The sequence below is a fragment of the Lacisediminihabitans sp. FW035 genome (assembly GCF_054880895.1).
Genome location: NZ_CM142187.1, coordinates 957,068 through 1,071,224, shown reverse-complemented (window position 1 = coordinate 1,071,224; position 114,157 = coordinate 957,068). Strand labels below are relative to the sequence as shown.

Sequence of the window (114,157 nt, the reverse complement as noted above, 5' to 3'; positions counted from 1 at the left end):
CCGGGATACATCGCCGCAAGGGTCGCGCTGGCCTGGGCGACCATCGCCGGATGCCACCGGAAGGTGGGCACCGTCATCCCGGTTCCCAGGTCGCCGGCGGTGGTCTGCCCGAGCGCGCCGAGCACATTCCAGACGAAACTGGCCTCGCCCTGGCGCGGGACCCACGGCTGGAAACGGTCGGCCGCCATCACCCCGCTGAAGCCGTGCTGCTCCGCATGGGCGGCGAGCGCGAGTGCTTCGGTGGGCGGGAACTGCTCGAGCATCGCCGCGAATCCGATGGAGAAGTCGGGGCGGGGAGCAGCACCGGACGACGGGCGAGGGGAAGACACACTCCATTGTCTCAACTCCCCGGCGGCCCGACCATTCGGGCCTCGCTCTTGACACCCGTTCGGGGGTCACGCATGGTAGACGCACGGCACAACGCGGTGCCGAGCGTTCGAGGACGCGGCGGAATCAGGGGAATTCATGGCCAACGAGGGTGCAGCCACGACGGGGAACGAACCGACGACCGATTTCGAGGGGGCCCAGGCGTCGGAGCCGTTCCAACGCCTCAAGGCGACGCAGCGGAGCTTCGTCTTCCCGCTCGGGATCGCATTCCTGCTCTGGTATTTCGCATACGTGTTATTGGCCGACTACGCCCACGAGTTCATGTCGACGCCGGTATTCGGCAACATCAACCTCGGCCTGCTGCTCGGGTTGGCACAGTTCGTCACCACCTTCGCGATCACCACCTGGTACGTGTCGCACGCCAATCGCAAGGTCGATCCTCTTGCGGATGAGATCCGTCACAACCTGGCGGCGGGTGGTCATTCGGATGCGAAACCCGCTGACGACGCGGCCGGCGCGACGGGAGGCCGCTCATGATCGCGCCCGCGATCCTCTCGGCCGCCGAGACGACGACCGTCGGCAACCCGGTGATCAATATCAGCATCTTCGGCGCATTCGTCGCCGTGACCCTCATCGTGGTGCTGCGGGCGAGCCGCAACAACAAGACCGCCGCCGACTACTACGCGGCCGGCCGGTCGTTCACGGGGCCGCAGAACGGCACCGCCATCGCGGGCGACTACCTCTCCGCGGCATCCTTCCTCGGCATCTGCGGAGCCATCGCGATCAACGGGTACGACGGTTTCCTCTACTCGATCGGATTCCTCGTCGCCTGGCTCGTCGCCCTGCTCTTCGTCGCCGAGTTGATGCGCAACACGGGCAAGTTCACGATGGCCGATGTGCTGTCGTTCCGGCTCAAACAGCGCCCGGTGCGCCTCGCTGCGGCGACGACGACCCTCGCGGTCTGCTTCTTCTACCTGCTGGCCCAGATGGCCGGGGCCGGCGGCCTCGTCTCCCTGCTCCTCGGCATCAACGACAAGGTCGGCCAGTCGATCGTGGTCGCGGTGGTCGGCCTGCTCATGATCGTCTACGTGCTGATCGGCGGCATGAAGGGCACCACCTGGGTGCAGATCATCAAGGCCGGCCTGCTCATCGCCGGTGCCCTGATCATGACCGTCTGGGTCTTGGCGATCAACGGCTTCAACCTCTCCGCGCTCCTCGGAGCCGCGGCGGATCGGGGCGGGGACGCGATGCTGAGCCCCGGGCTCCAATACGGGCTCACCGGCATCAGCAGGCTCGACTTCGTCTCCCTCGCCCTCGCCCTCGTCTTCGGTACGGCCGGGCTCCCGCACGTTCTGATGAGGTTCTACACGGTACCGACGGCGCGCGAGGCGAGGCGTTCGGTGGTGTGGGCGATCTGGCTGATCGGCGTCTTCTACCTGTTCACCCTGGTGCTCGGATACGGGGCCGCGGCCCTCATCGGCAAGGAGAAGATCCTCGCCGCCCCCGGTGGCGTGAATTCCGCGGCGCCGCTGCTCGCCTTCGAACTCGGCGGTCCGATCCTCCTCGGGCTCATCTCGGCTGTCGCCTTCGCGACGATCCTCGCGGTCGTCGCCGGTCTCACCATCACCGCTGCGACATCCTTCGCCCACGACGTCTATGCCAGCGTGATCAAGAAGGGCAAGGCCGCCCCGAAGACGGAGGTGAAAGTCGCCCGCATCACCGTCGTCGTGATCGGACTGTTCGCCATCGTCGGCGGCATCGGAGTGCAGGGGCAGAACGTGGCCTTCCTCGTCGCCCTCGCCTTCGCGGTGGCCGCCTCGGCCAACCTCCCAACGATCCTCTACTCGCTGTACTGGAAGCGATTCACCACCCGCGGCGCGCTCTGGAGCATGTACGGGGGGCTCGGCTCCGCGATCTTCCTTATCGCCTTCTCCCCGGTCGTCTCCGGCCTCCCGACCTCGATGATCCAGGGCGTGGACTTCCATTGGTTCCCGCTCAGCAACCCCGGGATAGTCTCGATCCCTCTCGGATTCCTGCTCGGCTGGCTCGGCACCATCACCAGCCGCACTCTCGAGAACCCCGCGATCGCCGCCGAGATGGAGGTGCGGTCCCTCACCGGATTCGGGGCCGAAGAGGCGACGGACCACTAGCCGCCGCGAGGTCGAACGCCCGGCTCAGGAGTCCGCGGTCTTCGAGGTGTTCTCGCCCCGGTGCGCGCGCAGCTTCGCCTCGAGGCGGCGGATGCGGTCATCCTGCTCCCCGCGCTCGATCTCGCGGTCGAGTGCCGCCAGCTCGCGCTCCGTAGTGCTCTCGGCCGGTGGCAGCGCCTCGCGCCGACGCGGATCGCCGAAGCTCCCGAGGTCGACCGACTGCCCGTAGTCCCGACCGATGGTGAACCAGAGCACGGATCCGATCAGCGGCAGCAGGATCACGATGATGAGCCACAGCGACTTGTCCAGGTGGCGAACCGACCATCGATCCGCGCGGATGATATCGACGAGGGCGACGACCATGAGGAGGAGACCCAGTCCCGGCAACACTAAATACATGAGCAGAGCTTAGGGACGATCGGGCGAAAAGACGAGACCCGATTCGAACTGCGGGAGTCGCCGGTTTCGCGGGCCGGGACGGGTGTGCGCGCTGCACCGCGCGCCGGGGCGGCGCCGGCTGCTCTGGCGCCCGCCGCGCGCCCCAGGCGCCCTGCGCGCAGCGCGCCCTGCGCGGCCCGGGCACCCCGCGTCGCGGGCCCCGCGCCGTGCGCCCCAGGCACAGCGCCACTCGCTTGGGCGTGACTGGCGAGAAAAACACCTTCCCCGCCCTCTCGAAGGTGTTTTTCTCGCCAGTCACGCGCAATCGGCGCATCGAAACCCTCGCCATCCGCGACCCGCGATCCTCCGCCATCCCTCGCCACCCGGCATCCGCGTCCCGCCGTCCCTCGCCACCCGGCATCCGCGTCCCGCCGTCCCTCGCCACCCGGCATCCGCGTCCCGCCGTCCGCCATCAGCCGCGACCCACTGTGCACCTTTCCCGCCGCCAAGAACCACCGGGTAGCATCAACTCCCTGCCGCCACCTCCTCCCACCAGGTGGCCTTTCAGCCCCTCTTTCAATTCCGCGCCCCGCGTGTCCGGCGCGTCCGGTGCGCCCCGCGCGCCCCGCGCGCCCCGCGCCCCGCGCCCCGCGCCCCGCGCCCAGCGCTACTCGCTCGGGCGTGAGTGGCGAGAAGTACACCTTCCCCGCGCCCTCGAAGGTGTACTTCTCGCCACTCACGCGCCAACCGAGCAGCACGCCACCCCCCCACTCGCCAAGGCACAAGCCGCTTAGCCGCAGCCCGCCAACGGCCATCCTCCACTCCCGGTCATAGATCGACTCATCGCCCGACCCCTGGCGATCGGCACGTCAGCGACGCTGACGCAGCCGCCGACGCTGACGCCGACGCCGACGCCGACGCCGACGCAGCCCTAGACACAGACACACGGGACCAAAACCGAACGGCGAACATCAGGAACGGGACGCCCGAACGGCTAGTTCCGAAAAGTGCTTGCGCATTCCGCGGCGATGCCGGTACGGTTGCCCACGCGCCTCTGACGAAAGGAGCCAGCGTGATGTACACAGACATTCCGGGAATGACCCGCAATCGCACCACCGCCGGCTTCGTCGGCGTCTTCACCGCCTGATCGGCCGACTCGCCTCCTGAGAGGCGCAGTCACCACCGATGAAGTCGGTGGTGACGCTTCCGAAGCCCGACCCTCGAGGTCCCGCACGTCCCTGCCATCGCAGCGTGCCGTCTCCTCGGGTCCTTCCCCGATCGATCCCGCCGCTACGCGCGGCACTCCAGCAGTGAGGTACCACCATCATGAAGTCCGTCCTGACGACCGCGCCCGGTCGCCCCGCATACGACCAACCGCCCCATCCGCCCCATTCCGCCACCGAAACCGCCCCCGTCCAGAATCGCCAATCGCACCCCGTGCGGAGGGTGACCCTGGTCGACCGGGCCGCGCTGCACCTCGGTCTCGCCCTCATCCGGTGGGGTCGTCGGCCGCTCGAACTCGAGTCCCGCGAACGGCGTGCCAGCCACGCTGAGCAGCACCTCGCCCGGCTCGAGCGCGAACGCCAGGCACAGCGGTGGCAGCTTCTCAACCTGCCGCCGCGATGATGGCAGGCCCGCCCGCAGAGGTCGGCTTCGCACCGTTCCGCATTCCGGGATGCTGCGGAGTCGGCCCCGCGGCGGGGCTCAGCCGTTCTGCAGGAAGTCCGCGACTGCTTTCGGCACGTACGGGGCGACATCCCCGCCGAGTCCCGCGACCTGCCGCACGAGCGAACTCGAGACGTGCGCGTGCGCGGGGTCCGGGAGCATGAAGATGGTCTCGACGTCGGCCAAATTGCGGTTCACGATGGCCATCGGCGTTTCATAGGCGACATCGACCTGCGAGCGGATGCCTTTCACGATCACGCTCGCCCCGACATCCGTGCAGTAGTCCACAAGGAGGCCGACACTCCACGAGGTGACGACGATATCTCCGTCGAAACCGGCGTCGATAATAGCCTTCTCGATGAGAGCCACCCGCTGCGCGACCGGCAGCAGCGCGGTCTTCGCCGGGTTGTGAACGACGAGAACGTGGATCTGGTCGAAGATCCTGGCCGCCCGCTCGATCACGTCGAGGTGACCGAGGGTCACCGGATCGAAGGAACCAGGGACGACGGCGATCCTGCTCATGGTGCGAGCCTACGGCACCGGTGTTACGGCTCCATGAACTGTGACCGTGAACTACGACACCGCCCCCGTCCGCATCATCGAGGCGACCTCCCACCCACTCCGAGATCTCAGTTCTTGGCCAGGAAGTCCCGGCTCGCCTCATCCAGCCGACGCGCGAGAGCAGTGCGCAGGGCCGGGTGGGCTGCAAGCTCGGGATCCTCCGCGAGCAGTCTTTCGGCGATCGCGCGGGCCTCGGTGATGAGCACCCCGTCTTTCGCGACCCGCAGCAGCCGGAGGGACGATCGCCCGCCCGACTGCGTGCTGCCGAGCACATCGCCCTCCTGCCTCAGCTCGAGATCCTTCTGCGCGAGTTCAAAACCGTCGAGGGTGGATGCCACGACCTCGACCCGTTCGCGGGCCAGCGTCTCCTCCTCCGCGCTGGTCACCATGAGGCAGAGCCCCGGTACGCCGCCGCGACCGACCCGGCCGCGCAGCTGGTGCAGTTGGCTGACCCCGAAACGGTCGGCATCGAGGATGATCATCGTCGAGGCGTTGGGCACATCCACTCCCACCTCGATCACGGTGGTGGCGACCAGCACGTCGATCTCGCCCGCGGCGAACGCGCGCATCAGGGCATCCTTCTCCTCGCTCGGCAGTCGACCGTGCAGGCCCTCGATGCGACGACCGGCGAAGAGGGGGTCCGCGCGCACGCGAGCAAGGGTGTCGGTGACGTTGGCGATCTCGGTGGATGCCGGCGGCCCGGTCGATACGGGCTCCGCCAGCGGGCTCTCGACCACGGTGCTGTCGATCGCAGGACACACGACGAATCCCTGGCGTCCCTTCGCCAGCTCCTCCGCGAGCCGCTCCCAGACCCGATTCACCCACCCCGGCTTGTCGGCGAGCGGCACGACGAAACTCTGGATCGGCACACGACCAGAGGGCAGTTCGGCGATCGTCGAGACATCCAGGTCTCCGAACACGGTCATCGCCACCGTGCGCGGGATCGGTGTCGCCGTGAGCACGAGCACGTGCGGCGGCACCGTTCCCTTGCGCCTCAACGCCTCACGCTGCTCGACACCGAATCGGTGCTGCTCGTCGACGACTACGAGCCCGAGGTCGTAGAACCCCACGCTCTCGCTCAGGAGCGCATGCGTGCCGACGACGATCCGTGCCTGCCCGCTGACGGTCGCGAGGGTGGCCTTGCGCCGATCCGCCACCGGGAGCTGGCCGGTGATCAGGGTGGGCCGCAGCGTGGCGGCGAGATCGGGGCCGAGGGTCTTCACGATCGAGCGTAGGTGCTGGCCGGCCAGCACCTCGGTGGGGGCGAGCAGCGCGGACTGGCCGCCGCTGTCTGCGACGGCGAGCATGGCGCGCAACGCGACGAGCGTCTTGCCGGAGCCGACCTCTCCCTGCACGAGCCGGTTCATGGGGGCTGATGCCGCGATGTCGCGCGCGATCTCCGCGCCAACGGTCGTCTGGTCGCCGGTGAGTACGAACGGAAGTTGTGCATCGAATCGCTCGAGCAGCCCTCCCGGCTTCGGCACGCGCGGGGTCGCCGACTGCCGCTTCAGCAGTGCACGCTGTTCGAGAAGAGCGGCCTGCAGCACGAAGGCCTCCTGGAAGCGCAGCGACTTCTGTGCGGCCCTCCACTCGATGTCCTGCTGCGGGCGATGGATCAGCTCCAGGGCTCGCGAGTAGCTCATCAACCCGCGCTCTGCCCGCACGGCGCCCGGAACCGGGTCGTCGAGGGGAGGCAGCGTGTCGAGCAGTACCCCGATGGCCTTGCCGAGTTGCCAGGAGGCGACAGCCGCCGTCGCCGCATAGATCGGCACCGGCTGTTCAGCCCATTTGCGCGCTCGCTCAGCGCCCGCCTCGGAGTCGCCGCCCGTGTCATCCGTTTCGAAGAGTTCGTAGTCGGGGTGGGCGAGTTGGATCGTGCCGCGATAGTCCCCCACCTTGCCCGCGAAGATGCCCCGCACCCCCGGTTTCAGGTCGACCTTGCGCCAGGCCTGGTTGAAGAAGGTGAGGGAGAGGATGTCGCTGCCGTCGCTGATCGTCACCTCGAGGATCGACCCCTTGCGCGCCCGCATCGTTCGCTCCTGCACGGCGAGCACCTCAGCGACGATGGTGACATTCTCGTCGACGGACAGCTGGGCGAGCGCGGTGAGCTCGCCCCGAAGGGCATATCGCCGCGGGAAGTGGGTGACGAGGTCGCCGACGGTCACGAGCCCGAGGCCCTTCTCGATAGCCGCCGCCGTTCGGCCGCCGAGGGCTCCACTGAGCTTGGCATCGAGCGGGGAGTCCACCACGACAGGCTACCGCCGGGGCCCGACCGTCATCGCCAGCCCGCTACAGCCAGCGCAGCTTGCGGAAGATCACGTAGAGGCCGATGCCGACCACGAGCATCAGCCCGATTGCGAACGGGTAGCCGAACAGCCAGTGCAGTTCGGGCATCACCCTGAAGTTCATGCCGTAGATGCCGCTGATGATCGAGGGCGCGAACAGGATGGCGGCCCAGGCGGAGATCTTGCGGGTCTCCTCGGTCTGGCGGTTGTTGGCTTCCGTGGTCTCCTGCATCTCCTCGTTCTGCCGCTGGGCGACGAGGGTCGCGTTCACGGTGAGGATGTCGCGAAGCAGGATGCGGAACTCGTCGACCCGCTCCGTGGCGTGAACGACGTGGTCGGCCACATCCCGGAGGTACTGCTGCAGGTCTTCGGCGATGCCGTACTTGTCGAAGCCGTTGGAGATCTGGTCGAGCATGCCGATGAGCGGCACGGAAGCCCGCTGGAAGTCGATCACCTCGCGGGTCAATTCGTAGATGCGTCGGGAAACCTTCGGATCTCCGCCGAACACCTGGGTCTCGATCTCGTCGATGTCGTTCGCGAGGCCGGCCACCACCGGGAAATAGCCGTCGACGACCGCGTCCAGAATCGCATAGAGCACGGCCTCGGTGCCTCGGGCGAGCAGGTCGGGAGTGTCCTCCAACCTCGACCGCACGATCGAGAGGTCGGGCGATTCACTGTGGCGAACGGTGATCACGAAATTGCTGCCCATGAAGACGTGAAGTTCGCCGAACTCCACCTCCTCTTTCGCGTCGAGGTAGCGGGCCGCCCGGAGCACGACGAACAGGGTCGATCCATAGCGCTCGATCTTGGGACGCTGATGAGCGAGGATCGCGTCTTCCACCGCGAGCTCGTGCAGTCCGAACTGGCCGGCGAGCGACGTGAGCTCCTCGGTGGTGGGGCGGTAGAGCCCGATCCAGGCCATGGCTCCGGGACGGGCATCGAGGGCTGCGTAGGTGTCGCTGAGCGATGCGGGCGTCTCGACGCGGCATCCGTTCTCATAGATCGCGTTGTTGATCAGGCTGGAGCGCACCCGGCCGGGCTCCGGAGCCTCTTCGGTGGTCGGGGCCGCAGGCGTGCGAGGGCGCAGCGATAGCGCGCGAAAGGGCTTGCGAAAATCGGGTGCCATGGGGGAAACGGTAGTCCCGTCGGGTGAACAATTCATGTAGCCCGATAGGGTCGGTCTCGATGACTCGAATAATCTCCGGATTCGCCGGATCCATTGCGCTGAAGACGCCCGGGGGCGGCACCCGACCTACCAGCGACCGCGTGCGCGAGGCGATCTTCTCGGCGCTCGAATCCCGGGATGCGATCGACGGCGCCCGAGTGCTCGATCTCTACGCCGGATCCGGGGCGCTCGGCCTCGAAGCCGCCAGCCGAGGAGCCGCATTCGTGCGCCTCGTCGAGCGCGGCGGCGTGGGAACGGCGGTGTGCCGGGCGAATGCCGCGGCAGTACTCGCCCAGGCGCCGAAGGACTCACCCCTGCGGATCGAGGTGAGCGGACGGCTCGTTCAGTCCTTCCTCACGAGCAATCCGGAGACCTGGGACCTCGTCTTCCTCGATCCTCCGTACGACCTCGCGGAGACCGAGCTTGCGGCGAATCTCGCTTCGCTCGCTTCGCGCCTCGAGCCGGATGCGGTGATCTGCCTCGAGCGCAGCAGCCGCTCTCCCGAGCCCACCTGGCCGCCCGGAATCGTGCTCGACCGCCGCAAAGACTACGGCGACACGACCCTGTGGTGGGCGAGCGCCGCCCCTTTGGTTGAGTAGCGCGCCCGGTCTCGGCACCGCTCCGACCCCGGGTGTTCGCTTTCTTCGGCCCTGGATGTTCGCCGATCAGGAGTCGCGCCCGACACGCCGCCCACAGGGCGCCGACACGCCGCAGGGAGCTCGCGACTCCTGATCCGCGAACAGTACACGTTGCCGTCCGCGCGGCCGCCGGCGCACGCATCCGGACAACGCGGCCTACGGCCAGGCTCAGCCCGCGGATCCGGCCCAGTCTCGATACGGATCCCACCCGGACGAGTCGTGCGGAAAACCGTCGACCGTGAGCCCCTCCCCGGCGACGCACACGCCGATCGAGCGGAACCCGTCGGGCAACTTCACATCGGGCGGGAAGGTCGCGAGCAGGGAATGATCCTCGCCCCCGCCGAGAGCGAGGGCGGGGTTCTCCCCCAGTTCCGCTGCCGCGAAGTCGATGCCCACCCCGCTGGCCTTCGCGAGCCGGGCCGAATCGATGGCGAGGCCATCACTGAGGTCGAGCATGGCGGTCGCGCCCGCGACAGCGGCGTTGCGGCCGGCGGCGATCGGCGGGGTCGGAGCCAGCTGGGCCGCGGTGCGCGAGCGCAGCGCGGTGGCGAGTGCGGCATCCGGATGCCCGGAGTCGTCGACCGCCTCGGCGAAGAGCACCCGAAGTGCAGCGGCAGCCGCGCCGAGAACTCCGGCGACCGCAACGATGTCCCCGGGTGATGCGCCGGAACGCAGCACCGGCGCCCGCCCCTGGAGGTCGCCGAAGGCCGTGACAGCGATCGTGAGAGTCGGGGAGACGGAGAGGTCTCCCCCGACCACTCCGCAGCCGGGCGCGAGCAGGTCGCACGCGTCCCGGAGGCCGTCCGCGATGCCCTCGAGCAGGCTCACCGGAGACTCGGCGGGCGCAGCGATGGCCACGACCAGGGCGGTCGGCACGGCTCCCATGGCCGCGACATCCGCGAGGTTGGAGGCGGCGGCCTTGCAGCCGAGGTCGTGGGGCGTCGACCAGGCGAGCCGGAAGTCCGGCCCGTGGATCATCATGTCGGTGGTCACGACGAACCGCCCGTCCGGAGCGGCGACGACGGCGGAGTCATCCCCGGGGCCGAGGAGGGCGGATGCCGCGGCGGGCAGCCGCGGGAAGATGCGGGCAAGCACGGCCGACTCGCCGATACCTCCGAGGGTGTCGGAGGCGTCAGTTTTCGGCATGGTCATGCTCCACACGGTAGCGGTAGACGGACGACTACCGGCGGTTCGGGTCGTTCTCCTGAGGGTTGCGCCCCGGCCCATGGAAGTTGCGACCGATGGCGTTGAGAACGAGGCCGGCGAGCACCAGCAGGCTCATCCACCACGAGCTGTACGACCAGATGAAGCTGCCGATACCGACGAGGACCGCGAGCAGGAGGATCACGAAGGACAGCCTTTGAAGAAGTGTGGCTCTGGTCCAGAAGGTGAACATCCTTCCATCCTAGGAGTTGGCCTTCAAAGCCTCGTCGGCCGGCGCCCGAGTTCGGGAGATGATTCGACGAGAAGGTACCCTGAAAGCGATGCCTGTGATCTCGAAGACCCCGAAGCGCACGGCCGTCGCGCTCGGCCTGCTCGCGCCGCTGCTGCTCGCGGTGCTCGTCGCCTGTACGCCGACCGTGCCGCTCACCCCGGCGGTCCACGCGACGAACCCGCAGTGTGCCGAGATCATCGTGCGGCTGCCGAAGTCGGTGGTGGATCAGCCGATCCGCGAGACGAACGCCCAGGCCACCGGCGCCTGGGGTAACCCCACCTCGGTGCTGCTGCGCTGCGGAGTGCGGCAGCCCGCCCCCTCCGCGAGTTGCTCGACGGTGAACGGCATCGACTGGGTCGTGGATGTCTCGGGCGCGCCTCGCTACGTCTACACGACCTGGGGCCGCTCACCCGCGACACAGGTGGTGGTCGATACGAAGCTCACGCAGGGCCAGGAGGCTGTGATCCTCGATGACCTGAGTAACGCCGTCGGATCGATCACGCAGACCAAGGCGTGCACCTCCCATGATCCCGGGTTCGTGCCCGAGAGTACCCCGACGCCGAGCCCGTAGCGCCGGTATCGACACGGTCGCTAAGCGACCTACTCGACCAGGATCGCCGGGGTGTCGTCGTCGGTGGTGAGGTGGGGCGCGATGTCGCGCGGGTCCATCGTGCCAGCGAGCACCTGGGCAACCTGCTCGACGATCGGCATGTCCACGCCGCGGGCGGCGGCGAGTTCGAGGATCGGGGCGACCGACGAGAGGCCCTCGGCGGTCTGGTTCATCTGCTTCACGACATCCGTGAAGCTGTACCCCTGGCCGAGCAGGCGCCCGGCGGTGTTGTTGCGCGAGAGTGACGACTCGCAGGTGGCGATCAGGTCGCCGAGTCCCGCGAGGCCGGACAGGGTCTGCGCGAGGCCGCCGTAGGCGACCGCGAAGTCCGTCATCTCCACCAGTCCGCGGGTGATGATCGACGCTTTGGTGTTCTCGCCGTACCCGACGCCGTCGACGATGCCGATGGCCACGGCTATGAGGTTCTTCAGCACGCCGCCGAACTCGGTGCCGACGACATCAGTGTTCACGAACGAACGGAAATACGGGTTCGTCGCCGCAGCGGCCACGAAGGTTGCCGTCTCGATCGAGGTGGAGGACACCACGGCCGCGGTCGGCTGCTCCTTGGCGATCTCGAGCGCGAGGTTGGGGCCGGATGCCACGGCCACCAGCTCCGGATCGATCTCCAGTTCCTGGTGGATGACCTCGCTCATGCGGTCCCGGGTGCCCTTCTCGACACCCTTCATCAGACTCACGACGATGGCGTCGGGCGGGATGAGGTCACGCACGATGCGAAGGTTCTCGCGCAGGGACTGGCTCGGGATCGAGATGAACACGATCTCCGCGCCATCGAGCACGTCGGGGATGAACGATGACGCCCAGAGGTTGCGCGGCAGGTTGATGCCCGGGAGGTAGTCGCTGTTGCGCTTGGACTGCGAGATCTCGCGGGCGAGCTCCGGTCGACGGGCCCAGAGCGCGACGTCCGATCCGCCGTCGGCCAGCACCTTCGCGAAGGTGGTGCCCCAGCTGCCGGCGCCGAGGACGGCGACCCGGCGCACTCCCGGGAGCGTCAGTCGAATGGGCAGGGTCATCGGATTAGGGTTGTTCAAAACGACCGATCTCACTCTGGCTGTGCTTGCTCGGATCCCAGGTCTCGGCGGGCATCGGCTCGTCCCGAAGGTCGGCGAGCAGCTTCGTGATGTCCGTCATCAGCACCGCGGTCGCCGCGGTGAGCAGCTTGGGATCGAGCCCCTTGCCGCGGAACGCGGAGAGATCCACCGGATCGCCGATCTTCACGGTGATCGTCTTGCGCGGGAAAAGGCTGATCTTCTTGCCGTAGCGCGGCATCACGTTCTGGGTGCCCCAGTGCGCGACCGGAATCAGCGGGATGTCGGCGAGCAGCGCCATCCGCACCGCCCCCGTCTTGCCGCGCATCGGCCACAGGTCGGGGTCCCGAGTGAGGGAGCCCTCCGGGTAGATCACGACGGCATGGCCGGCGTGCGCGAGGGCATCGGCGGCGGCGATCGGATCCTGTCCGCGCACGACCCCGGTGCGCTCGACCGGGATCTGGCCGGAGGTGCGGAGGAACCAGCCCATGACCGGCACCGAGAAGAGGGATGCCTTGGCCAGGTAGCGCGGCACGCGGCCGAGCTTGTACATCACCCGCCCGATCACGACGGGGTCGATCTCGCTGTAGTGGTTGGGCGAGAAGACGAAAGCTCCGCTCTTCGGCAGCTTGTGGCCGTCGATGATCACATACCGGGCGAGCACCTCCATCGGGGGCACGAGCAGGAACGCCAGGAGCCGGAAGATGGGGATCTTCTCCGAGTGGGCTCGCTTCGTTGCGGACGTTCCGGTCACTGCGATGTTCAGCCCTCGTAGACGAAGTCGGCACCGAGGATCGCGAGCTTGTCGATGAAGTGCTCGTATCCCCGGCTGATGATGCCCACGTTGCTCACGGTGGAGACTCCCTCGGCGCTGAGGGCGGCGATGAGGTAGCTGAATCCGCCACGAAGGTCGGGGACGCGCACGCGCGCACCGTGCAGCTTCGTCGGACCGGTGATGACGGCTGCCTGCTCGAAGTCGCGGCGGGCGACACGGCGCGGGTGATCCGGCAGGCCCTCCTTGTGCACGACGATGTTCGCGCCCATCTCGTTGAGGGCGTCGGTGAATCCGAAGCGGTCCTCATACACGGTCTCGTGAACGTACGAGACGCCGGTGGCCTGGGTGAGGGCCACGATCAGTGGCTGCTGCCAGTCGGTCATGAAACCGGGGTGCACATCGGTCTCGATGGTCACCGGCTTCAGCTCACCGCCCGGGTGGTAGAAGCGGATGCCGTCGTCTTCGACGTCGAACGCCCCGCCGACCTTGCGGAAGACATTGAGGAACGTCATCATCTCGCTCTGGCGGGCACCCTCGACGAAGATGTCACCCTTGGTGACGAGGGCCGCCGCGGCCCAGCTGGCCACTTCGTTGCGGTCGAACAGCGCGCGGTGCTTGTAGCCCTCGAGCCTGTCGACTCCCTCGATCAGGATGACGCGATTGGGCTCGACCGAGATGATCGCGCCCATCTTCTGCAGGATGGCGATGAGATCCATGATCTCCGGCTCGATGGCCGCGTTCTTCAGCTCGGTGGTGCCCTTCGCGCGCACGGCGGTGAGCAGTACCTGCTCGGTCGCGCCGACGCTCGGATACGGCAGCTCGATGTTGGCACCGTGCAGGCCGTTCGGGGCCGTGATGTAGATGCCCTCGAAGGACTTGTCGACGACCGCGCCGAAGGCACGCAGAGCGTCGAGGTGGAAGTCGATGGGGCGATCGCCGATGCGGCAACCACCGAGGTCCGGGATGCGCGCCTCACCGAGCCGGTGGAGCAGCGGACCGCAGAACAGGATCGGGATACGGCTGGAACCGGCATGCGCGTCGATCTCCGCAAAGTGGGCTTTCTCCACGTTGGACGTGTCGAAGTGCAGCTCACCGGGCTTCGGGGAACTGACGATCACGCCGTAGACCTCGAGGAGGCCGCGCACGACCTCGACATCGCTGATGTCAGGCACGTCGCGCAGGGTGCTCGGCGTCTCGCCGAGAAGGGCCGCGACCATCGCCTTCGTCGCCAGGTTCTTGGCACCGCGCACGGCGATCCGGCCTTTGAGGGGATTGCCGCCGGTGATCGTGATCTCGTCGGATATCAATCCCACCCGCCGACCTGCCTTCTGGGCATCTGTGGCTAGGGGGTTCATTCATTCACCTGCATCGTGTTGGTTCGTGACCTGCTGTACCGGAAGGGTGCGGGGCCGCCAGGGTTCCCGGCGACCTTCGAACTCGGTGATCTGCTCTTCATCGCGCAGGGTGAGTCCGATGTCGTCCAGGCCTTCCAGCAGCCGCCACCTAGTGTAATCGTCGATCTGGAACGGCACGGTGAGGTCGCCGATCGTCGCCGTTTTGGCTTCGAGATCGACGGATGCCTCGATACCCGGTTGCGCGTCGATCCGCGCCCACAGTGCCTCGAGGTCGGCCTCGCTGATCTCGCCCGCCAGCAGTCCCTGCTTGCCGGAGTTGCCGCGGAAGATATCGCCGAACCGCGGGCTGAGCACCGCCTGGAAGCCATAGTCGCGCAGCGCCCAGACCGCATGCTCGCGGCTCGATCCGGTGCCGAAATCCGGACCGGCGATGAGCACACGGCCGCCGGAGAAGGCGGGGTCGTTGAGCACGAAATCGGGATCCTGGCGCCAGGCGTAGAAGAGCGCGTCGTCGAAACCGGTCTTGGTGACGCGCTTGAGGAAGACCGCGGGGATGATCTGGTCGGTGTCGACGTTGGCGCGCTCGAGCGGCACTGCAACGCCCGTGACCACGGAGACCTTGTCCATCAGTTGCTCCCCACGTTGTTGGTCGAGTAGGGAGCGCCAGCGACCGAGTCGAGACCTGCACTGTCGAGACCCAGGTCCCACGGCGAACTCAGCGTGCCGCGGATCGCGGTGGCGGCGGCAACCAGCGGGGACACGAGGTGCGTGCGTCCGCCCTTGCCCTGCCTGCCCTCGAAGTTGCGGTTGGAGGTTGAGGCGCATCTCTCGCCGGGGGCGAGCTGGTCGGGATTCATCCCGAGGCACATCGAGCAGCCGGCGAATCGCCATTCCGCGCCGAAGTCCGTGACGATCTGGTCGATGCCCTCAGCCTCGGCCTCGATGCGCACTCGGGCCGAACCCGGCACGACCATGACGCGCACGCCATCCGCCTTCTTCTGGCCCTTGATGATCGAGGCGAAGGCCCGCAGATCTTCGATGCGGCTGTTGGTGCACGAGCCCATGAAGACCGCGTCGACGTGGATGTCCTTGAGTGGGGTGCCCGCTTCGAGGTCCATGTACTCGAGAGCGCGCTCCGCAGAAGCGCGCTCGTTCATGTCGATGATCAGGGACGGATCGGGCACGCTGTCGCTGAGCGAGGCACCCTGGCCCGGGTTGGTGCCCCAGGTCACGAAGGGCTCGAGCTCGTTCGCGTCGAGGAAGACCTCGGCATCGAACACGGCGTCGGCGTCCGTCGCGAGGGTGTTCCAGTAGGCGACAGCAGCATCCCAGTCCGCTCCCTTCGGAGCGTGCGCGCGCCCCTCGAGGTAGTCGTAGGTGACCTGGTCGGGCGCGATCATGCCGGCTCGAGCGCCCGCCTCGATCGACATGTTGCAGACGGTCATCCGCCCCTCCATCGAGAGAGAGCGGATGGCGCTGCCGCGGAATTCGAGCACGTAGCCCTGGCCCCCACCGGTGCCGATCTGCGCGATGACCGCGAGGATGATGTCCTTGGCCGTCACTCCGGGGCGAAGCACGCCCTCCACGGTGATGGCCATAGTCTTGAATGGAGTGAGCGGCAGCGTCTGGGTGGCGAGCACGTGCTCGACTTCGCTCGTGCCGATACCGAACGCCATGGCACCGAAGGCACCGTGGGTGGAGGTGTGAGAATCGCCACAGACGACGGTGATACCGGGCATGGTGAGACCGAGCTGCGGGCCGACGACGTGCACGATGCCCTGGTCGATGTCCCCGAGCGAGTGCAGGCGCATACCGAACTCCGCGCAGTTGTTGCGCAGGGTCTGGATCTGGGTGCGGCTCGTCAGATCGGTGATCGGTTTGTCGATGTCGAGGGTCGGGGTGTTGTGATCCTCGGTCGCGATCGTGAGGTCGAGGCGGCGCACGGGGCGCCCGGCCAGACGAAGCCCGTCGAAGGCCTGGGGACTCGTCACCTCATGCACGAGGTGGAGGTCGATGTAGATGAGGTCGGGGGTGCCGCCCTCGCCCTTCACGACGAGATGGTCGTCCCACACCTTTTCGGCGAGTGTGCGGGGGGCTGCCGGGGATACATCGTTCATTGTCGTGCGCTCTCCTATACCAAACGGTGGTCAGCCAGCGGCGCGTAAACCCGCACCAGACTCCGCGACGAGGGAGGCCTGGAAACTAGGACTCGTCGCGGCTACGAAGAAGAAGCAAACCGAACAACACCGCTTCAGGCTAACACCGATTGGGAATACCCTCCGGATGGCGGATCGGCGCGCTCTCACGACGTGAGCGCGTGCCCCGGCGAGGCAGGATCAGGCGCGTACCACGGTCACGATGAACTCGCCGAGCTCCACTTCCGCGCCATCCGGAACCATCACCCGGGTGCCAGGATCCACCTGCACGACGTCCGCCCCGGGGGCCGCGACGAACACCCCGTTGGTCGAATCGAGATCGTGCACCCAGAGGATTCCGCCGTCGATCTCGAGGAGAGCGTGCGTCTTCGAGAGCGATTTGGCGGGGTCGAGCGCCGGCAGGAGCGCGGCAGTGGGCCACGTGGCGTTGGCCACCGGATCCCGCCCGATGATCACTGCGGAAGCGACCGGCACGGACTGCCCGGTCGGGAGCACGAGACTCCACCCCATGGGAGAACCGCGCTGCGGAAGGCTCGCGCGGGTCTCGTCGACGGATTCCTCAGTAGGGGCCGACGCCGGCACAGTCGCAGCGGGCGCGACCGCAGGCGGCACGAAGGTCGGCAGCGCCGACGCCGTCGGCGGCAGGCCCGGCACGACCGGGAAGAAGACGATCTCGTCGACCGGTGCTGCGGCAGACAAGGCTGCAGGAGCCGCCCGGGGCGGCACGATCCGCGCATTCGCCACCCGATGGGTGGCCGAATCGGCGATGCCTGGAGGCAGGGTGATGAACTCCTCGGGCTCTTCCGGTGATGGCTCGACAGGCGCGGGAGCCACGGGCGTCGCGGGCAGCAGGCCCGGTGGAGGGCTGATCAGCAGGGGGTTGTCTTCGTCGCCCGACACAGCTCCCCTCCCCGGTTGGTCCGTCAGTCGAGCAATGCTAGCGCACCACTCCCCGAGCGATGCTTAGGACTTTTCCTTCTTCGTCGCCATCCGCAGCGCCCAGTCGCGGGCCTTCCTCACCCGGTAGCGGCTGAGGAATCGCCGCAGGCCGGTCACGGCCTCGCGGGCGGCTTCGATCGAGGCGGATGCTTCCGTCCACACCCGCTCGGTGGTCTGGTCGTCCACCGGGCGGCCGGAAAACACGGCCTCGTCGGTGCGGATCGCCAGCGATCGCAGCATCACCGGCTGGGCCACCTGCCGCTCAAGATCGTGGGCGATGTTGACCCGCGTCGTCTTGCCGATCACCGAGTAACCGAGCTCCGAATACTGGTCGAGCAACTCGTCCCACGCCCCGGCCACGCGATCCTCGGTGCGTTCTGCCTCCCGGCGCCGTCGCGCACGCCGCCGCTTCGCCGCCGCGATGACCAGCATCGGCACGAACACGATCAGGGCGGGGATCAGGATGCTCAGCGCGAGCACGTAGACCCAGCCCGGCAAGGAGAACAGCAGCCCCTTGTCGTCCTTCTTCTGCTTTTCGAGCTCTACCGGCGTGAGCAGATCGTCGCTGTCCTTCTCCGATCGCGGGGGCTGGCGCACCTGCGGCTGGGGGATGCTCTGCGGCTTCGGCACCTGCGCCTGCGGGATGTCGGTCTCTTTCGGGGTGGGGTTGAACGCCACCCAGCCCACCTTGTCGAAGGCGACCTCGACCCACGCGGTCACGTCATCCCCGGTCACCTTCACCGAGGTCTGGCCCTCGGCGATCTTCGGCGCGAAGCCCATCACTACGCGCGCGGGGTAGTTGTAGCTGCGCGCCATGAGAGCGAATGCCGACGCGTACTGCTCCTGGTCGCCGATCATCTGGGGTCGTTCGAGGAGCTCGCTGATGCGGTCTGCGCCGTGGCCGGCGCGCGAGGGCACCGGATCGGACGCACGCCCGTGACTGAGGAAGCCCTTCTGCACGAGGGCGAGCCGGATTGCCTCGAGCTGCGCGATCGGGGTCGCCGCCTTGCCGGCGAACTCCTGCGCCTTGCTCGTGACGACATCCGGGCTGCCGACGACCGGGGGGAGGTCGACTGCCGCTGTCGGGTCCTTGGCAAGGTCGTCCGGGGAGATCACCTTCTGTTCCTCGGCGGTCATCGTGTAGCTGTCACCCTTCACGAGCCCCGTGGTGAGCACGGCCGTTCCGGTCGAGTCGTTGTAGCGCAGGCTGTCGGCGGCGGTCTTGGCCGCGCCGGCGGTGAAGTCGAGGCTGGTCGGGTAGCCGACGCTCGGCAGCCAGAAGTCCTTGTAGGTGTCGATCGTGAAGGTGACGTCCTTGCGCACGACCGGCGTGATGAAGGTGGGATCGGGCAGCGCGCGTCCCACGAGGTTGAAGGTGCCCGAGCCATCCGTGCTCGTCTTCGGTCCCGTGACGTTCCAGAGCTTGCCGGTATAGGAGTCGAGGGTGGCCAGCCGGATCGTGTCGCCGGTCTTCAGGCCGCTCACCGTGAAGAGCACGTCGTCGGTGGCCTGCTTCGTGTAGTGCCGGAACCCGGAGAGGGGGCTCGGGTAGTCCAGCGGATCGAACGGAGGCTGGATCTCCTCGCGCAGCACGAACCGCTCGTCCTTCGGGGGCGCGAAGAAGAAGCCGGCGCCACCACCGATCAGCACCGCGCCGGCCACCACGATCGCCGTACCGACGAGCTTGCGTGTGCGCAGGCGGTTGGGTCCGGCCGAGACGGCCGTGATGGTGGGCCGCCGCCACCCGAGCCAGACCAGCGCGAGGGCCGCGAACACGGCGGCGCGGATGCCCGCCTGGTAGGGCACGTCGGTGCCGATCAGGATGCCGGCGAGGTACAGCACCACCGGACCGATCAGTGTGATCGCGAATCGCCAGGCGGATCGCGGGCGTGATGACAGCCAGCGGGCGGCGAGTGAAGTCGATACCAGCGCGACGATCCAGGTGGCGAAATACGGGATCACCGCGATGTAGACGGGCGCCCCGATCGGCGTGCGAAGGGTGACGATATCCGACCAGCCGTAGACCGCGCCGATCGCGAGGCTCTCGAGCGACGCGAGGGTCGGCAGCACGCCGAACAGTGCCTGCTGGGGCACAGCGATCGCCGTGCCGAAGAGGAAGTAGCCGACGATCGCCACGAGCACGAGGGCGATGATGTTGAGCCGGAAGACGGACGCCAGGATGCCGGTGGCGGCACCGAGGGCGAGCCCGCCGAGACCGGCGACGAGGAAGCCGTACCCGCCGAAGGACGGTTCGAACCCGAGCACCCCGAGCACGGAGAGCACGAGGAGCACGGCGATGTCCGCCCAGGTGCGGCCGGTGACCGGGCGGATACCGCGGCCGGGAATCGAGGTATCGGTCATCAGCTGAGCCCTCGCACCAGGCGGGAGAGGTCGGCGAGGTCGCCGACGGTGATCACGGTGAGTCCGGCTACCGAGGCGATCTTCGGCTGGGCGCCGGCCACCACGTGGAATGCCACCTGGGCGGTGTCCTGGCCGAACAGCGACTCGACGCTGCGGTACTCCCCGGTCGTCATGTTCGATCCGCCGATCATCATCACGACGCTCGGGGCGGGCAGCCGACGGGTGCGCTCGCGCGCGAAGTCGCGGATGCTCGGATAAACACGGCCGACCGGATCGATGCGGCACGAGGCATCCAGCATCGAGGTGACGGACTGGGTGCGCCAGACACCGGATTCGCTCACGACGTTCATCTGCACGCCGTCGCGGATCACCTGGGCGGCGATCGAAGCCGTGACCGAGATGGCGAGCTCGAACTCCTCGTCGGAAGCATAGAGGTCGCTGCGCGACGCGAGGATCATCGTCACCTGCGATCGGCGGGTCTCCTCGAACTGCCGCACCATGAGTTGGCCGATGCGCGCCGAGGTGCGCCAGTGCACATAGCGCCGGTCGTCGCCCGGCACATAGGGACGCAGGGCGTGGAAGGCGATGTCGTTGTTGGTGATCTTCTTGGAGACCTGGCCCTCGAGGTCGCGCACGAGGCCGGCGGCCGAGGGCGCGAGGCGCACGGTCTTCGGATGCACGAAGAGGTCGACAGCATCCGCCCACTTGAGAGCTCGCCGCAGCATGCCGAGCTGGTCGCCCCGCACGGACTCGGCCGGCCCGGCGACGATCACCGCGCGCCGGTTGGTCGGCACCGCGAAGAGTTCCTCGTGCTCGTCCTTCGGTTTCATCGCGGGCAGCTGGAACTCGGCGATGCCCCGGCCAACGGGAAGCTCCATGCGCGTGGGAGTGAGACCGCGCGTGCCGATGTTCGTCACGACCATGCGACCCATCGCGCGGTCCCCCACGACCACCCGGTGCGGGTTGAGCTCCACGAGCACACCATAGGACGCCCGGCCGAAGAGGAACACCGCGCAGAGCGCGAGGGAGGCAAGCAGGATGAAGCCGAGGTAGGTGAACTCCTGCCAGCCGAAGACCGCGCTGAGCACGAGCGCCACGACGGCGAGCCCGAGCACGAGCCATCCGGCCGCCGTGATCGTGCGGAGCACCGGACCGATCCCTCGCCAGACCAGCCTCGCGGGAGGCGCGACGATCGCACCCACAGCGGTGAGCAGGCGGATGCCGCGGGTGCCGAGCCTCCGCAGAGGCGCAGCGATCCGGGGCTGAGGGTCGGCAATGGTCATGGGCGCAGGGTCATAGCGGTGCGGTTACGCCGCCCGATAGGTGGGCGGTTCGATGTCGAGCAGGATGCGGCTCACGATGTCTTCGGCCTTCACGCCGGCGAACTCCGACTCCGGGTCGAGGATGATGCGATGCGCGAGCACCGGCACCGCGAGATCCCGCACGTCGTCGGGTGTCGCATAAGTGCGGCCCTGGGTGATGGCCCAGGTCTTGATCGCCCGAGCGAGCGCCATGGCCCCGCGCATGCTGACCCCGAGCACGACGTCGCGGTTCTTGCGGGTGGCTTCGACGATGTCGTTGAGGTACTGCATCACCGACTCGTCCACGAAGACCTCGGAGGCGAGTCCGGCCATCGCGACGATGGATTCGGGCTTGATGATCGGGGTGACGAGGGATGCGCGGGCGCGGGTCGCGGAGTCCATCAGGAGGGCGACCGCGGTCTTCGCATCCGGGTAGCCGAGGGTGGTCTTGATCAGGAAGCGGTCGAGCTGCGCCTCGGGCAGCTTGTAGGTGCCGGCCTGCTCCACCGGGTTCTGGGTTGCGATCACCATGAACGGCGCACCGACTCCGTGGCCTTCGCCGTCGATCGTGACGACGCCCTCCTCCATCACCTCGAGCAGCGCGCTCTGGGTCTTCGGGCTGGCACGGTTGATCTCGTCCGCGAGCACGATCGAGGCGAAGATCGGTCCCTGGTGGAACTGGAACTTTCCTTTCGACTGGTCGTAGATCTGAACTCCGGTGACGTCGGAGGGCAGCAGGTCGGGAGTGAACTGGATGCGCGATGTCGTGCCGTCCAGGCTGTTCGCCAGCGCCTTCGCCAGCACGGTCTTGCCCGTGCCGGGGTAGTCCTCGAGCAGCACGTGGCCGTCGGAGACGAGAGCGGTGAGCACGAGGCGGATCACCTCGCTCTTGCCGACGATCGCCTTATCGACGTTCGCGACGAGCTTCTGGAAGGCGTCGGCGAACCACGTCGCCTGCTCTTGGGTTACCGGCATCTGACTGGCTCTCTTGTCGTGATTATGGGCATTGTCACTTCTCCGCGCATTCCTACTGCTCCGCGTTTATCCACTGGCGGGTGTCGCTGTGGCCCCCGGCGGAGACCGTCACGTCGTTGTTGGGATAGCCGTAGTAGTTGGAGAACTGCGCTGAACCGTTTCCGGATCCGTTCGTCGTCACCGTGGTCGACCGTCCCTCGCTGTTGGTCGCGGTGAAGCTCTGGTTGGGAGGCAGGTCGTAGACGTTGATCTTCATGTAGTGGCAGTACTGGGTCGAGCATCCCGGGAGGCCCTGCGCATTGGCGCCCCAGGCGACCGCGACCCGCGGGTTGGCGGACTTGGTCACATGGGTCGAGCCCGATCCGGCGGAGGGGCCTGTGCCCCCGCTGTTCGTCGCTTTCACGGAGAGGGAGTAGTTGGCGGTCGTGTCGCCGACATTGATGGAGGCGCTGCGGCCGGAGGTGGTGCCGCTGTCGCCGTTGCTCGCCGACCAGATGTACTTGATTCCGTCGCCCGCGGCATCAGGGGTCGCGTTGGCGGGGGCGTTCCAGGTCCAAGTGAGGGTGCCGGCGCCGGTGCGATCGGCGGGCGTGCTCACGTTCTGCGGCGCGGTGGGTATCGGCTGGTTCTGCACCGAGAGCGCGCCGGAAGTGCCGGTGCCCCCCTGTTTGCCGCCGGGATTCTTGGCGTAGACCGAAATCGTGTAGCTTCCGGCGCCCTCGCTGAAGGTCGCGGTCGTGCCGGTGGTGTTGCCCGATTTACCGGAGTTCGTCATCCAGTAGTAGGTGGTGGTACCGCCAGTCGATCCCACGGCCGGCCAGCTCGCCGTGATGGTCGCGGTGGCCCACTTGTTCGCGGTGGAGAGTGTCGGGGACGGCGTGGCGGGCGTGCCGTACGGCGTGACCTGGTCGCTCTCCACCGACCAGGGGCCAGGTCCGTGCTCGTTGACGGCGCGGGCCGCGAAGGTGTACGCCGTGCCGTTCTGGAGCCCAGAGATCGTGCAGTCGGCTCCGGCCGTGCAGTTCGCGGTAGCGCCACCGGGAGTCGTCTTCACGTCGTACGACGTGATCGGCTTGCCGTTCGAGGCCGGCGCGATGAACCGCCAGGTCGCGTTGCCGTCCCCTCCGACCGCCGAGGTGCGGGTGGGTTTCGCCACCTGGTCGGGCACGTCGCTCACAATTACGGAGATTGTGCCGTTGACCTGGCGATCCTTGTCTTCAGTGGCATCCTGCACCGTGTAGACGACCTCGATGCGGCCGTCCTTGAGCGCGCTGCTCGGAGTGATGGTGACCGAGTCCTTCGTGAACGAGATACCTGCCGGGTTGCCGGTGTTCTGCACCTTGGCATCTACGATCGTGAGTTTCTCGCCGGTGGTCTGGTAGGGATTCGAGTCATTGACCAGCGGATGCGCCACGACGGCTCCGTCACCACGCTGCGTCTCGTAGGTATCGGAGACGGCCACCGCGAGCGGACGGGTCGAGCCGACGACGGTCACATTGATCGTGCCGGGCACAGTGAACTTGTCCCACTTGAGCGTCACCCCGAGCTTGTAGGTGCTGCCCTTCTTGGCGTTGCGCGGTGTCGTGAGCGTGAGCTGCGATCCGTTCAGGCTCGCCTGAAGTCCGGCCGACGCGCCCGTGATGTCCGAGTAGGTCACCTCCTGCAGGATCTGCGGATTCGGATGCCCCGTCGATGCTCGCAGGTCGAGGGTGGTCGTCTCGCCGACCTCCACCTGCGCCGTCGGGCTGGTGAACTCCGGTGGCGTGTCGCGGAACTGCGGGTCGCCCACCACGATGTTGAGAGTGAGGTTGTTCTTGAGGCCCTTGGGGTCGTCCTTCGATGCGCCGTCCGACACGGTGAACTTCACCGCGGCGGGGCCGCGGTAGTCCTTCGCGGGGGTGAACGTGATCGTGTCGGCATCGACGTAGGGCGAGGCGCCGTTACTCTGCAGGGCGCTCACCGTCGCCTTGTCGGTGATGTGCGCTTCGCGCCCGGAGGGCACCTTGAGGATGTCCTTCAACTTCCAGGTGCGCGTCTCGTTCATGCTCACGTACTGAACCGGCAGCGATGGATCGATCGTCGGCGGCTGGTCGAAGTCCTTCGAGACCGCCGCGGGCACCAGGATGAACGCCATCGCGCTCAGCTTGTCCTTCTCGTTGGTGACGCGATAGGCGATGGCCTGCCGGGTCTTGCCGGGGGTGACCTCGATGCGGCCGTTCTTCTCGAGCAATTTCGCGGAGTCGGCGTTCGGCCCCTCGACGGTCACCTTCAGGTCTTCGGTCGGACCGGAGGGGTTGAAGGCATGGCCGTCGAAAACGTCGATGGTGGTGGTCTGCTTGCCCGCGATGGTCTTGGGAAGGATCGAGATGTCCTCCGCCGTCGGCGGCAGGATCGGGGCATCCTTGGTCACCTTGACCAGCACGTAGCTGACCGACTTGCCCCCACGGTTGTTCGTCAGTTCATACCGCAGCGAGAAGGACTGTTCCGTATCCGGGGCGGTGAGGATCAGAAACTGGCCCTTCACGACCTTCGCGTCGATGCCGGCGGGCACGTCGATCAGCTTCTTCGACACGGCGATCGGAGCGCTCTGCGGGTCGGAATCGTTGGCCGTCAGGTCGACCTGCGCCACCCGTCCCGGCCGCACCGAGATGCTGTCGGGAGAGGCGATCGGGTTCGACAGGGTCTTGGGCGGCGGGATGACCGCGATCTTGATGTCGGCATCGCCGGTTGCTCCGAAGGCATCGAAGACCTTGTAGCTGAACGAGTCGGTACCTGACCCCGCGGCCGAGGAGTGGTAGATGAAGAAGTTGGTGCCCTGGCTGTCGATGGAGCCGAGGCTCGGCCCGACGGGGAAGCTCAGCAGCTGGGCGGAGTCGCCGTCCGGGTCGATGCCGTCGAGCGGGATCTCCACCCGGATCGAGTCACCCGCGAGCACCCGCGCGGTGAGAGGCTTCGGGGTGGGGTCCTGGTTTCCCTTCGCGTCGAGGCCGATCACGGTGAAGGTGACCGTGGCCGTTGCTGTCTCGCCGAAGGGATCGAGCACGCGATAGTCGACGGTGTATTCGCCGGGGGTGGTGGGTGCTTGGAAGCGGAGCTTGTTCTTGCTCACAAACGCGAGGCCCGCCGTCGGCGGTGTCACGAGCTTGGTGTCGAGAGTCATCGGCGAGCGGTCGGGATGGATGTCGTTGGCCAGCACATCCACTGTCGTGACGTCCCCGACCCGCACCTTCGCGGTGTCGTTCGCGGCGATGGGCGGCTGGTGTTTCGTGAGGGCGGGAACGGGCACGATCGTGACTCCGGCCGTGGCCTCGTGGAGGCCATCCGAGATCGTGTAGTTGAAGCTCACCTGTGCTGTCAGGGCCGCGGGGGCGGTGACCCGGATCTGCGCGCTTTCGAGAAGCTCGACCACGAGTCCCTTCGCGATGAGCTCCGGCGGAACGTCGATGGACTGCACGGCGAGCACCCGGCCGTTAGGGCTCACATCGTTGGTGAGCACGGACACGGTCGTCGGTTCGTCTCCCCGAAGGTACGCGGTGTCCTTCACCGCGACCGGCGGCAAAGAATCGTCCTTCGGTTTGTCGCGCACGTCGATACGCACGAGCCCCACGCTGGTCGCGGCGCCCGCCTGCAGGGTGTATTTGAGGTAGTAGATGCCCGCATCCGACGAGCTGAAGGTGATCTCCTTCGAGTCGGAGCTGAAGGACGCGACCGCATTGCCCGTCGGAGCCTCCATCGCGACGAGCTGCAGCTGCGCCCCGGAGGGAGAGACGTCGTTGTCGAGCGGACGCACCACCACCGTATCGTTCGTGAAGACCGTGGCGAAGTCGGGGGTGCCCACCGGGTCGAGCGTGCCGGTCGGCTTTACATCGACGGTGAGCGTGCCCTGCACCTGGGCACCGTGACCGTCGCTCACGACGAAGACGACGTCTTTCTTGCCGATCTCCGAGGTCTGGTGGGTGAACGTGATGAAGCCGTCCGGGGTGAACCGCACCAGGTCACCCGACTTGGGCGACGCGTTCACCAGATAGAGGTCGTCGCCGTCGGGGTCGCGCCAGTTGGTGAGCACGTTGTAGGAGACCGTCTGGTCGGCTTCGACACTCACTCCGCCGGTGCGGATCTCGACCGGATCCTGGTTGCTGCTCTCGGGCACGACATGCGCGGTCACCCGTGCCGTCGCGGTGCCGCCGCGACCGTCGTCGACCGTGTATCCGAAGGACACCGATCCGACGAATCCCACGGCGGGCGTGAACTGCAACGCGCGGCCGCCATCGATCGGATCGAGGTGACCCGTCGTATCGGCGATGCCGTCGAAGGCGGAGATCACCAGCACGTCACCGTCCGGGTCGGTGTCGTTGTCGAGCAGCGGCAGGATCGTCGTGCGTCCCGGACGGATGCCGAACGCGTCGTCGACCGCGGTCGGCGGGCGGTTGACCTCGGTGCGCTGGGCGAGCGTGTCTTCGAAGGACTGGGTGGCCGACTTCTCGTCGCCGGTCTCTTCGCTCTGCTTGTCGGCGGGCGGGGTCACGTCGTCCCAGTTGTCTACAAGCCGCATGTTCTCGTTCACGAGCCAGACGTTGCCATTGGTCAGATCGTTGAGCGCGATGACGGTGCGGTTGACCCGGAACTCGAGTTCGCTTCCCTTTGTCTGCTCTTCGATGTCTTGGCGCACCGGCTTCTTGCCGTCGCAGGCGAGCAGGTACTTCTGGGATGTCGCCCACGCGCCATGCGCGCAGCCCGCGAGGAACACGGGGGCTGAGACACCGGCGGCGTTGCGTGCGGGAGTGGTCACGCCACCGGAGATGGTCTTGACCGACCCGGAACCGAGGTCCACCTCCATCAGCGAGTCCGCACCGGCGACGATCGCGTAACCGGACTCCGCTCCCACCTGCTGCAGGCGGAGCCCGGGTTTCGGCAGTTTGTGGGAGCTGCCGTCCTCGGTGATCAGTTCATTCGTGGACTGGTCGAAGATCACCGCTTTCTCCCCCACCGCCGAGATCTGGAAGGCGCCGACCGAGGGGAAGTCCGAGACGACGGGCGGGGCGGCAAGGGTCGCCATCCGGTAGATCTTCTTCTTCGTGGGCGAGACGGCGATGATCGCGCCCGTCTTGGTGATCGTGGCGTGTCCGCCCGTGCCGAGCTTCACCAGCGGCGGTGTCGACACGTAGTTGAACTGCAAGTCACCGACGGACGGCACGGCCCAGAGGTCGCCCTTCGGCGAGACGATGATGAGAGTGGTGCCGCCGTAGCCGACCTCGGCGCCCTTCGGCACGTCGATGGCGGACGTCACCTCCGTGGAGGCGGGGTCGACGGATTCGATGCGGCCGGCATCGGGATTGTGCATGAACAGCGAGTCGCCGTCCTGCAGCACCTCGAACTTCGCGCTCGAGGCCACGACCGATCCGTTGAGCTCGTCGATCTGGCGGTTGAGGCGACCTCCGAGCAGCTGCTGGCCGTTCGTCACCCATACGTCACGCGAGGTGAGTTCGACGTCGGAGACCGGGAATCCCGGATGAAGGGCGGCGATCGTGAGCGGCACACCGGCGACGACGGCGATCACGAGCGCGGAGGCGAGGGTCTTGCGACTCTTCACCCATCGCCCGAGCGCACTCACGCGTGACCCCCCACGGCTGATTCCCTGACGATGATTGACGGCCACTGACTCTGGGCCACGGCGTATGGGAACAACCTAACACGACGATATTTCGTCAGGTCACCGCGGCCATGGGTACCGCTGCCCATGGGCCTCCGAGCGGACGCCTGCTCGACGCCCCGCACGCGCCTAGCCGGATTGCTCCGCGCGGGCCTTCTCAACCACGTCCGCGTCGTTCCTGTCGAGAAGGTAGAGGTCATCCTGACTCACCAACCGGGTGGCGACGGCGTATTCCACCAGCCGCAGTCGCCGGTTCGTGGCCAGATTGCCCTTGCCGCCGCGCAGTCCCTGGACGCCGATCTTGTCGAGTTTGTCGCAGACGTTGTCGAGCTTCCTGTTGAAGGTGGTCATGGACCAGTGGAGGCGGGCGGCCGCTTCGGCCGAGGACGGGATCTCGCCGCGACCCGGCGAGGACTGTCGAAGCACCCCCTCGGCGAGGCTCACGATCAGCAGACGCTGGGTCGAGGTAAGAGGCACGGGTTCGATCGTCGTGGAGCCGCCGGAGCCGGCCATCGCCGACGCCGTGCTGAAGTAGTCGTCCGCCGAGTGGATCGTGAATTCGTAGGTCGTCGATCCGGCGCTGAACAGCACCTGCATCTGCGGGAACACGATCGGCAGGCGCGCGCCGGGAGCCAGCCAGGCCTGCACCTGGCCCGTGGCATCCGTCACCGTCGCCGACAACAGGTTGCCCACGTTCGAGAGCCACCACATGCCGAAGTCCTCGTAGATGCGCAGGAAGCGGCGATGAAGGTAAGGATTGTCGTCGATCACCAGATCGGACTCGCGCCCGATGTGGAAGTCCTTGGGGTGCACGACCTCGTACCACTCCCCGCAGAATTCGAGTTTGAGGGGCTTCATCAGGGGTAGCACGCCTCCAGTGGATCGGAGAGCTTGCCCGCACGAGCGACCGTGATCTCGACGCAGACGGTGGATCCGGCGGTGTAGCCGGGCACGGTCACCACGCCGTCCGGGCTCTGGTGGAGTGCCTCGTCGTTGCCGCGGTTGCTGATCCTCCAGCGGAAGCTGTCACCGGTCGCCGGTTTCGGATTCTTGGCGGTGAAGACCAGGTCCGTGCCGCTCACCACGGGCGTGCCGACCAGCGTCGGCACCGGCAGCGTCTCGACTATTGCGGAATCGCCCCCGGACGGCTTCGCGCTCGGACTCTCCGAATCCGTCGGGTTCCCACCGAGGGCGAGCCCGGCCACGATCACCGCGGCGATGACGAGGACGACGCCGCCGGCCACACCGATGAGGACTTTATTTGTTCGGGAAGCCTTCGGAGCCTCCGGCTTGTCGGTCGGCTCGTCCGTGACGGCCGGTCCGATCTCCGGTTCGACCGGCGTCGTGACCCGTCGGCGCACGATCGTCTCGCCCGCCGGCTCGGGCTGAACGATGACCTTCGCGGCCCCGCGCACCTGGGTCTCGTCGATCGACGGCGCGGATGGTGGAGGGGTCACCAGCGACGGAACTGCAGGCGCGGTCACGGGCTGGGCCTGGATGGTGGCGACGCTGCGAGCGCGGGTCTCGTCCGCGTCATCCGCCTGGCCCGCCCGGGTCGGGGCCTCGATGTGCAGGTTCGGCACATCGATCGTCGTCGGGGAGTAGCCGAGTTCGAGTTCGACCCGCTGCAGCGCGCGAGCGAAGTCGACGGCGGTGGAGAACCGGTCATTGCGGTTCGAGGCCATGCCCTTCTGCAGCACGGCGAGGAGAGAGCGCGGGATGTCGTCCCGCGCCATCGGGGTGATAGCGCCGCGCTCGATGCGTCCGATCAGGTCGAGGGTGCCGTTGGAATGTCCGCGCAGCTCGAAGGGCGTCTGGCCGGCGAGGATCGTGTAGATGGTCGCGGCGAGGGAGAAGACATCCGACCGCACATCGGGTTCCGGGTCGTCTTCGAACATCTCCGGGGGCGACCAGGGCACCGACATCCCCACCGACTGGCCGGTGCCGCCCGTGCCGGTGTCCTGGGCGAGCGCGCTGGCGAGAGTTCCGGTGTGGATTGGCAGCACCTCGTCCTCGACCGCCGACGAGATGCCGAAGTCGGTGAGCGCCGGCCAGCCATAGTCGTTGGTGAGCACGTTTCCGGGCTTGATGTCACGGTGCAGGATGCCCGCCGCGTGCGCCGTCGCGACCGCGCTCGACAGCCGTACCCCGGTGCGCAGGGCGTCCACGACGGGGAAGGTCTCCTGTTTGTAGCGCTCGGCGAGACTCGGGCCGGAGCAGTACTCCATCACGAAATAGGGGCGGTCGTCGCCCGCGACATCCGCCTGGTAGATCGTGACGATATACGGATGCGTCGACAGCTGGGCCATCAAGTTCGCCTCGGCGACGAAAGCGGCCCGATTCGCGCCGCTCAGCTCCTCGGTGAGCAGCACCTTCACGGCCACGCGGCGCTTGGGGAGCTTCTGCTCGTAGAGGAATACGTCGGAGAATCCTCCGGACCCGAGCACCTTGATGAAGGTGTACCCGGGAAGGTCGGGGGGCGTTGACGTCGCGCGGCGCATCAGGCCTCGTCCACCGATTCCTCGACGGTGAGCGTGACGCCGCCGCCGAGATCGACGACGGTGCCGGTGATCACCGAGGTGGGTTCCCCGGCCCGAAGTTTCTGCGGCTCCTTGCCCGGCAACACCACCAGAGTGCCATTGCGGGAGTGCAGGTCGGTCACGACGACGGTGCCGCCCTCGAGCACGAACCGCACATGGGTGCGCGAGATGTCCTGGTCCGGAGTGCCCACGGTGAGCAGTCGCGGCATCTGCCCGCCGGAGACCTGGCTCACGCTCGGCGAACGGCCGACGAGGATGGGCTGCGTGAGCGGCTCACGCGTGCCGCTGGAGAGCGCGAGGAACACGCGTGATGCCGGTGGTGCGGCGGGTGTCGGCGCCACTGCCCCGCGCTTGGCTTTGCGTTCCGCCCGGAGTTTGGCGATGTCAGAGGTGAGGACGGTGTGACCGTCGTGGTCGCCGGCGGGCATCGAAGCCGCCTCTTCCTCTGCGGGCGCTTCCTGCACCGCGGCTCCGGCGACATCCCGGAACATGGTGGCCCCGAAGAGGTAGTCGTACCCGTCGGCCGGGGTCTCGGGAGTCGTCTCGGGTGCATCGTTGCGCTCGGTCGGGGCTTCGGTGACGGTGGCTTCAGGGTCGATCTCGAGGACGGGTCTCGACACGGCTGCTCCTTCGTCGCTGCCTACTCGACCGGCACCATCCGCGGCCGACTGCTGGTCGAGTAGGCCGCCCGCGGCCGTGTCGAGACCACCGGAGCCCTCGAACCCCAGCTCCAGCGACGATACCCAGGCCGCACCGGCGCCGAGGGGCAGGCGCGCAACACCGTCCGCGGCGACGGCCGCAGCCACATCGACCGACACCGACGACACCTCCACCAGGGTCTGTTCGAGCCAGGTCGTCACCCCGGAGCCATCGAGCCGATGCGTGCCCGCGGCGTCAGTGACGGTGGCGGTCACCGGTCCTCGCACGATGATACGCAGCGAGGGTGCCGACCCGTCGAACAGGGCGAACGGCGGGGTCGCCGCGAGGCCCTTGTTCGTGAGCACGTCGAGCACCCGCTGGAATCCGCCGGCGGCTGTGAGCGCCCCCCACAGCGAGTCGACCATCGCCTGGTCGGCCGGGGCGCCGATCACCAGCACCGTCTCCCCCGACGTGAGCGCGAGCCATCCTCCGCTCAACGCGGGCCTGAAGTGCACAGTCATGGCGTTGCTCTACCCCCTCGGCTTCGTCTCTTCGAGGAACCCCGGCATCGCATCGCGATCGACCGTGTCTTCAGAAGACGTCGAACCCGACCCTACAATGTCGGATTCGACGATGACGACCGTGACATTGTCGGATCCGCCGGCCGCGACCGCCGCACTCACCAGTCGCTCGGCGAGGGAGATCGGCAGCCCATCCGACTCTCGCACCTGCTCCGACCCGTGGAAGACGATGATGCGGGCGATTTCGTCGTCGCTCAACTCCTTGTTCAGCCCGTCTGAGCAGAGGAGGAAGGTCTGGCGGCCCCGCGCTGGAAGCAGCCAGATGTCGGGATCGACAACGGTGTCCGCCCCGAGGGCGCGCGTGACGATGTTGCGATCGGGATGCGTCGCGGCCTGCAGGCGCGTGATCTCGCCGAGGTCGACGAGCTCCTGCACCGCCGAGTGGTCGACACTGAGCTGCAGGAGGGTGCGCCCGTCCCAGCTGTAGACGCGGGAGTCGCCCACGTTGAAGGCCATCCAGTGATGACTGTCGGTCGGTCCGATCTCGACGAACGCGACGCCGCTCAGAGTCGTGCCCGACACCGCGCCGGAGTCGCTGGTGACCGCGAGCACGGCCTCATTGGCTCGATGGATGGTTTCGAGCACCTGCTGTGCGGTGGCATGGGTCGTGCCGTCGAAGGCCTTCTCGAACGCACCGACAGCTGCCTGGCTCGCCCGGTCCCCGAATGCATGACCGCCCATGCCGTCGGCCACGACGAACAACGGAAGCGCGGCAAGGAAGCTGTCCTCGTTGAGGCGTCTCACCGCACCCCGATGGGAATGACCGCCGAATCGGAACCGGGCGACGCCGCCCGGGAGCTCCAGCTCCGTCGCCTCATCCACGGCGCACCCCCTCCCGCTCAGCGCGTCCCCACTCTATGGGCATCGCTCCCCGCATCCTCGCTGTCCACGGACCGTCGAATCAATGGGTAGCCCTGCCCATGCATCCGTCGGCCATCGGCCTATTCCGCCGAGTCCGTTTCCAGCCCCTTCCGGTCGTAGCGGATCTTGATCAGACTCGCCACCACCGCCACCGACATCGACACGACGATCACGCCGAGCGAGAAGAAAGTGCCGATCTCCGGCGCCCACTCGATGTGCTTACCGCCATTGATGAACGGCAGCTCGTTGGTGTGGAGTGCATGGGCGATGAGCTTGAACCCGATGAACGCGAGGATGAAGGCGATCCCGTACTTGAGGTACACGAGCCTGTCGATCAGGTCGCCGAGCAGGAAGTACAGCTGCCGAAGTCCCATCAGGGCGAAGACGTTGGCCGTGAAGACGATGAACGGGCTCGTCGTGATGCCGAAGATCGCCGGGATCGAGTCGAGCGCGAACACGAGGTCGGTGGTGCCGATGGCGATGAACACCACGATGATCGGCGTGAACACCTTCTTGCCGTCGACCACCGTTCGCAGCTTGGCCCCATCGAAATCATTCGAGATGCGGATGCGTCGGCGCAGCAGGCGGATGACCCCGCTCTCCTTCTCGTCCATCTCCTCGTTGTTCTGGAACGCCTGCCCGAACGCCGTGTAGAGCAGGAAAGCACCGAAGATGTAGAAGATCCAACTGAAGTTCTCGATCAGCTGGGAGCCGAGCAGGATGAAGATCGCGCGAAGCACCAGGGCGATGATGATGCCCACCATCAGCACTTCCTGCTGGTACTTCCTCGGCACCGAGAACCTCGCCATGATGATCACGAAGACGAAGAGGTTGTCGATCGAGAGGCTGTATTCGGTGAGCCAGCCCGCGATGAACTGCCCGGCGTGCTCCGCTCCAGCGAAGAAGAACATCAGCACGGCGAAGATGATCGCCAGGGCAACGTAGAAACCGACCCAGAGGCTGGACTCGCGTGTCGACGGGATGTGCGGGCGCTTATAGGCGAGCACCAGGTCGGCCGTGATGATCAGGAGCAGCGCGACGATGCTGCTGATCTCGAACCAGAGCGGGAGTTGCAGATCCATTGCAGCCTTTCAGGAGAGGGATGATGTGGGCAGGCCACAGCCCCGAAAGTCTCTTCCGCGCCGATCCAGCCGACACCACCGCACCCGGGCCAGCAGCAGCGGTGACCGTCTTGACGAGTGCGAAACGGGGCGGTGACCGCCCGTGGGAATACTCCCCTTCGCGATAGCAATCCTAGAGGCCCCTCGCAGCGAGCAAGACCGCGATCCCCTCACGGCTGCTGGCAGCCCGCTCCCCGCAATCGCTCAGGCTTCATCGGCTATCGTGGGCGGAGCAAGGGGAGTATTCCTTCGAAGCCGACTCGTCAGTACGAACACAGCATGGTGTTCCGGGCGGCTTGCCCGTGATTTCCGGGTGGAAGAGACCTTGGTCCGTTATCAACCGACCAAGGAGTACTGCGTGGCCGTCACACCCCTAATCTGGATCATCACGATCGCGATAACGATCGGCTTCTTCGTTTTCGAGTTCTTCGCGCACGTGCGCACGCCGCATGCTCCCACCATCGGTGAGTCTGCGCGGTGGTCGGCTTTCTACATCGGTCTCGCATTGCTGTTCGGGGTGGGCATCGGGATGGTCTCCGGGTGGGACTTCGGCGGCGAGTACTTCGCCGGATACCTCACCGAGAAGGCGCTGTCGATCGACAACCTCTTCGTCTTCCTCATCGTGATGACGGGCTTCGCGGTGCCGAAGGAGTTCCAGCAGAAGGTGCTGATGATCGGCATCATCATCGCCCTCGTCATGCGCGGCGCGTTCATCGCCGTCGGTTCGGCGCTGATCGAGAACTACTCCTGGATCTTCTATGTCTTCGGAGCCTTGCTGCTCGTGCTGGCTTACCGGCAGGCGTTCAGCTCCCACGAGAGCGATCCGGCCAACGGGCGAGTGGTGGGATTCGCGCGCCGGATCCTGCCTATCACCGACGAGTATCACGGCGACCGTATCTCGGTGAAGATCGACGGCAAACGATTCTTCACCCCGATGCTGCTCACGATTCTGGCTATCGGATTCATCGACCTCGTCTTCGCGATCGACTCGATTCCCGCGATCTACGGTCTCACCAACGAGGCCTACATCGTCTTCACCGCAAACGCCTTCGCGCTGATGGGGCTCCGTCAGCTCTACTTCCTCATCGGTGGACTGCTCGAGCGCCTCGTCTATCTCGCGCAGGGACTTGCGGTGATCCTCGGCTTCATCGGCGTGAAGCTGGTGCTGCACGCGCTCCACGTCAACGAGTTGCCGTTTGTCAACGGTGGCGAATCCGTGGGTTGGGCCCCCGAGATCCCGATCTGGTTCTCGTTGACGTTCATCGGCCTCACCACCGCTGTCGCCACAGTGCTCAGCCTGCGCAAGACCCGGAGTGACGAGAAGGCCCTCGTGCAATGACCCGCTCCTCATTCCCCCGATTCCGACCCCGTTCTTAGGACTTCCTGTATGACCTCACCCACACCGCCTCGTCAGTTCCGCCCGCAATCCGCGGGCGTCTCCGCCATCGGCTACCTCATCTTCTTCAGCCGCTGGCTGCAGGCTCCGCTCTATGTCGGGCTGATCATCGCCCAGGTCATCTACGTCTGGGTGTTCGCCCAGGAGCTGTGGCATCTCGGCGACGAGGTGATCAATCACTCGGCGAAGGTCACCGAGGCGACCGTGATGCTCAGCGTGCTCGGGCTGATCGACGTGGTGATGATCTCGAACCTCCTGATCATGGTGATCATCGGTGGCTACGAGACCTTCGTGTCGAAGATCAAGATCGACGGCCATCCCGATCAGCCGGAATGGCTGAGCCACGTCAACGCGAACGTCCTCAAGGTCAAGCTCGCCATGGCGATCATCGGCATCTCGTCGATCCACCTTCTCAAGACCTTCATCGAGGTCGGCGATCTCGGTGCGCCGAACTCCGAAGCAGACAGCGTCACCGGTGACAACTACACCTCTGAGGGTGTGTTCTGGCAGGTCATCATTCACACCGTATTCATCCTGTCGGCGGTCGCCCTCGCCTGGATCGACAAGATCTCTCGCGGAGATCACGCTCCCGTCATCGCGGTCGGCCCGCCCCCGACCGAATACGTCACCAGCGGTGCCCCGTCCGACGAGGAACTGAGGGCGGCCCACTACGAGCGACTCGCTCGGGAGCTCCGCGGCAACTGATTCGGCAGAGGAGCCCGCGATACGATCGAACTCCTGACCCTCGAGGAGCGCCACCGGTGTCGCAGCAGTCCGCAACAGACAACTTCCGTGCAGCGCGGGACCGCCTGGTCGCCCTCCGAGAGGATCACGCCAAGGCCGTCGCCGAATTCGAGTGGCCCGATGTCGGGGACACCTTCAACTGGGGCGTCGACTGGTTCGACGCGATCGCCCGGGGCAACGACCGACCCGCCCTGGTGATCGCCGAGGAGGACGGCTCGACGGCACGATTCTCCTTCGACGAAATGGCCACCCGCTCCGATCGGGTGGGCAACTGGCTCCGCTCCCTCGGCGTGAAGCGCGGCGACGCGGTGATGCTCATGCTGGGCAACCAGGTCGAGCTCTGGGATTCGATGCTCGCGATCATGAAACTCGGCGCGGTCATCCTGCCGACCACCACTGCCCTCGGCACCGCGGATCTCATCGACCGAATGCAGCGGGGTGGTGTGCGGCACGTGATCGCCGCCTCCGCCGACGTGGACAAGTTCGACGACGTGCCCGGGGACTTCACCCGGATCCGGGTGGGGGCGGGCAGCGACGGCTGGATCGATTTCGCGGATGCGTTCGCCGCGTCGTCCGAACCGCTGCCCCATCCGCACACCCGGTCCCACGACCCGCTCCTGCTGTACTTCACGTCGGGCACGACCAGTCGTCCGAAGCTCGTGGAGCACACTCAGGTGTCCTACCCGGTCGGCCATCTCTCCACCCTGTACTGGCTCGGACTCCGGGCCGGCGACATCCACCTCGCCATCAGCTCCCCCGGCTGGGCGAAGCACGCCTGGAGCTGCTTCTTCGCGCCGTGGATCGCCGAGGCCACGATCTTCGTCTACAACTACGGTCGTTTCGACGCCGCACGTCTCACCGAGAAGATCCGGGACGAGCACGTCACCTCGTTCTGCGCTCCGCCGACAGTGTGGCGAATGCTCATCCAGTCCGACCTCTCGGCCGGGCGTGGCGACCTCCGCGAGGCCATCTCGGCGGGCGAGCCGCTCAATCCGGAGGTGATCAGCCAGATCCGTCGACAGTGGGGGCTCACCATCCGCGACGGATACGGCCAGACCGAGATGACGGCCGTAGTCGGCAACACCCCTGGTTCAGCGGTCAAAGACGGCTCGATGGGCCGGCCGCTGCCCGGAAGCCCGATCGTGCTCGTCGATCCGATTTCCGGCGAGTTGGCCGAGGAGGGGGAGATCTGCGTCGACCTGTCCGGTCATCCGGTCAACCTCATGACCGGCTACGTCGGGGATGCCGAGCGCAATGCCGCGACCACCCACGACGGCTACTTCCACACCGGAGACATCGCGGCGCGGGACGCCGACGGCTACATCACCTACATCGGCCGCACGGACGACGTCTTCAAGGCCTCCGACTACAAGATCAGCCCGTTCGAGCTCGAGAGTGTGCTCATCGAGCATCCCGCCGTGGCCGAGGCGGCGATCGTGCCCGCTCCGGATGCCGTGCGCCTGGCCGTGCCGAAGGCCTACGTCGTGCTCGCGGCCGGCTTCGAACCCTCCGCCGATACGGCGTTCTCGATCCTCGCCTACGCGCGCGAGCAGCTGGCGCCGTTCCAGCGCATCCGCCGCATCGAGTTCATGGATCTGCCGAAGACGATCTCGGGCAAGATCCGCCGGGTCGAGCTGCGTGCCCGCGAGGAAGAGGTCGCGGTCGGCACCGTCGTAGCGATCGAGTGGCGCGACGACGAGTTGCGCGGGCGGTAACACTCAGGCTGCCTCGGACGGCGGGTTTGGAGTTCTTCTCTCGCGCCACTTGTCGTGATCACGCAAGCCGAACCTCACGCCGAGCCGCACGACCCAGAAGAGGGCGAACGCGACGGCTACGAGGATGAGCAGGTAGAAGGCGATTCCCAGCGGGAATGCGATCGAGGAGTACATGAGCCAACCTTAGGGCCCGGCGTCTGCAGGTAAGGGAACTGTCGCCTGAAGGCCGCGGATCCGGTGCACAGTGTCTCGGTGCCGCGCATAGCACCGGAATCCCTTCCGGCGTGCGAGACCGTGCGGCCGACGGCGGATGACTCCGCCGAAACCCCGTTCGCCGCGGGCGACACACCGCCGGGTCGTCGGAATCTCCGCTCTCAGCATTCGCGGTCTTCCGAAAACCGACGGGAATCCGCTGTTGAAGGTCCCACCCGATGGGCAGCTAGCGTGGAGGAATGTCGACCAACTCTGAATTTCCACCGTTCGCGTCCCTCGAGAGTTACATCGCGCTGCCCAGAGTGGAGGGCCTCGCCCTGTCCCCCGATGGCCGCTCGGTGGTGCTCACGGTCGCGACGCTGTCCCGGGATCAGACCTCTTACGAGCGTGCGCTCTGGGCGGTGCCCGCCGACGGGACGGGCTCACCGACACGGCTGACTCGCTCGGCCAAGGGCGAATCCGGGGTCGCGTTCACCGGATCGGGCGACATCCTCTTCGTGTCGTCCCGCCCGGATACCGCCGCCGAGAAAGACCCCGAGGCCGCACAACTCTGGGTGCTGCCCGCCGCCGGAGGTGAAGCCCGCGCGGTCACCAGGCTGCTCGGGGGCGTCTCCGAGATCGCGGCCACCGCAACCGGATCCGATGCCATCGTGATCGCGGCTAACCTGCTCCCCTCGGCCGACACCCTCGAGACGGAGGCAGCGGCACGCACCGAGCGAAAGACCAAGAAGGTCACGGCCATCCTTCACGAGAGCTACCCCGTGCGCTACTGGGACCACGATCTCGGGCCTGCAGAACCGCACTTTCTCGCGCTCGACCTCGCGAACCTGCGGGAGCCGGTCGGTGAGGCAGCCCGCACCAGCGAAGAGCCGCTGCCGTACCCTGAGGAACTTCCGCGCCCTCGCGATCTGACCCCCCACCCCGGCCGCACCGCCGACACTGCCGGACAGGGGCTCACCCCCGACGGCCGCACTCTCATCGCCTCGGTCCGGGTACAAGAGCAGCGTGCCGGTCGCTTTGTGCTCGTGTCGATCGATGTCGCGTCCGGCGCGATGACGACGCTCTTCGACGAGCAAGGCGTGGATTTCGAGGTGCCGGCGGTGAGCCACGACGGTCGACGCATCGCATTCGTGCGTGCCGACTTCAGCACCCCGAGCGGACCCGCCGACCAAGAACTCTGGGTGGCCGACATCGACGGCGGCGGCGCGCACCGAATCGCCGCCGATTGGGATCGCTGGCCGTCCAGCCTCGTCTTCGACGCCGGCGACGACTCTCTCATCGTCGCCGCCGATCACGACGGTCGCGGCCCGGTCTTCCGCGTGCCTCTCGACGGCGGCGCCCCGATTCGCATCACCGAAGACGACTTCTCCTACACGGATGTCGCGGTCGACCTCACGAGCGGGGACCTCGTCGCCCTGCGATCCTCGTGGGTCACGCCGCCGCATCCGGTGCGCATCTCCCAGGCGGGAACCATCACCGCGCTTGCCACTCCGGCCGAGCTACCGGAGATGCCGGGGTCGATCACCGAGGTCGAGACGCGCGCCGAGGATGGTGCGCGGGTGCGCGGCTGGTTGCTGTTGCCCGAGGGCGCTTCAGCCGAGCATCCGGCCCCGCTCCTGCTGTGGATCCACGGTGGGCCGCTGAACAGCTGGAACGCGTGGAGCTGGCGGTGGAATCCTCTGCTGGCCGTGGCCCGCGGTTACGCAGTGCTGCTGCCCGATCCGGCGCTGTCGACTGGATACGGCCTCGACTTCATCGCCCGAGGATGGGATGCCTGGGGCGCGAAGCCCTTCACCGACCTGATGGCGATCACTGATGCCACCGAGGCGCGCGACGACATCGACGCCTCCAAGACCGCGGCTCTCGGCGGCTCGTTCGGCGGATACATGGCGAACTGGGTTGCCGGGCACACCGACCGCTTTCGCGCGATCGTCAGCCACGCCAGTCTCTGGGCGCTCGACCAGTTCAACGGCACTACCGATAACTCCTGGTATTGGCAGAGCATCTTCTCGCCGCAGGGCATGATCGACAGCTCACCCCACCACAGCGTGCGGGACATCGTGACGCCGATGCTCGTGATCCACGGCGACAACGACTACCGGGTACCGGTCGGGGAGAGCCTGCGACTCTGGTCGGAACTGGCCGAGCACCATGCGGCCGCCGATGGCTCGACCCCGCACAAGTTCCTTCTCTTCCCCGACGAGAATCACTGGGTGCTGAAGCCCCAGCACTCGGTGGTCTGGTACGAGACCGTCTTCGCATTCCTCGACCAGCATGTGCACGGTTCGGATTGGCAGCGTCCGAAGCTCCTCGGCTGAGAAGCCCTGCGCCAGCTATCCTCTCCGGGCGCATGGTCGGGACCTATGGCCCGACGCGCGGGCTGTCTCGCTCACAGACTTGACGTCGACCACAACGGGTCGAATCGAGCAGGGGACCATCGTGAATCGTGTCAGTGGAAAAGTCGCTCTTGTCACCGGAGGAGCCCGCGGGATGGGCGCCGCGCATGCACGGCTGCTCATCTCCGAAGGCGCGAAGGTCGTGCTCGCGGATGTCCTGGATGCCGACGGGGAAGCGCTGGCGGTCGAGCTCGGCGCCGCGGCCCGCTTCGTGCACCTCGATGTGACCAGCGAGAGCGACTGGGCGGATGCTCTGCGGTTCATCCTCTCCGAATTCGGACACCTCGATGTGCTCGTCAACAACGCGGGCATCGCCAACGGATCCCCGATCGGCGACTTCCCCCTCGATCTCTGGCACAAGACGCTGGAGATCAATCTCACCGGCACATTCCTCGGAATGAAGACCGTTTCGGCAGTGCTCGCGGCTCAGCGACACGGCTCGATCATCAACGTCTCCTCGGTCGAGGGTCTGCGGGGAAGCGCCGGGCTGCATGCCTACGTCGCGACGAAATTCGCGGTGCGCGGGCTCACCAAATCGGTCGCCCTCGAACTGGCGCCCGCGGGGGTGAGAGTCAACTCCATCCATCCCGGCTTCATCAGCACACCGATGACGGCGGGTCTCGATCCGCACCAGCTGCAGATTCCGATGGGACGGGCGGCGGATCCCACCGAGGTGTCGCAGCTTGTGCTCTTCCTCGCGAGCGATGAATCCAGCTACTCCACCGGGTCCGAATTCGTGATCGACGGCGGGCTCACCGCAGGGATCCCCCACTCGTGAAAACAGCCGCGATCCTGAAGCACGTGTCCACCTCCCTCGTCACCAACCCGGATGGGGTGCACGTGCTCGCCGGTGCCGTGATGATGGCCGCTCATTTCGAGCGGTTCGCCCAGATCGCGGTGCCCCGGCCGGCGCTCGGTCGACGGCGGTCGACGAAGATCGTGACGCTCGGAAACGTACTTCTGGTCTGCGCTCCGGGCTGCGATTCGATCATGGTCGGCGAGAACCTCGCCGCAGCCCTCGCCGCGGGCAACCGGGTGGCCATCTCGCTCGCCGGTGTGCCAGACCAGCTCATGCGACTCCTGTTCGAGTTGCTCTTCGGGGTCTTCGCGGCGGAACGATTCTCCGTGCTCACCGATGCCTGCAGTTGGACGATATCGAGCGCCGAACTCTCGATCGTCGTCCTCACGCCCTCGCGCGTCTTCCTCAACGAGCGACCGTGGATCACTCAGCCCCAGGCGCTCGGAGTGCTCACCCCGTCAGCGGACCTCCTGCGGTTCTATGGTGCGCTTCGGGAGGCCTGACCTACGATTCCGGGCCCCGACTACGCCGGGTCCGGAAGACACGCACCGGGTGGGCGGCGCCGCGATGGCGGGGTCGAGAGCGGATGACTCCGCCGACACGCCGTCCGTGGCGCGCAACGCGCCGACGGGTCATCCGAATCTCCGCTCTCAGCACTCGCCGTCGCCGACACGCGGTGAGATTCCGATGTGGGGCACGGTCGCTGCGTCAGCGGCGGCGGACGGACCTCTTCTGCGGCTTCACCTGGCGTAACCGCCTCGGCTCCTGCAGCCGCGTCGGATCGCCGTTTCCTCCGCCGAATGCCGTGACGAGCGACTGGGTCAGCTCTGCGCCAAACGATCCCAGTCGAACGAGTGCGAGCCTGACGTAGTTCACGGCATCACTTGCGCTCGAGGGCGCGTGATCTGCGCATGATGTCGAATACCACAGTGAAGAGGGGAACTACCGAGAGGGCGCCGAGCCCCTGGTCGTGCATGGGATCCATCGCCACCAGGACGGTCAACACGACAAACCAGACCACGGCCGCACCGACCCAGACGGCACGCCACCAGGGCGTCGCGAAGAGATAGGCGAATCGGCGCCCGGTGCTCATCGGTCGCTCGGGTGGTGTGACTCCGCCCATGATGAGCCTCCCTCTGTTGCGAGAGTACGCCACTCGAAGCTCGCGCAGATGCTGGTGCCCTAGATTGTCACCCACACGTCATTCATGCGAGGGAGCCACAATGACCGGTTGGCGCATCCGAGACTTCCATTCCGATGATCTCGACGGCATCCTCCATCTCTGGGAGGAGATCACCGCGGCGAAGACCGAGCCGGTCTACGGCCTCTCGGAGGTGCTCGCCTCGTGCCAGAAAGACCACGCCGTCGTCGCCATGCACGGCGAGGAGGTGATCGGCGCTGCGGTCGGTCGTGCCGCCCACGCGCAGGGCTGGATCGTGTTTCTCTCGACGGCTCAGAAGTGGCAGGGCCAGGGCATCGGCACCGCCATGCTCGCCGCGCTCGAGAACCGGATGGCGCCCCACGGTCTCGCGAAGCTCTCGGCCCTTATGCCCGAGTCTGCGAGCCGGGTGGATGCTTTTCTCAATCGCGGTTTCGAGGTCAAGAAGAACCTGCGCTACTTCGAGCGCCACATCCCGGTGCAGCGCGAAGAGCTGCGCTCGCTGAGCGAGCTGGGCGGACGCATCCTGCCCCGAGACCTCTGGGAGGGCGTCGGCGGAATGCAGCGCGAGAAGGAGTTGCTCGAACGCCGCCTCGTGATGCCTCTCGCCAAACCGGACATGGCGGAGCAGTACGGGGTGGTGCCTCCGAAGGCCGTCGTGCTCTTCGGGCCGCCCGGCACCGGCAAGACGACCTTCGCCAAGGCGATCGCGTCACGCCTGGAGTGGCCGTTCGTCGAGGTGTTCCCCTCACGCCTCGCCGCTGACCCCAAGGGTTTGGCGGGAGCCTTGCGGGAGACCTTCCTCAAGATCTCCGAGCTCGAACACGCTGTGGTGTTCATCGACGAGGTGGAAGAGATCGCCGCACAGCGCGGAGGCGAGCCGCCCTCCGCGCTGCAGGGCGTGACGAATGAGCTCCTGAAGATCATCCCCGCCTTCCGCGAGCAGCCCGGGCGCCTGCTCGTTTGCGCCACTAACTTCATCCGCGCTCTCGATTCCGCATTCCTCCGCCACGGGCGGTTTGACTACGTCGTGCCGATCGGATTGCCGGATGCCGCGGCCCGGCTCGCCATCTGGGAGCGTTACATCCCCGCCTCGGTGACCGGCCTGGTCGATCTCGATGCCCTCGTCGCCGCGAGCGACGGGTTCTCCCCCGCCGATGTGGAATATGCCGCACGCCGGGCCTCCCAGGAGGCTCTCGAGCGCGCGCTGTTCAGCGGAGAGGATGCCTCGGCGCCAGCCGGCCCGAGCACGCAGGACTACGTCTCCGCGATCCGCTCCACTCGAACGACGGTGTCGCCGCAGGCCGCCCTGGAGTTCCTCGAAGACATCGAGAGGCTCGCCCGCCTCTGAAGTCAGTGCGCGCCGAGCAGCTCGCCCGGGTGGGTAAGTCGCCACCGTGCATCCGGTCCCGCGATCGATCCGTCGAGCACCAGCGGCACCGAGATCGGAGCACCGGCGACCACGAAGTCGAGGCTGCCGACGGTGGATCCGTCCCTTGCCGTCTTCAGGGGCTTGATCGTCATGGTCGAGGTGATCGGGGCATCCGACCAGGTGAGCACGGATGCCCGGCTTTCGGTCACGACGCGCGCGCCATCCTTCCAGGGCGTGGAGTATTTGCCGACGGCGGTGCCCGCGCCCACCAGCTGGACGACATGGAAGCCGGATCGGATGCTGCGGATCATCGCCTGGGCTTCGCTGTCCACCGTCTCGCGGCTGTAGCCGCCCAGGATCACGCCGACGATGGTGATCGGTTTGCGCAGCCCGACCTCCACGCTGGCGGAGAACAGCAGGCTCGAGCCCGCCGACTCGAGGGTGCCGGTCTTGATGCCGTCGATCCCCTCCGATCCGAGGCTGATGTTGTTGTTCGAGAGACCTCCGACGCCCGGCACCACGATCGAGCGTGACCCCACGAGGGATGCTATCGCCGGATTCGCCATCGCGAGCTTTCCGAGCGCGATCAGGTCGGCCGGTGTGCTCACATTGCGGGCGTCGATCCCGGTCGGCTCGACGATCGTGGTCGATTTCAGGCCGTGGGCAGCGAGCCAGTTCTTCACCGCGCCGAGATAGCGGGACCGGGATCCGAATGCCCAGGTGCTCACCGCGTCGGCATAGTTGCAGGCGGATGCCACCAGCATCAACCCCAGCGCGTCGCGTTCCGACATCGTGCTGCCGGTCTTCATGGGCTCTACCGACGCCCCCAGCACGTAGTACTGGTCGTAGAGGTCGTGGTCGGCCTTGCTGAAGGCGAGGGTGGGGCCGGGATCGGTCTCCCTCAGTGGTTTGACCTCGAGCACGACGAGGGCCGTGATCAGCTTGCTGATGCTCGCGATCGGCAGCGGCCCGGCGCCGCCGCTCGAGGCGAGGATGCCGTTGGAACCCACCGTCGCCGGAAACGCCTCCGCACCGGTGACGCTCACGGCCGACGCCCCCACGCTCGGCAGGGTGATCATCCCGGCGCCCGGCTGGATGATCTTCGGCTTCGTCGCGACCAGCGTGGCGTTGTGTAGCGGAGCAAGGAGGGTGAGCGGCAGGTAGGTACCCACTGCCGCGACGATCACGAGCAGCACGACGAGCCCGGAGATCCGACGACGGAGGCGGCGGCGGCGAGCCCTGGCCACGGTGACGGGGTCGAGCGGATCGGGCCCGTGGCCCGCGGCATCCGCTCCCCCGCGCTCGAGCATCTCCGAGAAATCGGCGAGCCCTGTGCTTCCGGAGCCCTCGGTCACAGAAGCTCCGAGCCGAGAGAAACCGTCACCGAGTTTGGATACATATGCTCATGTTATGGCTGCCGGAGGGATTTGTCGTGGGCCGGGGCGTACCTTTGAGGCGGTGGCCGTCCTGGCGGTAAGGTCGCACGTGGTTGTCTCGGAAACGGGTTCAAGAAGGTCAGGAAGTAGACCCCTGTGCGGCGCCACCTTTTCATTCGCCCCTTGACTGAAAAGAGGAGAACATGGCCATCTGGCCCGGATCGATCAGTGCCCTCACGCTATTCGTCGATGATCTCGCGGCGACGAAGGCGTTCTACCTCGAGGTTTTCCAGCTGCCGATCCTCTTCGAGGACGACGACTCGGCGGTATTCCGCTTCGACAACACCATGATCAACCTGCTCAAGACCTCCGCGGCCCACGGCCTCATCTCGCCGGCGACGGTGGCCGATTCCAACGCCGGATCGCGGCTCCAGCTGACTCTCGATGTGGACGACGTGGATGCCACCTGCGCCGAGCTCGTCGGGCGTGGGGTGGAGCTGCTGAACGGTCCGATGGACCGCGAGTGGGGCATCCGCACGGCGAGTTTCCAGGACCCGGGCGGTCACATCTGGGAGATCGCACAGCCGCTGGGATAGCCGGGTGAGTGACGCCGGCGACTTCGTGGATGCCGCCCTCCAACTCGAAGGCACGTGGCGGCGTGCGCTTGCCGACGAGGCACGAATCGGCTCCGACCTCCGGTTCTACGGTGCATCGGTCGGCGCTGTTCGCGGCACGATCCGGGACCTCGGGCGCCGGCATCCGGGCCTCGGCCACGACGAGATCACCGCCCTGAGTTCGGAACTCTGGGGCCCGCCCGTCTTCGAGCGGAGGCTCGCGGCGATTGTGCTGCTGCAGACGCACGTGCGCCTGCTCGGCAATTCCGACCTGACCCGCCTGGAGGGATTCCTGCGCGATGCGCGCACACCCGCCCTCGCCGATCCCCTCATCACCGACGTGCTAGTTCCCCTTGTCGAGGGGCTGGATGCCCCCGCGTTGGGCCGCGCGAACATCGCGCTCGCTCGGTGGTCGGCCGACAGCAACCCGTGGTTGCGGAGGGCTGCGGCAGCGTTGGGCCACGCGGGGGTTCCCGGCAGATAGCCGACAGTCGGTGCTCCCCGTTGCCAAGACAGGGAGCACCGACCGATAGTCGCGTGAGTCTGGACGGGGCCTCAGCGGCGAGCGGTGCGGCGGCTTCCGAAGCGGGTCCAGAGGAGCAGCACGATGATCGCGCCGATGATGGACCCGATGATTCCGGCCGGCTGGAAGAAGCCACCCGAAGGGTCGGCCCCGAAGAGGAGGAAGCCCAGGAATCCGCCGACGAACGATCCGATGATGCCGAGAAGCAGGGTCATTCCGATGGACAGATTCTGCTTGCCGGGAACGATGAGGCGGGCGACGGCACCGGCGATGAGCCCGACGATGATGATGCTGATGATGAGTCCGAGCATGAGATTCTCCTTGTACTAGGGGTGGGGGAACGGCCCTCAGCGGGCCGCTCCTCTAGATAACCGCCCTAGGGGGGTGGTCGGTCACACCCCTAGGGAGGTAATGTCGGAATATGTCGATCCTCGCGCCTCCCCGTCCCCTCACAGTCACGCTCGTCGACGACTACGACGTCGTGCTGAAAGGCCTCGCCCACATGTTCGACGAGTACCGGGATCGGATCGTCATCTCCGAGATCGACTCGAACGCTTCCCTCGACGACCGGGTCGACATCGTCATGTACGACTCTTTCGCGCAACCGGAGTCCGACCAGCAGGAGTTGAACGCCCTCGTGAACAACCCACGAGCCGGCAACGTGGTGGTCTACACCTGGAATTTTCATCCGCTTCTCGTCGACAGCGCGCGCGAGAAGGGCGTGAAGGGATACCTGTCGAAGACCCTGGCGGCGAGCGATCTGGTCGCGGCGCTCGAGCTGGTGCATGCCGGAGAAGAGGTGATCAGCGCGCCGCCGCGGCGATCCGGGAGCGCGCTCGCGCTGGACTGGCCAGGGCGCCAGGAGGGAATCACCGACCGGGAGTCGGAGATCCTCGCCCTGATCACCCAGGGAAAGAGCAATGCCGAGGTCGCGGCGCTCACCTACCTCAGCCCCAACACGGTGAAGTCCTACATCCGCAACACCTATCGCAAGATCGGTGCGCAGAGTCGCACCCAGGCGGTTCTGTGGGGCGTCGAGCACGGGTTCACTCCCGACCATCACCGCATCGACCACTGGCTCGGAGGGCCTTAATCGGCGTGGTCGCACGCTCCATCCGTCACGAATTGTCCTGCCATAGGCGCTTCACGACCCGATTCGACGGATGGCGGCGCACCCGACGAAAAAAGGCCCGGACCCCAGCAGACGCTGGCATCCGGACCGACTGTGACCCCAACCGGATTCGAACCGGTGTTACCGCCGTGAGAGGGCAGCGTACTAGGCCGCTATACGATGGGGCCGCAAGTGGACAACTCAACGAGTATGCCACATGCGAGCAAGGCGCACCAAAACGGGGCGGATGCCCGCGTCAGGGAGCGAGGATCCGCAGGGCTCCCGGCACGATTTCGATCTCGAGCGGCAGCTCTCCGACCCGCTCTCCGTCGGCATAGGCGACCACTCCATCCGCATCGATCGTCACGCGCTTCGCGCGACGGATCGAGACCCGAGGATCCGTGACATGCGTGCCTTTGAAGACGCGCGGGAAGATGCCGAGGAAAGCGATGCGCGACAGGGGCTCGACCACGAAGACATCGATCCAACCGTCGTCGAGGAGGGCATCGGGCGTGATCAGCATTCCGCCACCGAACGAGGTGTTGTTGGCGATCGACACCAGGGTGCCGGCCGTGTTCCACTCCACTCCGTCGAGCACGAGACGGTAGGTGGTGGGCTTCAGGGTCGCGAGCTCGCGCAGCAGGGCGAGGTTATAGCGGATCTTGCCCCTCGGCCAGCGCCACAGGTTCGCCCGCTCGTTCACCAGCGCATCGAAGCCGGCCGAGAGCACTCCGGCGTACCAGCGGTCCGGCTGACCGGTGCGATGGATGAGCGCCGCGTCGATCACCCGGGGCTCACCCGCCAGCGCGGCGAGCAGCACGTCTATGGCGGCATCCGTGTCCCCGATGGGGATGCGCAAACCGCGGGACACGTCATTGCCGGTACCCGAGGGCACGATTCCGAGCGGGATGCCGGTGCCGGCCACGAGGTTGGTGCCGAGGCTGACCATGCCGTCTCCCCCCACGACCACGAGGGCGTCCGGGGCCAGCTCGATCGCCTTCTCGGCCTCCCGGTGCAGGTCGGCGAAGGTCGGCTCGCTGAGTGCGGTCACGCGATGGCCGGCACCGCGCAGTGCCTGCACGACCGCGGGACCGACGGCGCGCCCCTTGCCGAACGAGGCTGTGGGATTGATGGCGACGACGACACGCAGGGCAGTCACGAGAGCGGCGCCGGTGTCGTCATCAGCCCAGTATGTCGGATGCCATCGGCAAGCTTCCGCTGCGCACCGCGCGGAGTACAGTCTGGGAAATGCGCGTAACGAAACAAGAACATGCCTGCCTCATCCTCGAATCCTCGGGCAAGACGCTCGTGATCGATCCGGGGGTCTTCACCACCGCCCTTGTCGGCCTCAACGATGTCGTAGCGATCGTGATCACGCACGAGCACGGAGACCACTGGACCGCTGACCAGCTCACCCGCATCCTCGACCGTAATCCCGGCGCGAAACTCTACGGCCCGGAGGGTGTGGCGATCGCCGCCGCCGACTTCGACATCACGATCGTGAAGGACGGGGACGTCATCGACGCCGAGCCCTTCTCCCTCCGATTCTTCGGAGAGAAGCATGCGGTGATCCATTCCTCGATTCCGATCGTCGACAACGTGGGCGTGCTGGTCAATGACGCGCTCTACTACCCCGGCGACTCCTTCACAGTGCCGGAAGGAGTGGATGTGGATGCTCTCGCGGCCCCGGTCGGCGCGCCCTGGCTGAAGATCGGCGAGGCCATCGATTTCGTACTCGCGGTGCGACCGCGTCGGGCATTCGCCACCCACGAGATGGTGCTCTCGGTCGCCGGAAAGGGCATGGGCGGCGACCGCCTCAAGTGGGCCGTCGAGCAGGGTGGCGGCGAATACGTCGCCTTGGAACCCGGGGACGCGCTCGACCTGTAACGACGTCAGATGTAGATCGCGGGGTCAGTGAAAGTCTCGGCGACGGAGGACGGGGTGCGCGGTCGCACGCGCGCGGGGATGCCGGTGAGCACGGAGTTCGGCGGGGCATCCGTCACCACCACCGCGTTCGCTCCGATGATCGAGTCGTGCCCGATGGTCACCGGTCCGAGCACGCTGGCACCGGCGCCGATGGTCACCCGATCGCCGATAGTGGGATGCCGACGCTCGCGCACCGAGCTCGTGCCGCCGAGGGTGACGCCGTGGTACAGCAGCACGTCGTCGCCCACCACCGCGGTCTCCCCGACGACCACGCCCATGCCGTGGTCGATGAAGAGCCTGCGGCCGATGGTCGCGCCGGGATGGATTTCCACCCCGGTCAGCGACCGCACCAACTGCGAGTAGACGCGAGCCGCCAGGAACCACCGCCACGTCCAGAGGCGATGAGCGATCCGGTAGCCCCACACCGCATGGAGACCTGAGTAGGCGAGGAACACCTCCGCACTCGAACGCGCAGCGGGATCCTTCTGCCGCGCCATCCGGATATCCTCGCGAAGTCCGGCGAAGGGCATCCGGTCAGTCCGCGAGGTCTTCGTACAGCACGGTCGAGAGGTACCGCTCACCGAAGCTGGCGACGATCACGACGATGGTCTTGCCGGCGTTCTCGGGCCGCGCGGCCACCTCGAGGGCAGCCTGCACCGTCGCCCCGGACGAGATCCCGGCGAGGATGCCCTCCTCCGCGGCGAGACGGCGAGCCATCGCGACCGACTGGGTGATGTTGACGTCGATGATCTCGTCGTAGACCTCGCGGTCGAGGATCTCCGGCACGAAGTTGGCGCCGATGCCCTGGATCTTGTGCGGTCCGGGCGCTCCCCCGTTGAGGATCGGCGACTCGGCCGGTTCGACTCCGATCACGACGAGGTCGGGCTTCTGCTCCTTGAGGAAGCCACCCGTGCCCGTGATGGTGCCCCCGGTGCCGATGCCCGAGACGAAGATGTCGACGGCACCTTCGGTGTCGTTCCAGATTTCAGGACCGGTGGTGGCGCGGTGGATGGCCGGGTTCGCGGCATTGGCGAACTGCTTGGCGTAGACGGCTCCCGGGGTGCTCGCCACGATCTCGGCGGCACGATCGACCGCGGCCTTCATGCCGCCGGCTCCCGGCGTGAGCACGAGCTCGGCGCCGTACGCGCGCAGCAGCATCCGCCGCTCCTTGCTCATGGTCTCGGGCATCGTGAGGACCACCTTGTAGCCGCGCGCCGCCCCGATCATCGCGAGCGCGATGCCGGTGTTGCCACTCGTGCTCTCCACGATCGTGCCGCCGGGCTTGAGGTCGCCAGAGGCCTCGGCCGAATCGACGATGGCGACACCAAGGCGGTCCTTGACGCTGGCGGAGGGGTTGTAGAACTCCAGCTTCGCGAGAACCGTCGCCTCGAGGCCGGCGGCCACCTTGTTCAGCCGCACCAGCGGGGTGTTTCCGAAGATCTCGGTGATGTCGTTGTAGATGCGTTGCGGCATGGGGATGCGCTTCCTGTTCCTGGTCGCCGGGCTGTTGACTGGCCGGCGGCGCGTTTCGGGTACGACGGATTCAACGCCGCTTCGGCGAATTCCTTCCCGATTATCTCGCTTCCGGCCCGAGTTTCCGGTGAAAGTTACGGGATGCGACGATCTCGGAAGTCGGAAGTCGGAAGTCGGGGGTCGGGAGTGCGGAGTCAGGAGTGCGGGTCAGCGGATGCCCGCGGCGCGAAGCGCTCGTTGCCGCAACCGTGCGCCCATTCGTCAGCCACGCGCTCAAACGGATTGCCGCATGCCTGACGAATGGACGCATGGTCCCGCGAGCAGGTCGACTTCCCCCGGCGATGTCGCTAGCGGATGCCCGCCGCGAGGAGGTGGGTCCGCAGCCGATTCGGCGAGTACGCGATCTGCCAATGCCATCGGGTCATGCCATGACCGGTGGCGCGGAGGTCGTCCTCGCGTCGCTTTTCGTCGATGAGAGCCTGCTCGGGAGTGCGCCCACGGAGGAATTCGGGGTCGGTGTACTTCGCGTCGCCGTCGAACTCACCGATCATGTTGAACTCCGGCCACCAGAAGTCGACGATGTATACCCGGCCGCTTGCTCCGGCCAAAGCCACCTGGAGCTGAGGCATCGAGATGCCGATGCACTCCATGTTCGCGCGGCTCACCGATTCGCCGGGGCGGTCAGCCTTGCCGTCGGCAAATTCGAGCGCCCGCCTCGCCTTCGCCCCACCGTGTGTCAGCGGTATTTCGAGGAGTTCGCGAATCAGGTCTTCCCTTGTGACCAGGGAGCGAGGCACCGACTGGAGAGGATGTGCGGTTCGGCGTAGCGCGGCATCCGCGATGGCCACCCCGGTGGCAAAAGGACTGCACGCGGCCATGTCTGCCACCGTTCTTGCGAGCGTGGTGACGAAGAGTCGATCGATCGAGATCGATTCTCGCGGTACTCCAACGGTGTGTCGCTCGAGCATGACGGTCGACCGACCACCTGTGGCTCGCGGCACCGTGACATGCGCCCGAGTCGGCCACCTTCCCACTAGCGGCAGCCGCCAGAGAGCAGCCGCGGAGTGGTGCGAGAACACGGTATCGGGCGGAACGACCAGCGATGCCGCCTTCACGCGGGCCCGATACCTCTGTTCCGGGCTGAGGGCATTCCAGAGCAGAGCTCGAATGTAGATGCCCGGAAAGAGGGCCACCAGTTCGCCTCGCGAGACCGATGCGAAGAATTCGTAGCGTTCCCCGGGGGTCAGCAACTGGCTGCTGAGGTGGATGTGGTCGATCCAGTCGCCCGTAGATGTTGGCATGTGCCGAGCGTGACCCTGAAGGCACGATCAACCCGCTCACCGGCTCGCATCGGTGGACGCGGTGCCGACATCCATGATGGACGAGGAGTGGTCATCCGTGCCGCGTGGGGACCGTGCGCCGGTTTGTCAGCCATGCCGTGAAACAACTTCCAGCACGGCTGACAAACGGCGGCATGGTCGAGCGTCCCAGCGTGCCTAAGCTGGAGGAACCCCAGACAAGGAAGTCCGCAATGAACAACTCCGCAGTGATCGTCGACGTCATCCGCACCCCCTCCGGCCGCGGCAAGCCGGGCGGGTCCCTCAGCGGCGTGCACCCGGTCGACCTGCTCGCCACCACGCTGCGCGCGCTGGTCGAGCGCAACGGTGTCGATCCGGCAACCGTCGACGACGTGATCGGCGGATGCGTCGCGCAGGCCGGCAAGCAGACCTACAACGTGACGCGGAACGCCGTGCTCGGCGCGGGGTTCCCGGACCACGTGCCTGCAGTCACAATCGACCGCCAGTGCGGATCGAGCCAGCAGGCGGCCGTCTTCGCCGCCCAGGGCATCATGACCGGGAACTACGACATCGCGATCGCCTGCGGGGTGGAGTCGATGAGCAGCGCACCGATCGGCTACTCGATCATGGGCGAGGACATCTACGGCGAGCAGGTGGCCGCGCGCTACCCCGACGGCCTGGTCGGCCAGGGCATCTCCGCCGAACTCATCACCAGCAAGTGGGGCTTCTCCCGCGCCCAGCTCGACGACTTCTCGGCCCGGTCGCACCAGCTCGCCGCGCAGGCCACTGCCGAGGGCTTCTTCGCCAACGAGCTCATCGCCGTCGGAAACGTGACTACGGATGAGACGGTGCGGCCGTCGACCACCGCCGAGGGGCTCGCGGGGCTGAAGCCGGCCTTCTACTCCGAGCGGTTCGCCGAGCGCTTTCCCGAGATCGGCTGGAACATCACGCCGGGCAACTCCTCACCGCTGACGGATGCCGCCGCCGCGACCCTGATCATGAGCGAGGCGAAGGCTGCAGAGCTCGGGCTGAAGCCGCGTGCACGATTCCACAGCTTCGCCGTGACCGGCAGCGACCCGCTCTTCATGCTCACCGGCGTCATCCCGGCAACGGCGAAGGTACTCGCCAAGGCGGGTCTGACGATCGATGACATCGACGCCTTCGAGGTGAACGAGGCGTTCGCGCCCGTGCCGCTCGCCTGGCTCGCCGAGACGGGAGCGGATGCCTCCAAGCTCAACCCGCGCGGGGGCGCGATCGCCCTCGGGCACGCGCTCGGGGCATCCGGTGCCCGTCTTCTGGCCACGATGGTGAATCACCTCGAGGCGACCGGCGGACGCTATGGCCTTCAGGTGATGTGCGAGGGCGGCGGAATGGCGAACGCGACCATCATCGAGCGTCTCTAGACAGTGCTACAGCCTGGTCCCGCCGAGCCGCACCGCACGAAGGGCGGCGTAGAGCTCGGATGCCTCGGCCGGCCGTGACACGGAACGTCCGGTCAGCTCGGCGATGCGACCGAGTCGGTAGAGCACCGTGTTGCGGTGGCAGTGCATCCGCTGTCCCGCGCCCGAAGTGGAGCCGTCGGCGTCGAACCACGCCTCGAGGGTGTCGAGGAGCACCGCACCGTCCACGGAGTCGTCGAGAAGCCGGGCGAAGACGCCGTCTCGGAGCTCCGCTCCGTAGCCCGGCTGGGCGACGAGGAGAAGGTCGAGTGGGGCCGATCCGTAGCGATGGATGCCGACGCCGGGCGACGCGATGCACTCGACCGACATGCGGGCCTGGGCCACGGCGTCCGGGGATGCCGACAACCGGGTGAACGGGCGGCTGATGCCGACCCGCGATCGTGCTCCCGCTGACACGATCGAGATGGCGCGGTCGACATCGGCGCGCTGGGACAGCCCGATGAGCCCGACGTATTCGCCTTTCCAGGCGGTCCAGGCCGAGGAGATACCTGCGGCTTGCAGGCGACCCTGCACCTCCGGTACCGGGTCCGTGCCGGTGCTGCTCCGCTCGGCGGCGACCACGAGGTAGCTGGCGTGCTCGGGCAGTTCGAGTGAGCGCAGCAGCCTGCCGATCTCGCCCGGGGTGGCGCTCCCGTCGAGCAGGCTGAGGAGCATGACGCTGCGCGCCTGTTCGTCGCGGCGATCGCGCTCGTCCACGAACGCGCGATAGGACTCCGCCGCGGCACCGGAGAACCGATCGATGATGCCCCAGACATCCGACGACAGGTGCAGAAGCGTCTCGGTGCGCTGGGTGCCGATGGAACGCGCCATCATCTCGTCCCAGAGTTGAAGCCCGGCGAGCCGGTAGGCGTGAAGCAGGCTCGCCATCGGGATGCCGTGTTCGGCCTTGATGCGACCCGCGCGGCGCGCGGCGGCGAGAGAGTCGGTGGTGCCGGCGAGGGTGGCGAGGAGCGCGGAGATGTTCTCGCTCACGATCGAATACAAGAGCTCGCGGGACATCGGATTCTCGGCGTATTCGTTCTCGCCCGCGAGGATCTGGTCGACGACACCCTCGGCGAGCGCGTCGACGGAGTCGACGAGCTCGAGGAAGAAGTCGACGGAATCGGCGTCCGGCGCGGCGGAGCCGGTCGCGCCCACGCCGCGGCTGAGTTCCTGGTCGATCGACATGAGTGGACTGTAGCGCCGCGTTGTGCGGGTGCACAACACTATTCAGGGAACAGACGGCGTACGCCTATCGCGCTCGTCAGTTTCGTGGGCGATACTGAAACTTGTTTGGTGAGGCGAAGTCGTGACGACTATGCCGTTGACCAAGAAGGCAGCGATCAAAGGAGATTGATGACCACCACAGATCCGACCGTGCCCGCCGCGGCCGTACCCACCACGCCCGCCCTCGACCAGGCGATTCGCGCCGATCTGGATGCGGCGATCACCCAGCTCTCCGCCGGCGAGTCCCGCTGGGCGACGATGCCGATCCCGGCCAGGATCGCGCTCCTCGGCAAGGTGCACTCCTCCGTCGCCGCCGTCACCGATCAGTGGGTCGACGCCGCCACCCGCGCGAAGAACCTCGACCCCGACTCCCCCTACGTCGGCGAGGAATGGATCTCGGGCCCGTACATCGTGCTCTCGACTCTCCTCGCCCTCCAGCATTCTCTCGGGGAGATCGCTGCCGGCAAGAGCCCCCTCGCCGATCGGAAGCTTGGCACCGCCCCCGGCGGCCGGGTGAGCGTGCCGGTGCTGCCGGCCAACCCCTACGAAGCGCTGCTGCTTCACGGCTTCAGCGCCGAGGTGTGGATGAAGCCGGGCGAATCGACGGACTCGGTTCGGTCATCCGCCGGCCTCGGCGCCCTCACCCCGACCGAGACGGGCGGCGTCGGCCTCGTGCTGGGCGCCGGAAACATCACCTCCATCCCTCCCCTCGACGTGCTCTACGAGCTCATCGCGCACAACCGGGTCGCGCTGCTCAAGCTCAACCCCGTGATGGACCGGATGCTCGCCCCCTACTCCGCCGCATTCAAACCTCTCATCGACCTCGGCCTGCTGCGCATCGTCACCGGCGCCGGCGATGTGGGGAGCTACCTCGCAAACCATCCCGGGATATCCCACGTGCACATCACCGGCAGCGCGGCCACCCACGACCTGATCGTCTGGGGAAGCGGGCCGGGCGCAATCGACCGCAAGAGGGCGGGCACTCCGCTGCTGCAGAAGCCGATCACCAGTGAACTCGGCGGCGTCGCCCCGATCATCGTGCTCCCGGGTAACTGGTCGAAGGCCGACCTCACCTATCAGGCCGAACACGTTGTGACCCAGCGCCTGCACAACGGAGGCTACAACTGCATCGCGGGCCAGATCGTCGTGCTCAGCTCCGACTGGCCGCAGCGCACGGCGTTTCTCGCCGAGCTGCGCAGCGCCCTCGCCCGCACCCCCGATCGAGCGCCGTGGTACCCGGGAAGCGATGACCGGGTCGGTCAGGCATCCAGCTCCTACCCCGGCGCGGAGCGTTTCGGTTCGAGCGGGGGGCGCCTGCTCGTCGACATCCACGCCGACGACGACCCTTCGACGATCCTGACGACCGAGTACTTCTCGCCGGTGCTCGGCGTGATCGAACTGCCCGGAACCGGCCAGGCCTTCCTCGATACGGCCGTCGACACGGTCAACCGCGATTTCGTCGGCACCCTCGGAGCGAACATCCTCGGCATGCCAAGCACGATCGCACGCCTCGGGGCGGGATTCGAGAATGCCCTCGCCCGACTCGACTACGGCACCATCGCGGTCAATACCTGGACCGCACTCGGATTCCTCACTCCGGGAGCTCCGTGGGGCGCGTTCCCCGGTCACACACTCGACAATGTGCAGAGCGGCATCGGCGTGGTGCACAACTCCTTCCTTCTGGCCAACACCGAGAAGACGATCGCACGCGGTCCGTTCCGGCCGTTCCCCCGGTCGGCGCTGCACGGTGAGTTCGCGCTTTTCCCGAAGCCCCCGTGGTTCGTGACGGCGCGCAGTGCGAAGAAGACTGGAAGGCTCCTGTCGGGCTTCGCGGCATCACCGTCGTGGCTGAAGATGCCCGGCATCTTCATCTCGGCATTCCGCGCCTGACTTCGCGAGCGCGATCCCGCTAGGTTTGCCCCACCAGTAGAAGCAGTACCCACCACACGATCAAAGGAGATTCACGTGGTTTTTCGAGGACCCCTGCCCGATGTCGAGATCCCGAATCTGAGTGTCTACGACTTCCTCTTCGGTAACATCGACCCGGCCGATCTTGACCGCGTCGCGATCGTGGACGGTGCCTCCGGCGCCGAGACCACCTATCGCCAGTTGATCGGCCAGATCGGGCTCGTGGCCGGCGCACTCGCGACCCGCGGCATCGGACTTGGGGATGTCGTGGCACTGCACTCGCCCAACGTGCCCGCGTTCGCGGCGGTGTTCCACGGCATCCTGCGGTCGGGCGCCATCGCCACCACCGTGAACGCCCTCTACAACGGGGAGGAGATGGGAACACAGCTCGTCGATTCGAAGGCACGCTTCCTCTTCACTGTGTCGCCGCTTCTCGCGGCGGCGAAGGACGCGGCATCCCGCGCCGGCCTCGCTGACGACCAGGTGATCGTGCTCGACGGTGCCGAGGGCTTCGCCTCCCTCCGCGATCTCCTGATGGAGGGCAACGCCGCCCCGGAGGTGAGCTTCGATCCGGCCGAGCAGATAGCCGTGCTCCCCTATTCCTCGGGCACCACCGGGCGCCCGAAGGGCGTGATCCTCACCCACCGCAACCTGGTGGCCAACGTCGCCCAGTCGATGCCGCTGCTGGGAGCCGGGGCGGATGCCCGCATCCTGGCGATCCTGCCGTTCTTCCACATCTACGGCATGACGGTGCTGCTCAACCTCGCGTTTCGCAGTCGGGCTCGCCTCGTCACGATGCCGCGATTCGACCTTGCGGAGTTCCTGCGCATCATCCAGGACTTCCGCATCACCTGGGCGTTCATCGCTCCGCCGATCGCGGTCGCGTTGGCGAAGCATCCGCTCGTCGACCAGTACGACCTCACGAGCATTGAGTTCATCGTCTCCGGAGCCGCCCCCTTCGACGACACGCTCGGCCATGCCGTCGCAGATCGCATCGGTTGCCGCGTGCGCCAGGGCTTCGGGATGAGCGAGATGAGCCCGGTTTCGCACACGATCCCGGCGGACCGCGACGACATCCCGCTCGGGTCGGTGGGCATCACCCTTCCCAACATCGAGTGCAAGCTCATCGACACCGCGACCGGCGCCGAGATCGAGGTGCCGGAAGAGGGCACGAGCGCACCCGGCGAGCTGCTGTGCCGGGGGCCGAACATCATGCGGGGCTACCTCGGCAACGACGAGGCGACCCGCGCCACGATCGATGCAGACGGGTTCCTTCACACCGGGGACATCGCCACGGTGACATCGGAGGGGATCGTCTCGATCGTCGACCGCCTGAAGGAGCTCATCAAGTACAAGGGGTACCAGGTGGCCCCGGCCGAGCTCGAGGCGCTGCTGCTCACCCACGCGAGCATCGCGGACGCCGCGGTGGTGGGAGCCCACGACGCCGAGGGCGAAGAAGTGCCGAAGGCGTTCGTCGTCGTGCAGCCCGGAGCCGAGATCACCGCCGAGGAGGTCATGGCCTTCGTCGCCGAACACGTGGCGCCATACAAGAAGATCCGCCAGGTGTCGTTCATCGAGACAATTCCCAAGTCGTCGTCAGGCAAGATCCTGCGCAAGGACCTCCGGGGCCTCGAGGTGCGGGTATGAGCGCTGCCGTCTCGTCGGCACCGGAGACCTTCGATTTCGTGGTGGTCGGGGCCGGGGCATCCGGAGCCGCCGTGGCGGCCAGGCTCACTGAAGACGGCACGCACACGGTGCTGCTGCTTGAGGCCGGGCCCGCCGACACGAAGACCGAGGTGCACATCCCCGCCGCGTTCTCCGGGCTATTCCGTTCCGAGCTGGACTGGAATTACGACACGACCCCTCAGCCGGAGTTGGCCGGCCGCACGATCTACTGGCCGAGGGGCAGGATGCTCGGTGGATCGTCCTCGATCAACGCGATGATGTGGGTGCGCGGGTTCGCCGCCGACTACGACGGGTGGGCGGCGAAAGCAGGAGCGGCGTGGTCGTACTCGGCACTGTTGCCGTACTTCCGAAGCGTTGAACGGGTCGAGGGCAACACGGATCCGGACCAGGGTTCCGGAGGCGCCATCAGCATCGAGCACCAGCGCAGCCCCCGATCCCATACCGCGACCTTCCTGAAAGCCGTCGTGCAAGCGGGATACCGGGTCGTAGCGCCGAACACCGCCCGACCCGACGGCTTCAGCCAGACCATGGTGAGCCAGAGGAAGGGCAAGCGATTCTCGAGTGCCGACGGCTACCTCGTGCCCGCGAAGGCGCGCGGCACCCTCACTGTGCGCACTGGGGCCCAGGCCACGCGGGTGCTGTTCGACGGCACTCGCGCTGTCGGCGTGGAGTACATACACGACGGCACTCCGACACGGGTGACTGCGCGCCAGGAGGTCGTGCTCTCGGGCGGGGCGGTGAACACGCCCCAGCTGCTCATGCTCTCGGGCATCGGGCCGAAGGCCCAACTCGAGAAGCATGGTATCCCGGTGCTCGTCGACGCACCGGAGGTTGGCGAGAACCTGCGCGATCACCTGCTCTCCGGCCTCATCGTCGAGACTGCGGGCGACACCCTCTTCTCGGCGAAGAAGCTGCCGGAGCTCGCGAGCTTCCTCACCCGGGGCCGGGGCATGCTCACCTCGAACGTGGCAGAGGCGTACGGTTTCGTGCGCTCGGATCCGACCCTCGACCTCCCCGACATCGAGATAATCTTCGCCCCGGTGGCCTTCATCGGGGAGGGCCTCATCCCGGCGCCGGCCCATGCGATCACGGTCGGGGCGATCCTGCTCACGCCCGAGAGCACGGGCACGGTCACCCTCGCCTCGGCGGACCCGCTCGCGAAGGCGGTCATCGATCCGCGGTACCTGAGCGATGCCGCGGGCTCGGACCGCGCGCGGCTGATGGCCGGCCTCGGAATCTGCGAGGACATCCTCTCAGCGCCGGCCCTGCAGACCACGACCGGCCCGCACTTCCTCGCTCCGGAAGGCGCTGACGCGCTCGGGCGGGTCGAGCGCGATGCGCTGGCGCTCGAAACGGCAGCGCACACCCTCTATCACCCGGTGGGGACCGCCCGCATGGGCACCGATGCCGCATCCGTGGTCGACGAGGAACTGCGGGTGCGCTGCGTGCAGGGGCTCCGCGTCGCCGACGCGTCTGTGATGCCGGACATCATCCGCGGACACACCCAGGCACCGTCGATGGTCATCGGCGAAAAGGCTGCCGACCTGTTGCTGCTGTCAGCGAAGTCGGGTTCGCTGGCCGTGGCATCCGTCGGCTGACATAGCGGCGCCGACTCCGATCGGTCGGTCCGCTCGCCGGGCCCGGGGCATCCGCTCCGGGCCCGGTTTCATGTCGCGGCCCCTCCCCCAAGGTCCCCCAAAAACGCAGGAGATTCGCCACGAAAGGGCCCCTCCGGCGGCGGCGCACGGCGTTTGGTGGCGGATCTCCTGCGTTTTCGGTACAGAAGGGTGCCGCGGGTCAGCCGGTGACGAGACGCACCGCGCGGTCGAGCACCTCGCGAACGGCCACGATCGCCGGGCGGGTGCTGCTGGCTTCGCGCACCGATGTGAAGATCGTGCGCTGCGGATGCTCCGGCAGCAGCACCAGCCGCGCCGTGGTGCCCCGCCCGGTCCAGACCAGGTCGGGCAGCAACGCGACGGCGTTGCCCGACTCGACCAGGCGCATATGGGACTGCAGGTCCGCCGTCTCGAACCGCACGTCGGGTTCGAATCCGGCGCGGCGACACGCCTGCTCGGCCCAGTGCCGGGATGCGGTGCCGCGCGGTTCCATCACCCACGCGGCATCCGCCGCCTCCTCGATCGAGGCCGGGTGCGATCGACCGCGACCGGCGGGCGGCGTCGCGAGACGGATCGCATCAGTCGTCAGGGTGCGCCGATCGAGCTCCGGATGCCTAGGGGCCGCGTGCCCCGGGTAGGCTTCCGCGATCACCAGGTCGAAGTCACGCGCCCAGGTCTCCCGCAGGGCGGACTCCGGCTCGCGCTGCACCATCTCCACCCGCACCTCGGGGTACTCGGTCTCCATGACGGAGAGCGCCTCGGGCATGAGCGCGAGCGCAGCGGACTGGAACACCGCGACGCGCACCGTTCCGGTGACGGCGGTGAGGGACGAGGCGAGTTCGGCCTCGGCGCGTTCGAGCGTGCGCAGCACCTCCGCGGTGTGGGTGACGAGGATCTCGGCCTGGGGGGTGAGCACGACCCGCCGCCCCGAGGTTCGCAGAAGCTCGACACCCACCTCCTTCTCGAGCTGGCTCAGCTGCTGGGACACCGCGGAGGGACTGAAGCTCAACGCTTCGGCCACGCCGGCGAGGGTGCCGCGGATCTGGAGTTCGCGCAGGAGGCGAAGCCGTCGAACATCGAGCATCCCGGCATCCAATCAGTCAGTTCTGCTTAAGAATACCCGTCAGAAACGGTCGCTTTACCTAACTGGATACGCGAATCGATACTGGATACAGATCGCCGCGAAAGGACCCCCGTGACCGACACCGCCACCACCACGTCTCTCGATGACGCCCTCTCCCCCGAGCTGGCCGAGCGCACCGTTGCCCTCGTGCGCCGCTGGCTCGAGGAGGCCTCCCGGGTGCCGGTGAATGCCTCCGCCCAGCGTCTCGCCGGGGTGCTGAAGGATCCGAAGGGGCTCGACTTCACCGTCGGCTTCGTCGATGGCGTGATTCGTCCGGAGGACCTGCCGGTCGCGGCCCGCAACCTCGCCGCTCTCGCCCCGCACGTGCCCGCCTTCCTCCCCGCCCACCTGCGGGCAGCGGTGCGCCTCGGCGGCCTGTTCGCGCCCGTGCTGCCGGGCATCGTCGTGCCGATCGCCCGGCGGGTGTTGCGCGGCATGGTCGGACACCTCATCGTGGATGCCACACCTGCCAGGCTCGGCGCCGCGATCGGGGCACTCCGGGCCGATGGGGCGAAGCTCAACGTGAACCTCCTCGGCGAAGCGGTGCTCGGTGAGCGCGAAGCCGCCCGCCGCCTCGCTGGGACGCACGCCCTGCTGGCCCGAGACGACGTCGACTATGTCTCGATCAAGGTCTCCTCATCCGTCGCCCCCCACTCGCCCTGGGCCTTCGAAGCGGATGTCGACCACGTCGTCACGAGCCTCGCCCCGCTGTTCGAAAGGGCGGCTTCCTCGACGCCGGCAAAGTTCATCAACCTCGACATGGAGGAGTACAAGGACCTCGACCTCACCGTCGCCGTCTTCACTCGCATCCTCGACCAGCCGCGTTTCGCCTCACTCGAGGCCGGAATCGTGCTCCAGGCCTACTTGCCTGATGCCCTCTCCGCGATGGTCACGCTTGGAGACTGGGCGGTCCGTCGCCAGGCCGCCGGCGGCTCCTCGATCAAGGTGCGCCTCGTGAAGGGGGCCAACCTTCCGATGGAGCAGGTCGAGTCGTCCCTTCGCAGCTGGCCGCTCGCCACCTGGTCGACCAAGCAAGACACCGACACCAACTACAAGCGCATCCTCGACTACGCTCTTCGACCCGAGCGGATCGACGCCGTCCGCCTCGGCGTCGCCGGTCACAACCTCTTCGACGTCGCCTACGCCTGGCTCCTCGCCGGCAAGCGCGGCGTGCAGCACGGCATCGAGTTCGAGATGCTGCTCGGCATGGCCACCGGCCAGGCCGAAGCGGTGAAGAAAGATGTCGGAGGGCTGCTGCTCTACACGCCGGTGGTGCACCCGAAGGAATTCGACGTCGCGATCGCCTACCTGATCCGTCGGCTCGAGGAGGGGGCCAGCCAGGATAACTTCATGTCGGCCGTGTTCGAACTCTCCAGCAACGAGGCGCTGTTCGAGCGGGAGAAGCAGCGCTTCCTCGCTTCGCTCGCCCAGCTCGACCGGGGTGTCCCGTCGCCGCGACGAACGCAGGATCGCGCGGTCGCAGAGCCCGCGACGACGGACAGTTTCGTGAATCAAGCCGACACCGATCCCTCACTTCCGGCCAACCGGGCGTGGAGCGCCGCCATCCTCGAGCGTGTCGCCACGTCGACCCTCGGCAGCGCGAGAGTCGCATCCTCCGTCATCACCGATGCGGATGAGCTCGCCCGCGTGATCACGCAGACCTCGGCCGCGGGAGCGGCCTGGGGCACACGCCCGGCGGCCGAACGCGCCGCCATCCTCCATCGCGCCGGAGATGCGCTGAGCGCCCGACGGGCGCAACTGCTCGAGGTGATGGCGAGCGAGGCCGGGAAGACCATCGACCAGGGCGATCCCGAGGTGAGTGAGGCGATCGATTTCGCCCACTACTACGCCGAGCTCGCCCGAACGCTCGAGACCGTCGACGGTGCCACCTTCGTGCCCTCGAAGCTCACCGTCGTGACGCCGCCCTGGAACTTCCCCGTGGCGATCCCCGCGGGGTCGACGCTCGCCGCCCTCGCGTCCGGCAGCGCGGTCATCCTGAAGCCCGCCGCCCTGTCCGCCCGCTGCGGCGCGGTGTTGGCGGAGGCGCTCTGGGAGGGTGGGGTGCCCCGTGAGGTGCTGCAGCTCGTACAACTGAGCGAGCGCGATCTCGGCACCCAGCTGATCTCGCACCCCGCGGTGGACCGCGTGATCCTCACCGGCGGGTATGAGACGGCCGAGCTGTTCCGGAGCTTCCGGCCCGACCTGCCCCTCCTCGCCGAGACGAGCGGCAAGAACGCGATCATCGTCACCCCGAGCGCCGATCTGGACCTGGCCGTCAAAGACGTCGTCGCCTCCGCCTTCGGCCACGCCGGCCAGAAATGCTCGGCCGCTTCCCTGGTGATCCTGGTCGGATCGGTCGCCGACTCCGCACGCTTCACCAACCAGCTTCGTGATGCGGTGGCTTCGCTCAAAGTCGGCTATCCGACCGATGCGTCCACCCAGATGGGACCGCTCATCGAGCCGGCCCGCGGCAAGCTCCTCGACGCCCTCACCACTCTCGGCGAGGGTGAATCGTGGATGCTCAGCCCGCGCAAGCTCGATCGCGACGGACAGCTCTGGTCGCCGGGCGTGCGCACCGGAGTGCGTCGCGGATCCGCCTTCCACCAGACCGAGTACTTCGGACCGGTCCTCGGGGTGATGACCGCCCCGACGCTCGAGGAGGCCATCGTGCTGCAGAACGAGACCGACTTCGGGCTCACCGCCGGCATCCACTCCCTCGACCCGGCGGAGCTGGCCCTCTGGCTCGACACCGTACAGGCCGGCAACCTCTACGTGAATCGCGGCATCACCGGGGCGATCGTGCAGCGCCAGCCGTTCGGCGGCTGGAAGAAGTCCTCGGTGGGCGCGGGCACCAAGGCCGGCGGCCCGAACTATCTCGTGGGACTCGGTTCCTGGGTACCGGCTCACCACTCCGCTCCCGGGGAGGCGATCACCCATCCGGCAGTGAGGGCGCTCCTCGAGACGGATGATTCTCTGTCCGGCGCCTTCGGCAGCGATGCCGCCGCGTGGAACGCCGGCTTCGGTCGGGCCGTGGATGTGTCTGGGCTGACCGCGGAGCGCAACGTGTTCCGCTACCTCCCGGTGCCGGTGACGATCCGTCTCTGCGAGGGCGCGCCGGTCGCCGATCTGCTGCGCGTCGTCGGCGCGGGCCTCCTCGCCGAATCGACTCTGACCGTGTCCAGCGCCGTGCCGATCGGTGCGCTCGCCGACCTGGGTGTCGTCGTCGAGGATGACGCGACCTGGCTCGCGCGAGTCCCGTCGTCGGCGGCCACCCGCATCCGCCTGATCGGCGGCGACCCGGCGGCGTTGGCCCGGGCGATCGGAGGGCGGCCGGATGTCGCGATCTACAGCGGAGCGGTGACCGCAGCTGGCCGGATCGAACTCCTCCCGTTCCTGCGCGAACAGGCGGTGAGCATCACGGCCCACCGTTTCGGCACCCCGAATCGCCTGACTGACCGGCTGTTCTGACGTACCCCCCTTTCGGGGCGTAGGGTGGGTTGCACGGGTGGGAACTGGGGCCCGAGGACATCTGTCCGGACCGGGGGCCGAAATGTTTCGGTACGTCGGCTCTGCCCTCCTGAAGCCATTCATCCAGCTGTGGCTGGAGATGTCCACGAACTCCTGGCTTCGATTCCCCAACCCGGTCGGAGCACCGACCGTTCATGGGCCAGGAAACAGCCCCGCGCGCATCCTGCTTTCGGGAAGTGGGATCGCCGCCGGACATGGCGTGTTGACCCATGACCTCGCCCTGGCCGGACAACTCGCCCGCCGCCTCGCGGCGCTGACCAATCGCGGTGTCGACATCGACATCGTCGCTCGCGCGGGTATGACGGCGAAGGAATGCACGACAAGCCTCGCCTCGCTCGAACTCAGCCGATTCGATGCGATCGTGCTCGCGGTCGGGGTGATTGAGGCGCTGGGATTGCGTCCCTCACGGTCCTGGCGAGAGGATATGTCCGACCTGATCGGGTCCGTCCGGCGGGACTCACCCGCCGAGACGCAGATCTTCGTGGTCGCTCTGCCCATGTTCAGCCCGCTGTCGAAATTCCCGCGCGTATTCGAGCATCTCGTGACCCATAAGGCGAGAGCATTCAATGCGATCACCGTCCAGATCTGTGCGGATCTGCCCCACACCACCGTCGTCGAAGTGGACCACGCAGACGCCCACCGGGCCATGGACGGCACCACCCACGAGCGCTGGGCATCGCAGATCGCGCCGCCGATCAGCGAGAAGCTGCGCCACACGGCGTCCCTCCGCCGGGAGATCACGGACGAGGGACGCCGACAGGACTCCCTCGACGAGCTCGACTTCCTCGACTCCGCCCCCAGCGAATCCTTCGACCTGATCGCTTCGATCGCTCGTGACCTCTTCGACGTACCGATGGCCGCGATCACCTTCATCGACGAGGACCGGCAGTGGATGAAGTCGGCCATCGGATTCCGCGCCGAGACCCTCCCCCGAGCAGACGCTTTCTGCAACGTCACCATCGAGGAGGCACGACAGTTCGTGCTCGAAGACGCGCGGAAGGATGCCCGTTTCGTCGACAGTCCCCTCGTGGTCGGTGCCGGCGGAGTGCGGTTCTATGCGGGCTATCCGATCGAGAGCCCGGAAGGCTACCGGCTCGGGGCGCTGTGTGTCATGGATGTCGAGCCGCGCCGGTTCACCCCGGCCGACGCCTCACTGCTGCGAAGTCTGGCGCTGCGCGTTCAGGACCTGCTGTGGGAGGGCGCTCGCCGCTGAGTGGCGTCACAGCCGCGCGGGCACCGCGGGTATTGCGAGAGCCGGCCTGACTGTAGCCACCCGAAAAGCGAGAGTAAGGTGCAAATCACAGGCGCGCCGGGGAGTGGCGGTAGCCGACCTAGTTGGAGTCCGAGTGGTGGCAAACATTGTTCGAGTAATCGCGCGCCCGATTGTTCGCGGGTGGCTCGGTCATTCCCAACATTCGTGGCGACGATTGCCGATGCCCGCCGATTCGCCGCAGGTGCATGCGCCCGGAGCAAATCCCGATCGAATCCTGCTGGCTGGTGACGGTGCATCCGCGGGCCGAGGGGTACTCACGCACGAACTCGGACTCGCCGGATTTCTTGCCCGACAGGTATCGGCCATCACCCGGCGGGCCACGGACGTCGACATCGTCGTCAGCGGGGACATGACCGCGGAGATGTGCTCCGATGCCCTCCACCGACTGCGCCTCGCACAGTTCGACTGCGTGGTTCTCTCCGTGGGGGCAAACGAGGCTCTCGACCTATATTCGGCCGAGACATGGCGGACCAGCATCGAGGGATTGATATCCGGAATCGAAGCGGACGCTCCTGCCAGTGTAGAAATCTTCGTGCTTTCCATCCCGCGGATGGGCTCGAGCCTCACCTTCCCCTGGCCCCTGGCCCGAATTGTGGACACACACGCCGAACGTCTCAATCGAATCACCCGAGAAATATGCGAAGATCACGCTCACATCACTTTTGTGGGATTTGACCCGACAGACGCCCACATCTATCGCGGCTCGCACACGTACGAACGGTGGGCTGGGATGTTGGCGCCGTGGATCAGCCAGGTCCTCGCGCCCCCGGGAGCCCTCAACAACCGCAATGAGCCGACCGACGAGGAAGGTCGCCAACGGGCTCTCGTCGAGCTCGGGATCCTCGACTCCGAGGCAGACCTGTCTTTCGATCAGATAGCTGAAACGGCGCAAGACCTGTTCGGCGTGTCGATGGCAGCGATTACGTTCATCGACGGCGATAGGCAGTGGATGAAATCCGCAATCGGTCTGCCTGCTGAGGACGCGGCCCGCACTGATGCCTACTGTGATATCACCATTCGACGAGCGGAGCATTTCGTGATCGAGGACGCGACACTCGATCCACGTTTTGCGACCAACCCCTTCACGAGCGGTCCCCTAGGCGTGAGGTTCTACGCCGGCTATCCGATCGAGAGCCCTGATGGGTACCGCATCGGCGCGCTCTGCATCATGGACAACCATCCACGCGGTTTCACCGAGAAGGACGCATCCCTCCTTCGCACCCTCGCGCTCCAGGTACAGCGCCTCTTGGAGAGTAAGCCTCCTCGCTGACCACGGCGAAGGATCGTCGCCCGCGGTGGTCGTGTACCGCGGCGTGGGTGCTGTTCGATCTCTCCTGGTTCGAGCCCGCCCCTACCCACCCTAGGGGCGGGGTGACGGGCCCGATCCGGTCGTTCGAAGGCTATCGAGCGGTTATTTGACGTCGTCGTCGACCCAGTCGAAGGTTTTCGTGACGGCTTTTTTCCAGAGACGCATTTGGCGGTCGCGTTCTCCGGCGTCGAGGTTGGGGGTCCACCGTTTGTCTTCCTGCCAGTTCGCGCGCAGTTCGTCGAGGTTGGCCCAGAACCCGACCGCGAGTCCCGCCGCGTACGCGGCACCGAGGGCGGTGGTTTCCGCAACGACCGGGCGGACCACGGGGACGTTGAGGATGTCGGCCTGGAACTGCATCAACGCGTCGTTGGCGACCATTCCGCCGTCGACTTTCAACTCGGTCAGATCGACGCCGGAGTCGGCGTTGACCGCGTCCAACACTTCGCGGGTTTGGAACGCTGTGGCCTCCAACGCAGCCCGGGCGATGTGACCCTTGTTGACATAGCGGGTCAGGCCGACGATCGCCCCGCGGGCGTCGGAACGCCAGTACGGGGCGAACAGGCCGGAGAACGCCGGGACGATATACACCCCACCGTTGTCGTCGACGGTTTTGGCCAGGGTCTCGATCTCCGGTGCGGAGCTGATCAGCCCCAGGTTGTCCCGCAGCCACTGGATCAGCGACCCGGTGACCGCGATCGATCCCTCCAACGCGTAATGCGGTTTGTTGTCACCCAACTTGTAGCCGAGGGTGGTGAGCAGTCCGTTCTTGGAGTGGACGATCTCTTCCCCGGTGTTGAAGATGAGGAAGTTGCCGGTGCCGTAGGTGTTCTTCGACTCCCCGGTATCAAACGCGGCCTGCCCGAACGTGGCGGCCTGCTGGTCGCCCAGGATCCCCGCGACCGGCACCTCGCGCAGCAGCGACGATTCGGAGACCATCCCGTACACCTCCGAGGAGGACCGGATCTCCGGCAGCATCGACACCGGCACTCCGAAGTCGGCCAGGATGCCCTCATCCCAGGCCAGGGTCTCCAAATCCATGAACAGGGTGCGGGACGCGTTGGTGACATCGGTGGCGTGCACGCCACCCTCGATACCGCCGGTCAAATTCCACAACACCCACGAGTCCGTGGTGCCGAACAGCAGCTCGCCGGCGTCGGCCTTCTCCCGTGCGCCCTCGACGTTCTCCAAAATCCACACGATCTTCGTGCCGGAGAAATAGGTCGCCAACGGCAGACCCACCTTGGCCTTATACCGTTCGACATCCCCGTTCGCCAACCGGTCGACGATCGGCTGGGTGCGGGTGTCCTGCCACACGATCGCGTTATATACCGGAAGCCCGGTGGTCTTGTCCCACACCACCGCGGTCTCCCGCTGGTTCGTGATCCCCACCGCCTTGATGTTGTGCCGGGTGATGTTCGCCTTCGACAGAGCCTGCCCGATCACCTCACGGGTGTTATTCCAAATCTCGATCGGATCATGCTCCACCCACCCCGCCTTCGGGAAAATCTGCTCATGCTCCAACTGGCCGGACGAAACGATCGACCCCGAATGGTCGAAAATAATCGCACGAGTACTGGTGGTGCCTTGATCGATCGACAGGATGTAGTCGGTCATGGGAAATAACTCCTTTGTTATCGAACGGGTGTCATCGATGAGCAACCACGAGGGCTGTCGGGGGCGGTGCGCTCAGCTGTCGAGGCGGTTTCCACTTCCCAATTTAGGACACGACGGTCTTTCGCCACAGAGCACTGCACGAATGTGCACGACCCGGCCGGGGGCGCCGATCAGGGGCGCACGGACCCGGTCTCGGCGAGTCGACGTGCGAGCCCCTCGTCCACGATCAGGTCGGTGATCAGGCCGGCCGCGATGGCTCCCCGCAGACTCGGCAGTTTGGCCCGGCCGGAGGCCACACACACCCGCCGCGGCACCCTCCGGAGGGTGTCGAGGTCTGGACCGGTCGCCCGCGAGTTGAGCGCGATGTCCCTGAACGAACCATCCACCCGGTAGAAGACGGTGGCGACATCCCCGACGACGCGGGCCTCGGTGAGGCTGCGATAGTCCTCGGCCTCGAGGTAGCCGCCGATGTAGACATGGCTCGGCACCTCGGCGAAGGGAGACCCGAGTCCGAAGAAGACGACATCCATCCGGGCCTGGATGTCGAGCACGCGCTTCGTGCTCCGCTCGCGCCAGAGCGCCTCCTTGGTGCGCGGATCGTCGAAGAACGCGGGTACCGGAAACTGCTGCACCTGGGCGGAGAACGCCTCGCCGAAATGCCGGAGGATCTCACTCGCGTACAGGATGCCGGTGGTCTGGTTGTTTCCGGCCCCGTTGAGCTGCACGATACGCGAGTTGTGAGTCTCCTTGGGGATGAGCTGGTGACTGACCGCACTCATCGTCGAGCCCCAGGCGACTCCGAGGGTCATGTTCGAATCGAAGAAGCGATTGAGGATGCGCGCCGCCGACATCGCCACCCGCTCGAGGCGATCGATGCTGCTCGTGTTGTCGGGCACTGGGACAATGTGGGCGGTTAGCCCGAATTTCGATCGCAGTTCTTCCTCGAGCTGCGAGGCGCGGCCAAGGGGCGATCGGATCTGGATGTCCACCAGCCCCGAGGATCGGGCATGGCCGAGCAGCCGCGAGACCGACGAGCGTGAGGTGTGCAGCTCGCTCGCGATCGCCTCCATGGTGAGGTCTTGCAGGTAGTACATCTGGGCGGCCTGCAACGCGGTCTCGGACCTTTCGTCGAGGCATTCTTCGGGGTGGGCCATGGTTCCTGATCTCGCACATTCGTGCATCGGCTCTGTGAAATCGTGCTGGGCAGGGAACATCCTACGAAATCGAGCGCTGCACATTTGTGCAACCTTGCCTCAACGAGATCGTGGCCACCGTTGCCTGCCATAAGTTTCTGGCGAGTGCCTGACAACGGCCACCCGGTCGCTGGCGCACTACACAGCCTTGAACCCAACAAAGGAGTCTGGAATCAATGAATCGCACCCTGGTGAAACGCAACGGGTTTTGGCTCGTGCTCTCCCTGGCGCTCTGCCTCGTATCGGCGATCGGCGCCTCGCTCGTGCAGACCTCGGGCGGCTCGGTCACAATTAAGAGCATGAGCTGGGAGACCGAATCCGGGCAGACACTGAGTGCTCTGTTGCTCAAGCCCGCCTCGGCGAGCGCCGATAAGAAGCTTCCGGCGATCGTGCTGGCCCACGGGTGGTGGAACGAGAAGGAGATGCAGGACTCCAACTACGTCGAGCTCGCCCGCCGCGGCTATGTGGTGATGTCGATCGACATGTACGGCCATGGCAGCTCTTCCTCGATGCCCGAGGGCAAGGAGATGGATGCCGCGACCGGAATGTACGACGCGGTGAAGGAGATCTCACGCCTCCCGTATGTCGATGCCTCGCGTATCGGCGTCAGCGGACACTCCAACGGAGCCCGCGCGGCCAACTGGGCCGTCGGTCTCGACAACGCCGCAGACACCCCTCTCATCAAGTCCGTGTACCTCGTCGACAACGACCCGATCTACGCCGACGCGAAGACCGGCAAGTACGTGAACTACTACGGCAACCGCGATGTCGGGCTCATGGCCGACCAGTACGACGAGTTCTTCTTCCGCAGCTATGACAAGAACGGGAAAGCTCTCACGACCCCGCGTCAGTACATCACGACGCCCAACGCGCAGTCCTTCCTGCACTTCGGGGCCGACCCGTCCGGGGAGAGCGCCCGCAGCTCGTACAAGACGTACTCCGAAGACGTCGACGGTCGCCAGGCCATCCGCGTGATCGAGAACCCCGCCCAGACTCACCCCTGGGGACCGATCTCCAAGAGCGAGGTGACCGGCCTGCTCAACTTCTTCGACAAGTCGCTCGGCGCCCCGAACCCGATCGCCTCAGGATCTCAGATCTGGCAGGTCAAGGCGGTGTTCAACGCCCTCGGACTCGTCGGCTTCGGCATCTTCCTTCTCGCCTTCGCTCGTGCCCTGCTCGGCGTACGCCTGTTCGCCGGACTCCGGTTCGACCGGTCGGTCGAGCTCGTCGGCAACAGCCGCACGGGGCTCCGTTGGTTCTGGGGTGGCCTCGTGGTCTCGGCCCTGTTCTCCGGGGTGAGCTATGTGCTGCTCAGCCAGACGACAGCCCTCTCCACCGCGGTCTTCGTCGGCCTCCCGCCGCTGATCCCGCAGGGAGCGGTGTTCTTCATCGGGCTCTGGGCCGCGATCAACGGCATCGCCGCGCTGATCATCATGACGGTGTCCTACCAGCTCTTCGGCAAGCGCAACGGGCTCAGCCTGCGTGAGTCCGGCGTGCTGCCGGGCTGGAGGAAATTCTGGCTCGGCATCCTGCTCGGTCTCATCACGGTCGTTGCCGCCTTCGGAATCGTCTTCGTGCTCGGGTACTTCTTCCTGACCGACTTCCGACTCTGGGTGCTGGCGATCCCGACGTTCACCGCAGACAAGCTGGGAATCGCGCTGATGTACCTGCCGCTGTTCCTGATCTACTTCCTCGCGAACTCGGTGGCGATCAACAGCTTCAACCGCTTCACGATCCGAGGGCGGGAGTGGGGCAACACGGCGGTGCTCGCCCTGTTCAACTCGCTTGCCCCGATCATCCTGGTTGCAGCCCAGTACACGGTCTTCGCCATCACCGGGGAGCTCATTCCCGGCTTCGGCGGGATCTTCTCGATCTGGCTGTTCCCGGTCATCGTGATCCTGTTTGTCACGGCGGTCATTGGTCGCAAGATCTACCGGGTCACCAACAACCCGTACATCGGCGGATTCATCAGCGCTGCGGTCGTGACCGTGATCTCGGTCACGAACACCCTCACCTACCGCTGATCCCTCCGAGCGTCACCGAGGGCCCGACTTCCCAGGAAGTCGGGCCCTCGGCCGTTCGAGAGGGCTAGATGTACTGCCCAGGCAGGTTAGTTAACCGGCTGATGGGTGGCTTTGCTCCGATGGCGGTGTGGGGCCTGTGGTGATTGTATTCGTGGAGCCATGCTGGGAGTGCTGCCCTGCGGGCTGATTCGCTGTTGTAGTGGCGTGAGAATGCCCATCCATCGGCGAGGGTGCGGTGGAAGCGTTCGATTTTGCCGTTTGTTTGCGGTCGGTAGGGCCTGGTCTTTTTGACCTTGATTCCGAGCTCGGCGCAGGTGTCTCGCCAGAGGTGGGATTTGTATGCGGAGCCGTTGTCGGAGAGGACTCGTTCGACGGTGACGCCGCGGTCTGCGAACCATGACACGGCCCGTTTGAGGACGCCGACAGCGGTCTCGGCTTTCTCGTCGCCGTGAATTTCGGCGTAAGCGACGCGGGAGTGGTCGTCGATGACGGTGTGAACAAATGCAGTCCCGATCAGCGGCTGCCGGTACTTGTTTCTCGCCGTGACTGGGGTTGCGCCCCGGTTGCGGTCGCCTTGCTGTCTGCCGACGTATCGCCAGCCCCCGCCATCAGGGATGTTGCCGAGTTTCTTCACATCGACGTGGATCATCGCCCCGGGTTTGTCGTGCTCGTAACGGCGGACCGGTTCCCCGGTGCGAACGTCGACGTGACGGAGTCGGTTGAGCCGGCATCGGGTCAGCACCGCGTGGACGGTCGAGGCCGGGACCCCGAGTCGGGCGCCGATCCCGACCGGTCCGAGACGTTTCTTCCACCGCAGATGAACGATCTTGCGCACTATTTCCTGGCTCGTGCGGTTTGGTGACCGGTGCGGCCTGGAGGAACGATCCTGGACTCCGTCCCGACCCATCGCCGCATACCGATCGGCCCACCGCTTCGCGGTCGGCCACGACACGTGGAAGAACGCGGCCGCATGAGCGACCCGCCAATTTTCATCGACGATCAACCGCGCGATGCGCAGCCTTTGAACAGGAGTCAGAGCAGCATTAGCGTGAGACACGAAGACCTCCGGAACGGTTGGGGAACTAGACAGCTCCACCCTCCACCGGAGGTCTTCGTCATTTCAAGACGTCACACACCAACCAACGTCGCTGGGCAGTACAGCTAGACGCGCGCCGTCTTAACGAGGTGCACCAGCACTCCGTGCTCGGGATTGAGGATGGGCATCGGAAGCCCCACCTCGCCGAGGAAACGCCCGGTGGCGGTGAATGCTCCGGGGATCCAGCCCACGTTGCCCCGGTCGCCGTACGGTGACGTGGCTGTGGGAAAGATCACCCGCACGTCGTAGCTGGTGTCGGGGTCGAGCCCGGGGAAGCCCACCTGACCCGGGATCTCGTCGAACGAAGTGGCGACGCTCACGAAGGAATACAGGGCTTCGCTGCCGTCCTGAGCGACCGTGCCACTCAGCTGATAGGCCGGGTCTACGAGGTCGCCGTGGACGGCGACTCCGGAGTGGATGAGCGCCCGGTGCTTCTTGTAGAGCGCGACCGCCTCACTGAGCTCGAGCAGGTCGGATTCGCTGAGGGTGCGCACGTCCCATTCGATACCGAAGTGGCCGAACATGGCCGTGATCGCACGGAACGAGAGCGAGTGCGTTCGCGCCGTCGTATGTGAGGTGGTGGGACCGACGTGAGTTCCCACCAGTTCCGGGGGCAGGATCGCCTCGGTCCAGCGCTGGATGGTCTGCCGCTCGAGCGCGTCGTTGCAATCGGACGCCCACACGCGGTCCGTGCGCTCCAGGATGCCGAGGTCGACGCGTGCTCCGCCGGAGGAGCAGCTCTCGATCTCCACCTCGGGGTGCGCCCGTCTCAGGTCGTCGATCAATCGGTACGCGGCAAGGGTCTGCTCGTGCGTCGAGGCCGCGCCGTCGTGTCCCATCTCGGTGAGGTCGCGGTTCTGGTCCCACTTGAGGTAGGAGATGGCGTTCTCGGTGAGCAGGGCATCGAGGCGATCGAAGACGTAGGCGAAGGCATCCGGGTTCACCAGGTCGAGCACCTGCTGGTACCGCCAGTCCACCGGGGTGCGGCCGAGCCCTGCCCCGCTGATCCACTCGGGGTGGGCGCGGATCACATCGGAGTCCTCGTTGACCATCTCCGGCTCGACCCACAGGCCGAACTGCATGCCTCGGGCCCGCACGGCGTCGATCAGCGCGGTGAGGCCACCCGGCCAGACATCCTCATCCACATACCAGTCGCCGAGTCCTGCCTTGTCGTTGCGACGGTGACGGAACCAGCCGTCGTCGAGCACGAAACGCTCGACGCCGAGGAGCTCGGCGCGATCGGCCAACTCGACGAGGCTGTCGAGGTTGTGATCGAAGTACACCGCTTCCCAGGTGTTGAGAACCACCGGCCGCACTGTCGACGGATGCTGCGAGCGGGACCGCAGCCAGCGATGGAAGGTCCCGGTGATGCCGTCGAGCCCGTGCGCCGAGAACGATGCGTAGGTCCAGGGGGTCTCGTAGGACTCCCCCGGCGCGAGCAGGATCTCACCGGAGCCGAGCAACTCGGCGTTGCCGATCAGCGCAGGGCCAGTCGGCGTCTTCTCCACTGCTGTGACACGGTTTCCGCTGAAACCGAAATGGGTCGCCCAGACGGAGCCGGACCGATTGCCGAATCCGGTGGTGCCCACCGCGGTGAAGAGCGACGAGTCGTGGCCGGTTCGGCCGTGGCGGTACTCGCGCAGCCAGGTGCCCTGGCGCACCGACTGGCGCTGCGGATGCTGCTCCCGGCACCAGCGACCGGTCAGGTCGAGGATCTCAGCCGCCCCGAGCCCGGTGGGCAGGGCCGTGCTGAGGGACTGCAGGGCGAAGTCGTCGCCTCCGGTATTGGCGAGCACACTGCGGATGCGCAGCATCCCCTCGTCGCCAAGGTGCACCTGCACGGTGAGGACGAGGCCGGCGGCGGGGTCCGTCATCGTCACCTCGTGGCCGTCCGGGACGAGAGGGCGGGATCCGGTGGTGACGAGGGCGGGCGAGAACGCCCGTCCACCGGCACGATGCCCTTCGAGCGCGGGGCGGCCGCGCCAGCCGGTCGACGATTGGGGCACCAGATGCTGTGCCGGCGGCTGGTCGAGCGCCGAGTGAGCGACCGGGCTTGTCGCGAAGGCAGCGGGGATCGCCTCACCGAGGTCGGCCCCCCAGTGGACGACGACGGGGCTCGGACCGGACAGGTCGAGCACCAATGCCGCCCCTCCGCCGCGCAGATTGACGATGGAACTCATGCAATGACCTCTCGAACGACGGCGACACCGCCGGCTGGAACGGTGAGGGTGCCTCCCGTCGGCACTCCCCCCAGGAGCTCCAGGCCCGCCACGGTGACGGCCGCGTCGGTAGAGCCGTGGTTGATGGCGAACATCCAGGTGCGGTCCCCGTCTGAGCGACGCATGATCTCCAGATCGTCGGACGACTTCTGCGGAACGGCGATTCCTGTCGCGTCGAGGATCTCGGTCACCAGTTCGCGAGCGCCGGCCGCCGAGAGGGACGTCGCGACGTAATAGGCGGTACCGGCGCCGACCCGATTGCGGGTGACGGCCGGCGATCCGGCCGTCGGACCGCTGGCGAATTCGGCCAGCACCTCCGACCCGACGGATCTGCCCAGCTCGCCGAACACACGCCCGGTGCCGTAGCGGGTGAGCTCCACCTCTTCGCCGGCGTGCAGCGGATAGAACTCCTCGATGCGAGTGCCGGTGAGCTCGAGGAATGCGCCGGGGTATCCCCCGAGCCGCACATGGTCATCCTCATCGACGATGCCAGACTGGTAGGTGACGACGACGGTGCCACCGCCCTCGGTGAAACTGCGCAGGTTCGCCGATCCGGCATCCGTCATCAGGTACTGCATCGGCACGATGACCAGACCGAAGCCGGACAGGTCGTCGCTAGAGCGACGGAAGTCCGTCGTGACGCCCAGTCGATAGAACACGTCGTGCCAGAGCCGGGTCTCGGCCATGAGGCTCGCATCGATGGAGGGGTGAGAATCGAGCTCGCTCGCCCAGCGCGCATCCGTGTCGTGGATGATCGCGACCGATGATCCGACGACCCGCGATCCGACCACCTCCGACAGTTTTGCGAGGTGGGCACCCAGCTCCACGACCTCGCGCCAGATGCGGGAGTCGGTGCCAGCATGGGGAAGCATCGCGGAGTGGAACTTCTCCGAGCCTGCCTCGGCTGCACGCCACTGGAAGAAGAGCGCCGCATCCGCACCACGGGCGATGTGCTGCACAGAGTTGCGTCGCAACTCCCCCGGCACCTTCGCGATGTTGCGCGGCTGCCAGTTGACCGCCGAGGTGGAGTGCTCCATCAGCATCCAGGGCCCGCCGGAGGCGAGGCCCCGCACGAAGTCGGACACCATCGCGAGATCCTGGAAGTTACGCGGATCCTCCCCGATCAGGTAGTGGTCGTTCGAGATGATGTCGAGGTGGTCCGCCCACGCCCAGTAGTCGATCGGCTGCGAGAGCCCCATCGAGAAACCCATGAAGTTGGTGGTCACCGGCAGCGACGAGTGCGCCCGCAGGATGTCGGCCTCTGCCCGATAGCAGTCGAGCAACTCGTCGGACGAGAATCGCGCGAAATCGAGGGTCTGGGTGGGATTGACCGCGGCGCCGGACAGGCGCGGCGGCGTGATCTCGTCGAAGTGGTAATAGTGCTGGGACCAGAAGGCCGTGCCCCAGGCCTCGTTCAACGCATCGATGTCGACGTACTTGCGCTCGAGCCACCGCTGAAAAGCAGCCCCGGATGCCTCGCAGTAGCAGGGCTGGTTGTGGCAGCCGTATTCGTTGTGAACGTGCCACATCACGACGGCCGGATGCCCGGCGTAGCGCTCGGCGATGGCCGTCGTCAGCGCGGCGGCGGCGCGGCGGTACTCGACGCTGGAGCCACAGAAGGCCTGGCGGGATCCATAGCCCAGTCGCACCCCGGTGGCCGTGACGGGGAGCGAGAGCGGGTAACGGTGGGAGAACCATGGCGGCGGGGACGCGCTCGCGTTGGCGAGATCCACGCGGATGCCCGACTCGTGCAACAGGTCGAGTACCTCGTCGAGCCAACCGAACTCGTATACGCCCTCCGACGGCTCGAGAAGAGCCCAGCTGAAGATGCCAATGCTCACGAGGTTGACCCCCGCCACCTTCATCAACGCCACGTCTTCCCGCCAGATCGACGGGTCCCACTGCTCCGGGTTGTAATCGCCCCCGAATCCGAAAGCGGGGGTGCCGTCAGCGGTAAGCCGTGACGAAATCGAGAGCATTCCCTATCCTTTACTTGCCCCGAGCGTCAGCCCGGCGACGAATTGGCGCTGGAGGGCGAGGTAGATGATGAGCGTGGGGATCACGGTGATGATCGCGCCTGCTGAGAGCAGGTTGTAGTTCGACAGGAACTGGCCCTTGAGGTTGTTCAGCCCGGTAGTGAGGGGGAGCATATCCCCGCTCTGGATGAACAGGAGTGGCCAGAAGAAGTCGTTGTAGATGAAGATCACCTCGAGGGTTCCGAGGGCGGCAAGCGCCGGCCGGGTCAAGGGCATGATGATCGACCAGTATTGACGCCAGATGCCCGCTCCGTCGACGAATGCCGCCTCGGTCATGTCACTGGGCAGTGCCTTCATGTAGTTCGAGAGCACGAAGGTGCAGAAGCCCACCTGGAAGGCGGTATTGACGGCGATCACCGCGAAGTAGGTGTTGAGAAGGCTTCCCGATCCACTCACGCTGTACGGCAATTCGAAGTGCTTGAACATCTCGAACAACGGGGCCGCGAGCACCTGGGGAGGTAGCAGGTTGCCGGCGGTGAACATGATGAGAAGCGTGACGTTGAACTTCCAGTTGAACCGGCTCACCGCGAACGCCATCATCGACGCGAAGAACAGGGTGAGGATCACCGTCGGCACCACGATGATCGCGGAGTTGAAGAGCAGCTTGCTGAAGCCGCCCTGGTTCCACGCGGTCACGAAGTTCGCGAAGTTGAAGGATCCGCCGAAGCTGAAATAGCCGTACTTATCGGTGTCCGCTTTCGGCCGCAACGCGGTGAAGACGGCCCACCCGAGCGGGATGAGCCAGACCACAGCCATGATCATCAGGAAGATGTGCGTGCCGTAGTGCGGACGCTGCACCGAGCCGACCTTCTTCGAGGATCCCGATCGAGAGGGAGTCGCAGGCTTCCGCGTGGTGACTGTTGACATTAGGCGTCCTTCTTGAAGGTACGGCTGAGATAGATGACGATCGGCACCAGGGACACCACCAGGAGGATCACGGCAAGAGCCGAGCCCACGCCGATGACCTGGCCCTCGCCGACGAGGTTCTGGATCACCAGCGCGCTGATGAGTTCCAATCCGTTTCGACCGCCGTTGATGATGTAGACGATGTCGAATGCACGCAGCGACTCGATGATGGTGATGACCACGATCACGATGTTGATGGGGCGCATGACCGGGAAGACGATCCGGAAGAAGGTCTGCACCGCGTTGGCCCCGTCGAGAGACGCGGCCTCCCGGAGGGCCGGGTCCACTCCCTTGAGGCCCGCCAGATACAGGATCATGACGTAACCGGCGTGCCGCCAGGTCGCCGCAATGAGTGCGGCCCAGATGTTGATGTTCGGATCACCGAACCAGTCGATGGCCCGAGGTGTGCCGGAAGTGCCGAGCAGGAAGTTGAGTAGGCCGTTGTTCTGAGAGTAGAACAGCTGCCAGATGACGCCGATGAGGACGAGCGACAGCATCACCGGGGCGAAGAAGATGCTCTGGTAGATGCGTGAGCCGCGGATGTTCTGGTCGAGCAGGATCGCGAGAAGCAGCCCGATGGGCGTCGCGATCACGGCCAGGAACACCAGCCACAGGATGTTGTGCTGGAGCGCCGGGATGAATGGGGGATAGTCCTTGAACACGAACTCGTAGTTCGCGGTACCGGCCGGACGGATGTCGGAGAAGGCGAGCCCGTTCCATCGCACGAACGACAAGAGAATCGACAGGACTGTCGGAATCCAGATGAAGATCAACTGGATCAAGGTGGGAATCGCCACCATGACGGCCAGCACGATCTTGTCGCGCCGAGTGAGCAGGCTGTAGCGGCGACGCAGCCGGCCAGGAGCTTTGATGCTCCTGGCCGGCGCGAACGCGCCGATGGGGGTGTCGGCCATGATGCTTTCTTGTTACTTGGCTTCTCTTACTGGGCTGCGTACAGCGCTTTTGCCTGCGCCTCGAGGTTGGCGGTGTCGATCGTGCCGTCCTTCAGGAAGCCCTGGAGCGCGGGGATCATGACGTTGTTGGCCATGGCCGGCAGCGCATCCCGGTCGAAGAACTGGCTGATCGACTTCGCGTTGCCGATCACATCCGCGAGCTTCTTGTTGAATTCGCTGTAGCCCGAGGTATCAGCACCCTTTGCCGTCATGAGGTTCGACTTGTCCACCGAGAAGTACGCCTCCTGGCCGGCCGGGGTTCCCATGAACTGCAGGAAGGCCTTCGCGGCGGGGTTGCTTCCACCCTTCTTCGAGAGCATGAGGCCGTCGATCGGGGCCTCGACCGCGGTCGTGCCCTCCTCGGCGATCTCCGGGAAGGGGAAGAAGTCGATGTCGGCGAGCACCGTCGCATCGGTGAACTGCTGGGTCACGAAGGAGCCCAGCAGGTACATGCCGGCCTTGCCCTCCCCGAGGAGTTGAGCACCCTCCTGCCAGGTGAGACCGAGCGCGTTCGGCGACTGGAACGGCAGCATCTGCTTCCAGTTGTCGAAGACATCCTTGACCTTCTTCTGATCCCAGGACTCTTTGTGAGCCGTCAGGTCCATGTGGAACTTGTAGCCGTTGGTGCGCATGTTGATGTAGTCGAACGTGCCCATCGCCGGCCAGCCGTCCTTGTCAGCGAAGGCGATCGGTACGAGCCCGTCGGCCTGCATCTGCTTGGCGAGGGTGATCAGGTCGTCGAACTTGGCCGGGACGGTGTAGCCCTTCGCCGCCCAGACGCTCTTGCGGTAGAAGAAACCCCAGGGGTAGTTGTAGTTCGGCACGAAGTACTTCTTACCGTCGTCCGCAGTAGATGCCTTCGCAAGGCCCTCGCTGAAGTTGTCGCCGATCTTGTCCCACACGTCGTCGATCGGAGCGGAGAGACCCTTGGCGGCGTAGTAGCGCATGCGGTAGCCGGCGAACCAGGTGAACGAGTCATCCGGGCTGCCCTGCAGGTAGGTGTTGATGTTGTTCTGGAAGTCGTTGTGCGCGACGGTGTTGGTCTTCACCGTGTCGCCGGACTTCTTCTGGAACGCCGCGACGACGGCCGCGTACGCGCGCTTCGGGACGTCATCCGATGCGCCGGATCCGAGGGTGGTGGTCTTCGACCCGGAGGCCGGGGTGCTTCCGCCGGGGCTGCAGGCGGCGAGCATGCTGATGGCTGCCACTCCCACTCCGCCGGAAAGCAGTGCGCGCCGATTGAGCTGGCTGCTGCTGATGGATCCGAGAACGCTCGATTTGGCTGAGGTCATCGTTATTACTCCTTTGTAATGTGCCGTGCTGTGAAAATCAGGACAGGTACAGACTGGCCCTCGTCACGGGCATTTCGCTAGGGACGATGTCTCAATCGCGCGTCGGGATCCAGTCGGTGCGTCCAATATACGCCCGCGGCGCCCTCTCGTCTACACCAGTAGATTCGACACGCGAAAAGTCGCAATCCCGCCGGATCCGATGGATCAGAGAGGTACGCAACCGCAGGATTGGCGCACGACGAACTCTGCGGTGAAGGACCGATGCTCCGGCTTGGCGCCCGCCGGGCGACCGAGTGCGGTGATCGCGGCTCGTGCCATATCGTCGACGGGCTGGCGCATCACAGTGAGCGGCGGCCAGCTGAATTCCGACTCGGACGACCCATCGAAGGAGACGACGGCCATGGCCCCCGGAACATCGATATGCGCCTCGTGCAGCGCGCGGAGGAGACCGATGGCCAGCAGGTCGGAGATCGCATAGATCGCCGTCGGGCGGTCCGGGTCGGTGAGTAGCTCCATGCCGGACTGGTAGCCGCCATTGCGCCCCCACTCGCCCCGCACGACGGGCCCGAGGGGCAGGCCGGCCGCAGTCAATGCATCCGCCCAGCCCTGTTCGCGCGCGACGGTGGTCAGCCCCCCGGGGACGCCGGAGATGAGCCCGATCCGACGATGGCCGTGGGAGATCAGGTGTTCCACCGCGACGCGGGAGGCCTCGCGGAAGTTCACCCCGACGCTGGAGAACCCGGGCAGCAATTCGGACCGGTCGAGCATGACGACCCGCACATTCGCGGCCTTCGCGCTGCTGAGGTTGGGGTCGTCTTCCGTGCTGGCGAGCAGCAGTCCGTCGACCTGGCGCGAGATCAGCTTCTGCACCTGCTCGTGCTCCTGGCCCTGCGCCAGGGCCGAGTTGGTGAAGATCACCGAAAGCCCATCATCGGTGGCGGCCTTCTCGATCGCCCGGGAGAACTCCGCGAAATACGGGTTCGCGCTGTCGGAGACCACGAGGCCGACGATCTCGCTGACCCCGAGTTTGAGGGCACGGGCCGCGGCGTTCGGGCGATAGCCGAGGCTGCTGATCGACTCGAGCACGCGGGCTCTGGTCGCCGGCGCCACATTGCGCGGCCCCTCGTTCACGACGTAACTCACCACGGCCGTGCTCACTCCGGCGTGGAGTGCCACGTCCTTGCGGGTGATCGAGGGGCGATCCTCGGGCGGTGAGAGCATTGCATCCTCTTCGACGTAGCGATTGCACCAGCTCCATGCGCACAACCTGGCCAAATCCTACCCTCGGCGCGATTCACCGGTAATGCGGCGTGGCTAGCTCCATGTCATCGCGGCGGGCCCCGAGGCCCCGCGCGTTCGGAGCGACCCGGGCGACGATCGGGCGCAGAGTCAACCATCGGGCGCGCGGTTGGCCCGGCCGCCGCCACGCGGTTGGCCGAGCCACCGCCGGGCGGTTGGCCGAGCCACGGCCGGGCGGTTGGCCCGGCCGCAGATACGGAGAAAAATTGTGCACAATGCAGTTGTGCACAATGCGCTAGGGTGGATCTCATGAGCCCAGCCCCAGCATCCGCTCCGATGCTCGATGAGCAGATCTGTTTCGCGCTCTACAGCGCGTCGCGGGCCATCACCGCGCGGTACCGGGAGCTGCTCGCGCCCCTCGGTGTCACGTATCCGCAATACCTGGTGCTGCTGGTGCTGTGGGAGAGCGACGCGATCACTGTTTCCGAACTCGGCGAGCGACTCCACCTCGACTCCGGCACCCTCTCGCCGCTGCTCCGCCGACTCGAGGGCGCCGGCCTGGTCTCGCGGGCCCGCCGCAGCGACGATGAGCGCAGTGTCGTCGTCACGCTCACGACAGACGGTGACGACCTGCGGATGCTCGCCGCCGGCATCCCCGAGCAGGTGTGTGCCGCCACCGGCTTCGATGTCGCCCAGATCGGCGCATTGCAGCAAGCGGTCACCTCCCTCGCGGCGCACGTCCGCGGCTCGCTCTGACACCGCGCACTGACCCCCACAGACTCGCACTGACGACACGGGCGGACCCGCCCCTCCACAGGAAAGAGAGAAATCAATGCCCACTCGCACCGCACGCACCGCCTGGAACGGCAGCCTCGAGACCGGCGGAGGCCAGGTGGAACTCACCAGCTCCCAGCTCGGTACCTACGACGTCTCCTTCCCGAAGCGCGCTTCGGAGGAGGCGAACGGGTTCACGAGCCCGGAAGAGCTGCTCGCCGCGGCACACTCCGCCTGCTACGCCATGCAGTTCTCGGCCGTGCTCACCGCAGCCGGCGGTACCGTCGAGGCGCTCGACGTGAAGGCCGACGTCTCCCTCGGGGCCGACCCGGCCGGCGGATTCCGTCTCTCCGGCATCCACCTGACCGTGCGCGGAGAGGTGTCGGGCATCGACAGCGCCACCTTCATCGCGGCCGCAAACGACGCCAAGGCCGGATGCCCCGTGAGCAAGGCCCTCACCGGCGTGGAGATCACCCTCGACGCCCAGCTCGAGGAGTAGTCCCGCGATTCGACTTCCCGGGGCGCCGGTTCAATCCGCGACCGGCACCGGGGCGGTGCTGATGCGGTAGCCCCGGGGGTCGAAGGTGCCCACTTCGTCGCGGAAGGCGAAGGCGAAGTCGGGCCAGAGCAGCGTGAGGCGATCGCTGCGATCGTCCACGTACCAACTCGTGCAGCCTCCGGTGAGCCACACCGTGCTCGCACTCCGGCGGTCCAACTCGCGAACGTACACATCCTCGGCCTCGCGAGAGACCTCGAGCACCTCGCCGTTCACGATCTCGAGGTGATCGAGCGCCCCGAGGATGAAGGCGATCTGGGTCTCGATCATGTGAACGGCCGAGTTGTGGCCGAGGCTGGCATTCGGCCCATCGATCACGAAGAGATTCGGGAAACCCGCGACCGTCGTCGAGGCGTGGGCGACCATGCCCGCGCTCCATCGTTCGGAGAGCACGAGGCCGTCACGCCCGACTATCCGGTCGGCGAACGGTGGTCGGGTCGAGTGGAAACCGGTGGCGAGCACCAGCACATCGAGCTCGAACTGTGATCCGCTCGCTGCCGTCACCACGGACCCCTCGACGCGCGCCAGTGCCGACGGCTCGAGCGTCACGGCTCCCGAGGCGATCGCGGGATAAAAGTCATCCGACAGCGCGACCCGCTTGCAGCCGATCTCGTACTGCGGCGTCAGTTGCGCCCGCAGGCCCTCGTCGGCGACCTGAGCCGCGAGGTGTCCGAGCGCCACCTGCCGGAATTCCGCGACCGCGCCCGGAATCCCCACTCGTTTTGCGAATCCGGCCTCGGCATCCCAGAACAGCTGGGACCGCAGCCGCTCGATCGCGCCGGGCACCCGAGCGAGGAGCACCTTCTCGGCCTCGGTGTAGGTGCGGTCGTCTCGCGGGACCACATAGGCGGGGGTCCGCTGGAACAGCACGACCGCGTCGGCCTCCCCCGCGATACCGGGGGCGATCTGGATGGCGGAGGCACCCGTCCCGACCACTCCGACCCGCTTTCCCGCGAGGTCCACCTCGTGGTCCCAGGCCGAGGAGTGGAACACCGGGCCCGGGAAGCTGTCGAGGCCGGGGATCCCGGGGATCCGCGCCTCCGAGAGCCGGCCGGCTGCCATCACGAGCACCCGGCACCGATACCGGCCGGTCGAGGTCTCGAGCTCCCAGCGCGCCGCATCGTCGTGCCAGCGCATCCCGAGCACCTCGGTGCCCAGTCGGAGGTGAGTGAGAAGACCCTCCTGCCGAGCCGCCTCCGAAAGGTACCGCTGGATCTCGGCCCCGCCGGCATAGAACCGCCCCCAGTCGCTCTTGGGACGGAACGAGTACGAGTAGAGATGGGAGGGGATGTCGCACGCGACTCCTGGGTAGGTGTTGTCGCGCCAGGTGCCCCCGACGTCATCCGCCCGCTCGAGCAGGAGGAACGATCTCTCGGTCTCGCGGGCCAGCCGGATGCCCAGGCCGAGCCCCGCGATCCCGGCCCCGACGACGATGGTGTCGACCTCGACGACCTCCGGCCCGCTCATGGTCGAGCGCCTTCCAGCACGGATCCGGCGCGATGCCGCAGGGGGTGCGCGACGAACTCCCTGATCAGGGCGAGCACCTCGGCCGGCCGCTCCGCGAGCACCGCGTGCGCACTGTCGACCTCGGCGTACCGGGCGTTCGGGAGGGACGCGAAGAGCATCCTGGCCTGGTCGATGCCGGCGAGGTCGTCGTGGATCGCGCCAACGACGAGCGCCGGGACGGTGATGCGAGGCACCGATCCGGAGAGGTCGGTGTCGACGAACAGTTGGTGCCGAGCGGCCGCGTGCTCGTCGGGGGCGGTCGGAGCGGGGTCGTGCGCCTGCAGGAACGACGGACTGCGGGTGACGAAGAGATCGAGGATGCCGAGCGCCCCGGGATCGCTGCGCGCCAGCCGGGAGCGCAGCCCGGCCACCAGGCGGTGCCGGTTCGACGCGCGTAGAACCGGCGACACCAGCACGAGTGACGCCACCTCGCGGCTCGTCGACGCGAATGCCGCGGCCACCGTGGCGCCGACCGAGAATCCGACGAGGGTGACACTCCGCGCGGGAAACACCTGGTTCAATGCCGTGGCCAGTTGACCGATGAGCTGTTCGAGCGTGGCTGCGAGCTCACGCGGTGCGAAGTCGAGGTCGATCGCCAGCACCCGCCCGGTGCGGGCGAGAAGGGGGACGAGGAAGGAAAGCTCGCTCTCGCCACCGAGCCCGGGAACCACCACCACCGGGTCGGCTCCCCCATCGACGCCGGAGAGCGAGCATCGCACGACGGAGTCGCCGACAGTCACGAGAATGGTGGACGCACCGGCCTCGGCACTCATGATGCCGGGCTGTGCGCTGCGGTGACGGTGCGGTCGTCGAGGGTCAGCATCCGGGCCGCACGCCGCACGGGGGGCGAGATCCGGGTCACGGTTTCATAGAGCGTCGTGCGCTGGCGCAGCGGTCGACCGAGTTCAGCGGCGATGGCCCGCACATCGGCGAGCGATAGCTCCCGGTGGGCTTCGGCACCCGCCGTGGGAGCCAGCGTGCCTCCGAGCAGCAGCCCGCCCAGATCGTCCGCTCCCCCGCGGAGCACCGCGACGGCGGCGGCCAGGCCGAGTTTTGTCCAGGCCGCCTGGATGTGGTCGATCCGGCCGCAGAGCATCAGACGGGCGACGGCGTGCACCGCGCGGGTCTCGCGAAGGCTCGGCCCCGGACCGGCGAGCGCGGCGACCGTCGCCGATGCCTCAAGCGGCATATAGGGCATCGGGATGAACTCGGTGAATCCCCCCGTCTCGTCCTGAATGCCGGCGAGACGCCGGAGGTGAGCGACCTGGTCGGCCGCGGTCTCGATGTGACCGTAGACCATGGTCGCCGTGGTGGGCAGCCCGATCGAGTGGGCGGTCGTGACGACGTCGACCCAGGATTCCACCGGCGGATCGGTCCGGTCGCTCAGCACCGCGCGAATGCGGTCGTCAAGGATGCGGGCGCCGGTGCCGGGCACGCTGTCCACGCCGGCCGCGCGCATCCGGCCGAGGAATTCGCGGACCGTGATTCCGAGCCGACCGGCCGCTGTGGCGATCTCCACTGGCCGGAGGGAGTGGATGTGTAGGTGCGGCTGGGCCTGGCGGACAGTGCCGATGATGTCGATGTACGCGTCGACGCCTCCCTCGGTCACCGCTCCCTGCAGGCACACCTCCGTGGCTCCGAGCGCCTGTGCTTCATCGGCAAGGTCGCGGATGAGCGAAAGATCGAGCGAGCCGTCGGCAGACCGGGCGGGGTCGAAGAGCGAAAGGTCGAGATTGCGATTGACTACGAACGACACCTCGTCGCCGACCGTCGAGGCGCGGAGCGCGTCCGCGATGAACGCGAGGCGATCCAGGTCGGCGCCGTCGGCGCCGAGCAGCGCGACATAGTCGTCGTCGGAGAGGCCGGCCGGGGTGAGCTCGGCCGCGTCGAGGAGGACGGAGAGTCCACCCTCCCGCAGATCGGGTTCGGCGATCCAGGCGCGCCCGATGACCGGCGCGGCTTCGCGCGCGAGGCTGGAAACGGGATCGGCGAGCGCCCTCACCTGAGAGCGCAGCCGGGGATCGAGCCACGTCTCCTCGTCGCGGATGTAGTCCGGGTGAGCGGTCAATCGTTCGCGCAGTTCGAATCCTCCGTCGCGCGTGAGGCTGGCCAGTGCCTCGAGTTCCGGCCAGGGGCGCTCGGGGTTCACGTGGTCCGGGGTGAGCGGGCTCACCCCACCCCAGTCGTCGATTCCGGCGCGCAACAGCAGGCCGAGCTCCTGCGCGTCGGTGAGGTTCGGGGGTGCCTGGATCGTCGCATCCGGGCCCATGACGATGCGGGCGACGGCGACGGCTGCGACGTACTCCTGAAGGGCGAGGTCCGACTCGTTCTGCATCGCCGTGCGTGGTTTCGCCCGGAAGTTCTGCACGATCGTCTCCTGGATGTGCCCGTGGCGTTCGTGCGAGCGGCGGATCTCGAACAGGGCATCCGCGCGTTCGGCGTCGTTCTCCCCGATGCCGAGAAGCACACCGGTGGTGAAGGGGACGCGTGACCGGCCGGCATCTTCGAGCACGCGAAGCCGGATGGCCGGGTCCTTGTCGGGAGAGCCGTAGTGCACTCCGCCCTTCTCGGACCACAGCCGGGTCGCAGTGGTCTCGAGCATCATGCCCATCGACGGCGCGACGGGACGCAGCCGCTGCAACTCCGACCACGACATCACCCCGGGGTTGAGGTGCGGCAGCAGCCCGGTCTCCTCGAGCACGAGGATCGCCATGGCGCGGATGTACTCGAGCGTCGACTCGTAGCCGTGATCGTCGAGCCACTTCCGCGCACTCGGCCAGCGGTTCTCCGGTCGGTCGCCAAGGGTGAACAGCGCCTCCTTACAGCCCATCGCTGCGCCCTGCCTCGCCACCTCGAGGATCTCCTCCGGAGACATGAAGACGGGGATGTTGCGCTTCGCGAGCCCTCCGGGGGTGTCGACGAAGATGCAGTAGTGGCAGCGGTCCTGGCAGAGTTGCGTGACCGGGAGAAAGACCTTCTTCGAGTAGGTGATGATGCCAGTGCGGCCCGATCGGTCGAGGCCCTCATCGCGCAGGCGGGAGGCCACCACCAGTAGTCGCTCGAGGTCATCGCCCCGCGCCGCGAACAGCGCTTCGGCGTCGTGCTGGTCGACGCTGCCGGAGTGCTCGAGGCGGGTGAGAGCGCCGGCGAGGTCGGGAGAGGTGGGGGGATTCGGCATGGGAGACCTTCAGGAGAGTGAGGGGTACCAGCGCTCGACGGAACGCGTTACAGCCCAAATCCAGGCCTGATGATGACTCTCCCCCAGCCTACGCGCCCGGGATGACCGCCGTTTCGATTGTCGCGCCGACGAGTGCCAGAATTGTGCGCGCGTGCACTCCGGTCGGTGACCACAATGTGAAGGAACTTTCGATGCCCCTCTCCTCCTATCTCAGTGATCGTTCGCCCGGATTCGGCGCTCTGCCCGCCCGTTCCTGGCTTCACACGGATGCCCCGAGGCTCGACCTCGGTGGCGACTGGTCGTTCCGGCTGCTACCGGCGGCGGAGCCCGTCGGGGAGGAATGCGACGCCTTCGCGCAGCCGGCGACGGACGTCGGGTCGTGGGATCGCATCCCCGTGCCCGCCTCCTGGGTGCTGGTCGGCGACGGCCGCTACGGACGACCGATCTACACCAACGTGCAGTTTCCGTTTCCGGTGGACCCGCCCCACGTTCCCGACGAGAACCCCACCGGCGACTATCGTCGCACCGTCGAGATCGCCGAGGACTTCGGGACCGATGCGCGCCTCGTGCTGAGGTTCGACGGCGTGGAATCCGCCTTCCGCGTCTGGTGGAACGGCCAGGAGGTGGGCGTCGGCAAGGGCAGCCGTCTCGCCCACGAGTTCGACGTCACGGAGTTCGCCCACGCGGGCGAGAACGTGCTCGCCCTGCGAGTGCACCAGTGGTCGGATGCCAGCTACCTCGAAGACCAGGACGAATGGTGGCTTCCCGGCATCTTCCGCGACGTCACCCTCTCCGCGCGCCCGGTAGCCGGCATCGAGGATGTCTGGCTGCGCACGTCGTGGCGCGATGGCCGGGGCTGGATCGAGCCGGAGGTGCGCGCGCTCCCCCGTGCGTACCCGGTGCGGATCCGGGTGCCCGAACTCGACGTCGATTTCGAGTGGGCGGATGAGGCGTCGGTGTCGCCCATCCCAATCGCGAGCGTCGACCCCTGGTCGGCCGAGTCGCCGCGCCTATACGACGCGACGGTCTCGACATCCGCCGAGGAGATCAGCCTTCGGCTGGGCTTCCGCACCATCGAGATCATCGGCGACCAGCTTCTCGCCAACGGGCGCCGACTCGTGTTCCACGGCATGAACCGTCACGAGGCCCACCCCGACCGCGGGCGAGTGTTCGACGAGACCCATGCCCGCGAGGATCTGAAGCGCATGAAGAGATTCAACGTGAACGCGATCCGTACCAGCCACTACCCGCCCCATCCGCGACTGTTGGACCTGGCGGATGAGCTCGGTCTCTGGGTGGTGCTGGAGTGCGATCTCGAGACCCACGGCTTCGAGGCCGGGGGCGCTGGCAACGACTGGACCGGCGATCCCGCCGCGGTCGCCGCCCGCACCAGCAGGTTGACCGCGCGGGACCAGGGCCACGCGAGCACCGGCGCGGGCGCCTGGGCCGCGAACCCCAGTGACGACCCTGCCTGGCGCGACGCCTACCTCGACCGGATCGAGCGCACGGTCGAGCGCGACAAGAACCACGCGAGCGTGGTGATGTGGTCCCTCGGCAACGAGGCGGGCACGGGAGCGAATCTCGCGGCGATGGCCGCGTGGGTACACGACCGCGATCCGGAACGCCCGGTGCACTACGAGGGCGACTATGCCGGCGCCTACACCGACGTCTATTCGCGCATGTACCCCTCGGTGCCGGAGACCGAGTCCATCGGTCGCGACGACACCTCGCTCCTGCTCGGATGCTCCGCCGCCGAGTCCGCCCGGCAGCGCACCAAGCCCTTCCTGCACTGCGAGTACGTACATGCGATGGGCAACGGACCCGGCGCGATCGACCAGTACGAGGAGCTCGTGGAGAAGTACCCGCGACTGCACGGCGGGTTCGTTTGGGAGTGGCGGGATCACGGCATCCGCACCCGCACCCCCGAGGGTGTCGAGTACTTCGGGTACGGCGGTGACTTCGGCGAGGTGGTGCACGACGGCAACTTCGTGATGGACGGCATGATCCTCTCCGACGACACCCCGATGCCGAGCCTGTACGAGTACGCCGCGGTCGTGGCGCCCTTCCGGTTCGCGGTGGCCGAGGATCTCGGCAGCGTCGAGATCCGCAACCTCCGGCATTCGAGCGACTCCGACGATGTCGAGTTCGGCTGGCGGCTGGAGCGTGACGGGGTCGAGACCGCCTCCGGAGTGCTCGAGGTCGCTCCGCTCGCGGCCGGTTCGGCGGTTTCGGTGGAACTCGCCCCCTTCGATCTCGAGGGAGACGGCGAGGCCTGGTTGACCTTCGATGCGAGACTGACTTCCCCGAACGACTGGGCTGATGCCGGCCACGTTCTCGCGTTCGGCCAGCACGACGCCACCCCGCCGCGCCCCGCGCCGCAGCCGCGGCTTCCGCGGTGGAGCGTTGGATCCGCGACATCCGCCGTCCGTACCCTCGGAATCGCGTCCTTCGACGCTGGCAGGCTTACCGGTCTCGGCGACCTCGCCGTCGACGGTCCGGAGCTTGCCGTGTTCAGGGCCCCGACGGACAATGAGCTGCGCGCGGGCCCCGGCAGCTACGACCTCGCCGACCCGGCAGTATTCGACAAGGGGCTCCCGTCTCCCGCACTAGCCGACATCTGGCGTTCGGCGGGACTCGACCGGCTGACCAGCAGGGTCGTCGAGCAGGAGGAGGGTCCCTCGGGCACGCGGGAGCTGCGGCGCTGGGCACCGGCGGCCGGCCGCGAGAGCGTTCTCACCGACGTGCGCTGGCAGCCTCTCGAGGACTCCGTGCTGTTGACAGTGGAGATCATCCCGTCGGCGGGCTGGGATATCGTCTGGCCGCGCCTCGGCATCCGTTTCGCTCTGCCTCTTGGGCTGGAGGATGCGACCTGGTTCGGCACCGGACCGTTCGAGTCCTACCCGGACAGCGCGAACGCAGCTCGGGTCGGACGCTTCGGGAGCTCGATCGACGACCTCACCGTGAACTACGCGCGCCCCCAGGAGACGGGTCACCGGCCGGGGCTGCGGCAACTCGAGCTCACGGGATCGGCTGGGCGGCTCGCGCTGGAGGCGATCCCGGATCACCGGGGCCGTCGGCCGGGATTCACCGTCGCCCGCCACACCGCTGAGGAGGTGTCGGCTGCCGAGCACCCGTTCGAGCTGCCGACGCCGACGCGCACCTACCTCTACATCGACGCGGCCCAGAACGGCCTCGGATCCCGCGCCTGCGGGGTCGACGTCTGGCCGACGCACGCCCTCCGACCGGAGGCACGCACCCTGCGCATTCGTTTCGGGAAGTGAGCGCGCGGGTTCAGCTCTCCAGGCGCGAGTGGTCGCCGATGTGGTGCCAGGAACGGTTGTGATAGACCAGCGGTGTCCTGTCGGCGGCCCCGACATCCGACTGCAGAGCGTGGACGGCGACCACAGTGGATCCGCCGGCCTCCATGCGATTGACGATCCGCCCGCGGATCCACGTCGGGGCGCCCGGAAGGTACGGCTCACCGGTGATCAGCCGGTCCCAGCTCGAGCGGTCGGCAAAGCGATCGACCCCACTGGTGGCGAAGAGTTTCGCCACGTCGAGCTGGTCCGAGCCGAGCAGATGCACAACCACGGTCTCGGCGCGCTGGATGGTGGGCGCGCTCGAGGACTGGCCCGAGATCGAGAAGACGAGCAGCGGCGGCTCTGCGCTGACCGAGAACACGGAGGTGACGGTGAGGCCGACCGGGCCGTCCCCGGCGTCGGCGGTGATGACCGCGACCCCTCCGGGGTGATTGCGGAAGGCCGCCTTGAACTCGTCGGCACTGAGCCCTCCGAGATCACCGAGGCGCGGGACATCCCGGTCCCCCTCGGATCGGTGGATCGCTTCCGCCGGCTGGATCGCCATGTGTGTCTCCCTCTCGATGCTGCATCAGCTAGGTTCCCCGACGAGAGCTCCGGCAGCAAGAATGTTGCGCCTTGTGACCTCGCGATTGGCTACGGGACCACGGTTAGCATTGATGAGTACAGAATCCTGAGGCCCATCATGCCCACCGTCGCCGCGCCGACATCGCCACGCACACTCGCCCCCGCTGAGATCACCGCCCTCCGGGCCGACTTCCCCCTGCTGGCGCGCGAGGTCGACGGCCGACCCCTCGTGTACCTCGACTCGGGTGCGACCTCCCAGAAACCCCGGTCCGTCATCGACGTGGAGCGGGACTACTACGAGAACGAGAATGCGGCGGTCCACCGCGGAGCCCACACCTTGGCGGCGCTCGCGACAGAACGATTCGAGGATGCCCGCGCGACGGTCGCCCGCTTCATCGGGGCAGCGGATGACGAGATCGTCTGGACTTCAAACGCCACCGAGGCGCTGAACCTCGTGGCCTACGCCATCGGCAACGCCACCCTCGGGCGCGGCGGAGCGGAAGCGGAGCGATTCCGCCTCGCTCCTGGCGACGAGATCCTCGTCACCGAGATGGAGCACCACGCCAATCTCATCCCGTGGCAGGAGCTCGCGGCCCGCACGGGCGCGGTGCTGCGGTTCATCCCGGTCGCCGACGATGGCACGCTGCGGATGGAGGAGGCGGCTCGCCTGATCACCGCGCGCACGCGCATCCTCGCCTTCACCCACGTGTCGAACGTGCTCGGCGTGATCAACCCAGTGCAGGACCTCGTGGCGCTCGCCCGCTCGGTCGGCGCGCTCACGGTGCTCGACGCCTGCCAGTCCGCGCCGCACCTGCCGCTCGACGTCGCCGCCCTCGGCGTCGACTTCGCGGCATTCTCCGGCCACAAGATGCTCGGCCCCACCGGCATCGGCGTGCTCTTCGGGCGGCGCGAACTGCTCGGCGCGCTCCCGCCGTTCCTCACCGGAGGGTCGATGATCACCACCGTCACGATGGAGAGCGCCCAATACCTGCCGCCACCCCACCGTTTCGAAGCCGGTACCCAGCGCATCTCGCAGGCGCTCGCGCTGGCGAGTGCCGTCGACTACCTCGAGCGGGTGGGTCTCGACCGGATCGCCGAGCACGAGGCGGCACTCGGCCGGCTGCTCGTCCTCGGGCTCGCCGAGATCCCGGGGGTCACGGTGCTTGGACCCGGCGTCGGGCACGAACGGGTGGGACTAGCAAGCTTCGACGTTGCCGGGGTGCATTCACACGACGTCGGCCAGTTCCTCGACGATCGCGGCATCGCCGTGAGGGTCGGTCATCACTGCGCACAGCCGCTGCACCGTCGGCTGGGTGTCACCTCGTCGACGCGGGCGAGCGCCTACCTCTACACGACCGGGGACGAGGTCGAGGAGTTCCTGTCCGCGCTCTCGGATGCCACACGATTCTTTGGAGTGACCTCATGAGTTCGTCAATGGAATCCCTCTACCAGGAGGTCATCCTCGACCTGTCACGGCGCCCGCACGGTCGGGGCCTTGAAGACGACGCGGCCGCGGAGTCGCACCAGGTCAACCCCACCTGCGGCGATGAGATCACCCTGCAACTCCACCTCGAGCCGGGCACGGATCGCGTGCGCGCCATCCGCTGGGAGGGCCACGGGTGCGCGATCTCCCAGGCCTCGGCATCGCTGTTCTCTGACCTCGGACCGGGGCTGACCACATCAGAGCTGCAGCAGCGCATCGAGGTCTTCCGCGTGGCGATGCGGTCGCGCGGCACGATCGAACCCGACGAAGACCTGCTCGGCGACGCCGTCGCGCTCGGTGGGGTGTCGCGCTATGTGGCCCGCGTGAAGTGCGCGATGCTCGCCTGGGTCGCCGGCGAGCAGGCGATCATAATCGCGGACGCGGCGTAGGCTCGCGTCACTGATCCTCTGCGGTCTCCCGATCCGATCCCCGCGGCGAGCCCGGGCGCGCCTCGTGGTGGCGAAGCCCGGTTGTGCGACGCTCCTCCTTCATCTCTGCCTCGAACAGATGAGCCTTCTCTTCGGCGCTCCTCGATGACGGTGCGACCGACCACGGTGCGATCGATGTCGTCGGTGGAAGGAGTCCGGCCCGTCTGGCTCGTCGACTCCCTGGTCGCGACTGCCGGTGGTTTCTCGGTCGCCCCGCCGGAGCTCGCGCCTCGCGCGGCCGCAAGTGCCCATCCGATAATCGGCGGCACGAACGTCGGCGTCCTTGAACCACGACCGGAGAAATCGACGGACAGACGGCACCACATCACCAGGGGTCTGTCAGCGCAGAAGTACCGAAACGCCGCCGAGGCGCCCCACAGCTCCGCCCTGCGTCTCGATAAGGTCGATCTATGGATGCAGCTGGGCACGACGACATCGAGTACGAGCAGAACGGCCGGCGGGCGATGGTTCGTTACACCCCCGAGGACGCGGAGTGGAACATCTTCGCCCCCTCGGGTGTCTACGTCGCCACCTTCGCCGAAAGTCCTTCGACGCAGGCGGGTGACGCCGAGGCGCCGCTCTACCAACTCGTTACCAACCGAACTTCCCCTCGCGCAGCAGAGAGCGACGACCGGTCTTCGGACTGGCGCGGGCTGGTCGAGCGCGCCCTCATCGACTTCGACGGCTTCGCAGGCGCCGATGACCTGACCGGCGAATGAGCAGGCGGACGAGCGGATGAGGCCACGCCGCATCCGGCTCCCGTTCGCGCGGCTCCTCGAATCGATCAAGTCGAGCCTGTGGCCGATACCCGTGATAGCCATCGTCGCCGCGGTGGGGATCGGCCTGCTACTCCCGTGGCTCGATCGGTCGGTCGACACCGTGCTTCCGGAGGGGATCGACGCGGTGGTATTCAACGGTGGCGCCCAGTCGGCTCGATCGGTTTTGTCGTCGATCGCGGGTTCGCTCATCACGGCCACCTCCCTCACCTTCTCCCTCACGGTGGTCTCGCTGCAGTTGGCGAGCAGCCAGGCGTCCCCGCGCGTGCTGAGGCTATTCGCGCAGGACAGCGTCGTGCACGGCACCCTCGCCCTCTTCCTCGGGACATTCGCGTTCACCATCATGACGCTGCGAACCATCCGCGATCCGTCCCTCGACAGTGCCGCGGTCGTTCCGCGGATGGCCGTCACGCTCGCCCTGATGCTCACGCTCGCGAGCGTGCTCATGCTCGTGTTCTTCCTCGCCCATCTCGCCCGGCAGTTGAGGGTCGAGACGATGCTCAAGGACATCCATGCCGAGACTGACCGCACGATCGCCCTGGTGAGCGAGGCGCACGAGGCGCACAACGCGTTTCGCGGCACTGTGCTCCGGCGCGCCCCGAACCAGCCGGTTGTGGCCCGGTCGAGCGGCTTCATCACTCGATACGACCAGAGCGCCGTGTTGGCGATCGCCGAGCGGCATGGGCTGGTGGTTGAGGAGCTGAAACTCATCGGCGAGAGCAGCATCTCGGGAAGCGCGCTCCTGCGTTACCGGCGGACGCGACAATCGTCCGGTCACGATGAGGCCATCGAAGACGAACTGCGCGGTGCTTTCAGCATCGACTATGAGCGCACCTCAGCACAGGATGCCGACTACGGCGTTCAACAGATCGTCGATATCGGAGTACGCGCCCTCTCGCCAGGTATCAACGATCCGACGACCGCGCTGCACGCCCTCGCTCACCTCGCCGCCTTGCTGTCGGATTGCCTCGCAATGCCGCAGCCGCCGCCCGCGCTGGCCGGCGAGGATGGCGCGTTGCGCGTGCTCACGCACACCCGTTCCCGTACACAGACCATCGAGGGGACGCTCGGGCAGATGCGCCGCTATGGCGCGGCGGACTTCCCCGTGGTGAAGCGCATGCTGGACCTGCTCGACGACCTGCTGGTGGTGCATCCCGAAAGCGACATCGCGACGGCGGTCGAGACACAGCTCGACGCCCTGGCTGCGGCCGTCGATAAAAACGGGTTCGGACGCGAGGAGTCTCGCGTGATCGCCACACGCTCCGCCGAAGTGCGTCGGCGCGCCCGCGCACTCACGCGGCGGAGGCCGGCAGCCAGGGCAGCGTGGCGTTCCCGGAGCTGAGCGTGAGGATGCCGCGGCCCGGTCTGGGACGTTCGCGGGGCGACCCCCGCTGAAAGCCACCGCGCGGCGGTTTCCCGCAATGTGCGCACAGGTCGCCGCCGGTGCGTGAAGATAATGCGGTGATGTCTATCAGGAGGAGCGTGCGATGTCTCTGACACCGACGGTAGTCCGCCCGGGTCGCCGGGTGAACTGGCTCGAACTCTTCTTCGACCTGGTGATGGTGGTCTACATCGGCCAGATCGCCCAGGTCATGCACGGCGATCCCGGATGGACGGATGCACTCGTGTTCGTCGCGTTTCTGGGGGCGGCCTGGTGGGCCTGGGTGAACGCGACGGTCACGATGAACCTGTTCGGTGCGCGCGTCACCCGTTCCACCTGGGCGGCAGTCACGATGGCGATGATTGCGATCGGTGTGATGGCGGCCGCCGTCCCGGACGCGCTCGGCGATCGCGCCGCCGCCTTTGCCGTGGGCAATGCCGTGATCCGGCTGGTCTGGGTGCAGCCCTGGTTCTCGAAGCGCCGAACGATCGGCGTGCCGTGGTGGCGGCCAGTGCTCTACAGCGTCGTTCCCGCCTCCTTGTGGATCGTCTCGATCTGGATCGCCCCACCGTGGCAGTACGCCCTGTGGGCGATCGCCGTGGCCATCGAGATCGCACTGCTGAGCTTCCTCGGCGGGCAGCAGGAGTGGCTGCGCACGGCTCTCGACATCGATCATCTGGTCGAACGCGTCGGCCTGCTCGTTGTGATCGTCTTCGGTGAGTCCATCCTGACCATCATCTCGGAGCTGAATGGACACTGGAGCGTGTTGTCGGGCCTTGCGGCCGTCCTGGGGTTCGCCTCGGTCTCTCTGCTGGCCTGGATCTACTTCGGCCACGCCACCTCCGCCGTCGAGCGCGGTCTCCGAGGCCTGCTCCAGCGCGGCAGCATCACCGGGCTGCGAGACACGGTGATGTATCTCCCGTTTCTCCTCGTGGCCGGCGTCACCCTGTTCGCCACGGCCCTCGGCACAGCCGTGGCCGAGGCCGGACACCATCTGCCGACTGGCGCCGTGATCAGCCTCAGCGCCGGAATCAGCTTCTTCTTCCTCGCGAGCGCGGCCGAGTCGCTCCGCTATGGCGCTCCCTGGCGCCAGGTCTCGCTCTGGGGTCCAGCCGGCATCCTGCTGCCCTGGGGATTGGCGCCCCTCTCGAGCTACGTCAATGCCGAAGTCGTGGTCGCCTGCTCGACCGCGGTCATCGCCATAGCACTCGCGCTGACCGAGATCAACGTCCGGCGCATGCGGGCGGTCCCTGAAACGGCGGAAGGTGCGGCGCTGACGTAGATAGAGCAACCCGGTCGTTGAAGAGCCAAATATCGAAGAATGTCGGGCTCCTCGAAGAAAAAAGCCCCGGAGAACCGGGGCTGAGGCGACTTGCTAAAGCTGGGGTACCTGGACTCGAACCAAGAACAAAAGAATCAGAATCTTCCGTGTTGCCAATTACACCATACCCCACCGCACCCGGGGCGAACCCGAGCCGACTAGTCACTCTAACCTACGGGTGGGGGGTCGCCCAAATGCCGGGGCGGCCTGTCGGGGAGGCGTGACAGAATTCGATCGAACACCCACACATCCCCTCGCCGAATCGAGCCGACCACGCCATCCCTCGTCGTCATCCTCACCACCTGGCGTTTCGACGCCGTGTCGGTGGGGGTCATCCTGCTGGCTGGAGCCCTGTACGCAGCGGGCGTGCTTGCGCTGCACCGACGGGGAGTGCCATGGCCGGGCATCCGCACAATCTGGTTCTTCGCGCTCGGGCTCGGGTCGTTCGCCGTCGTGAATCTCGGCTTTCTCGGAGTGTGGAGCACCGACCTCCGCTGGGCGTTCACCACCCGCATCGCGCTGCTTCTCTTCGCCGTGCCTGGCCTGCTCAGCCTGGGAGCCCCCGTCGCGCTGGCGAGGCTGGTGCTGAGCGGCGGCTCGCTGCGGACGATGGATGCGATGATGCGATCGTGGCCCGTGCGGCTGGCCGGCAACGCGGTTTTCGCCCCGTTGTTCGCGCTCGCCGCTTTCTCGGTGTTCCTCACTCCGATCGCCGGCAGCCTGCGCGAGAGCGCGCTCGCGGGAGGGGTGCTCACGGTGGCGGTTCCGCTGGTGGGGCTGCTGATGGTGCTGCCGATCGTGGAGAACACGACCCAGCGCACGAGCTTCTTCATCACTGTGGAGTTTCTGTTCGTGTTCGTGGAGCTCGTCGTCGACGCGATTCCGGGCATCCTGCTGCGGCTCAACAACTCCGTGCTCGACGGGCTCGGCCAGGTGGCAGGCTCCCTGCCGGCATGGTTTCCCTCGGCGTATCACGACCAGCATCTCTCCGGCGACCTGCTGTGGTTCATCGCGGAGGTCGCGGATGTGCCGGTGCTCATCCTCCTGTTCGTGCGCTGGTCGCGCGTCGACCGCTCCGAGGCGCGTGCGCTCGACGCGCTGACCGACGAGGAGATGGATGCCCTCACCCGCGAGCACCTGCGGGGGCCGCGGGAGTAGTGGCGGGTCGGCGGGGTGGCGCGTCGGCGGGGTGGCGCGTCGGCGGGTCGGCGGGTCGGGGCTCGCAGGCAGGGGGTAGCGGGTGGCGGGGGCTTGCGGGTAGCGGGGGCTTGCGGGCGGGTGGCACCGCGAGCGCTTCGTCCGAGGAGGCCCTCACGGAGCGGTTCCCCCGTTCGCGGATCAGGAGATTCCCGCGGATGCCGCGTGTCGTGGCACTCCGCTCCGGCGTGTCGCCCGCATCTCCTGATCCGCGAACAGGGAGCAGTGCCGCATGCCGGAGCGAGGCCTCCGCCAGCGCGACTCCACGTACACAGGCCCGACCAGAGCCATTGCAGTCCGCGGCGCCTCCCGCCGCGCGCCCCCACGGGTGGATTCCCGTTCGCGGATCAGGAGATTCCCGCGGATGCCGCGTGCCGTGGCACTCCGCCCCGGCGTGTCGCCCGCATCTCCTGATCCGCGAACAAAAGGGTCACACGGACCAGGGAAGGCCGCACGATACTGGGCCGTACGGAACAGGGCCGCACGGTACGGGGCACGGCGGGGCGACGGCAGCCGGACTCCACCTGCGACTGGCTCGACCAACGCGTCAGTGGCGGGGGATGCCGATCAGGTCGCGATTGATTGCGGCGGCGGTGCGTGCTCCCGCTCCGGCAGCGACGATGAGCTGCTGCGGCCCCGGCGCCGTGGAATCCCCCGCGGCGTAGACACCGGCGACCGTCGTGCGGCCGTCGGCATCCGTGGTGAGGAGTCCCCACCCGTCTTTCGCGAGGTGGAGGGTCGAGAGGTAGCCGAGCGCCGCATCCCAGCGCGGACGCACGAAGCCGCCCTCGACGGTGATCGACCGGCCGTCGGCGAGCCTCACCGCCGAGACGACCCCGCGCTCTCCGAGCACATCGTCGATCGCACCACGCTCCACCCGCACCCCGCTCTCGGCGAGCACGGCCTCCTGGGCGTCCGTGATGCGGCCGAGGGCGTTGGTGAAGACGGTGAGAGTGTGGCTCCACTGCGCGATCAGCAACGCGCGCGAGGCGAGATCGCTGGTCTCCCCGATCAGGGCGAGCGGCTTGTCGCTGCGCTCATAGCCGTCGCACTCGATGCAGCTGAACAGTCCGAGGCCATAGAACGAGCGGATGCTCGGCAACGCCGGCAACGTCTCCTTCAGCCCGGTCGCAACGAGCACTGCAGACGCGGTGACCGACCGGTTCGGGGAGCCGTTGATCCCCTTAGCCTCGAGCTCGAAACCGTCCGCGGCCCCCACCACGGAGAGCACCGTCGCCTTCTGCACCTCCACCTCGGGGTACCGATCGAGCTCCTCGCGGGCGAGGCGCCGCAGCTCGTGCGGCGCGACGCCGTCCCGCGTGATGAAGCCGTGGGAGATCATCGTGGCGGCATTACGCGGGCGGTTCGCATCCAGCATGAGCACCCGGCGGCGGGCCCGGGCGAGATTGAGCGCCGCGCTCAGCCCTGCCGGCCCGGCGCCGACGATCGCGACGTCGTAATGATCCATTCTCTACAGGGACGCCGCGAGCCGCGAGAGTCGCGCGAGCGTCGACTCCTTGCCGAGCAGCTGCATCGACTCGAACAGGGGCGGGCTGATCCGCTTGCCTGACAGTGCCGTGCGCAACGGCCCGAACGCGATGCGGGGTTTGAGTCCTCCGCCCTCGATGAGCTCCTGGCGGAGCACACGCTCGATCTCCGCGTGGGACCAGTCGTTCAGCTGTTCGAGCGCGCCGACCGCGGCATCGAGGATCTCGGCCGAGCCCGCCGGGGGCGTGGCATCCGCGTCGACCTCGATCGAATCATCCGGCGCGAAGAAGAATCCGAGCAGCGCCGGTGCCTCGCCGAGCAGCTGCATGCGCTCCTGCACGAGCGGTCCGGCCTCGCGCAGGATGGCCTGTTCGGTGCCAGTGGGCGGATCGGAGACGATGCCCGCCAGGTAGGGAAGGAGTCGCTCGACGAAGACATCCGGAGCGAGGAGACGGATGTGGTCTCCGTTGATCGACTCGGCCTTCTTCACGTCGAAGCGGGCCGGGTTGGGGTTCACGTCCACGATGTCGAAGGCGGCGACCATCTCCTCCATCGTGAAGACGTCACGGTCATGACTGAGCGACCAGCCGAGCAGGCTCAGGTAGTTGAGCAGCCCCTCGGGGATGAAGCCGCGCTCGCGATGGTGGAACAGGTTGGACTCGGGGTCGCGTTTGGAGAGTTTCTTGTTGCCCTCCCCCATCACGTACGGCATATGCCCGAAGCGCGGGATGGCCGTGGCCACGCCGATCTCGATGAGGGCGTGATAGAGCGCGATCTGTCGAGGTGTCGACGACAGCAGGTCTTCGCCGCGCAGCACGTGCGTGATGCCCATGAGCGCGTCATCCACCGGGTTGACGAAGGTGTACAGCGGGGCGCCGTTCGGGCGCACCGCCACGAAGTCGACGAAGGAGCCGGCTGGAAAGGTGATCTCGCCGCGTACAAGGTCGTCGAAGGAGAGGTCGGTGTCCGGAACTCGCAGGCGCAGCGCGGGCGAACGCCCCTCGGCGCGATACGCGGCCTTCGCTTCCTCGCTCAGGTCGCGCTCGAAGTTGTCGTAGCCCTGCTTCGGGTCACGCCCGTTCTGGATGTTGCGGGCCTCGATCTCCTCCGCCGTCGCGTAGCTCTCGTAGAGGTGGCCGCTCGCCGTCAGCCGTTCGATGAGGCCGGCGTAGATCTCGCCGCGCTGAGACTGGCGGTAGGGCTCGTTCGGGCCGCCGACACCGACGCCTTCGTCCCACTCGATGTTCAACCAGCTGAGTGCGTCGAGAAGCTGAAGGTAGCTCTCCTCGCTGTCGCGGGCGGCATCCGTGTCCTCGATGCGGAAGACGAGTTTGCCACCGGTGTGCCGGGCGTAGGCCCAGTTGAAGAGGGCGGTGCGGATGAGTCCGACGTGCGGAGTGCCGGTGGGTGACGGGCAGAAACGGACGCGGACGTCGGCTCCGGTGGCTGTGCTGAAGGAGGGTGACATGGCCCGTCAATCCTACCGGGGGCGGGTTTCAGCGAACCCGCGTCCAGGCCCGACGGCTGAGGACGATTCCGATCACGATGGATGCGATGGCCGACCCGGCGATGCCACCAAGCACGAGGGCATGCCACCAGGGGCCGCCGGATCCGACGAGCGCGAAGACACCGAAGAGCACGACACCGACGGCAGGCGGCAGGATCGTGGCGACGAGCTTCTCGCCCCGCGTCCACAACGACGAGGCCCACAGAAGCATGATGCCCGCCACCCATCCGGCGAGTGGCACCACCAGCCCACCGAATTCGAGGAGCACCGTCGTGACGACGACATACCAGCGCTGCTCGGATGCCCGGGGCGGGGTGGGGCGCTTAGTCGTCCGGGTCGCGCCAGGTGCTGGCGACGACGCGGGGCCTTCGGCGCCGGCGCGGGCCTCGGCGGCGATGAACGCGGGGTCGCCGAGGGACTCGATGCGGGCGGCCGCGGCCGCGGCATCCAGCCCCTCCAACTCCTCCGCTATGCCGGCCACGATGCCCTGCCGCACCTCCTCGGTCACGTCGGCCAACTTGCGGTCGAGCTCGGCGAGGTAGCCGCTGACAACCTGCGGGGTATCGGTTTCTTTCATGGGGTGTCCTCTCCGACGAGTTCCTGAACGGTGCGGGCGAACGGCCCCCACTGCTCGCGGAAGGCCGCGAGCTGGAGGTGTCCGGTTTCGGTGACGCGGTAATAGCGGCGGGAGGGCCCGGCATCCGATTGCCGGTCGAAGCTGCTGACGAGACCCTGGGTGCGGAGTCGGCTGAGGATCGGGTAGAGCGTGCCGATGCTGGCGATGAGTCCGCGGGAGACGAGCGCCTCCGAGAGTTGCCACCCATAGGTGGGCTGGGCGGAGAGCAGCCCGAGGATGCAGTACTCGACCACTCCCTTGCGGAGTTGCGCGCCCACATCCACTGTCATGCATCACACGCTAGCTTGTCTCGCACGTTAGTGCAATCCGCGACCGCGGGGGTTTTCGGCGCGCCATCCGCTCAGGAGAGGTATACCGCGGCCAGGGCGAGACCGAGGATGGCGATCCACGACACGAGGCCGGCCGCGACCGCCCGCACGCCCGAACGCGCGAGCTGCTCGACGCGCAGCGAGGCTCCGATACCGAACAGTGCGGTGGCGAGAAATGCGGACTGCACGATGTTCGCGACGGCGAGCAGGGCATCCGGAAGCGGCACGAACGACCGCAGAAGCACGGCAGCGATGAATCCCACGATGAAGAGGGGCACGATCGGGGGCCGCGGCGCATCCGAGGCGGAATCCCGCTTTCGGGTCTGGACGGAGGCGATCGCCACCATCGGAGCGAGCATCAGTACCCGGGTGAGTTTGACGACCACGGCGACGGCGAGGGCCGCCGCTCCCGCAGTCTGGGCCGTGGCTACGACCTGTCCGACGTCGTGGACACTCGCCCCGACCCAGTGCCCGAATTGGCCGGGATCGAGGTGCAGCATCGCGGCGAGGGCGGGGAGCACGACGATCGCGAGCGTGCCGTAGAGGGTCACGAGGGTGATCGGCGTGCCGGTGTCCTTCTCGGGGGAACGACGCGCGGCAGCCATCGCTCCGACAGCAGAGACTCCGCAGATTGAGAACCCGGCAGCCATCAGCACGGCCTGGTCGCCCTCCAGGCGGAACAGCCGGCCGACCAGCCAGGTGATCGTGAAACTGGCCGCGACGAGCGCGACAATGGCGAGGATGGCGACCCAGCCCAGGCGTGCAATGTCGAGGAGGCTGAGCCCCAGGCCGAGAACGACGATGCCGAGTCGCAGGATGCGGTGACCCGCGAGCGCGAGACCCGGCGCGAGCGATCCGCCGAGGCCGCGACGGAACGGCGGGATCGACCCGACGATCACCCCGAGGATGAGCGCGGCCGTCAGCCACGGAAGGCCGGGCAGAAGCAGGTGCAGCCCGAATCCCGCGGCCGCGCCGACGGCAGCGAGGGCGAGCCCGGGGAGCCAGCGGAGGCGGGTCATGAGAGGCAGGTCTCGACGCGGGTCTCGACACGGTCGCGGAGCGACCTACTCGACCAGCGGGACGGCACGACACGGTCGCGGAGCGACCTACTCGACCAGCGGGACGGCACGACACGGGTCTCGACACGGTCGCGGAGCGACCTACTCGACCAGCAGAGTTTGCCGGTCGAGTAGGCAGCGACGAAGGAGCCGCCGTGTCGAGACCATTGGACGGGCAGCATCGGGGGCTCGCGCGGATCCAGTGGAGCGCACCCCGCGCCTCGGGTCGCGTGAGGCGGCACAATTCGTCGGGGATTCGCGCGACCATCCCATCGAGTCGGGAGTAGATGCGACTCTGCCCCGGTCGGAGTCGCATCGTCTCCCGAGTCGACTGCGACATCATCCGGATGCCCGATGGAGTCGGGAGAAAGTGCGGGCTCGGAATGCATTGAGGCCGCTTTTGATCCCGAGTCGAATTCTGGAACGGGCACGACACGGGTCTCGACACGGTCGCCGAGCGACCTACTCGACCAGCGGGACGGCACGACACGGGTCTCGACACGGTCGCGGAGCGACCTACTCGACCAGCGGGACGGCACGACACGGGTCTCGACACGGTCGCGGAGCGACCTACTCGACCAGCGGGACGGCACGACGCGGGTCTCGACACGGTCGCGGAGCGACCTCCTCGACCAGCGGGACTCGCGGAGCGACCTACTCGACCAGCGGGCGCGGAGAGTCACACTCGGTTCTTCGCGGGATTGCTGAGCGTGCCGATCCCCTCGATCGTGATGTCGACGGTCTGGCCGTCGAGGAATCCGCCGAGGCCGGCCGGCGTGCCCGTCATGATGACGTCGCCGGGGAGGAGGGTCCAGACATCCGACACGTATTCGATGATCTCCGGGATCTTGTGCAGCATGTCGCGGGTGTTGCCGTGGCGGCGGGGCTCTCCGTCGACGAAGGTCTGGATCTCCAGGTTCGACCAGTCCAGCTCGGTCTCGATCACGGGACCGAGCGGCGCGAAGGTGTCATAGCCCTTGGCGCGTGCCCACTGCCCATCCGCGAACATCTGGTCACGTGCCGAGATGTCGTTGCCGATCGTGTAGCCGAAGATCACGTCGGCGTAGTCGGCCGCCTTCACCCGCTTGGCGATCTTGCCGATCACGATCACGAGCTCGCCCTCGTGCACGATGCGTCCCTCGACAGGTGGCATCTGGATCGTGTCGCCGGGACCGACCACGGCCGTGTTCGGCTTGAGGAAGATGAGGGGGGCCTCGGGGCTCGCCGCATCGTTCTTGAGCTCGTCGCGATGGGCGGCGTAGTTGAGTCCGATGCAGACCACCTTCGAGCGCGGGATCACCGGCGCGAGCAGCTTCACCTCCGCGGCGGCGACACGCTCCCCCGTGGTGCCGAATCCGCTGAACATGGGGTCGCCGGAGAGCACGACATAGTCGTCCCCGTCGAGGATTCCGTAGCGGGGATCACCGCCATCGACCGAGAAGCGCGCGATCTTCACAGTGCTGTCGACACTTCGCTGTCGAGCCGCATCATCCAGCCGTGCCGGTCTTCGACAGTGCCGTACTGGATGCCGGTGAGTTCCTCGCGAAGCGACAGCGCCAGCGCGGTGCTCTCGTGCACGATATCGAAGCCGTCGGCCTTGAGGAGTCCGATCGGCGCGACCACCGCGGCCGTGCCGCAGGCGAAGGCTTCGACGATGTCGCCGGATGCCGCCCCCTCGCGCCACTCGTCGATGGTCACGCGCCGGCGCTCCACGCTGTGCCCGCGGTCCTGAGCGAGCTGCAGGATCGAGTCGCGGGTGATCCCCTCGAGGATGCTGTCGGAGGACGGCGTGAGGAGCGTGCCATCCTTCTTGACCAGCACGATGTTCATGCCGCCGAGTTCTTCGAGGTATTTCTCCTCCTCGGAGTCGAGGAACAGCACCTGGTCGCAGCCGTGCTCGTAGGCCTCGGCCTGTGCAATGAGCGAGGATGCGTAGTTGCCGCCGGTCTTCGCGGCGCCGGTGCCGCCCTTGCCCGCGCGGGAATAGGTGGTCGACAGCCAGATCGAGACGGGCGCGAGTCCGCCCGTGAAATAGGCCCCGGCCGGGCTCGCGATGAGGTAATAGTTGACCTTCTCCGCCGGGCGGACACCGAGGAAGGCCTCCTTGGCGAACATGAAGGGGCGAAGGTAGAGACTCGTGTCGGGCGCGGTCGGCACCCAGTCGCCGTCTGCCGCGATCAGCTCCCGCAGCGAGTCGAGGAAGTACTCGGTGGGCAACTCGGGAAGCGCGAGGCGCCGGGCCGACCGCTGCATCCGGGCCGCGTTGGCCTCCGGACGGAAGCTCCAGATCGAGCCGTCCGCGTGACGGTAGGCCTTCAGCCCCTCGAAGATCTCCTGCCCGTAGTGCAGCACGGCCGCCGCCGGGTCGAGTTCGATCGGACCGTAGGGCTGCACTCGCGGGCGGTGCCATCCTCCGCGGGCCGACCAGCAGATGTCGACCATGTGGTCGGTGAAGTGCTTGCCGAACCCCGGGTCGGAGAGGATCTCCGTGCGCTCGAGTTCGGCGAGCGCCTCGGGGTTGAGCCGGCGGGTGAAGTTGAGCGTGGCCGGAGCGAGGAGGTTTTTCATGGGATCCCTATTTCTTGCGGAACTCAATTGTGCGTCAGGAGCGACCGGATGGCGTCGCCGACCTGCGAGGTGGTCCTGGCCTCGGTGCCCCGCGAGGCGAGATCGGTGGTGACGGCCGCGGTGACCTGTGCCGCGGCATCCGTGAGCCCGAGGTGATCGAGCAGCAGGGCGGCCGAGAGGATGGCCGCGGTCGGGTCGGCCTTCTGCTGCCCGGCGATGTCCGGAGCGGAGCCGTGCACCGGTTCGAACATCGACGGAAACGTGCCGTCGGGGTTGATGTTGCCCGACGCGGCGAGTCCGATGCCGCCGCTGATCGCGGCCGCGAGATCGGTGAGGATGTCGCCGAAGAGGTTGTCTGTGACGATCACGTCAAATCTAGCCGGGTCGGTCACCAGGAAGATAGTGGCCGCGTCGACGTGAAGGTAGTCGACGGACACCGACGGGAACTCGAGGGCGACCCGGTCGACGGTGCGCTGCCAGAGGCTGCCCGCGTTGGTGAGCACGTTCGTCTTGTGCACGAGCGTGAGCGAATGACGGGGGCGAGCGGATGCCGCAGCGAAGGCGTACCGCACGAGACGTTCGACGCCGAAGGCCGTGTTCACCGACACCTCGTTCGCGACCTCGTGGGGAGTTCCGATCCGGATCGCCCCGCCGTTGCCGACATACGGGCCCTCGGTGCCCTCCCGCACCACCACGAAGTCGACCTGCCCCGGGTCGGCGAGCGGCGAGTCGATCCCGGGGAAGAGCCGCGTCGGCCGGAGGTTCACGTAGTGGTCGAGCGCGAATCGGAGACGGAGCAGCAACCCGCGTTCGATCAGGCCGCCGGCGAGGCGGGGATCCCGGGGGTCGCCGCCGACCGCACCGAGCAGGATGGCGTCATGGCTCTTGAGCTCCTCAAGGCCGGCGTCGCCAAGGATCTCGCCCGTAGCAAGATAGTGGGTCGCCCCGAAAGGGAAATGGGTTGTGGTGAATTCGACGTCTGCCGGCATCACGGCCTCGAGCACCTTCACCGCCTCACCGACGACCTCCGGGCCGATTCCATCGCCGGGGATGAGCGCGAGTGAGATGCTGCGGGGCATGGGATGACTCCAGGGGATGAGGGCTGGTGGGCGGCGAGCGACGCCTGGTTCGGGCCGGTTCCCAGCGTACCCGCAGGATATTGGCGCGCGGCTTGTCCCCCTTTTAGGGGGCAGACGGCTACCATAGCGAGGGGAGACTAGTGTTGTGCGCCTTCACTGGGTGCACATCACACAACTGACGCAGCACCGAAAGGACTCCTCATGGGTATCGGTACAGGCATTTTCCTCTTCGTGGTCGGCGCGATCATCGCATTCGCCGTGAGTCTCGCGGTTCCCGGAGTGGACCTCCACCTCATCGGCTACATCCTGATGGGGGCCGGCGTCGTTGTTTTCCTGATCTCGCTCGTCATGGTGACGCGCAAGCGCTCGACGGTGTCGACCACCCGCACGGCGGTCGACCCGACGGGCAATGAGAAGATCACCAGCCAGGAGACTCGCGGCGACGTCATCTAGCCTCCCCACACGAACCGACGCGCTCCCCTCCGATTCGGGTTCGGAGGGGAGCTCGTCATCGTTAAGGCTCCCGTCCGTCCTTTGCGCTAGATATCCAGAACGAGTTCTGGGGTGGTCGCCCGCGAGACGCACGGGTACATGATTCCGGCACGATCCTTCTCCTCGTCATCGACGACGGAGTCGAGGTGTTCGGGCAGTCCGCTGACCACCCTCACCTCGCAGGTGCCACACACTCCCTTTCGACACGAGCCGAGAACGGGCAGGCCGTTCTGCTCGAGCGCATCGAGGATGGTCTGACCGGCCGGCACGTCGAAGTCCACTTTGCTCTTGCGGCAGCTCACGAGCACGGCCTGAGGACCACCGATCGCCTCGCGTTCGACGGGCTGGAAGCGCTCGAGGTGCAGGCGCTCCCGCGGCACGGCCGCCGCGATCCGCATCATGAGTGCCTCGGGGCCGCAACAGTAGACATCCGTCTGTACCGTCTGCAAGAACTTCTCAAAATTGAGCGGTGCTGCGTTCTCGTCGGAGGCGTGCACCAGCACACGACCGGGGTAGCGGGCGACAAGTTCGTCCGCGAAAGCCATCGACTTGCGGCTGCGGCCGACGTAGACGAGGTGCCACTCCCTCCGCTGGGGAAGGGATTCGATCATGGCCTTGATCGGTGTGATGCCGATGCCCCCCGCGATGAAGGTGTAGGAGTAGGCGGGCTCCAGCTCGAAATGGTTGAGCGGTCCGGTCACCGGCAGTTCCAGGCCGGGACGCGCATTGGTGTGGATCCAGCTGCTGCCCCCGAGCGACGGTTGGGTCTGCGACACCGCGATGTCGAAGTGCGACCTGTCGGCAGGATCCCCGCACAGCGAGTACTGGCGCTCGAGCCCATTCGGGAGCGCCAGGGTGATGTGCGCCCCCGGGTGCCAGACCGGAAGCAGGTCACCGGTGGTCGGCACGAGCCTGATACCGACGACTTCGTCCGAGACCCGGAATGTCGCGGCCACACGCATGATCGTGCGGTCGAGAACGAGAGGTAGCGCGGCGGACCCTGTTGCGAGACCGACACCCGAACGCACGGTCGTGTCCGACACCGTGGTGTCTGGGACACTTCGCACCGTCGCGCTACCCCGGCTTGTAGTTGCCCTCGTGCCGGCGATCACCCGAACGAGCACCGCGACGACCGAGAGACCGATGATGGAGATCGCCACGATGCGATACCAGAGGGCCGTGACATCCGTGCCGGTGAGGCCCGCATGGAACGACACCAAGACGACGATCAGGTAGCTGGAGTAATGCACTGCCTTCCAGAACCGACGCGGGAGCCACCGCATGAGCAACGAGGAGCCCTGCACGGCGAGGAGCAGGTAGAACGCCAGGATGCCGATCGCGACGGGAAGCGCGCGATAGTCCGAGGAGAAGGGTACAAGGACGTTTGCGACCGAGAAGTGCAGCCAGCCGTCGAGCATGAGGGTCACCATGTGGATGATCACCATCACGATCGCGGTGCCGCCGAGATAGCGATGGAGATCCTGCAACCACGAAGGGTTGTCGACCTTTCGCAGCACCCGGGTGGAAAGCAGGGTGCCCCATACGACGGACAGCGTCATCAGAGCCCAGGCGACGATCGCACTGGCCCTGGTGATGTACCACCACAGGTGGGGAGAGTTCATGCGTAGTCCTGCCAGTTCGGTGAGGTGTGCACGGTTCCGTCTCTATCGATGACGCACCCCGCCGCCCCGACAGAGGGGAGCCAGGAGAGGTAGTCCGGGGTTGGCCTGAGAAAGCCGGGTTTCGTCAGCGTCTCCGCATACCAGCCGTGGGCGGCGATGACCGAGACCGTGTGCGCGTCGCTCACCGCGCTGGTTCCGGTGGTGGCATCCATCAGGTGGTGCCGCTCGTCGGGGCCAGAACCCCAGCGACGCTTCAACTGGCTCGAAGTCGCGATCGCGCCGGTGCCGAGCCGGACGATCGCCGCGTAGTCGCCGTCCGCGTGGGGGTCTTCGAGGCCGATGCGCCATCCCTTGGCGCCGGGCGCGTCCCCGGCGACGACCACGTCGCCGCCGATCTCCGCCATCACACCCCAGGCTCCTTCAGCCAGTGCGAATTCACAGACCAGGTCGGCGGTGAGTCCCTTGCCGATCCCACCGGGGTCGAGTGTGGTGCCCCGGGGAAGGCAGATGGCGTCGCCTTCGATCACCATTCCGCCGATCTCACCGGGAGCGCGGGCCGAGTCGGGCAGGGTGGTCGACCGATCGGGATCCACCCGGGAGCTTACATAGCCCGCGGCGAGGAGTTCCGGGAGCAGGGTGGGGTCGAAGTCTCCACCGGTCCGTGCGAATCCGGCGAGCATTGCGGTCGCCAGCCTCACAGTGAGCGGATCGACATCGACCGGGTCCCCTTCGGCCCAGTTGAGCCTGCTGATGTCGCTGGTCGGGAGGAAGCGGCTCCAGAGCTGTTCGCACCGATGCGCCAGTGCGAAGCAGGAGTCGAGCGCGTGCTCAGATCCACCCACGACGGTGATCGTGCTGTGGCCGCCCATGTGCGGCTCACGTCGCATCTTCGCCACCGGTTCTGTGCCGGTCATTTCGAAGAGTGCTCGAACGGCATCCCCCGAGATCGAACGAGCGCCCACTCGATCAGCCTCCAGAGCCGCCGGTGGACCCGTTGACGGGTGCGGGAGCGGGAGCGGGAGCGGGAGCAGGAGCCGGCGCCGCGGGGGCCGGAGCAGGAGCGGCCGCAACGGGCGCGGGGGCAGGCGCTGCCGGCGCTGCCTTCGCCGCGGCAGGTGCCGCAGCGGCCGGTGCCGGTACTGCCGCGGCTGGAGCCGCCGGGGCCGGCACTGCCGCGGCCGGAACCGGATCGGCCGGATTCGTGGTGCCGGAGGCAGCGGGCACTTGGGCAGGGGTCGTCGCGGACGGAGTCCCACCGGATGCGGGGTTGGTTCCCGTATTCTCCGCGCCCTGGGCCGTCGCCGTCAATTGGAGGCCGGCGACGATGCCGACGAGCGCGACGATCGATGCAGCCCCGGTGAAGGTCCGTGCACGCTGTGCGGGGTGAATGGGGCTAGTCATCGTCGTGCCCCGATCCGCCATCGTGGGAGTCGTCACCCTCTGGTTCGTGGGTGCGGGTCGGGGTCGGTGTCGTCGTCGATGATGGGCGAGTTTCGGACTCGTGGGTTTCGGACTCGTGCGATTCGGCGGGGGGCGTCTGCGTCACCGGGCCGGGAGTCGTCACCGCGTGAGCCGGTTCACCCGGCTCCGCGGTTGCGGCCGAATCGTCGTCGGCCGCCGGCGTCGGCGAGGCTGTGGGCGTGGCGGTGGGGGTCGGTGTCGGGATCAGCACCGAGGTCGCATCCGTGGGATTCGACGATGAGACGAGCGAGAGGGTGCCGGAATTGACCGCCATCGCCGCTCCGGCGGTGCCGAGCACGGCGATGACCGTGAGGATCGTGATTGCGGGAGATTTCATGTCTTCACCCTAGGAACCGATCGCTACAGGTTCGACCCGCGGAAATCCAAGATCTGTCAAAGATCGAACTACTCGACGCCACATTCCCGCCGGTTCTTGCGGTGGGGTCCAGAATTGGGCCATGAGGGTACTGGTGGTCGAGGACGATGCCGCCGTCGCGGGCGGGATCGTCGACGGCCTCACTCTCGCCAACATAGAGTCCCGGCTCGTCGCGACCGGCTCAGACTGTCTCGCCGCGCTCGCCACCTTCGCACCCGACCTGGTGCTGCTCGATCTGGGGCTGCCCGACATGGATGGCACCGATGTGTGCCGCGCCATCCGACGCGATCACCTCACGCCGATCATCGTGGTGAGCGCGCGCAGTGACGAGATCGATCGCGTCGTCGTTCTCGAAATGGGAGCGGATGACTTCCTGGTCAAGCCGTTCGGCATGCGCGAGCTCGTTGCGAGGATGCGTGCGGTGCTTCGGCGCACGAGCGCCGTGGAGGCCGCGACCCCGTCACCCGCATCTCAGACGAAGATCTTCGGCACACTCTCTGTCGACCTGCGCGCCCAGAAGGTGACAGTGGGGAGCGAGGAGGTCTACCTCACCCCCAAGGAATTCGAGCTTCTGGCCTACCTGTCGCAGGATCCGGGGGCGGTCTACCGGCGATCCGAGATTCTGCACACGGTCTGGGACACCAATTGGTACGGCACCACCAAGACGCTGGACACCCACATCGCGTCGATCCGCAAGAAGCTGGGCGATCCGCGCTGGATCGAGTCGGTTCGAGGAGTCGGTTTCCGGTTCGGCGTGCCCGCGTGAAGTGGCGCTTCACCGCGGTCCTCATGATCGTCGCCTTCATCGTCGTGCTCGTACAGGACATCCCCCTGAGCGTGCAGCTGCGGATCGTCGAGCGGGATCGCATCATCACCTCGCTCGAACGGGACGCGTTCGTGCTGGCCGGTCGGAGCGAAGAGTCGCTCGAGTCCGCGACAGACACCGACCATGCCGTCATCATGGAATTGGCGCGACAGTATCGAGCGGCAGGAGGCTCCCGCGTCGTTATCGTCGATTCATCAGGCACGGCCCTCGTCACCAGCGATGATGACAGCGCGTCGGTCGGCAGCTCCTACCGGTCGCGGCCCGAGATCGCGCAGGCCCTGACCGGCCAGATCGCGACGGGCGAGCGGTTCTCGGACACCCTCGACGAACAGCTGCTCTACGTGACGGTACCCGTGCTCAGCGGCGCGAGGATCTTCGGTGCGGTGCGCCTCACCTATCCCGCCCAGGTCGTGACGGATGCGGTGAACCAGCGACTACTCACCCTGTGGCTCGTCGCCCTGACGACGGTGCTCCTCGCCGGCATCGTCGGGCTCGTGCTCTCTACCACGATCACGCGCGCGCTCGAGAAGCTCGAGGAGACGACCGGGCACCTCGCCGAAGGGCGCCTCCATGTGAGGGCGGACGACCGCACCGGCGCACCGGAGCTGCGGTCGCTGTCGCGATCCTTCAATGTGATGGCTGAGAGGTTGGATGCGCTGCTCGAGCAGCAGCGCACATTCGCGTCGAACGCCTCCCACCAGCTGCGGACGCCGCTGACCGCGTTGCGGCTGCGCCTCGAATCCGCGCGCGCCCTGATCGACACCGACCCCGCCGGAGCGGCCGACCGGTTGCAGACCGCAGAGGCCGAAGCGGAACGGCTCGGCGAGATCATCGAGGGCCTGCTTCTGCTGAGTCGAACGGAATCCAGTTCGGCACCCCTCGAAACCGTCGATCTCTCGGCGGTCGCCCGAGCACGGGTGGACCACTGGCTGCCGCTCGCGCAGGAATCGGGTGTCGAACTGGAATTCCGTGGGCCGCTGTCGGCCACGGTCTCCGCCGTTGCGACCGCCGCCGACCAGATCATCGACAACTACCTCGACAATGCCCTGACCCACAGCCCCTCCGGCAGCACAGTGGTGGTACTGACGGAAGCTAGCGGCAGTTTCGTCGTGCTCCACGTGCTCGACCAGGGCTCCGGGATGCCGCCGGAGGAGCGCGCGCTGGCCTTCGAGCGGTTCTGGCGCGGACGACCCGATGGCGCGGGGAACGGGTTGGGCCTCGCTATCGTGGCCCAACTCGCCTCCGCGAGCGGAGCATCCGTGCGGCTGGATGATCGGGCATCCGGAGGACTCGACGCGAGCGTGCGATTCAACGCTCCCGCCTGATCGACGCGCCGGCGAGCCTCTCGGCCACTCGCGCGTAGTAGCGAAGTACGGCCTCGTTCTTCTCCCCGGCCGATGCGGCAGCCAGTGCCTCGAGGGCAGCGGCGGACTCTCCTCGGCGCTCCTCCACATCCGCGAGCGCCGCGAAGACGCGGCGGTCGAACTCGACGCTCGTGCCGGTGAGCCGCCGCAGTGCGACCGCTGCGCGGTCGAGTTGCGTCGGCTCCCGATGACTGCGCGCGATGATGGCCCCGAGGGTGACGACCGGCGCAGGCCAGACCCGCGAGAGCCCATGATAGAGCGTGGAGATGGCTCCCCAGTCCGTCTCTTCCCAGGTCGCCGCAGAGCTGTGCAGGCCGGCGATACCCGCCTGCAGCGCGAATCTGCCCCCTCCGGGAAGCGCCCGCGCCGCGAGGTCCAGCCCCCGCCGCGATGCGATCCGCCGCGCGGGTGAATGCCTCCTGGGCACTCTCCTCGGCGAGATCTACGCTGCCGTAAGCGCGGAGAATGGCCCCCACGACGCGGGGCCATTCCTCGGCGAATGCCGACTCGAGCTCGGAACTCATGCGTTCATTCTGCTCTGGCGGTCATTCTGATCCGGCGGTCATTCTGATCCGGCGTTCATTCCGCTCTGGCGCCCGGTGCGCGGTCGCAGATTACATCCCGGACAAGTCCCAGATGGGATGAAGCTCGAGCCGGTCCTCGGTCGGGCAGAGAGCCGCGAGTTCCTTCGCCTGATCCAGGGACTCGGTCTCGATCAGGTAGTAACCGCTGACGACCTCGGTGGTCTCGGCGAACGGCCCGTTGGTGAAGACCGCCGGCTGTCCGTTCCGTGCCGGCACGATCCCGATCGACGAGGCCGGACCTTGGAGGGCCTCGCCGCCGAGGATCTTCGCGCCGGCAGCGGCGACGGCGGCCGAGAAGGCGCCGTGTGCGCGGGTGGCTTCTTCCATCCCGCCCTCGGGGATGTCGTTCGGGTCCCACGCGGGTTCGACGATGAAGATGAGGTATTTGTCAGACATGATCACTCCTTGGCTAACGGACCCGCTCCGATGCGGCTGGCCCTTCTCCCCTACGACGAAGAGAGCCGGGCGGAATCGACACCGTGGAGAAACTTTTCCTGTTCGGAGGCTACCGGGGTTGGCGCCGGTGCTGTGTGCGCGGCGTCGGGCGGTGTGTCTTAGGCGGTGCGTCTTAGGCGATGCGTCGGGCGGCGCGTCGTAGGCGGTGCGTCGTAGGCGGTGCGTCGCGGTACGTCGGGCGGTGCGTCGTGGGCGGTGCGTCGTACGGTGCGTCGTAGGCGGCGCGTCATAGCGGAGACGGCCCCTGCTCGTTCACGGATCAGGAGTCAGGCGCGACACGCCGCTCCAGCGGGCCGCGACACGCCGACATCCGTCCGCAACACCTGATCCGCGAACGGATGCGGGGCCGGGCGGGCAACAAACGGGACGGCGATGGGCTTATCGCGAGACACCGCGCACAGCGGACAGAGCACAGCGGACAGAGCACACCAGACAGGGCACGCTGCACCGCACACATGGCATGCGGAGACGCCCCTGCTCGTTCACGGATCAGGAGTCACGCGCGACACGCCGCTCCAGAGGGCCGCGACACGCCGA

Annotated in this window: 95 protein-coding genes and 2 tRNA genes (1 of these 97 only partly in view); 37 read left to right on the top strand and 60 right to left on the bottom strand. The window is 67.0% G+C overall.

Features of this window, described 5'->3' with window-relative positions:
* Window positions 1–329: the start of a TIGR03557 family F420-dependent LLM class oxidoreductase gene (locus ACVXZ4_RS05165; protein ID WP_461797168.1), read on the bottom strand. 703 nt of this gene lie to the left of the window's left edge; the window shows 329 of its 1,032 coding nt (coding positions 1–329); the start codon lies at window positions 327–329; its stop codon lies off the left edge, out of view.
* A 136-nt stretch (window positions 330–465) separates the two neighbouring features.
* Here ACVXZ4_RS05165 and ACVXZ4_RS05160 point away from each other — a divergent pair, with 136 nt between their 5' ends.
* Both ACVXZ4_RS05160 and ACVXZ4_RS05155 read left to right on the top strand, forming a co-directional pair.
* The gene (locus tag ACVXZ4_RS05160; RefSeq protein ID WP_461797167.1) at window positions 466–864 is read left to right on the top strand and encodes a DUF485 domain-containing protein; all 399 of its coding nucleotides are present in this window, start codon (window positions 466–468) and stop codon (window positions 862–864) included.
* Window positions 861–2,477 (top strand): solute symporter family protein, encoded by a 1,617-nt coding sequence (locus ACVXZ4_RS05155; protein ID WP_461797166.1) that lies wholly within the window; start codon window positions 861–863, stop codon window positions 2,475–2,477. Before ACVXZ4_RS05160 ends, ACVXZ4_RS05155 begins: the two co-directional genes overlap by 4 nt.
* 24 nt (window positions 2,478–2,501) lie before the next feature.
* Here the strand turns inward: ACVXZ4_RS05155 and ACVXZ4_RS05150 are convergent, their stop codons facing one another.
* The gene (locus tag ACVXZ4_RS05150) at window positions 2,502–2,876 is read right to left on the bottom strand and encodes a PLDc N-terminal domain-containing protein (RefSeq protein ID WP_461797165.1); all 375 of its coding nucleotides are present in this window, start codon (window positions 2,874–2,876) and stop codon (window positions 2,502–2,504) included.
* A 1,305-nt stretch (window positions 2,877–4,181) separates the two neighbouring features.
* On the opposite strand from ACVXZ4_RS05150, the gene ACVXZ4_RS05145 reads away from it, so the two are divergent.
* Complete coding sequence (locus tag ACVXZ4_RS05145) at window positions 4,182–4,481, top strand: hypothetical protein (RefSeq protein ID WP_461797164.1); 300 nt, start codon at window positions 4,182–4,184, stop codon at window positions 4,479–4,481.
* 78 nt (window positions 4,482–4,559) lie between these two features.
* Here the strand turns inward: ACVXZ4_RS05145 and coaD are convergent, their stop codons facing one another.
* The 3 genes from coaD to ACVXZ4_RS05130 all read right to left on the bottom strand — a co-directional run bounded on the left by coaD (window position 4,560) and on the right by ACVXZ4_RS05130 (window position 8,492).
* Window positions 4,560–5,042, bottom strand: a complete 483-nt coding sequence (coaD, locus tag ACVXZ4_RS05140; protein ID WP_461797163.1) for a pantetheine-phosphate adenylyltransferase — start codon at window positions 5,040–5,042, stop codon at window positions 4,560–4,562.
* A gap of 107 nt (window positions 5,043–5,149) precedes the next feature.
* The gene (locus tag ACVXZ4_RS05135; protein ID WP_461797162.1) at window positions 5,150–7,330 is read right to left on the bottom strand and encodes an ATP-dependent DNA helicase RecG; all 2,181 of its coding nucleotides are present in this window, start codon (window positions 7,328–7,330) and stop codon (window positions 5,150–5,152) included.
* Window positions 7,331–7,370: 40 nt separating this feature from the next.
* Window positions 7,371–8,492 (bottom strand): magnesium and cobalt transport protein CorA, encoded by a 1,122-nt coding sequence (locus tag ACVXZ4_RS05130; protein WP_461797161.1) that lies wholly within the window; start codon window positions 8,490–8,492, stop codon window positions 7,371–7,373.
* Between the two features lie 59 nt (window positions 8,493–8,551).
* On the opposite strand from ACVXZ4_RS05130, the gene ACVXZ4_RS05125 reads away from it, so the two are divergent.
* Complete coding sequence (locus tag ACVXZ4_RS05125; protein ID WP_461797160.1) at window positions 8,552–9,130, top strand: RsmD family RNA methyltransferase; 579 nt, start codon at window positions 8,552–8,554, stop codon at window positions 9,128–9,130.
* A gap of 207 nt (window positions 9,131–9,337) precedes the next feature.
* Here ACVXZ4_RS05125 and thiL read toward each other — a convergent pair whose 3' ends face one another.
* Entirely contained in the window at window positions 9,338–10,321 is a 984-nt protein-coding gene (gene thiL, locus ACVXZ4_RS05120; RefSeq protein WP_461797159.1) for a thiamine-phosphate kinase, read from the bottom strand.
* 28 nt (window positions 10,322–10,349) lie between these two features.
* A complete protein-coding gene (locus ACVXZ4_RS05115) occupies window positions 10,350–10,565 on the bottom strand; it encodes a hypothetical protein (protein WP_461797158.1) in 216 nt (71 codons plus the stop codon).
* Between the two features lie 88 nt (window positions 10,566–10,653).
* Here ACVXZ4_RS05115 and ACVXZ4_RS05110 point away from each other — a divergent pair, with 88 nt between their 5' ends.
* Window positions 10,654–11,175: a DUF3515 family protein gene (locus ACVXZ4_RS05110; RefSeq protein WP_461797157.1), complete on the top strand. Its 522-nt coding sequence runs from the start codon at window positions 10,654–10,656 to the stop codon at window positions 11,173–11,175.
* 29 nt (window positions 11,176–11,204) lie between these two features.
* On the opposite strand, the gene ACVXZ4_RS05105 is transcribed toward ACVXZ4_RS05110, so the two are convergent.
* From ACVXZ4_RS05105 to ACVXZ4_RS05035, 15 genes are all read right to left on the bottom strand, one after another.
* Window positions 11,205–12,245 carry an NAD(P)H-dependent glycerol-3-phosphate dehydrogenase gene (locus ACVXZ4_RS05105; RefSeq protein WP_461797156.1) on the bottom strand — a complete coding sequence of 347 codons (1,041 nt, stop codon included), beginning with the start codon at window positions 12,243–12,245 and terminating at the stop codon, window positions 11,205–11,207.
* Between the two features lie 4 nt (window positions 12,246–12,249).
* On the bottom strand, window positions 12,250–13,014 hold the full coding sequence (locus tag ACVXZ4_RS05100; RefSeq protein WP_461797155.1) for a lysophospholipid acyltransferase family protein: 765 nt from the start codon (window positions 13,012–13,014) through the stop codon (window positions 12,250–12,252).
* A gap of 8 nt (window positions 13,015–13,022) precedes the next feature.
* Window positions 13,023–14,390, bottom strand: coding sequence for a UDP-N-acetylglucosamine 1-carboxyvinyltransferase (gene murA, locus ACVXZ4_RS05095; protein ID WP_461797154.1), 1,368 nt, complete (start codon window positions 14,388–14,390; stop codon window positions 13,023–13,025).
* Window positions 14,391–15,017: a 3-isopropylmalate dehydratase small subunit gene (leuD, locus tag ACVXZ4_RS05090; protein ID WP_461797153.1), complete on the bottom strand. Its 627-nt coding sequence runs from the start codon at window positions 15,015–15,017 to the stop codon at window positions 14,391–14,393.
* Window positions 15,017–16,507 carry a 3-isopropylmalate dehydratase large subunit gene (gene leuC / locus ACVXZ4_RS05085; protein ID WP_461797152.1) on the bottom strand — a complete coding sequence of 497 codons (1,491 nt, stop codon included), beginning with the start codon at window positions 16,505–16,507 and terminating at the stop codon, window positions 15,017–15,019. The genes leuD and leuC overlap by 1 nt, the downstream gene beginning before the upstream one ends.
* 219 nt (window positions 16,508–16,726) lie before the next feature.
* Window positions 16,727–17,446 (bottom strand): FHA domain-containing protein, encoded by a 720-nt coding sequence (locus ACVXZ4_RS05080; protein ID WP_461797151.1) that lies wholly within the window; start codon window positions 17,444–17,446, stop codon window positions 16,727–16,729.
* A gap of 63 nt (window positions 17,447–17,509) precedes the next feature.
* Window positions 17,510–19,846, bottom strand: a complete 2,337-nt coding sequence (locus ACVXZ4_RS05075) for a transglutaminase family protein (RefSeq protein WP_461797150.1) — start codon at window positions 19,844–19,846, stop codon at window positions 17,510–17,512.
* Complete coding sequence (locus ACVXZ4_RS05070) at window positions 19,846–21,129, bottom strand: DUF58 domain-containing protein (protein WP_461797149.1); 1,284 nt, start codon at window positions 21,127–21,129, stop codon at window positions 19,846–19,848. Before ACVXZ4_RS05070 ends, ACVXZ4_RS05075 begins: the two co-directional genes overlap by 1 nt.
* A 24-nt stretch (window positions 21,130–21,153) precedes the next feature.
* Complete coding sequence (locus ACVXZ4_RS05065) at window positions 21,154–22,122, bottom strand: AAA family ATPase (protein ID WP_461797148.1); 969 nt, start codon at window positions 22,120–22,122, stop codon at window positions 21,154–21,156.
* A gap of 52 nt (window positions 22,123–22,174) precedes the next feature.
* Entirely contained in the window at window positions 22,175–27,733 is a 5,559-nt protein-coding gene (locus tag ACVXZ4_RS05060) for an Ig-like domain-containing protein (RefSeq protein WP_461797147.1), read from the bottom strand.
* Between the two features lie 168 nt (window positions 27,734–27,901).
* On the bottom strand, window positions 27,902–28,630 hold the full coding sequence (locus tag ACVXZ4_RS05055) for a hypothetical protein (protein WP_461797146.1): 729 nt from the start codon (window positions 28,628–28,630) through the stop codon (window positions 27,902–27,904).
* A complete protein-coding gene (locus ACVXZ4_RS05050) occupies window positions 28,630–30,273 on the bottom strand; it encodes a serine/threonine-protein kinase (RefSeq protein WP_461797145.1) in 1,644 nt (547 codons plus the stop codon). Before ACVXZ4_RS05050 ends, ACVXZ4_RS05055 begins: the two co-directional genes overlap by 1 nt.
* Window positions 30,273–31,472, bottom strand: a complete 1,200-nt coding sequence (locus ACVXZ4_RS05045; RefSeq protein WP_461797144.1) for an FHA domain-containing protein — start codon at window positions 31,470–31,472, stop codon at window positions 30,273–30,275. Before ACVXZ4_RS05045 ends, ACVXZ4_RS05050 begins: the two co-directional genes overlap by 1 nt.
* A gap of 9 nt (window positions 31,473–31,481) precedes the next feature.
* Window positions 31,482–32,354: a PP2C family protein-serine/threonine phosphatase gene (locus ACVXZ4_RS05040; RefSeq protein ID WP_461797143.1), complete on the bottom strand. Its 873-nt coding sequence runs from the start codon at window positions 32,352–32,354 to the stop codon at window positions 31,482–31,484.
* 119 nt (window positions 32,355–32,473) lie between these two features.
* Window positions 32,474–33,475, bottom strand: a complete 1,002-nt coding sequence (locus tag ACVXZ4_RS05035) for a TerC/Alx family metal homeostasis membrane protein (protein WP_461797142.1) — start codon at window positions 33,473–33,475, stop codon at window positions 32,474–32,476.
* Window positions 33,476–33,872: 397 nt separating this feature from the next.
* Here ACVXZ4_RS05035 and ACVXZ4_RS05030 point away from each other — a divergent pair, with 397 nt between their 5' ends.
* Genes ACVXZ4_RS05030 through ACVXZ4_RS05020 form a run of 3 tightly spaced genes read left to right on the top strand, consistent with a single transcriptional unit; the run spans window position 33,873 to window position 37,369 of the window.
* A complete protein-coding gene (locus ACVXZ4_RS05030) occupies window positions 33,873–34,853 on the top strand; it encodes a TerC family protein (protein WP_461797141.1) in 981 nt (326 codons plus the stop codon).
* 48 nt (window positions 34,854–34,901) lie between these two features.
* A complete protein-coding gene (locus tag ACVXZ4_RS05025; protein WP_461797140.1) occupies window positions 34,902–35,615 on the top strand; it encodes a TIGR00645 family protein in 714 nt (237 codons plus the stop codon).
* Between the two features lie 56 nt (window positions 35,616–35,671).
* A complete protein-coding gene (locus ACVXZ4_RS05020; RefSeq protein WP_461797139.1) occupies window positions 35,672–37,369 on the top strand; it encodes an AMP-binding protein in 1,698 nt (565 codons plus the stop codon).
* Window positions 37,370–37,372: 3 nt separating this feature from the next.
* Here the strand turns inward: ACVXZ4_RS05020 and ACVXZ4_RS05015 are convergent, their stop codons facing one another.
* A complete protein-coding gene (locus ACVXZ4_RS05015; protein WP_461797138.1) occupies window positions 37,373–37,543 on the bottom strand; it encodes a hypothetical protein in 171 nt (56 codons plus the stop codon).
* A gap of 278 nt (window positions 37,544–37,821) precedes the next feature.
* On the opposite strand from ACVXZ4_RS05015, the gene ACVXZ4_RS05010 reads away from it, so the two are divergent.
* The 3 genes from ACVXZ4_RS05010 to ACVXZ4_RS05000 all read left to right on the top strand — a co-directional run bounded on the left by ACVXZ4_RS05010 (window position 37,822) and on the right by ACVXZ4_RS05000 (window position 41,280).
* Complete coding sequence (locus ACVXZ4_RS05010; RefSeq protein WP_461797137.1) at window positions 37,822–39,900, top strand: S9 family peptidase; 2,079 nt, start codon at window positions 37,822–37,824, stop codon at window positions 39,898–39,900.
* Window positions 39,901–40,072: 172 nt separating this feature from the next.
* On the top strand, window positions 40,073–40,756 hold the full coding sequence (locus ACVXZ4_RS05005) for an SDR family oxidoreductase (protein WP_461797136.1): 684 nt from the start codon (window positions 40,073–40,075) through the stop codon (window positions 40,754–40,756).
* The gene (locus tag ACVXZ4_RS05000) at window positions 40,753–41,280 is read left to right on the top strand and encodes a hypothetical protein (protein WP_461797135.1); all 528 of its coding nucleotides are present in this window, start codon (window positions 40,753–40,755) and stop codon (window positions 41,278–41,280) included. The genes ACVXZ4_RS05005 and ACVXZ4_RS05000 overlap by 4 nt, the downstream gene beginning before the upstream one ends.
* A gap of 377 nt (window positions 41,281–41,657) precedes the next feature.
* On the opposite strand, the gene ACVXZ4_RS04995 is transcribed toward ACVXZ4_RS05000, so the two are convergent.
* A complete protein-coding gene (locus ACVXZ4_RS04995) occupies window positions 41,658–41,900 on the bottom strand; it encodes a hypothetical protein (protein WP_461797134.1) in 243 nt (80 codons plus the stop codon).
* Window positions 41,901–42,000: 100 nt separating this feature from the next.
* Between ACVXZ4_RS04995 and ACVXZ4_RS04990 the strand changes: the two genes are divergently transcribed.
* Window positions 42,001–43,287 (top strand): ATP-binding protein, encoded by a 1,287-nt coding sequence (locus ACVXZ4_RS04990; protein WP_461797133.1) that lies wholly within the window; start codon window positions 42,001–42,003, stop codon window positions 43,285–43,287.
* A gap of 2 nt (window positions 43,288–43,289) precedes the next feature.
* On the opposite strand, the gene ACVXZ4_RS04985 is transcribed toward ACVXZ4_RS04990, so the two are convergent.
* The gene (locus tag ACVXZ4_RS04985) at window positions 43,290–44,663 is read right to left on the bottom strand and encodes a D-alanyl-D-alanine carboxypeptidase family protein (protein WP_461797132.1); all 1,374 of its coding nucleotides are present in this window, start codon (window positions 44,661–44,663) and stop codon (window positions 43,290–43,292) included.
* Window positions 44,664–44,887: 224 nt separating this feature from the next.
* Between ACVXZ4_RS04985 and ACVXZ4_RS04980 the strand changes: the two genes are divergently transcribed.
* On the top strand, window positions 44,888–45,280 hold the full coding sequence (locus ACVXZ4_RS04980) for a VOC family protein (RefSeq protein WP_461797131.1): 393 nt from the start codon (window positions 44,888–44,890) through the stop codon (window positions 45,278–45,280).
* A 4-nt stretch (window positions 45,281–45,284) separates the two neighbouring features.
* Window positions 45,285–45,782: a DNA alkylation repair protein gene (locus ACVXZ4_RS04975; RefSeq protein WP_461797130.1), complete on the top strand. Its 498-nt coding sequence runs from the start codon at window positions 45,285–45,287 to the stop codon at window positions 45,780–45,782.
* Between the two features lie 71 nt (window positions 45,783–45,853).
* Here ACVXZ4_RS04975 and ACVXZ4_RS04970 read toward each other — a convergent pair whose 3' ends face one another.
* The gene (locus tag ACVXZ4_RS04970; RefSeq protein WP_461797129.1) at window positions 45,854–46,132 is read right to left on the bottom strand and encodes a GlsB/YeaQ/YmgE family stress response membrane protein; all 279 of its coding nucleotides are present in this window, start codon (window positions 46,130–46,132) and stop codon (window positions 45,854–45,856) included.
* A 110-nt stretch (window positions 46,133–46,242) separates the two neighbouring features.
* Here ACVXZ4_RS04970 and ACVXZ4_RS04965 point away from each other — a divergent pair, with 110 nt between their 5' ends.
* The gene (locus tag ACVXZ4_RS04965) at window positions 46,243–46,914 is read left to right on the top strand and encodes a response regulator transcription factor (protein ID WP_461797128.1); all 672 of its coding nucleotides are present in this window, start codon (window positions 46,243–46,245) and stop codon (window positions 46,912–46,914) included.
* 133 nt (window positions 46,915–47,047) lie between these two features.
* Here ACVXZ4_RS04965 and ACVXZ4_RS04960 read toward each other — a convergent pair.
* Together ACVXZ4_RS04960 and ACVXZ4_RS04955 are read right to left on the bottom strand one after the other, a co-directional pair.
* Window positions 47,048–47,120 (bottom strand) — tRNA-Glu (locus ACVXZ4_RS04960).
* A gap of 68 nt (window positions 47,121–47,188) precedes the next feature.
* On the bottom strand, window positions 47,189–48,091 hold the full coding sequence (locus ACVXZ4_RS04955; protein ID WP_461797127.1) for a diacylglycerol kinase family protein: 903 nt from the start codon (window positions 48,089–48,091) through the stop codon (window positions 47,189–47,191).
* An 89-nt stretch (window positions 48,092–48,180) separates the two neighbouring features.
* On the opposite strand from ACVXZ4_RS04955, the gene ACVXZ4_RS04950 reads away from it, so the two are divergent.
* Window positions 48,181–48,819, top strand: a complete 639-nt coding sequence (locus tag ACVXZ4_RS04950; protein ID WP_461797126.1) for an MBL fold metallo-hydrolase — start codon at window positions 48,181–48,183, stop codon at window positions 48,817–48,819.
* A gap of 5 nt (window positions 48,820–48,824) precedes the next feature.
* On the opposite strand, the gene epsC is transcribed toward ACVXZ4_RS04950, so the two are convergent.
* From epsC to ACVXZ4_RS04935, 3 genes are all read right to left on the bottom strand, one after another.
* Complete coding sequence (gene epsC, locus ACVXZ4_RS04945; protein WP_461797125.1) at window positions 48,825–49,388, bottom strand: serine O-acetyltransferase EpsC; 564 nt, start codon at window positions 49,386–49,388, stop codon at window positions 48,825–48,827.
* 4 nt (window positions 49,389–49,392) lie between these two features.
* Window positions 49,393–50,331, bottom strand: a complete 939-nt coding sequence (gene cysK / locus ACVXZ4_RS04940; RefSeq protein ID WP_461797124.1) for a cysteine synthase A — start codon at window positions 50,329–50,331, stop codon at window positions 49,393–49,395.
* 347 nt (window positions 50,332–50,678) lie between these two features.
* A complete protein-coding gene (locus ACVXZ4_RS04935) occupies window positions 50,679–51,632 on the bottom strand; it encodes a hypothetical protein (protein ID WP_461797123.1) in 954 nt (317 codons plus the stop codon).
* Window positions 51,633–51,862: 230 nt separating this feature from the next.
* Between ACVXZ4_RS04935 and ACVXZ4_RS04930 the strand changes: the two genes are divergently transcribed.
* Entirely contained in the window at window positions 51,863–53,032 is a 1,170-nt protein-coding gene (locus ACVXZ4_RS04930) for a thiolase family protein (protein ID WP_461797122.1), read from the top strand.
* Window positions 53,033–53,038: 6 nt separating this feature from the next.
* Here the strand turns inward: ACVXZ4_RS04930 and ACVXZ4_RS04925 are convergent, their stop codons facing one another.
* Complete coding sequence (locus tag ACVXZ4_RS04925; protein ID WP_461797121.1) at window positions 53,039–54,256, bottom strand: PucR family transcriptional regulator; 1,218 nt, start codon at window positions 54,254–54,256, stop codon at window positions 53,039–53,041.
* A gap of 168 nt (window positions 54,257–54,424) precedes the next feature.
* On the opposite strand from ACVXZ4_RS04925, the gene ACVXZ4_RS04920 reads away from it, so the two are divergent.
* The 3 genes from ACVXZ4_RS04920 to ACVXZ4_RS04910 all read left to right on the top strand — a co-directional run bounded on the left by ACVXZ4_RS04920 (window position 54,425) and on the right by ACVXZ4_RS04910 (window position 59,487).
* On the top strand, window positions 54,425–56,185 hold the full coding sequence (locus ACVXZ4_RS04920) for an aldehyde dehydrogenase family protein (RefSeq protein WP_461797120.1): 1,761 nt from the start codon (window positions 54,425–54,427) through the stop codon (window positions 56,183–56,185).
* Window positions 56,186–56,260: 75 nt separating this feature from the next.
* A complete protein-coding gene (locus tag ACVXZ4_RS04915) occupies window positions 56,261–57,850 on the top strand; it encodes an AMP-binding protein (protein WP_461797119.1) in 1,590 nt (529 codons plus the stop codon).
* Window positions 57,847–59,487 carry a GMC family oxidoreductase gene (locus tag ACVXZ4_RS04910; RefSeq protein ID WP_461797118.1) on the top strand — a complete coding sequence of 547 codons (1,641 nt, stop codon included), beginning with the start codon at window positions 57,847–57,849 and terminating at the stop codon, window positions 59,485–59,487. The genes ACVXZ4_RS04915 and ACVXZ4_RS04910 overlap by 4 nt, the downstream gene beginning before the upstream one ends.
* 199 nt (window positions 59,488–59,686) lie before the next feature.
* On the opposite strand, the gene ACVXZ4_RS04905 is transcribed toward ACVXZ4_RS04910, so the two are convergent.
* Window positions 59,687–60,589: a LysR substrate-binding domain-containing protein gene (locus tag ACVXZ4_RS04905; protein ID WP_461797117.1), complete on the bottom strand. Its 903-nt coding sequence runs from the start codon at window positions 60,587–60,589 to the stop codon at window positions 59,687–59,689.
* A gap of 111 nt (window positions 60,590–60,700) precedes the next feature.
* Here ACVXZ4_RS04905 and ACVXZ4_RS04900 point away from each other — a divergent pair, with 111 nt between their 5' ends.
* The 3 genes from ACVXZ4_RS04900 (at window position 60,701) to ACVXZ4_RS04890 (ending at window position 66,699) form a co-directional block, all read left to right on the top strand.
* Window positions 60,701–64,096, top strand: coding sequence for a bifunctional proline dehydrogenase/L-glutamate gamma-semialdehyde dehydrogenase (locus ACVXZ4_RS04900; protein WP_461797116.1), 3,396 nt, complete (start codon window positions 60,701–60,703; stop codon window positions 64,094–64,096).
* An 82-nt stretch (window positions 64,097–64,178) separates the two neighbouring features.
* On the top strand, window positions 64,179–65,369 hold the full coding sequence (locus ACVXZ4_RS04895) for a GAF domain-containing protein (RefSeq protein WP_461797115.1): 1,191 nt from the start codon (window positions 64,179–64,181) through the stop codon (window positions 65,367–65,369).
* A 220-nt stretch (window positions 65,370–65,589) separates the two neighbouring features.
* Window positions 65,590–66,699 (top strand): GAF domain-containing protein, encoded by a 1,110-nt coding sequence (locus ACVXZ4_RS04890; protein WP_461797114.1) that lies wholly within the window; start codon window positions 65,590–65,592, stop codon window positions 66,697–66,699.
* A gap of 141 nt (window positions 66,700–66,840) precedes the next feature.
* Here ACVXZ4_RS04890 and glpK read toward each other — a convergent pair whose 3' ends face one another.
* Window positions 66,841–68,352 (bottom strand): glycerol kinase GlpK, encoded by a 1,512-nt coding sequence (gene glpK, locus ACVXZ4_RS04885; RefSeq protein ID WP_461794793.1) that lies wholly within the window; start codon window positions 68,350–68,352, stop codon window positions 66,841–66,843.
* Between the two features lie 170 nt (window positions 68,353–68,522).
* The gene (locus ACVXZ4_RS04880) at window positions 68,523–69,506 is read right to left on the bottom strand and encodes a sugar-binding transcriptional regulator (protein ID WP_461797113.1); all 984 of its coding nucleotides are present in this window, start codon (window positions 69,504–69,506) and stop codon (window positions 68,523–68,525) included.
* Between the two features lie 215 nt (window positions 69,507–69,721).
* Between ACVXZ4_RS04880 and ACVXZ4_RS04875 the strand changes: the two genes are divergently transcribed.
* Window positions 69,722–71,569 carry a CocE/NonD family hydrolase gene (locus ACVXZ4_RS04875; RefSeq protein WP_461797112.1) on the top strand — a complete coding sequence of 616 codons (1,848 nt, stop codon included), beginning with the start codon at window positions 69,722–69,724 and terminating at the stop codon, window positions 71,567–71,569.
* Between the two features lie 64 nt (window positions 71,570–71,633).
* Here ACVXZ4_RS04875 and ACVXZ4_RS04870 read toward each other — a convergent pair whose 3' ends face one another.
* The 7 genes from ACVXZ4_RS04870 to ACVXZ4_RS04840 all read right to left on the bottom strand — a co-directional run bounded on the left by ACVXZ4_RS04870 (window position 71,634) and on the right by ACVXZ4_RS04840 (window position 81,292).
* The gene (locus tag ACVXZ4_RS04870) at window positions 71,634–72,626 is read right to left on the bottom strand and encodes an IS481 family transposase (RefSeq protein WP_461797111.1); all 993 of its coding nucleotides are present in this window, start codon (window positions 72,624–72,626) and stop codon (window positions 71,634–71,636) included.
* A 104-nt stretch (window positions 72,627–72,730) separates the two neighbouring features.
* Entirely contained in the window at window positions 72,731–74,845 is a 2,115-nt protein-coding gene (locus ACVXZ4_RS04865) for an alpha-galactosidase (protein ID WP_461797110.1), read from the bottom strand.
* On the bottom strand, window positions 74,842–76,863 hold the full coding sequence (locus tag ACVXZ4_RS04860) for a beta-galactosidase (protein ID WP_461797109.1): 2,022 nt from the start codon (window positions 76,861–76,863) through the stop codon (window positions 74,842–74,844). The genes ACVXZ4_RS04865 and ACVXZ4_RS04860 overlap by 4 nt, the downstream gene beginning before the upstream one ends.
* A gap of 3 nt (window positions 76,864–76,866) precedes the next feature.
* Window positions 76,867–77,787, bottom strand: a complete 921-nt coding sequence (locus ACVXZ4_RS04855; protein ID WP_461797108.1) for a carbohydrate ABC transporter permease — start codon at window positions 77,785–77,787, stop codon at window positions 76,867–76,869.
* Window positions 77,787–78,740, bottom strand: a complete 954-nt coding sequence (locus ACVXZ4_RS04850; RefSeq protein WP_461797107.1) for a carbohydrate ABC transporter permease — start codon at window positions 78,738–78,740, stop codon at window positions 77,787–77,789. The genes ACVXZ4_RS04855 and ACVXZ4_RS04850 overlap by 1 nt, the downstream gene beginning before the upstream one ends.
* Window positions 78,741–78,766: 26 nt before the next feature.
* Window positions 78,767–80,071: an ABC transporter substrate-binding protein gene (locus ACVXZ4_RS04845; protein WP_461797106.1), complete on the bottom strand. Its 1,305-nt coding sequence runs from the start codon at window positions 80,069–80,071 to the stop codon at window positions 78,767–78,769.
* Between the two features lie 204 nt (window positions 80,072–80,275).
* Window positions 80,276–81,292 carry a LacI family DNA-binding transcriptional regulator gene (locus ACVXZ4_RS04840; protein ID WP_461797105.1) on the bottom strand — a complete coding sequence of 339 codons (1,017 nt, stop codon included), beginning with the start codon at window positions 81,290–81,292 and terminating at the stop codon, window positions 80,276–80,278.
* A gap of 327 nt (window positions 81,293–81,619) precedes the next feature.
* Between ACVXZ4_RS04840 and ACVXZ4_RS04835 the strand changes: the two genes are divergently transcribed.
* Both ACVXZ4_RS04835 and ACVXZ4_RS04830 read left to right on the top strand, forming a co-directional pair.
* Window positions 81,620–82,066, top strand: coding sequence for a MarR family winged helix-turn-helix transcriptional regulator (locus tag ACVXZ4_RS04835; RefSeq protein WP_461797104.1), 447 nt, complete (start codon window positions 81,620–81,622; stop codon window positions 82,064–82,066).
* 76 nt (window positions 82,067–82,142) lie between these two features.
* Window positions 82,143–82,583, top strand: a complete 441-nt coding sequence (locus ACVXZ4_RS04830; protein WP_461797103.1) for an OsmC family peroxiredoxin — start codon at window positions 82,143–82,145, stop codon at window positions 82,581–82,583.
* A 30-nt stretch (window positions 82,584–82,613) separates the two neighbouring features.
* Here ACVXZ4_RS04830 and ACVXZ4_RS04825 read toward each other — a convergent pair whose 3' ends face one another.
* The 3 genes from ACVXZ4_RS04825 to cofG are packed head-to-tail and all read right to left on the bottom strand — an operon-like array spanning window position 82,614 to window position 87,324.
* A complete protein-coding gene (locus ACVXZ4_RS04825; RefSeq protein WP_461797102.1) occupies window positions 82,614–84,107 on the bottom strand; it encodes a flavin-containing monooxygenase in 1,494 nt (497 codons plus the stop codon).
* Window positions 84,104–84,919, bottom strand: a complete 816-nt coding sequence (locus tag ACVXZ4_RS04820; RefSeq protein ID WP_461797101.1) for an alpha/beta fold hydrolase — start codon at window positions 84,917–84,919, stop codon at window positions 84,104–84,106. The genes ACVXZ4_RS04825 and ACVXZ4_RS04820 overlap by 4 nt, the downstream gene beginning before the upstream one ends.
* Complete coding sequence (gene cofG / locus ACVXZ4_RS04815; RefSeq protein ID WP_461797100.1) at window positions 84,916–87,324, bottom strand: 7,8-didemethyl-8-hydroxy-5-deazariboflavin synthase CofG; 2,409 nt, start codon at window positions 87,322–87,324, stop codon at window positions 84,916–84,918. Before cofG ends, ACVXZ4_RS04820 begins: the two co-directional genes overlap by 4 nt.
* A 191-nt stretch (window positions 87,325–87,515) precedes the next feature.
* Here cofG and ACVXZ4_RS04810 point away from each other — a divergent pair, with 191 nt between their 5' ends.
* Window positions 87,516–90,605, top strand: coding sequence for a glycoside hydrolase family 2 TIM barrel-domain containing protein (locus ACVXZ4_RS04810; RefSeq protein WP_461797099.1), 3,090 nt, complete (start codon window positions 87,516–87,518; stop codon window positions 90,603–90,605).
* Between the two features lie 10 nt (window positions 90,606–90,615).
* Here the strand turns inward: ACVXZ4_RS04810 and ACVXZ4_RS04805 are convergent, their stop codons facing one another.
* Window positions 90,616–91,188 (bottom strand): flavin reductase family protein, encoded by a 573-nt coding sequence (locus ACVXZ4_RS04805; protein WP_461797098.1) that lies wholly within the window; start codon window positions 91,186–91,188, stop codon window positions 90,616–90,618.
* A gap of 138 nt (window positions 91,189–91,326) precedes the next feature.
* Between ACVXZ4_RS04805 and ACVXZ4_RS04800 the strand changes: the two genes are divergently transcribed.
* From ACVXZ4_RS04800 to ACVXZ4_RS04780, 5 genes are all read left to right on the top strand, one after another.
* A complete protein-coding gene (locus ACVXZ4_RS04800) occupies window positions 91,327–92,634 on the top strand; it encodes a cysteine desulfurase (RefSeq protein ID WP_461797097.1) in 1,308 nt (435 codons plus the stop codon).
* Entirely contained in the window at window positions 92,631–93,080 is a 450-nt protein-coding gene (gene sufU, locus ACVXZ4_RS04795) for a Fe-S cluster assembly sulfur transfer protein SufU (RefSeq protein ID WP_461797096.1), read from the top strand. The genes ACVXZ4_RS04800 and sufU overlap by 4 nt, the downstream gene beginning before the upstream one ends.
* A 449-nt stretch (window positions 93,081–93,529) precedes the next feature.
* On the top strand, window positions 93,530–93,838 hold the full coding sequence (locus ACVXZ4_RS04790; RefSeq protein ID WP_461797095.1) for a hypothetical protein: 309 nt from the start codon (window positions 93,530–93,532) through the stop codon (window positions 93,836–93,838).
* Window positions 93,839–93,854: 16 nt separating this feature from the next.
* Window positions 93,855–95,237: a DUF2254 domain-containing protein gene (locus ACVXZ4_RS04785; protein WP_461797094.1), complete on the top strand. Its 1,383-nt coding sequence runs from the start codon at window positions 93,855–93,857 to the stop codon at window positions 95,235–95,237.
* A gap of 145 nt (window positions 95,238–95,382) precedes the next feature.
* On the top strand, window positions 95,383–96,558 hold the full coding sequence (locus tag ACVXZ4_RS04780) for a low temperature requirement protein A (RefSeq protein ID WP_461797093.1): 1,176 nt from the start codon (window positions 95,383–95,385) through the stop codon (window positions 96,556–96,558).
* 99 nt (window positions 96,559–96,657) lie between these two features.
* Here the strand turns inward: ACVXZ4_RS04780 and ACVXZ4_RS04775 are convergent.
* Window positions 96,658–96,729, bottom strand: a tRNA-Gln gene (locus ACVXZ4_RS04775).
* Between the two features lie 186 nt (window positions 96,730–96,915).
* On the opposite strand from ACVXZ4_RS04775, the gene ACVXZ4_RS04770 reads away from it, so the two are divergent.
* Window positions 96,916–97,755: a cytochrome c oxidase assembly protein gene (locus ACVXZ4_RS04770; RefSeq protein WP_461797092.1), complete on the top strand. Its 840-nt coding sequence runs from the start codon at window positions 96,916–96,918 to the stop codon at window positions 97,753–97,755.
* A 586-nt stretch (window positions 97,756–98,341) separates the two neighbouring features.
* Here the strand turns inward: ACVXZ4_RS04770 and ACVXZ4_RS04765 are convergent.
* The 8 genes from ACVXZ4_RS04765 to ACVXZ4_RS04730 all read right to left on the bottom strand — a co-directional run bounded on the left by ACVXZ4_RS04765 (window position 98,342) and on the right by ACVXZ4_RS04730 (window position 106,439).
* Entirely contained in the window at window positions 98,342–99,262 is a 921-nt protein-coding gene (locus ACVXZ4_RS04765) for an NAD(P)/FAD-dependent oxidoreductase (protein WP_461797091.1), read from the bottom strand.
* A 3-nt stretch (window positions 99,263–99,265) separates the two neighbouring features.
* Window positions 99,266–100,750 (bottom strand): glutamate--tRNA ligase, encoded by a 1,485-nt coding sequence (gltX, locus tag ACVXZ4_RS04760; RefSeq protein ID WP_461797090.1) that lies wholly within the window; start codon window positions 100,748–100,750, stop codon window positions 99,266–99,268.
* A 28-nt stretch (window positions 100,751–100,778) separates the two neighbouring features.
* Window positions 100,779–101,366, bottom strand: coding sequence for an HAAS signaling domain-containing protein (locus tag ACVXZ4_RS04755; RefSeq protein ID WP_461797089.1), 588 nt, complete (start codon window positions 101,364–101,366; stop codon window positions 100,779–100,781).
* Window positions 101,363–101,695 (bottom strand): PadR family transcriptional regulator, encoded by a 333-nt coding sequence (locus ACVXZ4_RS04750; protein ID WP_461797088.1) that lies wholly within the window; start codon window positions 101,693–101,695, stop codon window positions 101,363–101,365. Before ACVXZ4_RS04750 ends, ACVXZ4_RS04755 begins: the two co-directional genes overlap by 4 nt.
* A 71-nt stretch (window positions 101,696–101,766) precedes the next feature.
* Entirely contained in the window at window positions 101,767–102,753 is a 987-nt protein-coding gene (locus ACVXZ4_RS04745; protein ID WP_461797087.1) for a YeiH family protein, read from the bottom strand.
* Window positions 102,754–103,471: 718 nt separating this feature from the next.
* Complete coding sequence (locus ACVXZ4_RS04740; RefSeq protein ID WP_461797086.1) at window positions 103,472–104,248, bottom strand: fumarylacetoacetate hydrolase family protein; 777 nt, start codon at window positions 104,246–104,248, stop codon at window positions 103,472–103,474.
* Complete coding sequence (locus ACVXZ4_RS04735; RefSeq protein ID WP_461797085.1) at window positions 104,245–105,360, bottom strand: branched-chain amino acid aminotransferase; 1,116 nt, start codon at window positions 105,358–105,360, stop codon at window positions 104,245–104,247. The genes ACVXZ4_RS04740 and ACVXZ4_RS04735 overlap by 4 nt, the downstream gene beginning before the upstream one ends.
* A 23-nt stretch (window positions 105,361–105,383) precedes the next feature.
* Window positions 105,384–106,439: a 3-isopropylmalate dehydrogenase gene (locus tag ACVXZ4_RS04730; RefSeq protein WP_461797084.1), complete on the bottom strand. Its 1,056-nt coding sequence runs from the start codon at window positions 106,437–106,439 to the stop codon at window positions 105,384–105,386.
* 201 nt (window positions 106,440–106,640) lie between these two features.
* On the opposite strand from ACVXZ4_RS04730, the gene ACVXZ4_RS04725 reads away from it, so the two are divergent.
* Window positions 106,641–106,892: a DUF6458 family protein gene (locus ACVXZ4_RS04725; protein WP_461797083.1), complete on the top strand. Its 252-nt coding sequence runs from the start codon at window positions 106,641–106,643 to the stop codon at window positions 106,890–106,892.
* Between the two features lie 86 nt (window positions 106,893–106,978).
* On the opposite strand, the gene ACVXZ4_RS04720 is transcribed toward ACVXZ4_RS04725, so the two are convergent.
* Both ACVXZ4_RS04720 and ACVXZ4_RS04715 read right to left on the bottom strand, forming a co-directional pair.
* A complete protein-coding gene (locus ACVXZ4_RS04720; protein ID WP_461797082.1) occupies window positions 106,979–108,553 on the bottom strand; it encodes a 2Fe-2S iron-sulfur cluster-binding protein in 1,575 nt (524 codons plus the stop codon).
* The gene (locus ACVXZ4_RS04715; RefSeq protein ID WP_461797081.1) at window positions 108,550–109,467 is read right to left on the bottom strand and encodes an FAD:protein FMN transferase; all 918 of its coding nucleotides are present in this window, start codon (window positions 109,465–109,467) and stop codon (window positions 108,550–108,552) included. The genes ACVXZ4_RS04720 and ACVXZ4_RS04715 overlap by 4 nt, the downstream gene beginning before the upstream one ends.
* 71 nt (window positions 109,468–109,538) lie before the next feature.
* On the opposite strand from ACVXZ4_RS04715, the gene ACVXZ4_RS04710 reads away from it, so the two are divergent.
* On the top strand, window positions 109,539–109,940 hold the full coding sequence (locus tag ACVXZ4_RS04710) for a hypothetical protein (RefSeq protein WP_461797080.1): 402 nt from the start codon (window positions 109,539–109,541) through the stop codon (window positions 109,938–109,940).
* Window positions 109,941–109,946: 6 nt separating this feature from the next.
* Here the strand turns inward: ACVXZ4_RS04710 and ACVXZ4_RS04705 are convergent, their stop codons facing one another.
* A complete protein-coding gene (locus ACVXZ4_RS04705) occupies window positions 109,947–110,351 on the bottom strand; it encodes a hypothetical protein (protein ID WP_461797079.1) in 405 nt (134 codons plus the stop codon).
* Window positions 110,352–110,472: 121 nt separating this feature from the next.
* Here ACVXZ4_RS04705 and ACVXZ4_RS04700 point away from each other — a divergent pair, with 121 nt between their 5' ends.
* Both ACVXZ4_RS04700 and ACVXZ4_RS04695 read left to right on the top strand, forming a co-directional pair.
* A complete protein-coding gene (locus tag ACVXZ4_RS04700; RefSeq protein WP_461797078.1) occupies window positions 110,473–111,156 on the top strand; it encodes a response regulator transcription factor in 684 nt (227 codons plus the stop codon).
* The gene (locus ACVXZ4_RS04695) at window positions 111,153–112,541 is read left to right on the top strand and encodes a sensor histidine kinase (protein ID WP_461797077.1); all 1,389 of its coding nucleotides are present in this window, start codon (window positions 111,153–111,155) and stop codon (window positions 112,539–112,541) included. Before ACVXZ4_RS04700 ends, ACVXZ4_RS04695 begins: the two co-directional genes overlap by 4 nt.
* Here the strand turns inward: ACVXZ4_RS04695 and ACVXZ4_RS04690 are convergent.
* Window positions 112,525–113,007: a hypothetical protein gene (locus ACVXZ4_RS04690; protein ID WP_461797076.1), complete on the bottom strand. Its 483-nt coding sequence runs from the start codon at window positions 113,005–113,007 to the stop codon at window positions 112,525–112,527. The genes ACVXZ4_RS04695 and ACVXZ4_RS04690 overlap by 17 nt on opposite strands.
* A 187-nt stretch (window positions 113,008–113,194) precedes the next feature.
* Window positions 113,195–113,560 carry a YciI family protein gene (locus ACVXZ4_RS04685; protein WP_461797075.1) on the bottom strand — a complete coding sequence of 122 codons (366 nt, stop codon included), beginning with the start codon at window positions 113,558–113,560 and terminating at the stop codon, window positions 113,195–113,197.
* Window positions 113,561–114,157: the final 597 nt, after the last annotated feature.

Excerpts from the sequence above, each read along its gene's own strand:
- ACVXZ4_RS04905 (WP_461797117.1), bottom strand. The coding sequence starts at position 60,589 with ATGCTCGATGTTCGACGGCTTCGCCTCCTGCGCGAACTCCAGATCCGC.
- ACVXZ4_RS04875 (WP_461797112.1), top strand. The coding sequence starts at position 69,722 with ATGAATCGCACCCTGGTGAAACGCAACGGGTTTTGGCTCGTGCTCTCC.
- ACVXZ4_RS05025 (WP_461797140.1), top strand. The coding sequence starts at position 34,902 with ATGACCTCACCCACACCGCCTCGTCAGTTCCGCCCGCAATCCGCGGGC.
- thiL (WP_461797159.1), bottom strand. The coding sequence starts at position 10,321 with ATGACCATGCCGAAAACTGACGCCTCCGACACCCTCGGAGGTATCGGC.
- ACVXZ4_RS04700 (WP_461797078.1), top strand. The coding sequence starts at position 110,473 with ATGAGGGTACTGGTGGTCGAGGACGATGCCGCCGTCGCGGGCGGGATC.
- ACVXZ4_RS04705 (WP_461797079.1), bottom strand. The coding sequence starts at position 110,351 with ATGAAATCTCCCGCAATCACGATCCTCACGGTCATCGCCGTGCTCGGC.
- leuC (WP_461797152.1), bottom strand. The coding sequence starts at position 16,507 with ATGAACGATGTATCCCCGGCAGCCCCCCGCACACTCGCCGAAAAGGTG.
- ACVXZ4_RS05105 (WP_461797156.1), bottom strand. The coding sequence starts at position 12,245 with ATGACCCTGCCCATTCGACTGACGCTCCCGGGAGTGCGCCGGGTCGCC.
- ACVXZ4_RS05035 (WP_461797142.1), bottom strand. The coding sequence starts at position 33,475 with ATGGATCTGCAACTCCCGCTCTGGTTCGAGATCAGCAGCATCGTCGCG.
- ACVXZ4_RS04920 (WP_461797120.1), top strand. The coding sequence starts at position 54,425 with ATGACCACCACAGATCCGACCGTGCCCGCCGCGGCCGTACCCACCACG.
- ACVXZ4_RS04995 (WP_461797134.1), bottom strand. The coding sequence starts at position 41,900 with ATGGGCGGAGTCACACCACCCGAGCGACCGATGAGCACCGGGCGCCGA.
- murA (WP_461797154.1), bottom strand. The coding sequence starts at position 14,390 with ATGAACCCCCTAGCCACAGATGCCCAGAAGGCAGGTCGGCGGGTGGGA.
- ACVXZ4_RS04810 (WP_461797099.1), top strand. The coding sequence starts at position 87,516 with ATGCCCCTCTCCTCCTATCTCAGTGATCGTTCGCCCGGATTCGGCGCT.
- ACVXZ4_RS04765 (WP_461797091.1), bottom strand. The coding sequence starts at position 99,262 with ATGGATCATTACGACGTCGCGATCGTCGGCGCCGGGCCGGCAGGGCTG.
- ACVXZ4_RS04825 (WP_461797102.1), bottom strand. The coding sequence starts at position 84,107 with ATGAGCGGGCCGGAGGTCGTCGAGGTCGACACCATCGTCGTCGGGGCC.
- ACVXZ4_RS04970 (WP_461797129.1), bottom strand. The coding sequence starts at position 46,132 with ATGCTCGGACTCATCATCAGCATCATCATCGTCGGGCTCATCGCCGGT.
- gltX (WP_461797090.1), bottom strand. The coding sequence starts at position 100,750 with ATGTCACCCTCCTTCAGCACAGCCACCGGAGCCGACGTCCGCGTCCGT.
- ACVXZ4_RS04785 (WP_461797094.1), top strand. The coding sequence starts at position 93,855 with ATGAGGCCACGCCGCATCCGGCTCCCGTTCGCGCGGCTCCTCGAATCG.
- ACVXZ4_RS04755 (WP_461797089.1), bottom strand. The coding sequence starts at position 101,366 with ATGAAAGAAACCGATACCCCGCAGGTTGTCAGCGGCTACCTCGCCGAG.
- ACVXZ4_RS04790 (WP_461797095.1), top strand. The coding sequence starts at position 93,530 with ATGGATGCAGCTGGGCACGACGACATCGAGTACGAGCAGAACGGCCGG.
- ACVXZ4_RS05150 (WP_461797165.1), bottom strand. The coding sequence starts at position 2,876 with ATGTATTTAGTGTTGCCGGGACTGGGTCTCCTCCTCATGGTCGTCGCC.
- ACVXZ4_RS04745 (WP_461797087.1), bottom strand. The coding sequence starts at position 102,753 with ATGACCCGCCTCCGCTGGCTCCCCGGGCTCGCCCTCGCTGCCGTCGGC.
- ACVXZ4_RS04990 (WP_461797133.1), top strand. The coding sequence starts at position 42,001 with ATGACCGGTTGGCGCATCCGAGACTTCCATTCCGATGATCTCGACGGC.
- ACVXZ4_RS05050 (WP_461797145.1), bottom strand. The coding sequence starts at position 30,273 with ATGCGCCGCGCGACGTCAACGCCCCCCGACCTTCCCGGGTACACCTTC.
- ACVXZ4_RS04730 (WP_461797084.1), bottom strand. The coding sequence starts at position 106,439 with ATGCCCCGCAGCATCTCACTCGCGCTCATCCCCGGCGATGGAATCGGC.
- ACVXZ4_RS04750 (WP_461797088.1), bottom strand. The coding sequence starts at position 101,695 with ATGACAGTGGATGTGGGCGCGCAACTCCGCAAGGGAGTGGTCGAGTAC.
- ACVXZ4_RS04820 (WP_461797101.1), bottom strand. The coding sequence starts at position 84,919 with ATGAGTGCCGAGGCCGGTGCGTCCACCATTCTCGTGACTGTCGGCGAC.
- glpK (WP_461794793.1), bottom strand. The coding sequence starts at position 68,352 with ATGACCGACTACATCCTGTCGATCGATCAAGGCACCACCAGTACTCGT.
- ACVXZ4_RS04880 (WP_461797113.1), bottom strand. The coding sequence starts at position 69,506 with ATGGCCCACCCCGAAGAATGCCTCGACGAAAGGTCCGAGACCGCGTTG.
- ACVXZ4_RS05065 (WP_461797148.1), bottom strand. The coding sequence starts at position 22,122 with ATGCCGGTAACCCAAGAGCAGGCGACGTGGTTCGCCGACGCCTTCCAG.
- ACVXZ4_RS04685 (WP_461797075.1), bottom strand. The coding sequence starts at position 113,560 with ATGTCTGACAAATACCTCATCTTCATCGTCGAACCCGCGTGGGACCCG.
- leuD (WP_461797153.1), bottom strand. The coding sequence starts at position 15,017 with ATGGACAAGGTCTCCGTGGTCACGGGCGTTGCAGTGCCGCTCGAGCGC.
- ACVXZ4_RS04830 (WP_461797103.1), top strand. The coding sequence starts at position 82,143 with ATGCCCACTCGCACCGCACGCACCGCCTGGAACGGCAGCCTCGAGACC.
- sufU (WP_461797096.1), top strand. The coding sequence starts at position 92,631 with ATGAGTTCGTCAATGGAATCCCTCTACCAGGAGGTCATCCTCGACCTG.
- ACVXZ4_RS04715 (WP_461797081.1), bottom strand. The coding sequence starts at position 109,467 with ATGACCGGCACAGAACCGGTGGCGAAGATGCGACGTGAGCCGCACATG.
- cofG (WP_461797100.1), bottom strand. The coding sequence starts at position 87,324 with ATGCCGAATCCCCCCACCTCTCCCGACCTCGCCGGCGCTCTCACCCGC.
- ACVXZ4_RS04925 (WP_461797121.1), bottom strand. The coding sequence starts at position 54,256 with ATGTCGATCGACCAGGAACTCAGCCGCGGCGTGGGCGCGACCGGCTCC.
- ACVXZ4_RS05055 (WP_461797146.1), bottom strand. The coding sequence starts at position 28,630 with ATGAAGCCCCTCAAACTCGAATTCTGCGGGGAGTGGTACGAGGTCGTG.
- ACVXZ4_RS05045 (WP_461797144.1), bottom strand. The coding sequence starts at position 31,472 with ATGACTGTGCACTTCAGGCCCGCGTTGAGCGGAGGATGGCTCGCGCTC.
- ACVXZ4_RS05130 (WP_461797161.1), bottom strand. The coding sequence starts at position 8,492 with ATGGCACCCGATTTTCGCAAGCCCTTTCGCGCGCTATCGCTGCGCCCT.
- ACVXZ4_RS04980 (WP_461797131.1), top strand. The coding sequence starts at position 44,888 with ATGGCCATCTGGCCCGGATCGATCAGTGCCCTCACGCTATTCGTCGAT.
- ACVXZ4_RS04890 (WP_461797114.1), top strand. The coding sequence starts at position 65,590 with ATGCCCGCCGATTCGCCGCAGGTGCATGCGCCCGGAGCAAATCCCGAT.
- ACVXZ4_RS04725 (WP_461797083.1), top strand. The coding sequence starts at position 106,641 with ATGGGTATCGGTACAGGCATTTTCCTCTTCGTGGTCGGCGCGATCATC.
- ACVXZ4_RS04965 (WP_461797128.1), top strand. The coding sequence starts at position 46,243 with ATGTCGATCCTCGCGCCTCCCCGTCCCCTCACAGTCACGCTCGTCGAC.
- ACVXZ4_RS04860 (WP_461797109.1), bottom strand. The coding sequence starts at position 76,863 with ATGCTCTCGATTTCGTCACGGCTTACCGCTGACGGCACCCCCGCTTTC.
- ACVXZ4_RS04805 (WP_461797098.1), bottom strand. The coding sequence starts at position 91,188 with ATGGCGATCCAGCCGGCGGAAGCGATCCACCGATCCGAGGGGGACCGG.
- ACVXZ4_RS04780 (WP_461797093.1), top strand. The coding sequence starts at position 95,383 with ATGTCTCTGACACCGACGGTAGTCCGCCCGGGTCGCCGGGTGAACTGG.
- ACVXZ4_RS05075 (WP_461797150.1), bottom strand. The coding sequence starts at position 19,846 with ATGACCGATACCTCGATTCCCGGCCGCGGTATCCGCCCGGTCACCGGC.
- ACVXZ4_RS05155 (WP_461797166.1), top strand. The coding sequence starts at position 861 with ATGATCGCGCCCGCGATCCTCTCGGCCGCCGAGACGACGACCGTCGGC.
- ACVXZ4_RS05015 (WP_461797138.1), bottom strand. The coding sequence starts at position 37,543 with ATGTACTCCTCGATCGCATTCCCGCTGGGAATCGCCTTCTACCTGCTC.
- ACVXZ4_RS04850 (WP_461797107.1), bottom strand. The coding sequence starts at position 78,740 with ATGGCCGACACCCCCATCGGCGCGTTCGCGCCGGCCAGGAGCATCAAA.
- epsC (WP_461797125.1), bottom strand. The coding sequence starts at position 49,388 with ATGCCCTTCGCCGGACTTCGCGAGGATATCCGGATGGCGCGGCAGAAG.
- ACVXZ4_RS05010 (WP_461797137.1), top strand. The coding sequence starts at position 37,822 with ATGTCGACCAACTCTGAATTTCCACCGTTCGCGTCCCTCGAGAGTTAC.
- ACVXZ4_RS04950 (WP_461797126.1), top strand. The coding sequence starts at position 48,181 with ATGCGCGTAACGAAACAAGAACATGCCTGCCTCATCCTCGAATCCTCG.
- ACVXZ4_RS04735 (WP_461797085.1), bottom strand. The coding sequence starts at position 105,360 with ATGAAAAACCTCCTCGCTCCGGCCACGCTCAACTTCACCCGCCGGCTC.
- ACVXZ4_RS04930 (WP_461797122.1), top strand. The coding sequence starts at position 51,863 with ATGAACAACTCCGCAGTGATCGTCGACGTCATCCGCACCCCCTCCGGC.
- ACVXZ4_RS05070 (WP_461797149.1), bottom strand. The coding sequence starts at position 21,129 with ATGACCATTGCCGACCCTCAGCCCCGGATCGCTGCGCCTCTGCGGAGG.
- ACVXZ4_RS04865 (WP_461797110.1), bottom strand. The coding sequence starts at position 74,845 with ATGAGTTCCATCGTCAATCTGCGCGGCGGAGGGGCGGCATTGGTGCTC.
- ACVXZ4_RS04855 (WP_461797108.1), bottom strand. The coding sequence starts at position 77,787 with ATGTCAACAGTCACCACGCGGAAGCCTGCGACTCCCTCTCGATCGGGA.
- ACVXZ4_RS04895 (WP_461797115.1), top strand. The coding sequence starts at position 64,179 with ATGTTTCGGTACGTCGGCTCTGCCCTCCTGAAGCCATTCATCCAGCTG.
- ACVXZ4_RS04935 (WP_461797123.1), bottom strand. The coding sequence starts at position 51,632 with ATGCCAACATCTACGGGCGACTGGATCGACCACATCCACCTCAGCAGC.
- cysK (WP_461797124.1), bottom strand. The coding sequence starts at position 50,331 with ATGCCGCAACGCATCTACAACGACATCACCGAGATCTTCGGAAACACC.
- ACVXZ4_RS04835 (WP_461797104.1), top strand. The coding sequence starts at position 81,620 with ATGAGCCCAGCCCCAGCATCCGCTCCGATGCTCGATGAGCAGATCTGT.
- coaD (WP_461797163.1), bottom strand. The coding sequence starts at position 5,042 with ATGAGCAGGATCGCCGTCGTCCCTGGTTCCTTCGATCCGGTGACCCTC.
- ACVXZ4_RS05005 (WP_461797136.1), top strand. The coding sequence starts at position 40,073 with ATGGGCGCCGCGCATGCACGGCTGCTCATCTCCGAAGGCGCGAAGGTC.
- ACVXZ4_RS05110 (WP_461797157.1), top strand. The coding sequence starts at position 10,654 with ATGCCTGTGATCTCGAAGACCCCGAAGCGCACGGCCGTCGCGCTCGGC.
- ACVXZ4_RS05125 (WP_461797160.1), top strand. The coding sequence starts at position 8,552 with ATGACTCGAATAATCTCCGGATTCGCCGGATCCATTGCGCTGAAGACG.
- ACVXZ4_RS05160 (WP_461797167.1), top strand. The coding sequence starts at position 466 with ATGGCCAACGAGGGTGCAGCCACGACGGGGAACGAACCGACGACCGAT.
- ACVXZ4_RS04840 (WP_461797105.1), bottom strand. The coding sequence starts at position 81,292 with ATGCTCTCACCGCCCGAGGATCGCCCCTCGATCACCCGCAAGGACGTG.
- ACVXZ4_RS05115 (WP_461797158.1), bottom strand. The coding sequence starts at position 10,565 with ATGTTCACCTTCTGGACCAGAGCCACACTTCTTCAAAGGCTGTCCTTC.
- ACVXZ4_RS05145 (WP_461797164.1), top strand. The coding sequence starts at position 4,182 with ATGAAGTCCGTCCTGACGACCGCGCCCGGTCGCCCCGCATACGACCAA.
- ACVXZ4_RS04720 (WP_461797082.1), bottom strand. The coding sequence starts at position 108,553 with ATGAACTCTCCCCACCTGTGGTGGTACATCACCAGGGCCAGTGCGATC.
- ACVXZ4_RS04845 (WP_461797106.1), bottom strand. The coding sequence starts at position 80,071 with ATGACCTCAGCCAAATCGAGCGTTCTCGGATCCATCAGCAGCAGCCAG.
- ACVXZ4_RS04800 (WP_461797097.1), top strand. The coding sequence starts at position 91,327 with ATGCCCACCGTCGCCGCGCCGACATCGCCACGCACACTCGCCCCCGCT.
- ACVXZ4_RS04910 (WP_461797118.1), top strand. The coding sequence starts at position 57,847 with ATGAGCGCTGCCGTCTCGTCGGCACCGGAGACCTTCGATTTCGTGGTG.